The organism is Pontivivens ytuae (genome assembly GCF_015679265.1).
GTDB lineage: Bacteria > Pseudomonadota > Alphaproteobacteria > Rhodobacterales > Rhodobacteraceae > Pontivivens > Pontivivens ytuae.
The window spans coordinates 2569084-2680623 of the sequence record NZ_CP064942.1 but is presented as its reverse complement, the minus strand read 5'-3'; the positions used below and the strand labels follow the sequence as shown (position 1 = coordinate 2680623).

The 111540-nt window shown below is 67.4% G+C and carries 112 protein-coding genes and 1 riboswitch (2 of these 113 cut by a window edge); of the genes, 43 read left to right on the top strand and 69 right to left on the bottom strand.

What is annotated here, in order from left to right; all coding sequences use genetic code 11:
• The 10 genes from addB to hemA all read right to left on the bottom strand — a co-directional run.
• Positions 1–1241 carry the 5' end (the start) of a double-strand break repair protein AddB gene (gene addB / locus I0K15_RS13160; protein WP_196101968.1) on the bottom strand. The gene continues 1663 nt to the left of window position 1, outside the view, so the window shows 1241 of its 2904 coding nt (coding positions 1–1241); it begins with the start codon at positions 1239–1241; the stop codon falls past the left edge of the window.
• Complete coding sequence (locus I0K15_RS13155; protein ID WP_196101967.1) at positions 1238–1939, bottom strand: nucleotidyltransferase family protein; 702 nt, start codon at positions 1937–1939, stop codon at positions 1238–1240. The genes addB and I0K15_RS13155 overlap by 4 nt, the downstream gene beginning before the upstream one ends.
• A complete protein-coding gene (locus tag I0K15_RS13150; protein ID WP_196101966.1) occupies positions 1936–2895 on the bottom strand; it encodes an aminoglycoside phosphotransferase family protein in 960 nt (319 codons plus the stop codon). Before I0K15_RS13150 ends, I0K15_RS13155 begins: the two co-directional genes overlap by 4 nt.
• Positions 2885–3376, bottom strand: coding sequence for a tRNA (adenosine(37)-N6)-threonylcarbamoyltransferase complex ATPase subunit type 1 TsaE (gene tsaE / locus I0K15_RS13145; RefSeq protein WP_196101965.1), 492 nt, complete (start codon positions 3374–3376; stop codon positions 2885–2887). The genes I0K15_RS13150 and tsaE overlap by 11 nt, the downstream gene beginning before the upstream one ends.
• Before the next feature lie 45 nt (positions 3377–3421).
• Entirely contained in the window at positions 3422–5443 is a 2022-nt protein-coding gene (locus tag I0K15_RS13140; RefSeq protein WP_196101964.1) for a PAS-domain containing protein, read from the bottom strand.
• A gap of 69 nt (positions 5444–5512) precedes the next feature.
• The gene (regB, locus tag I0K15_RS13135) at positions 5513–6925 is read right to left on the bottom strand and encodes a sensor histidine kinase RegB (RefSeq protein ID WP_196101963.1); all 1413 of its coding nucleotides are present in this window, start codon (positions 6923–6925) and stop codon (positions 5513–5515) included.
• A gap of 15 nt (positions 6926–6940) precedes the next feature.
• The gene (locus tag I0K15_RS13130; RefSeq protein ID WP_196101962.1) at positions 6941–7348 is read right to left on the bottom strand and encodes a c-type cytochrome; all 408 of its coding nucleotides are present in this window, start codon (positions 7346–7348) and stop codon (positions 6941–6943) included.
• Positions 7349–7477: 129 nt separating this feature from the next.
• The gene (locus I0K15_RS13125) at positions 7478–7972 is read right to left on the bottom strand and encodes a pseudoazurin (RefSeq protein WP_196101961.1); all 495 of its coding nucleotides are present in this window, start codon (positions 7970–7972) and stop codon (positions 7478–7480) included.
• A gap of 72 nt (positions 7973–8044) precedes the next feature.
• Entirely contained in the window at positions 8045–9178 is a 1134-nt protein-coding gene (locus I0K15_RS13120; RefSeq protein WP_196101960.1) for a sensor histidine kinase, read from the bottom strand.
• Positions 9179–9273: 95 nt separating this feature from the next.
• Positions 9274–10491 carry a 5-aminolevulinate synthase gene (hemA, locus tag I0K15_RS13115; RefSeq protein ID WP_196101959.1) on the bottom strand — a complete coding sequence of 406 codons (1218 nt, stop codon included), beginning with the start codon at positions 10489–10491 and terminating at the stop codon, positions 9274–9276.
• A gap of 322 nt (positions 10492–10813) precedes the next feature.
• On the opposite strand from hemA, the gene I0K15_RS13110 reads away from it, so the two are divergent.
• Positions 10814–10975, top strand: a complete 162-nt coding sequence (locus I0K15_RS13110; RefSeq protein WP_196101958.1) for a hypothetical protein — start codon at positions 10814–10816, stop codon at positions 10973–10975.
• A gap of 163 nt (positions 10976–11138) precedes the next feature.
• Positions 11139–12167 carry a uroporphyrinogen decarboxylase gene (gene hemE / locus I0K15_RS13105; protein WP_196101957.1) on the top strand — a complete coding sequence of 343 codons (1029 nt, stop codon included), beginning with the start codon at positions 11139–11141 and terminating at the stop codon, positions 12165–12167.
• A gap of 121 nt (positions 12168–12288) precedes the next feature.
• On the opposite strand, the gene I0K15_RS13100 is transcribed toward hemE, so the two are convergent.
• Complete coding sequence (locus I0K15_RS13100) at positions 12289–12870, bottom strand: DUF6065 family protein (RefSeq protein ID WP_196101956.1); 582 nt, start codon at positions 12868–12870, stop codon at positions 12289–12291.
• A 726-nt stretch (positions 12871–13596) separates the two neighbouring features.
• On the opposite strand from I0K15_RS13100, the gene I0K15_RS13095 reads away from it, so the two are divergent.
• Positions 13597–14430, top strand: coding sequence for a DMT family transporter (locus I0K15_RS13095; protein WP_196101955.1), 834 nt, complete (start codon positions 13597–13599; stop codon positions 14428–14430).
• Between the two features lie 68 nt (positions 14431–14498).
• On the opposite strand, the gene I0K15_RS13090 is transcribed toward I0K15_RS13095, so the two are convergent.
• Entirely contained in the window at positions 14499–15707 is a 1209-nt protein-coding gene (locus I0K15_RS13090; RefSeq protein WP_196101954.1) for an aminopeptidase P family protein, read from the bottom strand.
• Positions 15708–15922: 215 nt separating this feature from the next.
• Between I0K15_RS13090 and I0K15_RS13085 the strand changes: the two genes are divergently transcribed.
• Positions 15923–17425 carry a YifB family Mg chelatase-like AAA ATPase gene (locus tag I0K15_RS13085; RefSeq protein WP_196101953.1) on the top strand — a complete coding sequence of 501 codons (1503 nt, stop codon included), beginning with the start codon at positions 15923–15925 and terminating at the stop codon, positions 17423–17425.
• 112 nt (positions 17426–17537) lie between these two features.
• Here I0K15_RS13085 and I0K15_RS13080 read toward each other — a convergent pair whose 3' ends face one another.
• The gene (locus I0K15_RS13080; RefSeq protein WP_196101952.1) at positions 17538–19730 is read right to left on the bottom strand and encodes a primosomal protein N'; all 2193 of its coding nucleotides are present in this window, start codon (positions 19728–19730) and stop codon (positions 17538–17540) included.
• Positions 19727–20491, bottom strand: a complete 765-nt coding sequence (locus tag I0K15_RS13075) for an endonuclease/exonuclease/phosphatase family protein (RefSeq protein WP_196101951.1) — start codon at positions 20489–20491, stop codon at positions 19727–19729. Before I0K15_RS13075 ends, I0K15_RS13080 begins: the two co-directional genes overlap by 4 nt.
• 350 nt (positions 20492–20841) lie before the next feature.
• Here I0K15_RS13075 and fsa point away from each other — a divergent pair, with 350 nt between their 5' ends.
• From fsa to I0K15_RS13060, 3 genes are read left to right on the top strand one after another with little or no spacing between them, the layout of a single operon-like run.
• Entirely contained in the window at positions 20842–21495 is a 654-nt protein-coding gene (gene fsa / locus I0K15_RS13070; protein WP_196101950.1) for a fructose-6-phosphate aldolase, read from the top strand.
• Between the two features lie 3 nt (positions 21496–21498).
• Entirely contained in the window at positions 21499–22179 is a 681-nt protein-coding gene (locus tag I0K15_RS13065) for a DUF484 family protein (RefSeq protein WP_196101949.1), read from the top strand.
• Positions 22176–23120, top strand: a complete 945-nt coding sequence (locus tag I0K15_RS13060; protein ID WP_196101948.1) for a tyrosine recombinase XerC — start codon at positions 22176–22178, stop codon at positions 23118–23120. The genes I0K15_RS13065 and I0K15_RS13060 overlap by 4 nt, the downstream gene beginning before the upstream one ends.
• Positions 23121–23416: 296 nt before the next feature.
• Here I0K15_RS13060 and I0K15_RS13055 read toward each other — a convergent pair whose 3' ends face one another.
• Positions 23417–23560 (bottom strand): hypothetical protein, encoded by a 144-nt coding sequence (locus I0K15_RS13055; protein WP_196101947.1) that lies wholly within the window; start codon positions 23558–23560, stop codon positions 23417–23419.
• Between the two features lie 171 nt (positions 23561–23731).
• On the opposite strand from I0K15_RS13055, the gene I0K15_RS13050 reads away from it, so the two are divergent.
• A complete protein-coding gene (locus I0K15_RS13050; protein WP_196101946.1) occupies positions 23732–24517 on the top strand; it encodes a transporter substrate-binding domain-containing protein in 786 nt (261 codons plus the stop codon).
• Between the two features lie 160 nt (positions 24518–24677).
• On the top strand, positions 24678–25487 hold the full coding sequence (locus I0K15_RS13045) for an amino acid ABC transporter permease (RefSeq protein WP_196101945.1): 810 nt from the start codon (positions 24678–24680) through the stop codon (positions 25485–25487).
• Here the strand turns inward: I0K15_RS13045 and I0K15_RS13040 are convergent.
• From I0K15_RS13040 to I0K15_RS13005, 8 genes are all read right to left on the bottom strand, one after another.
• Positions 25468–26004, bottom strand: a complete 537-nt coding sequence (locus I0K15_RS13040; protein ID WP_230374116.1) for a helix-turn-helix transcriptional regulator — start codon at positions 26002–26004, stop codon at positions 25468–25470. The genes I0K15_RS13045 and I0K15_RS13040 overlap by 20 nt on opposite strands.
• Positions 26005–26009: 5 nt before the next feature.
• Positions 26010–26342, bottom strand: coding sequence for a hypothetical protein (locus tag I0K15_RS13035; RefSeq protein WP_196101943.1), 333 nt, complete (start codon positions 26340–26342; stop codon positions 26010–26012).
• A gap of 135 nt (positions 26343–26477) precedes the next feature.
• The gene (locus I0K15_RS13030; RefSeq protein ID WP_196101942.1) at positions 26478–26789 is read right to left on the bottom strand and encodes a hypothetical protein; all 312 of its coding nucleotides are present in this window, start codon (positions 26787–26789) and stop codon (positions 26478–26480) included.
• A 352-nt stretch (positions 26790–27141) separates the two neighbouring features.
• Positions 27142–27756, bottom strand: coding sequence for a hypothetical protein (locus tag I0K15_RS13025; RefSeq protein ID WP_196101941.1), 615 nt, complete (start codon positions 27754–27756; stop codon positions 27142–27144).
• Positions 27757–27996: 240 nt separating this feature from the next.
• Positions 27997–30933, bottom strand: a complete 2937-nt coding sequence (gene ileS, locus I0K15_RS13020; protein WP_196105468.1) for an isoleucine--tRNA ligase — start codon at positions 30931–30933, stop codon at positions 27997–27999.
• Between the two features lie 520 nt (positions 30934–31453).
• Entirely contained in the window at positions 31454–32002 is a 549-nt protein-coding gene (locus I0K15_RS13015) for an outer membrane protein (RefSeq protein ID WP_196101940.1), read from the bottom strand.
• A gap of 113 nt (positions 32003–32115) precedes the next feature.
• Positions 32116–32874, bottom strand: a complete 759-nt coding sequence (locus I0K15_RS13010; protein ID WP_196101939.1) for an SDR family NAD(P)-dependent oxidoreductase — start codon at positions 32872–32874, stop codon at positions 32116–32118.
• A 5-nt stretch (positions 32875–32879) separates the two neighbouring features.
• Positions 32880–33701, bottom strand: coding sequence for an SDR family oxidoreductase (locus I0K15_RS13005; RefSeq protein WP_196101938.1), 822 nt, complete (start codon positions 33699–33701; stop codon positions 32880–32882).
• 126 nt (positions 33702–33827) lie between these two features.
• Between I0K15_RS13005 and I0K15_RS13000 the strand changes: the two genes are divergently transcribed.
• Positions 33828–34847, top strand: coding sequence for an alcohol dehydrogenase catalytic domain-containing protein (locus I0K15_RS13000; protein ID WP_196101937.1), 1020 nt, complete (start codon positions 33828–33830; stop codon positions 34845–34847).
• 163 nt (positions 34848–35010) lie between these two features.
• Entirely contained in the window at positions 35011–35757 is a 747-nt protein-coding gene (locus tag I0K15_RS12995) for a hypothetical protein (RefSeq protein WP_196101936.1), read from the top strand.
• Here the strand turns inward: I0K15_RS12995 and dapB are convergent.
• Positions 35754–36554: a 4-hydroxy-tetrahydrodipicolinate reductase gene (gene dapB, locus I0K15_RS12990; protein ID WP_196101935.1), complete on the bottom strand. Its 801-nt coding sequence runs from the start codon at positions 36552–36554 to the stop codon at positions 35754–35756. The genes I0K15_RS12995 and dapB overlap by 4 nt on opposite strands.
• A gap of 146 nt (positions 36555–36700) precedes the next feature.
• Between dapB and rbfA the strand changes: the two genes are divergently transcribed.
• The 7 genes from rbfA to pnp all read left to right on the top strand — a co-directional run bounded on the left by rbfA (position 36701) and on the right by pnp (position 43658).
• Entirely contained in the window at positions 36701–37114 is a 414-nt protein-coding gene (gene rbfA / locus I0K15_RS12985; RefSeq protein WP_422393982.1) for a 30S ribosome-binding factor RbfA, read from the top strand.
• A 114-nt stretch (positions 37115–37228) separates the two neighbouring features.
• Positions 37229–38653 (top strand): sulfotransferase family 2 domain-containing protein, encoded by a 1425-nt coding sequence (locus I0K15_RS12980; RefSeq protein WP_196101933.1) that lies wholly within the window; start codon positions 37229–37231, stop codon positions 38651–38653.
• Positions 38611–39513 (top strand): tRNA pseudouridine(55) synthase TruB, encoded by a 903-nt coding sequence (gene truB / locus I0K15_RS12975; protein WP_196101932.1) that lies wholly within the window; start codon positions 38611–38613, stop codon positions 39511–39513. Before I0K15_RS12980 ends, truB begins: the two co-directional genes overlap by 43 nt.
• A 35-nt stretch (positions 39514–39548) precedes the next feature.
• Positions 39549–40070: a DUF1643 domain-containing protein gene (locus tag I0K15_RS12970; protein WP_230374115.1), complete on the top strand. Its 522-nt coding sequence runs from the start codon at positions 39549–39551 to the stop codon at positions 40068–40070.
• Positions 40067–40927, top strand: a complete 861-nt coding sequence (locus I0K15_RS12965) for a DMT family transporter (RefSeq protein WP_196101931.1) — start codon at positions 40067–40069, stop codon at positions 40925–40927. The genes I0K15_RS12970 and I0K15_RS12965 overlap by 4 nt, the downstream gene beginning before the upstream one ends.
• 159 nt (positions 40928–41086) lie before the next feature.
• Positions 41087–41356, top strand: a complete 270-nt coding sequence (gene rpsO, locus I0K15_RS12960) for a 30S ribosomal protein S15 (protein ID WP_196101930.1) — start codon at positions 41087–41089, stop codon at positions 41354–41356.
• 178 nt (positions 41357–41534) lie between these two features.
• Positions 41535–43658 carry a polyribonucleotide nucleotidyltransferase gene (gene pnp / locus I0K15_RS12955; protein ID WP_196101929.1) on the top strand — a complete coding sequence of 708 codons (2124 nt, stop codon included), beginning with the start codon at positions 41535–41537 and terminating at the stop codon, positions 43656–43658.
• 89 nt (positions 43659–43747) lie between these two features.
• On the opposite strand, the gene I0K15_RS12950 is transcribed toward pnp, so the two are convergent.
• The 5 genes from I0K15_RS12950 to I0K15_RS12930 all read right to left on the bottom strand — a co-directional run bounded on the left by I0K15_RS12950 (position 43748) and on the right by I0K15_RS12930 (position 47430).
• Positions 43748–44287 (bottom strand): hypothetical protein, encoded by a 540-nt coding sequence (locus I0K15_RS12950; RefSeq protein ID WP_196101928.1) that lies wholly within the window; start codon positions 44285–44287, stop codon positions 43748–43750.
• Positions 44288–44607: 320 nt separating this feature from the next.
• Positions 44608–45828: a CAP domain-containing protein gene (locus I0K15_RS21070; RefSeq protein WP_230374114.1), complete on the bottom strand. Its 1221-nt coding sequence runs from the start codon at positions 45826–45828 to the stop codon at positions 44608–44610.
• A 354-nt stretch (positions 45829–46182) separates the two neighbouring features.
• Entirely contained in the window at positions 46183–46557 is a 375-nt protein-coding gene (locus I0K15_RS12940) for a DUF4112 domain-containing protein (RefSeq protein ID WP_196101927.1), read from the bottom strand.
• Positions 46554–46712: a YqaE/Pmp3 family membrane protein gene (locus I0K15_RS12935; RefSeq protein WP_196101926.1), complete on the bottom strand. Its 159-nt coding sequence runs from the start codon at positions 46710–46712 to the stop codon at positions 46554–46556. The genes I0K15_RS12940 and I0K15_RS12935 overlap by 4 nt, the downstream gene beginning before the upstream one ends.
• 55 nt (positions 46713–46767) lie before the next feature.
• Positions 46768–47430 carry an RluA family pseudouridine synthase gene (locus I0K15_RS12930; protein ID WP_196101925.1) on the bottom strand — a complete coding sequence of 221 codons (663 nt, stop codon included), beginning with the start codon at positions 47428–47430 and terminating at the stop codon, positions 46768–46770.
• 31 nt (positions 47431–47461) lie between these two features.
• Here I0K15_RS12930 and I0K15_RS12925 point away from each other — a divergent pair, with 31 nt between their 5' ends.
• Complete coding sequence (locus I0K15_RS12925; protein ID WP_196101924.1) at positions 47462–48328, top strand: DMT family transporter; 867 nt, start codon at positions 47462–47464, stop codon at positions 48326–48328.
• A gap of 40 nt (positions 48329–48368) precedes the next feature.
• Here I0K15_RS12925 and I0K15_RS12920 read toward each other — a convergent pair whose 3' ends face one another.
• Positions 48369–50321, bottom strand: a complete 1953-nt coding sequence (locus I0K15_RS12920) for a lytic transglycosylase domain-containing protein (protein WP_196101923.1) — start codon at positions 50319–50321, stop codon at positions 48369–48371.
• 140 nt (positions 50322–50461) lie between these two features.
• Here I0K15_RS12920 and dapA point away from each other — a divergent pair, with 140 nt between their 5' ends.
• A complete protein-coding gene (gene dapA / locus I0K15_RS12915; protein ID WP_196101922.1) occupies positions 50462–51340 on the top strand; it encodes a 4-hydroxy-tetrahydrodipicolinate synthase in 879 nt (292 codons plus the stop codon).
• Positions 51341–51361: 21 nt separating this feature from the next.
• Positions 51362–51838 carry an SsrA-binding protein SmpB gene (gene smpB, locus I0K15_RS12910; protein WP_196101921.1) on the top strand — a complete coding sequence of 159 codons (477 nt, stop codon included), beginning with the start codon at positions 51362–51364 and terminating at the stop codon, positions 51836–51838.
• Positions 51839–52133: 295 nt separating this feature from the next.
• On the opposite strand, the gene I0K15_RS12905 is transcribed toward smpB, so the two are convergent.
• Complete coding sequence (locus I0K15_RS12905) at positions 52134–52589, bottom strand: 6,7-dimethyl-8-ribityllumazine synthase (protein WP_196101920.1); 456 nt, start codon at positions 52587–52589, stop codon at positions 52134–52136.
• Positions 52590–52684: 95 nt separating this feature from the next.
• Positions 52685–52817: riboswitch (FMN riboswitch) on the bottom strand.
• 45 nt (positions 52818–52862) lie between these two features.
• On the opposite strand from I0K15_RS12905, the gene I0K15_RS12900 reads away from it, so the two are divergent.
• Complete coding sequence (locus I0K15_RS12900) at positions 52863–53567, top strand: GNAT family N-acetyltransferase (RefSeq protein WP_196101919.1); 705 nt, start codon at positions 52863–52865, stop codon at positions 53565–53567.
• Positions 53564–54133 carry a peroxidase-related enzyme gene (locus I0K15_RS12895; protein ID WP_196101918.1) on the top strand — a complete coding sequence of 190 codons (570 nt, stop codon included), beginning with the start codon at positions 53564–53566 and terminating at the stop codon, positions 54131–54133. Before I0K15_RS12900 ends, I0K15_RS12895 begins: the two co-directional genes overlap by 4 nt.
• A gap of 4 nt (positions 54134–54137) precedes the next feature.
• Here the strand turns inward: I0K15_RS12895 and I0K15_RS12890 are convergent, their stop codons facing one another.
• The 7 genes from I0K15_RS12890 to I0K15_RS12860 all read right to left on the bottom strand — a co-directional run bounded on the left by I0K15_RS12890 (position 54138) and on the right by I0K15_RS12860 (position 58214).
• A complete protein-coding gene (locus I0K15_RS12890; RefSeq protein WP_196101917.1) occupies positions 54138–54683 on the bottom strand; it encodes a putative pterin-binding protein in 546 nt (181 codons plus the stop codon).
• A gap of 240 nt (positions 54684–54923) precedes the next feature.
• Positions 54924–55532 carry a hypothetical protein gene (locus I0K15_RS12885; protein WP_196101916.1) on the bottom strand — a complete coding sequence of 203 codons (609 nt, stop codon included), beginning with the start codon at positions 55530–55532 and terminating at the stop codon, positions 54924–54926.
• Between the two features lie 139 nt (positions 55533–55671).
• Positions 55672–56163 carry a F0F1 ATP synthase subunit B family protein gene (locus tag I0K15_RS12880; RefSeq protein WP_196101915.1) on the bottom strand — a complete coding sequence of 164 codons (492 nt, stop codon included), beginning with the start codon at positions 56161–56163 and terminating at the stop codon, positions 55672–55674.
• A gap of 10 nt (positions 56164–56173) precedes the next feature.
• Positions 56174–56695, bottom strand: a complete 522-nt coding sequence (locus I0K15_RS12875; protein ID WP_196101914.1) for a F0F1 ATP synthase subunit B' — start codon at positions 56693–56695, stop codon at positions 56174–56176.
• 101 nt (positions 56696–56796) lie between these two features.
• Positions 56797–57033, bottom strand: coding sequence for a F0F1 ATP synthase subunit C (locus tag I0K15_RS12870; protein ID WP_196101913.1), 237 nt, complete (start codon positions 57031–57033; stop codon positions 56797–56799).
• Between the two features lie 55 nt (positions 57034–57088).
• Positions 57089–57811, bottom strand: a complete 723-nt coding sequence (locus I0K15_RS12865) for a F0F1 ATP synthase subunit A (RefSeq protein WP_196101912.1) — start codon at positions 57809–57811, stop codon at positions 57089–57091.
• Positions 57812–57869: 58 nt separating this feature from the next.
• A complete protein-coding gene (locus I0K15_RS12860; protein WP_196101911.1) occupies positions 57870–58214 on the bottom strand; it encodes an AtpZ/AtpI family protein in 345 nt (114 codons plus the stop codon).
• A 205-nt stretch (positions 58215–58419) separates the two neighbouring features.
• On the opposite strand from I0K15_RS12860, the gene I0K15_RS12855 reads away from it, so the two are divergent.
• Positions 58420–58743: an ArsR/SmtB family transcription factor gene (locus I0K15_RS12855; RefSeq protein ID WP_196101910.1), complete on the top strand. Its 324-nt coding sequence runs from the start codon at positions 58420–58422 to the stop codon at positions 58741–58743.
• Positions 58744–58920: 177 nt separating this feature from the next.
• Here the strand turns inward: I0K15_RS12855 and smc are convergent, their stop codons facing one another.
• On the bottom strand, positions 58921–62370 hold the full coding sequence (gene smc / locus I0K15_RS12850) for a chromosome segregation protein SMC (RefSeq protein WP_196101909.1): 3450 nt from the start codon (positions 62368–62370) through the stop codon (positions 58921–58923).
• A 185-nt stretch (positions 62371–62555) separates the two neighbouring features.
• On the opposite strand from smc, the gene I0K15_RS12845 reads away from it, so the two are divergent.
• The gene (locus I0K15_RS12845; protein ID WP_196101908.1) at positions 62556–63122 is read left to right on the top strand and encodes an NADPH-dependent FMN reductase; all 567 of its coding nucleotides are present in this window, start codon (positions 62556–62558) and stop codon (positions 63120–63122) included.
• Positions 63123–63287: 165 nt separating this feature from the next.
• On the opposite strand, the gene I0K15_RS12840 is transcribed toward I0K15_RS12845, so the two are convergent.
• Positions 63288–63752, bottom strand: coding sequence for an Lrp/AsnC family transcriptional regulator (locus tag I0K15_RS12840; RefSeq protein WP_196101907.1), 465 nt, complete (start codon positions 63750–63752; stop codon positions 63288–63290).
• Positions 63753–63885: 133 nt separating this feature from the next.
• On the opposite strand from I0K15_RS12840, the gene hppD reads away from it, so the two are divergent.
• Positions 63886–64995 carry a 4-hydroxyphenylpyruvate dioxygenase gene (gene hppD / locus I0K15_RS12835; RefSeq protein WP_196101906.1) on the top strand — a complete coding sequence of 370 codons (1110 nt, stop codon included), beginning with the start codon at positions 63886–63888 and terminating at the stop codon, positions 64993–64995.
• 55 nt (positions 64996–65050) lie between these two features.
• Here the strand turns inward: hppD and I0K15_RS12830 are convergent, their stop codons facing one another.
• The 5 genes from I0K15_RS12830 to rimP all read right to left on the bottom strand — a co-directional run bounded on the left by I0K15_RS12830 (position 65051) and on the right by rimP (position 71089).
• The gene (locus I0K15_RS12830; protein WP_196101905.1) at positions 65051–65545 is read right to left on the bottom strand and encodes a hypothetical protein; all 495 of its coding nucleotides are present in this window, start codon (positions 65543–65545) and stop codon (positions 65051–65053) included.
• Positions 65546–65644: 99 nt separating this feature from the next.
• Positions 65645–68185 carry a translation initiation factor IF-2 gene (gene infB, locus I0K15_RS12825; RefSeq protein ID WP_196101904.1) on the bottom strand — a complete coding sequence of 847 codons (2541 nt, stop codon included), beginning with the start codon at positions 68183–68185 and terminating at the stop codon, positions 65645–65647.
• 7 nt (positions 68186–68192) lie between these two features.
• Positions 68193–68876, bottom strand: coding sequence for an RNA-binding protein (locus I0K15_RS12820; protein ID WP_196101903.1), 684 nt, complete (start codon positions 68874–68876; stop codon positions 68193–68195).
• 24 nt (positions 68877–68900) lie between these two features.
• A complete protein-coding gene (gene nusA / locus I0K15_RS12815; RefSeq protein ID WP_196101902.1) occupies positions 68901–70523 on the bottom strand; it encodes a transcription termination factor NusA in 1623 nt (540 codons plus the stop codon).
• Positions 70524–70528: 5 nt separating this feature from the next.
• Complete coding sequence (gene rimP / locus I0K15_RS12810) at positions 70529–71089, bottom strand: ribosome maturation factor RimP (RefSeq protein WP_196101901.1); 561 nt, start codon at positions 71087–71089, stop codon at positions 70529–70531.
• Positions 71090–71278: 189 nt separating this feature from the next.
• Here rimP and I0K15_RS12805 point away from each other — a divergent pair, with 189 nt between their 5' ends.
• Genes I0K15_RS12805 through I0K15_RS12795 form a run of 3 tightly spaced genes read left to right on the top strand, consistent with a single transcriptional unit; the run spans position 71279 to position 73002 of the window.
• Positions 71279–71704: an ATP-dependent zinc protease family protein gene (locus I0K15_RS12805; protein ID WP_196101900.1), complete on the top strand. Its 426-nt coding sequence runs from the start codon at positions 71279–71281 to the stop codon at positions 71702–71704.
• Positions 71704–72609: a 30S ribosomal protein S6--L-glutamate ligase gene (gene rimK / locus I0K15_RS12800; RefSeq protein WP_196101899.1), complete on the top strand. Its 906-nt coding sequence runs from the start codon at positions 71704–71706 to the stop codon at positions 72607–72609. The genes I0K15_RS12805 and rimK overlap by 1 nt, the downstream gene beginning before the upstream one ends.
• Positions 72610–72666: 57 nt before the next feature.
• The gene (locus I0K15_RS12795; RefSeq protein WP_196101898.1) at positions 72667–73002 is read left to right on the top strand and encodes a DUF3140 domain-containing protein; all 336 of its coding nucleotides are present in this window, start codon (positions 72667–72669) and stop codon (positions 73000–73002) included.
• A gap of 36 nt (positions 73003–73038) precedes the next feature.
• Here I0K15_RS12795 and I0K15_RS12790 read toward each other — a convergent pair whose 3' ends face one another.
• From I0K15_RS12790 to I0K15_RS12775, 4 genes are all read right to left on the bottom strand, one after another.
• Positions 73039–73464, bottom strand: coding sequence for a DUF1801 domain-containing protein (locus I0K15_RS12790; protein WP_196101897.1), 426 nt, complete (start codon positions 73462–73464; stop codon positions 73039–73041).
• Between the two features lie 39 nt (positions 73465–73503).
• Positions 73504–74058: an ActR/PrrA/RegA family redox response regulator transcription factor gene (locus I0K15_RS12785; protein ID WP_196101896.1), complete on the bottom strand. Its 555-nt coding sequence runs from the start codon at positions 74056–74058 to the stop codon at positions 73504–73506.
• A 62-nt stretch (positions 74059–74120) separates the two neighbouring features.
• Complete coding sequence (locus I0K15_RS12780) at positions 74121–74738, bottom strand: SCO family protein (protein WP_196101895.1); 618 nt, start codon at positions 74736–74738, stop codon at positions 74121–74123.
• A 64-nt stretch (positions 74739–74802) separates the two neighbouring features.
• Positions 74803–75951, bottom strand: a complete 1149-nt coding sequence (locus I0K15_RS12775; protein WP_196101894.1) for an alpha-hydroxy acid oxidase — start codon at positions 75949–75951, stop codon at positions 74803–74805.
• A gap of 316 nt (positions 75952–76267) precedes the next feature.
• On the opposite strand from I0K15_RS12775, the gene I0K15_RS12770 reads away from it, so the two are divergent.
• Positions 76268–78721: an ATP-dependent helicase gene (locus I0K15_RS12770; RefSeq protein WP_196101893.1), complete on the top strand. Its 2454-nt coding sequence runs from the start codon at positions 76268–76270 to the stop codon at positions 78719–78721.
• A gap of 123 nt (positions 78722–78844) precedes the next feature.
• Here the strand turns inward: I0K15_RS12770 and I0K15_RS12765 are convergent, their stop codons facing one another.
• Both I0K15_RS12765 and I0K15_RS12760 read right to left on the bottom strand, forming a co-directional pair.
• A complete protein-coding gene (locus I0K15_RS12765; protein WP_196101892.1) occupies positions 78845–79060 on the bottom strand; it encodes a DUF1127 domain-containing protein in 216 nt (71 codons plus the stop codon).
• A gap of 161 nt (positions 79061–79221) precedes the next feature.
• On the bottom strand, positions 79222–79428 hold the full coding sequence (locus tag I0K15_RS12760) for a DUF1127 domain-containing protein (protein WP_230374113.1): 207 nt from the start codon (positions 79426–79428) through the stop codon (positions 79222–79224).
• 124 nt (positions 79429–79552) lie between these two features.
• Between I0K15_RS12760 and I0K15_RS12755 the strand changes: the two genes are divergently transcribed.
• On the top strand, positions 79553–80782 hold the full coding sequence (locus I0K15_RS12755; RefSeq protein ID WP_196101891.1) for an MFS transporter: 1230 nt from the start codon (positions 79553–79555) through the stop codon (positions 80780–80782).
• On the top strand, positions 80779–81189 hold the full coding sequence (locus tag I0K15_RS12750) for a hypothetical protein (RefSeq protein WP_196101890.1): 411 nt from the start codon (positions 80779–80781) through the stop codon (positions 81187–81189). The genes I0K15_RS12755 and I0K15_RS12750 overlap by 4 nt, the downstream gene beginning before the upstream one ends.
• Positions 81190–81193: 4 nt before the next feature.
• On the opposite strand, the gene I0K15_RS12745 is transcribed toward I0K15_RS12750, so the two are convergent.
• On the bottom strand, positions 81194–81640 hold the full coding sequence (locus I0K15_RS12745; protein ID WP_196101889.1) for a YaiI/YqxD family protein: 447 nt from the start codon (positions 81638–81640) through the stop codon (positions 81194–81196).
• 66 nt (positions 81641–81706) lie between these two features.
• Between I0K15_RS12745 and trpS the strand changes: the two genes are divergently transcribed.
• Positions 81707–82723: a tryptophan--tRNA ligase gene (gene trpS / locus I0K15_RS12740; protein ID WP_196101888.1), complete on the top strand. Its 1017-nt coding sequence runs from the start codon at positions 81707–81709 to the stop codon at positions 82721–82723.
• Here the strand turns inward: trpS and I0K15_RS12735 are convergent.
• The gene (locus tag I0K15_RS12735) at positions 82720–83337 is read right to left on the bottom strand and encodes a hypothetical protein (RefSeq protein WP_196101887.1); all 618 of its coding nucleotides are present in this window, start codon (positions 83335–83337) and stop codon (positions 82720–82722) included. The genes trpS and I0K15_RS12735 overlap by 4 nt on opposite strands.
• 258 nt (positions 83338–83595) lie before the next feature.
• Between I0K15_RS12735 and I0K15_RS12730 the strand changes: the two genes are divergently transcribed.
• The 3 genes from I0K15_RS12730 to I0K15_RS12720 all read left to right on the top strand — a co-directional run bounded on the left by I0K15_RS12730 (position 83596) and on the right by I0K15_RS12720 (position 84855).
• Positions 83596–83781, top strand: coding sequence for a hypothetical protein (locus tag I0K15_RS12730; protein ID WP_230374112.1), 186 nt, complete (start codon positions 83596–83598; stop codon positions 83779–83781).
• A gap of 70 nt (positions 83782–83851) precedes the next feature.
• Positions 83852–84598, top strand: coding sequence for an OmpA family protein (locus tag I0K15_RS12725; RefSeq protein WP_196101885.1), 747 nt, complete (start codon positions 83852–83854; stop codon positions 84596–84598).
• A complete protein-coding gene (locus I0K15_RS12720; protein ID WP_196101884.1) occupies positions 84595–84855 on the top strand; it encodes a hypothetical protein in 261 nt (86 codons plus the stop codon). Before I0K15_RS12725 ends, I0K15_RS12720 begins: the two co-directional genes overlap by 4 nt.
• A 21-nt stretch (positions 84856–84876) precedes the next feature.
• On the opposite strand, the gene I0K15_RS12715 is transcribed toward I0K15_RS12720, so the two are convergent.
• From I0K15_RS12715 to I0K15_RS12685, 7 genes are all read right to left on the bottom strand, one after another.
• Positions 84877–85245, bottom strand: a complete 369-nt coding sequence (locus I0K15_RS12715) for a BLUF domain-containing protein (RefSeq protein ID WP_196101883.1) — start codon at positions 85243–85245, stop codon at positions 84877–84879.
• 101 nt (positions 85246–85346) lie between these two features.
• Positions 85347–86990 (bottom strand): ABC transporter ATP-binding protein, encoded by a 1644-nt coding sequence (locus tag I0K15_RS12710; protein WP_196101882.1) that lies wholly within the window; start codon positions 86988–86990, stop codon positions 85347–85349.
• Positions 86991–87081: 91 nt separating this feature from the next.
• Positions 87082–87660, bottom strand: a complete 579-nt coding sequence (locus tag I0K15_RS12705; RefSeq protein WP_196101881.1) for a flavodoxin family protein — start codon at positions 87658–87660, stop codon at positions 87082–87084.
• Positions 87661–87762: 102 nt separating this feature from the next.
• Entirely contained in the window at positions 87763–88893 is a 1131-nt protein-coding gene (locus I0K15_RS12700) for an ABC transporter permease (RefSeq protein ID WP_196101880.1), read from the bottom strand.
• Positions 88886–89803, bottom strand: a complete 918-nt coding sequence (oppB, locus tag I0K15_RS12695; RefSeq protein ID WP_196101879.1) for an oligopeptide ABC transporter permease OppB — start codon at positions 89801–89803, stop codon at positions 88886–88888. The genes I0K15_RS12700 and oppB overlap by 8 nt, the downstream gene beginning before the upstream one ends.
• A gap of 56 nt (positions 89804–89859) precedes the next feature.
• Complete coding sequence (locus I0K15_RS12690) at positions 89860–91452, bottom strand: peptide ABC transporter substrate-binding protein (RefSeq protein WP_196101878.1); 1593 nt, start codon at positions 91450–91452, stop codon at positions 89860–89862.
• Positions 91453–91777: 325 nt separating this feature from the next.
• Positions 91778–92542, bottom strand: a complete 765-nt coding sequence (locus tag I0K15_RS12685; RefSeq protein ID WP_230374111.1) for an SDR family NAD(P)-dependent oxidoreductase — start codon at positions 92540–92542, stop codon at positions 91778–91780.
• A 113-nt stretch (positions 92543–92655) separates the two neighbouring features.
• On the opposite strand from I0K15_RS12685, the gene I0K15_RS12680 reads away from it, so the two are divergent.
• Entirely contained in the window at positions 92656–93561 is a 906-nt protein-coding gene (locus tag I0K15_RS12680; protein WP_196101876.1) for a LysR family transcriptional regulator, read from the top strand.
• Positions 93562–93614: 53 nt separating this feature from the next.
• Here the strand turns inward: I0K15_RS12680 and argF are convergent, their stop codons facing one another.
• Both argF and I0K15_RS12670 read right to left on the bottom strand, forming a co-directional pair.
• Positions 93615–94538: an ornithine carbamoyltransferase gene (gene argF, locus I0K15_RS12675; protein ID WP_196101875.1), complete on the bottom strand. Its 924-nt coding sequence runs from the start codon at positions 94536–94538 to the stop codon at positions 93615–93617.
• 62 nt (positions 94539–94600) lie between these two features.
• Positions 94601–95782: an aspartate aminotransferase family protein gene (locus tag I0K15_RS12670; protein ID WP_196101874.1), complete on the bottom strand. Its 1182-nt coding sequence runs from the start codon at positions 95780–95782 to the stop codon at positions 94601–94603.
• Between the two features lie 196 nt (positions 95783–95978).
• Here I0K15_RS12670 and I0K15_RS12665 point away from each other — a divergent pair, with 196 nt between their 5' ends.
• Together I0K15_RS12665 and I0K15_RS12660 are read left to right on the top strand one after the other, a co-directional pair.
• Positions 95979–96461, top strand: coding sequence for a GNAT family N-acetyltransferase (locus I0K15_RS12665; RefSeq protein ID WP_196101873.1), 483 nt, complete (start codon positions 95979–95981; stop codon positions 96459–96461).
• Between the two features lie 47 nt (positions 96462–96508).
• On the top strand, positions 96509–97378 hold the full coding sequence (locus I0K15_RS12660) for a DMT family transporter (RefSeq protein ID WP_196101872.1): 870 nt from the start codon (positions 96509–96511) through the stop codon (positions 97376–97378).
• On the opposite strand, the gene I0K15_RS12655 is transcribed toward I0K15_RS12660, so the two are convergent.
• The 5 genes from I0K15_RS12655 to I0K15_RS12635 all read right to left on the bottom strand — a co-directional run bounded on the left by I0K15_RS12655 (position 97356) and on the right by I0K15_RS12635 (position 103400).
• Entirely contained in the window at positions 97356–98345 is a 990-nt protein-coding gene (locus I0K15_RS12655; RefSeq protein WP_196101871.1) for a glycosyltransferase family 2 protein, read from the bottom strand. The genes I0K15_RS12660 and I0K15_RS12655 overlap by 23 nt on opposite strands.
• Positions 98346–98373: 28 nt before the next feature.
• Entirely contained in the window at positions 98374–99912 is a 1539-nt protein-coding gene (gene murJ, locus I0K15_RS12650; RefSeq protein WP_196105465.1) for a murein biosynthesis integral membrane protein MurJ, read from the bottom strand.
• A gap of 89 nt (positions 99913–100001) precedes the next feature.
• Entirely contained in the window at positions 100002–101330 is a 1329-nt protein-coding gene (locus I0K15_RS21180; protein ID WP_196101870.1) for a calcium-binding protein, read from the bottom strand.
• A 69-nt stretch (positions 101331–101399) separates the two neighbouring features.
• Positions 101400–102707, bottom strand: coding sequence for a calcium-binding protein (locus I0K15_RS12640; RefSeq protein ID WP_230374110.1), 1308 nt, complete (start codon positions 102705–102707; stop codon positions 101400–101402).
• Positions 102708–102815: 108 nt separating this feature from the next.
• Positions 102816–103400, bottom strand: a complete 585-nt coding sequence (locus tag I0K15_RS12635; protein WP_196101868.1) for a TetR/AcrR family transcriptional regulator — start codon at positions 103398–103400, stop codon at positions 102816–102818.
• Positions 103401–103495: 95 nt separating this feature from the next.
• On the opposite strand from I0K15_RS12635, the gene I0K15_RS12630 reads away from it, so the two are divergent.
• The 3 genes from I0K15_RS12630 to I0K15_RS12620 are packed head-to-tail and all read left to right on the top strand — an operon-like array spanning position 103496 to position 106591.
• Positions 103496–104725 carry an HlyD family efflux transporter periplasmic adaptor subunit gene (locus I0K15_RS12630; protein ID WP_196101867.1) on the top strand — a complete coding sequence of 410 codons (1230 nt, stop codon included), beginning with the start codon at positions 103496–103498 and terminating at the stop codon, positions 104723–104725.
• Positions 104722–105891, top strand: a complete 1170-nt coding sequence (gene devC / locus I0K15_RS12625; RefSeq protein WP_196101866.1) for an ABC transporter permease DevC — start codon at positions 104722–104724, stop codon at positions 105889–105891. Before I0K15_RS12630 ends, devC begins: the two co-directional genes overlap by 4 nt.
• A 1-nt stretch (position 105892) precedes the next feature.
• Complete coding sequence (locus I0K15_RS12620; protein ID WP_196101865.1) at positions 105893–106591, top strand: ATP-binding cassette domain-containing protein; 699 nt, start codon at positions 105893–105895, stop codon at positions 106589–106591.
• A 6-nt stretch (positions 106592–106597) separates the two neighbouring features.
• Here the strand turns inward: I0K15_RS12620 and I0K15_RS12615 are convergent, their stop codons facing one another.
• Positions 106598–109351 (bottom strand): [protein-PII] uridylyltransferase, encoded by a 2754-nt coding sequence (locus I0K15_RS12615; protein WP_196101864.1) that lies wholly within the window; start codon positions 109349–109351, stop codon positions 106598–106600.
• Between the two features lie 7 nt (positions 109352–109358).
• Positions 109359–110585, bottom strand: coding sequence for a penicillin-binding protein activator (locus I0K15_RS12610; protein WP_196101863.1), 1227 nt, complete (start codon positions 110583–110585; stop codon positions 109359–109361).
• Between the two features lie 111 nt (positions 110586–110696).
• Here I0K15_RS12610 and rsmI point away from each other — a divergent pair, with 111 nt between their 5' ends.
• Positions 110697–111540: the 5' portion of a 16S rRNA (cytidine(1402)-2'-O)-methyltransferase gene (rsmI, locus tag I0K15_RS12605; RefSeq protein WP_196101862.1), read on the top strand. It continues 2 nt past the right edge of the window; 844 of the gene's 846 nt are visible here — the first part of the coding sequence; the start codon lies at positions 110697–110699; the stop codon is cut by the window's right edge — 1 of its three bases falls inside, at position 111540.

Sequence of the window (111540 nt, the reverse complement as noted above, 5' to 3'; positions counted from 1 at the left end):
TGCAGCCGCCTCTCCTCCCCCGTGCCGCCGACCAGCGGGTGTTTCAGGAGCGCCACGAGGTCGGCAGGAGGCACCGGCCGCCCGATCAATGCCGCGAGCTGGCGCAGCAGGATCCCCGGCGGCGTCAGGTGCAGCGGCCGCCCCGCGCTGTCATCGGGCACGATCCCCCAGCGGTCGAGCGCCGCCGTCACGCGCCGCGCGATGTCGCGGTCGGGGGTGACGAGCGCCGCCGTCTCCCCCGCCTCGACCGCGCGGCGCAGGGTCCAGGCGATGGTTTCGGCCTCCTCCCGCGGGGTCTTCGCTTCGATCAGCGTGAGGTCCGCCGTCGCCTCCGCCACCTCGGGCGCGCGGGCCGGAGCCTCCGCCAGCCAGGTGTCCGTGGTCGGCGCGGGGCGCAGGGCGAGCGAGACGAGGCGCCCCCGCGCGCCGCCATCCGTCCCATGCCACAGCGGCAGGTGCACCGGGTCGATCCGCAGCGCACGGCAAACCTGCGCGAGCCCGTATTGCGGGTGATCGGCGGGCAGGTCCAGGTCGCGCCAGATGTCGGCGGGCAGGTCCGAGTCCCAGCCCGGCAGCACGATCGCGCCCTGCGGCAGCGCCGTGATCCCCTCCATCAGCAGCCGCACCCAGGCCCGGCTGCCGGTGGAGCCTGCGAGGATCACCGGCCCCGGCGCAGGCGCCGCCTGCCACGTCGCGAGCCGCGCGCGCACCGCAGCCCGACGCAGAGCCTCGGGATCCGGCGCGCCGCCCTCCGCCTCCGCCCGCACCTCGGGCCACGCCTCCGTCGCGATGCGCAGGAAGGCGAGCGCGCGCTGCCAGTGCTCCGCATGGCCCGCGGGGTCGAGCTTGGCCAGCGCCTCGGGCGGCAGGCCCACGGCGTCCATCTCGTCGATCAGAGCCGCGAGGCTGTTGGCGAGGTCGAACACCGCCGCCCGCGGCGCGAGGCCCGGATCGGCCTCCACCATCGCCGCGACCAGCCGGGCGAGGTGCAGCATCCTGCGCAGCGGCGGCACTGCATCGCCCTCCGCAAGATCCGTCACTGTCCCGATGGCAGGCAGCAGCCCGGTCCAGCGCGTATCGGCGGCCAGCGCCGCCTCCACCGTCCGCTGCGCCCGGCGGGTGTTGAGCAGAACCTGCGCCCGCGCCCGCTCGAGCTGCGGCAATCCAGCGAGCCGCTCCGTCAGCCCCTCCACCAGGCAGGCGGTGAAATCGGCCCCGGCGGGCACGGCATAGACGCTCATCCGCGCACCAGCGCGTCGGCCGCCGCCAGCCCCTCCGGCGTGCCGACATCGACCCAGGGGCCAGGTGCTACGGCCAGCCCCAGCCGCCCCGCCGCGAGCAGCCGGTTCCACACCACGTTGAGGGAGAACTTGCCGGGCGCGAGCCCGTCCAGCACCGCCGGATCGATCACCTGCATCCCGGCATAGACGTATTCGGCCGAGGGCCGGTCGCCGCGGCGCACCGGCCCGCCCTCGGTCAGATCGAAATCGCCCGCGCCGGGATGGCAGCGCGTCTCCACCCGCCGCACGACGAGCAGGCAGGCATCGTGGCGCGCCGGGTCCCAGCCCTGCGCCAGCGCCGCGACCGCCGCCGCCGGATCGCCCCAGGCCACGTCGGGGTTCACGGTCATCACGGGCGCGGGCGGCAGCAGGGGCCGCGCCGCGAGCAGGCCGCCACCGGTCTCCAGGATCTCCGGCTCGTGGGAGATCCGGATGGCAGGCGCGCGCCGCCCGCTCAGCGCCGCCTCCACCAGACCGGCGTGGTAATGGGTGTTGACCACCGCCTCCGCCACGCCCGCCGCCGCGATCTGGTCGAGCGCGCGGTCGAGCAGGGTGCACCCGCCGATTTCCAGCAGAGGCTTCGGCCGGTCGGCGGTCAGCGCGCCCATGCGCGTGCCGAACCCGGCGGCGAAGACCATCGCGGCGCGCGGCAGGCTCATGCGGTGACGGCCTCCGGCGCGGGAACGTGGCGCGCGACCCAGGCGCGGAGCCCGGCGAGCGCCGGGTGGGCGAGGTCGCGCTGCAGATGCGCCCAGACCCGCGGCTGATGCGCGAGATAAGCCGGCTTCCCGTCCCGCCGGTCGAGGCGGGAGAAGATGCCGATGATCTTCAGGTTTCGCTGGGCGCCGAGCACCGCATAGGCCCGCGCGAACGCCTCCTCCGAGGCGCCGGTGCGGTCGAGGAAGCGGCGGATCATGGCCTTTTGCAACTCCTCGGACGTATCGCGGCGGGCATCCTCCAACAGCGACACGACGTCGTAGGCCGGATGCCCAGCGAGCGCGTCCTGGTAGTCGAGGAGCCCGACCCGCGCCGCACCCGCCCGCTCCGGCAACCACAACAGGTTCTCCGCATGATAATCGCGTAGGACGATCACAGGAGCGGCCTTGAGCGCCGCGCAGGCCTCGGCCACCAGCGCCTCGTAGGCAGCTATCTCCGCCGCTTGCAGGCTCACGCCGCGAGCAGGCAGATACCAGTCGGTCAGCAGCCGCGCCTCGCGCAGATACGTCGCTTCGTCGTAAGGCGGCAGGCCGTCAGCCGACACATCCGCCTGAATACCCGCCAGCGCATCGACCGCGGCTTCGTAGAGCGCGACTTCATCCACCCGCCCCGTCACACGCGCGAAGAGCGCATCGCCCAGATCTTCCAGCAGCAACAGGCCCGCTTCGGCGTCCTCGGCCAGTACCTCCGGCGCGCTGAAGCCGCCCGCGCGCAGCCGCCGCGTCACGTCGAGGAAGGGGCGCACGTCCTCGCCCTTCTCCGCCGGGGCGTCCATCAGGACCATCCCACCAACACGAAGATAACGGCGGTTCGAGGCGTCGCCCGCCAGCATCGAGCACGGCGCACCGCCATGGCCCGCACGCTCCAGAAACGCCGCGATCCGGGGCTCAGGCGTCATGACATTCTCCTTCGGCCAGCGGACGCAGCCGGGTCCAGCCCGCCCCGTACCCGCTCAGATGCGCCACCCGCGCCTCGCTGTCCGCCGCAGGCTCCAGCGCCAGTGCCACGTGGTCCGCGGGCGTCATCTCGCCAAGCCGCTCGGGCCACTCGATGAGGCAGACGGCGGTGCCCAGCGCATCCTCCACGCCCAGCTCCACCAACTCATCGACGGCGCCGAGGCGGTAGAGATCCATATGCCAGAGCGGCCCCCGCGCCGTCGCGTAGTCCTGCACCAGCGTGAAGGTCGGCGAGGGCACCTCCTGTTCCGGCGTCGTCAGCGCGCGGATCAGCGCGCGCGCGAAATGGCTCTTGCCCGCACCGATCGGCCCCGACAGCAGCAGCGTGTCCCCCGCGCGCAGGCCGCCGGCCAGCCGCTCGGCAAGGCGCGCCGTGGCCTCGGCATCCGGCAGCGTGAGGTGGAGGGGCGCAGTGTCGTCCATGGCTCTCCCCTAGCAGAGCGCGCGGCGGGGCGGAACCGTGATCGCTCAGCCGCCCTGCGCCTCCTGCCGGGGGGCCGCGAGCATGGGCGCGCGGACCGTGCGCATCAGGGCGGAGATCGGCAGCGTGACGCGCAACACCGTCGACATCTCGTCGGCGGAGGTCTCGGCCACGGCCTCGCCCCCCTCCTCCGCCAGGAAGCGGCGCAGGAGTGTGAGCGGCAGCGACGGCTCACCGGTCGTGGCGCGCGGCATGGCGGCGCGGCAGGCGCAGCTCAGCTCCACCAGATCGGGAGCGGGCGAGCGCAGGTCGATGCGGATCGGCTCGCTCTCGCCGGACAGATCGACGGCTGCCAACAGCAGGTTCACCCCGACCCGGCGCACCAGATCCGGACGGCTGCAGGGCAGTTCCCCCGGTCCGTCATCGTCGAGCGTGACCTCCCGCTCCATCGGTTCCGACAGACCAGCGGCGTGGCTGAGTGCGGCGTCGAGGGCCGCGGCCAGCGTGCCCGGGGCGGCGGGGGCGACCATCATGCGTTCGGTCAGCGAAATCAGGGAGCCGCCGCCGGGCAGCATGCTCGCCGTCAGCACCACCACGCTGCCATCGGGCCGCGTCAGATCGCACGCAATCGGCATCCGCTCGCTCTGCCCGCCGACGACGAAGGACAACAGCTCGTCGCCCGGCACAGACCCGCCGAAGAGGTCGCCACAGCGGTCGAGGAACCGGTGCACACCGCCCGGCGCCCCGATCTCGATATCGTTGATCGCGGGGCCGAGGAGGGCCGGCATCTCCGCATCCATGAACTGGATCGCGCCGCTCACGTCGAGGATCGCGTGGGCGCCGGGCTGGCGGCTGAGGGCGGCCTCCCGCATCTCCATCCCCTCGCGGAAATGCTGTTCGAGGGAGATCGCGGGCGTGATGTCCTCCAAGAGCAGCGCGATGGCGCCCTGCGGATGGGGCCGGGCATTGACCCGCAGCGTGCGGCCCGAGGGCTGCACCCAGACCTCCGCATAGTGCTGCGAACCGCCGGGCTGACCCAGCTCCAGCAGTTCGGAGCGCCAGGTCCGGTAGTCGCGCTGGTCCGGGATCGCCCGCCGCTCGCGCAGCTGGTTGAGGAAAGCGGTCAGCGTCGGCCGCCCGGCAAGCCACGCCGGATCCAGCTTCAGCAGATCCGCCAGCGCGGGGTTGAACAGGCCCAGCTCACGGTTCCGATCGAAGATCGCGAGGCCGATCGGCAGGTGGGCGAACGTCTCGGTCAGCGTCTCGACGAAACGGGCGAGTGCCGCCTCCGCCCGCATCACCTGCTCGGCCCCGATCGCGTAGCCGATATGGCCGCCACCCGGCAGCGCCAGCTCGGTCACGTCGAACCACGTCCCGACACTGCCATCGCGGGGCTGGATCCCGATACGGTGGCGCGCGGGCACCATCGGAGGCTGCCCCTCGGGTCGCAGCTCGGCAAGGCGGGCGAGCACGAGGTCAAGCGCCGTCTCATGCAGGCCGGCCGCGCGCCGCGCCTCGGCATTGGACCAGATCACGTCGCCTTCCGCCCCGATCCGCCATTGCAGCAGCGGCGCGTTCTCCAGGAGCCGCGCCTGATCGGAACTGCGCGCGATCTCCTGCTCGGCGGCGCGCGACATCTCGGTGGCCTCGCGGAACTGGTCCGTCGCATCGAGGACAGAGAGCCAGGCCCGCGCGCCGCGCGTCCAGCCGCCGACCGCGATGTGACGGCCGTCCGGGGTGGGGCTCATCCGGTCGAAGGCGGTGCCGTCGCGGCCCAGCGCCTCTACGTCCCGCCGCAACGCGGCATCCTCCGACAGGCCGAGCTCGGCGAGGAACACGTCGAACGACAGCTCCGTCGCGGGGTCGCCCGCCGCGGCGTTGGCAGGGCGGATCTGGCCCGCGCCAACGCTGTAGAGCGCCTCCCGCCCCACCGCCTGCCGATCGATCGGCGGCGCACCCCGCCGCCCGGTGGCGCGGCGCGGCAGGGTCGAGAGCGCATAGATCAGGAGCACCGCGAGCCCGGCCAGGCCCAGGGCCCAATCGAGCGGAAGGTCCGAAAAGTCCGGCATGTGTTCGTCCAGCAGATCCGTCCCCACACCCTAGCGTCGAGAAGGTTAACGGTCTGTTAAGCAAACCCCTCAGCCGGCACTGCGCATCTGCAGGATCGGCTGGTTGTGGCCCAGGACACCGCGCGCGGCATCCTCCAGCGGGGCCACGGTGCTGCGGGGCCAGGCGACTTCGACCAGCGCGCCGGGCGGCCGCGCGAATTCCGGCGCGCCGACACGCGGCCGCCGCTGACCCGGCTGGCTGCCATTGGTGAAGGTGAGCTGCGCGCCCGACCGCTCCAGCAGCGTCTTCGCGATGAAAAGGCCGAGGCCCATGCCGTCATAGCCTTTGCGCCGGTTCTCCCGCCGCCGGCGCCGGCCCGCGGTGAAGGGATCGCCGAGGCGCCCGATCAGCTCCGGCGGGTAGCCCGGCCCGTCATCGCCCACCACGATCCGCAGCACGTCGTGGTCCCAAGTCGCGTCGACCCAGACGGTGCTATCGGCGAAATCGACTGCGTTCTGGATCAGGTTGCGCAGGCCGTGGATGATCTCCGGCGTGCGGGTCATGGTCGGCTGCTCCCGCATCCGGTCGGGATCCGGGTTGCCGTCGAGCCGCACGATCACCCGCTTGCCACGCTCCGCATGGGGCTGCGCCGCCTCGTCGATCACGGTGGCGAGCGGCGCATGATGCAGGTGGGTGTCGTCCTTCCCGGCCTGCCCCATATCGCGCAGGATCTCACGGCAGCGATCGGCCTGCGCGCCGATCAGCTCCGCATCCTCGGCGAGTGGCGAGCCGGGCTCCAGCTCATCGGCGAGCTCCGCTGCGGCGAGCTTGATGGTGGCGAGCGGCGTGCCGAGCTCATGCGCCGCCGCCGCGACCACGCCGCCCAGCGCCGAAAGCTGCTGCTCCCGCGCAAGCGCCATCTGGGTCGCGACCAGCGCCTCGGACATCGCGAACATCTCGTTGGTCACGCGCGCCGCGTAGATCCCGAAGAAGAGCACCGCGATCGACACCGCGAGCCACATGCCGAAGAGGTAGATGTCCGGCAGCTGCAGCGGCCCGCCACTGTCGAGCGTCAGCGGCACGTACCAGAACATCAGCGCCGAAGTCAGCGCGATGGTCATGCCGCCCAGTCCCAGCACGACGCGGAACGGCAGCGCCGTCGCCGCGATGATGACCGGCCCGCTGATCAGCACCACGAAGGGGTTCGTCAGCCCGCCTGTCAGGTACAGCATCACCGCGAGCTGGAAGAGGTCGAAGAGCAGGATCGCCGTAGTGTAATCCGCGGACAGCCGCTTGTTCTCCGGCAGCACGATGCCGCCCACGACGTTCACCGCGACGGAGACGAAGAGCACGGCAAGGCATTGCTCCAGCGGCAGTTCGATGCCGAGGGCGAAGGTCGCCGTCAGGAGGGCGGCGAGCTGGCCCGCGATCGCGCACCAACGCAAGGTGAGGACGGTGCGCAGGCGCACCCAGTCGCTGCGGGCGGCGCGGCTATCTCTCATGCGCCGCCCTCAGGGTCACTGGACCGACGCGAGAAACGCCGCCACTTCCGCCTGCCCGCTGCGCGCGCGGAACGACATGCGGGACCGGGTGCTGTCATCGCCCAGGAACTCCTGGATGTAGTCGGTCGGGTTGGTGATGTAGGCGGCCAGGTTCTCCTCGGTCCACACGAGGCCCGCTTCACCGGCGGCGACCAGACCGTCGCCGTAGTCGAAGCCTTCGACCGTGCCCGCCTGACGCCCGATGATGCCGTAGAGGTTGGGGCCTGTGCGGCCGCGGCCCACGATGTTGGTGCCGTCGGGGGCCGTGACCTGGTGGCAGGACTGGCACTGGCGGAACGAGCTTTCGTCCTGTGCGAGTGCCGGGGCGGCGAGCAGCGCGAGCGCTGCCGCGGCCGGCAGCAGGGTCTTGGTCGTCTTCGTCATAGACTTCCTCCGGTGGTGCGGGGACCGGGCCCTCTGCCCGGCATTGCGACTTTGCACCATAGCCCCGGACGCTTCACTGTCCAATCTGTCGCAGTCTCACGATCACGTAAGCCCCGGCGGAGAAAGGCATCACGCCTCCGCGGCCAGCATCTCCTCGGCCCGGGCAAAGATGTCCTCGTAGCGCTCTTCGGCCTTGCCCCGCTGGCGGGCAGCGCGGGCTTCCTCGAAGTTCACCGAGGCGTCGCCGACGAGGATCAGACCCACCATGCCCAGCGCGCGGTGCGGCTGGCAGTAGTAGCCGTAAGTGCCCTCGGTCTCGAGCGTGATCTCGATCTCCTCGTTGATGCGACCGCGGAATTCGGCGCCGCCCTCGGGTGTCATGTTCTCGTCGGACACCGCGTTGTGGCCGCGGTCGGTCGCGATGAACTTGATGGTGTCGCCGGGCTGCGCGCGCACGATGTCGGGCAGGAAGACGTTGCGCTCGGACCGGTCGTCGGGATGGGCGTTGAGCATCTGCACCTCGTGCACGGTGCCCCCGCCATGGGACTCCGCGCCCGCGCTGCCTGCGGCAACGACGGTAGCACCCAGCAACGCATTGAAATGGCGGCGATTAAAATCGGTCATTCGGCTTTCTCCTTCTTGGGGACCGCCATGTAGGCGCTCAGCCAAGGGCGTCAGCGCGACAAACCGACCGGGCTATGCGGGCGCGGGAAAACGCAACGATATCAACGCTCCGCCATCGGGCACTGCGTCGAAATGGAGCGTGCCGCCGAGCTGGCGCGCCTGCACCTTGCAGACCCGCATGCCGAGCCCGGTCGATGCGTCCGCCGCGAAGCCGTCGGGCAGGCCCGGACCGTCATCCGATATGCTCAGCACCAGATCGCAACCCTCCCGCTCCAGCCGCAGCGCAATGCGGGGCGCGGGCCTCCCCGCATGCTTGACCGCGTTCGAGCAGAGCTCCGCCGTCACCAGCCCGAGCGCCACCGCGATGTCCGGCTCCACCGTCACCGTGGCGACATCCGCCGCCACCGCCTCGACCTCCGCGCTCAGGGCGCCCACGATGGACCGGGCGATCCGGGGCAGGTAGTCGGGCAGTTCCACCGCATCCGGCGCGCCGGAATAGAGCTGCTCGTGCACGTAGGAGAGCGTCATCACCCGCCCCGCCGCATCGTCCACCGCGAACCGAGCGGAGGCATCGTCGAGCCCGCGCGCCTGCAGCCGCAGCATCCCGCAGATCATGGCGAAGTTGTTCTTCACCCGGTGGTCGATCTCACGCAGCAGCAGGCGGTTCTCCTCCAGCAATTGGTCCTTGTCCGACAGCTCCACCGCCAGCCGCTCCGCGTAGGCGCTGAGCTGCAGGTCCCGCTCGTTCAGCACGCGCATCTGGTTGACCTGCTCGGTGATGTCGCGGGAGCTTGCGAGCACCCGCTCCGTTTCTCCGGCGGCATTGCGCACCGGCGAGACGGTGACCGACCACCAGCGCGGCGCGCCCTTCGCCGTGGGGCAGAACGCCTCGAACCGGGTCGTCTGGCCCGCGACGGCCGCAGTCACCGCCGCCTCGAGCTGCGGCTGCGCCTCCACCGGCCAGAGGCTCGGCCACGGCTGCGCCTCGACCATGGCGAAATCGTCGATCTCCATTGCGCACATGCCGTTGCGGTTCATGAAGGACAGCGAGCCGTCGAGCTCCACCAGCTTGATGCAGTCGGGCGAGGAGTTCAGCACCGACAGCGCAAAGGACGACGTGAGGTCGTTGAGCAGGTCGAGCGCCGTGCCATCCGCATTGCCCGCGTCATCGGCATTGGCCGCGCCATTCAGAGAGATCTGTTCCATCGCATGTGTCCCGGGCAACGAGTTGGTGAGTCGTTCGCCCGAGAAACCTATGCTGTCAGCCTTCGCGAGGTGTTAACGCGCCGACAAAATCAGAGTTAAGCGACGGCCCGCGCCAGCGCACACTGGCTCCACAGCGCATGAAGCGCATCCACCAGATGCTCGATATCCGCATCCGTGTGCAGCGGCGAGGGGGTGAAGCGCAGCCGCTCCGTGCCCTTGGGCACCGTGGGATAGTTGATCGGCTGCACGTAGATGCCCCAATCCTCCATCAGGATGTCGGAGAGCATCTTGCACTTCACCGGATCCTTCACCATCACCGGCACGATATGCGACGGGTTGTCGAGATGCGGGATCCCGGCGCGATCGAGTGCAGCACGCAGCTTCTCCACCTGGGCCCGCTGACGGGCGCGCAGGGCCACGCCCTCCTCCCCCTTCAGGAGCTTGATCGACGCCGTCGCCCCGGCGGCCACCGAGGGCGGCAGCGCGGTCGTGAAGATGAAGCCCGAGGCGAACGAGCGGATGAAATCCACCAGTTCCGCCGACCCGGTAATATAGCCGCCGACCACGCCGAACGCCTTGCCCAGCGTCCCCTCGATCAGCGTCACGCGGTCCATCAGCCCCTCGCGCTCGGCGATGCCACCGCCGCGCTGACCGTAGAGGCCGGCCGCATGCACCTCGTCGAGATAAGTCATCGCGCCATAGCGCTCGGCCACATCGCAGATTTCCGCGATCGGGGCGATGTCGCCGTCCATCGAATAGACGCTCTCGAAGGCCACAACCTTCGGCGCGTCGGGGTCCAGATCGGCCAGCTTGCGCTCTAGATCGCGCGGGTCGTTATGCGCCCAGATCCGCTTGTCGCAGCGGGCGTGGCGGATGCCCTCGATCATGCTGGCGTGGTTATAGGCGTCGCTCAGGATCGTGCAGCCCGGCAGCCGCGCGCCCAGCGTGCTGAGCGCCGCCCAGTTCGAGACATAGCCAGACGTGAACAGAAGCGCCGCATCCTTGCCATGCAGGTCCGCGAGCTCCCGCTCCAGCAGCACATGCGCATGGTTGGTGCCCGAGATGTTGCGCGTCCCGCCCGCACCCGCACCGCACTCGTCGAGCGCGGTGTGCATCGCACCCAGAACCTCGGCGTTCTGGCCCATACCGAGGTAGTCGTTGGAGCACCAGACCGTGACCTCGTCCGCCCCGGCGCCGTGGTTCTTCGCCCGCGGATACGCCCCGCGCGACCGCTCCAGCTCCGCAAACACGCGGTAGTTCCCCTCATCGCGGAGGGCATCGAGCTGGCTGCGGAAGAGTGCGTCGTAATCCATGCGGGTCGGTCGTCCTTCGTCTTGTCGCGCCTGATTTAGAACCGTTCGAAGCTGCTTGCCAGCGCCCGAACGCCGCAGCATCAACGTTCCTTGCGTCACGCAACGCTGCGACGTCAAGGCTTTGGCACCCCGCGCTCCATCACGCCTTGATCAGGATCAAGGAGGCCTGCTCCAGGTCCCATCTCAAAACCGATCGCGATCGGGCGCTGCGCGAGAACCACTAAAATTCGACTTATTGTTCCGGTGGAACTTCTGACTTCTCAGCACGTTAACATGTCTTAACGCGTTATTTGGATTGCGCAAAACGACTCGAAAGTGCGTCATGAAACACGAAAAGCCGGTTCAGGAAGACGAGAAGGACAGACTGATCCGGATCCTGGAGGAGCGTGCGATGCTGGCGGAGGCGCGCACGAGCTCGCTCAACCCCGTCGGTCTCGCGATCATCTCGATCTTCTTCTTCACCCTCGGCGCGCTGCTGTTCTGAAGTCCGGCCGCACCGCGGCTCGGCACCACGCCCTGACACGCGCCGCGACCCGGCGACCGACACCTCACGCCGGACCCAACCTTCCCCCCTCGACTGTAACGCGCACTGGACAAGTCGCCCACTGGCCGACCATACCGGGACGACCGACCGGCCAGAGGATCCCATGACCGACAAGCTTCTGCTTCGCGCCCTCCGCGGCGAGACCCTGCCCGTGCCGCCCGTCTGGATGATGCGACAGGCCGGGCGCTACCTCCCCGAATACCGCGCGACGCGGGCGCAGGCGGGCAGCTTCCTCGACCTCTGCTACACGCCGGAGCTCGCGGCGGAGGTCACGCTGCAGCCGATCCGCAAATACGGCTTCGACGCCGCGATCCTTTTCGCCGACATCCTCTTGGTGCCCCAGGCGCTCGGCGCCGATCTCACCTTCGTGCAGGGCGAGGGGCCGCGCCTCTCCACCATCGCCTCCGCCGCCGATCTCGCGAAGCTCGGCCCGGTGGACGAGATCGACGCGACGCTCTCCCCGGTCTACGAGACGGTGCGCATCCTGCGCCGAGAACTGCCCGAGGAGGTCCCGCTGATCGGTTTCGCCGGCGCGCCCTGGACGGTGGCCACCTACATGATCGCGGGCCAGGGCACGCCCGACCAGGCCCCCGCCCGGCGGCTGATGTATGGCGATCCGCAGACCTTCGAGGCGCTGCTCGACAAGATCACGCAGGCCACCGCCCATTACCTGATCCGGCAGATCGACGCGGGCGCGGAGGTCGTGAAGATCTTCGACAGCTGGGCCGGCGCTTTGCCCGGCACCGTCTTCGCCCGCTACGCCGTCGAGCCCATCAAGACGATCCTCGCCGCGATCCGCGAAAAGCACCCCGACGTGCCCGTCATCGGCTTCCCCCGCGGCGCAGGCGGCAACTACGCCCCCTTTGCCGAGGCGACGGGCGTGCAGGGCCTCGCCCTCGACACCTCGGTCGATCCGGCCTGGGCGGCGAAGGCGCTGCAACCCCATGTCTGCGTGCAGGGCAACATGGACCCGCTCCTCCTCGTCGAGGGCGGCGAGGCGCTCACCCGCACCGCCCGCCAGATCCGCGACGCACTGTCGGGCGGCCCGCACATCTTCAACCTCGGCCACGGCATCACGCCGGACGCCGACCCCGACAATGTCCACCGCATGCTGGAGGCCGTGCGCGGCTGATTTCTACACTGGGTTGCCTCTTATCAACCAGGGTCTTGCTTCGAGCATATAGTTGGTTATGAAATTTAGTAAAACATTGCGCCAGTTAACTTGCTGGAGACGCAGCTAATAAAAGGGGCTGCTACCTACTGCGGCGTCGACGCGCATCGACGGCGTAATCACCTAAACGCGTGCGTGTTTGCATTCGCCGCACGACCGTATCACGGTAAGCTCTCCACTCATCTTGATCAAGCGCCTGAAGGCCAGATTTTGTACTTTCGTCAGAAGATTCGAATTGCTCATAAACCTTCTTTGAAAATGGGACGACCTGCAGTAGAGGTTTATCACGACGCAGAACAACTGGCTTACCTTTCTTTTGAAATTTCAAGTTTACCAGAAGCGGTCCAAACCACCAGTCAGTTTCTATAACTCCTTCAATAACAACAAAACCGCGCCCGTACTCAAAATTGACTGGCGCTCTCACGTGCGCTGCGATCCCTTCCGACGATCGAGCAACGATACCGGGCCAGATCTGAAGCGTATCCTGATCGTTTGTTCGAGACGCAAAGGGTGGCGCATACTCCGCTATATCAGGCGGAGCTGCTTCTCCAAACTCTTCAAGAAAGTTGGGATATTGGATAGAATCACCGAGAACGAACCAGGTCGCACCTTCGTCGATGCTCCATTCATACTCGTAGCCATCCCAAAGGAACCAGATTTCCAAAGGAAGATATACGTACCAACCGAACCCCGATGCAATTCTAAGTGGCTCACAATACCTGAAACCATTGGTTGGAAGTGTCCCGTTGCCGCACTTCGTGGCGCGCCTTGGAGATACACTGCCTTCGACTAGATTAAAAAAAGTGAACAATGAAATCCCCTATCTAGACTCACTACATTCAAAGTAAATTTAAAAATAGTCCACCCAACAAGAGAGGATTTATTAAAAAAATATGCAATACTAAGAAAATGGGCGAGCAATATACATCACCCGCCCAGTATTAAATTTGATTTCAAGGAATAGTATTGGCAGAAAATAAGTTGGAATGGTTCCCAAGGCGGACCTTCCGCTTATCCGACACTATAGTTTGCAACTTTTGATCGGCAACTTCCAACACGCTCCCTCTGCGCATCGATAGCAGGCCAGAGTGGTTTCCAAGCCGCACTTTGCCATTGCCGACCATCGGAGGCCGTTTCTGCACTACCGCCATGCTTTCATCCTTTATACGCTATCCAAGCTTCGCATATTGAAGCTAACCAAGCATATGTCGCTATCGCCTGATCACCAAGAGCTGAGTGCGGCGTTGCAACAAGCCTGAAGCTCGCGCACCGATCAATCGAAAAATACCCCCATCTGCACCGGCCAATATGCGACACTGCCGGTCTGGAGAGTAGACTCTTCGGCGAATTATATCGGAGAAAAAAGACGAAGAACGGTGTCACAGTCTTAATGTTGATTGCAGTTTCACTTGAGGCTGCCTCTGCGACTGTTAGCAAGTTATTAATTGAACATAAGCCAATAGATGAGATATTATTTTATAGATATTTTAGCGCCTTATTAATATTAACTCCATTCATTGATAAAACTGTTCTTAAATTCTCTGCAAGAATAATAGTTTCTCATATCACGCGATCAATACTTATGGTTGGCACATTGCACCTCTATATTGAAGCTCTAAAATATACTGATCTAGCGACCGCTACAGCACTATTATTTACGTATCCGATATTAACTGGACTCTCAGCTCGCATTGCCTTCTCGGAAAGAATTGAGCGAAAGCTTTACGGATCTGCTCTCACTTCTAGTGTCGGAGTTTTATTAATTTTTCAACCCGGTGATACCACAAACGTTGAAGGGTCGCTCTTGGCATTGGCTGCGGCGGCTACTCTATCTCTAAGGTCATTGACGGATCGGGCACTCGGCTTGACCGATATATCACCCTTGAGTATATCTTGGATTGGCGCTGCACTTGCAGCCTGCGTGTTTTTTATACGTTTTGACGGAAATCCACCTATATCAGGCTTACGAGAAATTAATATTATTTTATTTTGTATATTTTCGCTTACGGCAAGCGTTATGATTACTTATGTTACAAGCAAAGGGCATTGGTCGGAGTATATAACATTCGGCTACTGGCAAATTATTGCAACCATTACAATCTCTCACATATTCTTTAATGAAGAAGTAAATAACGTACAACTACTCGGCTGTATTGTGATATTTTTATCTGGAATCATTTTGCGCATGACCGGAGCTCAAAATAAAAACAAAAAATCCTCGTGAAGAGCATTATCTTAAATGTAAGATTAACAATCTTCACATAAATAGGCTTTCGTAAGGTTCTATTCGTTTCACACCCCGATCACATTCGCCTCCGGCCCGTAGGGAAAGCCGGTGATGTTCTCCGCCCCGCTCTCGCCCACCACCAGAATGTCGTGCTCGCGGTAACCACCGGCCCCCGGCGTCCCCTCCGGCACCCAGAGCATCGGCTCCATCGAGACGACCATGCCGGGCTCCAGCACGGTGTCGATATCCTCGCGCAGCTCCAGCCCCGCCTCGCGTCCGTAATAGTGGCTCAGCACACCGAAGGAATGCCCGTAGCCGAAGGAGCGGTACTGCAGCAGCCCCTCTCCTTCCAGGAACCGGTTGAGCTCCGCGCAGATCCCCGAACAGGTCACCCCCGGCCGGATCAGCGACAGCCCCAGCTCGTGCGCCGCGACATTGGCCCGCCAGATCCGCAAGGTCTCCGCATCCGGCTCGCCCAGAAACAACGTCCGCTCCAGCGCCGTGTAGTAGCCCGAGATCATCGGGAAGGTGTTGAGACTCAGCAGGTCCCCGGCCCGCAGCTCCCGCGCCGTCACCGGGTTGTGCGCACCATCCGTGTTCAAACCGGACTGGAACCAGACCCACGTGTCGCGCAGCTCGCTGTCCGGAAAGCTCCGCGCGATCTCTAGCTCCATCGCGTCGCGGCCGGCCATGGCGACGTCGATCTCCCGCGCGCCCGGCCGGATCGCGTCGCGCACCGCCTCACCGCCCAGATCGGCGATGCGCGCGCCCTCGCGGATTAGCGCGATCTCCTCCTCGGACTTCACCATCCGCGCCAGCATCGCGTCGGGCGCGATATCCACCAGCTCGCGCGCGCCCAGCACATCGACCAACGCGTCACGTGCCGCCAGCGTCAGGTGATCCGCCTCGATCCCGATCCGCCCGGCATCGCCGACCAGCTCCCGCACCGCGCGCCAGAAGTTGTCCCGGCGCCAGTCGGTGTAGATCACGTTCTCCCCGACCGAACGCCGCCCCGGCTGCCCACCATCGATATTGGCCGAAACCGTGGTGCATTCCTCCGCCGTCACCACGCAGGCATAGGGCCGCCCGAACGCGCAGTAGAGAAAGCCCGAATGGTAGGCGATGTTGTGCATCGAGGTGAGCACCACCACCGGCACGTCGCGCGCCGCCATGATCCGCCGCAGCGCCGCCAGCCGCCGCGCGTACTCCGCCGCGCTGAACGGCAGCGGCGCCTTCTCCCCATTGGCTCTGACAAAGAAATCGGGCCGGTCCATCTGCGTCCTCCCTCACCCGCGTCCCGGCGTACAGGACCCAGAACCGGAGGATGCGCGGTGACGCCATCACCGCCCGGCCTGACCCAACGCTAGGCCCGCCGCAGCGCGCCGGTCAAGCCGCCCATCACTCTCTTCAAATACGCCCGCCGGAGGCCCGTTAACCCCGCCTTAACCCTGCCGCGGCGACGGTCCCCGCAGGATACGAGGAGTCGGGAATGGTCGCGCGCGCCTACACGGTCGCTTTCCAGGGCGTCGAGGCGCGCAAGGTCGAGATCCAGTGCGCCCTCTCCCCCGGCCTGCCCGCCTTCCACCTCGTGGGCCTGCCCGACAAGGCGGTGAGCGAGGCGAAGGAGCGGGTGCGCGCCGCCATGACCGCCATGGGCCTCGCCCTGCCGGCCAAGCGCATCACCGTGAACCTCTCGCCCGCGGATCTGCCCAAGGAGGGCTCGCATTTCGACCTGCCGATCGCGCTCAGCCTGCTCGCGGCCATGGACGTCATCCCGCGGGAGGAGGCGGAGGGCCACATCACCCTCGGCGAGCTATCGCTCGATGGCTCCACCGTCCCGGTGATCGGCGCCCTGCCCGCCGCCATGGCCGCGGCGGAGGCCGATTGCGGGCTGATCTGCCCCGAGGCCTGCGGGGCCGAGGCCGCCTGGGTCGGCGCGGTCGAGGTGCTGGCCACGCCCTCGCTCCTGGCCATCGTGAACCACTTTAACGGCCGCATGATCCTGCCGCCAGCCAAGGCCGGAACGGTCACCGACCCCGCCCTCATTCCCGACCTCGCCGATGTGAAGGGGCAGGAGCGGGCCAAGCGCGCTTTGGAGATCGCCGCCGCGGGCCGCCACCACATGATCATGGTGGGCGAGCCGGGCTCCGGCAAATCCATGCTCGCCGCCCGCCTGCCCGGCATCCTGCCCGAACTCTCGGCCCCCGAGGCGCTGGAGACCTCGATGATCCACTCCCTCGCCGGCCTGATCGAGGAAGGCGGCATCTCGCGCAACCGTCCGTTCCGCACGCCGCACCACACCGCCTCGATGGCCGCGATCGTCGGTGGAGGCCGCCGGGCCGGGCCCGGGGAGATCAGCCTCGCCCACAATGGCGTCCTCTTCATGGACGAGTTCCCGGAGTTTCCCCGCCAGGTCCTCGAAACCCTGCGCCAGCCGGTGGAGACCGGCGACGTGATCGTCGCCCGCGCCAACGCCCATGTCCGCTATCCCTGCCGCTTCATGCTGGTGGCAGCGGCGAACCCCTGCCGCTGCGGCTACCTCCCCGATCCGTCGCGCGCCTGCGCCAAGGCGCCGGTCTGCGGGCAGGACTATCTCGGCCGCGTCTCCGGCCCCCTGATGGACCGCTTCGACATCCGCATCGACGTCGCCCCCGTCTCGGTCGGCGATCTTGCGAGCGCCAGCCCCGGAGAGCCTTCCGCCCCGGTCGCCCAACGCGTCGCCGCAGCCCGCCAGCGACAGGCCGAACGCTACGCGGACCTGCCCGACGTCACCACCAATGCCGATGCCGAAGGCGACCTGCTCGACCGCGTCGCCACGCCCGACGACGAGGGCCGCGCCCTCCTCTCCCAGATCGCCGAACGCCACCGGCTCACCGCCCGCGGCTACCACCGCATCCTGCGGGTCGCGCGCACCATCGCCGACCTCGCGGGGGAGGAGGCGGTCGCCCGCCCTCACATCGCGGAAGCCGTCGCCTACCGCCTCAATATCTGAGAGGTTCGGAAGCCTCCGGCGGGGATATTTACCTCAAGCTGGAAAGGCAGTGCCGCGCCCCTCCTTCCAGCTTGCTCCAAGTATCCTCGCGCGATAGCGCGAAACCAAGTCTCTAGAAGAAGCTCTGCGGATCAATGTCGATCTGGATGCGGTAGTTCGCCCGCGGCACCACCCCCTCGACCCAGCGGGCGAGCACCGGTTGCAGCGCCAGCCCCTTCGCCGCCTTCACCAGCAGGCGCACCCGCGTCCGCCCCCGGATGCGCGCGATGGGCGCAGGCGCCGGGCCGAAGAGCTGGGCGCCCGCCTGCGTCAGCATCCCAGCCCGGGCGGCGAGCGCGCGGGCGAGCTCGAACGTCTCCCGCTCCTCCGGCCCGCTCACGATGATCCCGGCCATGCGGCCGTAGGGCGGCGCGCCCGCCGCCTGCCGCTGCGCGGCCTCCGCGCGCCAGAACGCCTCCTCGTCGCCGCCGAGGATCGCCCGGATCACCGGGTGCTCCGGCTGGTGGGTCTGGATCAGGGCGAGACCGGGTTTCTCCGCCCGCCCCGCACGGCCCGCGACCTGGCGGATGAGCTGAAAGGTCCGCTCCGCCGCCCGCAGCTCACCACCCTGCAACCCCAGATCCGCGTCGATCACGCCGACCAATGTGAGCAGCGGGAAGTTGTGCCCCTTCGCCACCATCTGCGTCCCGATCACGATGTCGGCCGCACCGCCCGCGATCTCCTCGATCCGGGCCTTCAGCGCGCGGGCGCTCATGGTCATGTCGGAGCTGAGCACCGCCGTCCGCGCCTCCGGAAACCGGCGCGCGACTTCCTCGGCCAGCCGCTCCACCCCCGGCCCCAGCGCCGCGAGGTGATCGGGGTTGCCGCAGTTGGGACACTCCGACGGAATGGGCTTCTGCGCCCCGCATTGGTGGCACATCAGCCGCCCGAGGAAGCGATGCTCCACCATCCGCGCGTCGCACTGGTCGCAGCCGATCTGGTGCCCGCAGGCCCGGCACATCGTCAGCGGTGCGTAGCCCCGGCGGTTCAAAAACAGAAGGCTCTGCTCCCCCGCCTCCACCCGCTGCCGCACGGCGCTCGCCAGGGGTTCGGAGATCCAGGATTCCCGCTCCAGCGGATCGATGCGCAGGTCGAGGGCGCGCATCTCGGGCAGGACCGCCGCTCCGAACCGCTCCGTCAGATCGATCCGCGCATACTTGCCCGCATCCGCATTCGCCCAGCTCTCCAGCGACGGGGTCGCCGACGCCAACACCACCTGCGCGCCCGACAGCGACGCGCGCAGCACCGCCATGTCGCGCGCACTGTAGAGCACCCCGTCCTCCTGCTTGTAGGAGGGGTCGTGCTCCTCATCCACGATCACGAGGCCGAGGTCGGTAAAGGGCAGGAACAGGGCCGAGCGCGCACCCACGACGAGCTGCGCCCGCCCCTCCGCCACGCCGAGCCAGACCCGCCGCCGCCCGGCCTGGGTCACGCCGGAATGCCACTCGGCGGGCTCCTGACCGAAGCGCGCCTGCACACGGGCGATGAACTCCCCGGTCAGCGCGATCTCCGGCAGCAGAACGAGCGCCTGCCGCCCCTGGGCGAGGCATTCGGCCACCGCCTCCAGATACACCTCGGTCTTGCCCGAGCCGGTCACGCCCTTCAGCAGGGTCGTACCATAGGACCGCCCGCGCACCGCCTCGCGCAACTGCGCCGCCGCGCGCCGCTGGTCGCCCGACAGGTCCTTGCCCGGCCGCGACGGGTCGAGCGGCAGGAAGGGGGCGTCGCGCGGGGCGGCCTCGCGCACCAGCACGCCCTGCCCCTCCAACCCCTTCAGCACCGAGGACGTTACGCCGACCAGCCCGGCCAGCTCGCCGGGCGCGAAGCCCATCCCTTCATGCTCCTCCAGAAAGGCGATCACGCGGGTCCGCGCATCGGTCATCCGGTCGGGACGCGCATCGGTCAGGCGCAGGACGTGGCGCTTGCCCGGCGGCTCGCCGAGGCCTGGCGCGCGGGTGGCGAGCCGCAGCACCGCGGGCAGCGGCGTCATCGTGTAATCCGCCACCCTTTCCACAAAATCGCGCATGACCGGCGGCATCACCGGCACGTCGAGCACCGCCGAGATCGCCCGGATCTTCGCCCGGTCGTAATCGCCCTGCCCCGGCCCCCAGACCACGCCCAGCACCTTGCGCGGCCCCAGCGGCACCGCGACGAAGGCGCCGACGCGCACTCCCCCCTCCGGCACCCGGTAGTCGAGCGTCCGGTCGAGCGGCTGCGTCGTCAGCACCGCGGCAAGGGCGCGCTCGGGCAGGAAAGCGTCGGTCATCGCCGCGTAGTGTCACGAGCGGGCGCCAGCGCGCAAGCCGCCGCGGGCGCGAGGTCGACGACGAGCGGCACGTGATCACTGAGCCCGGTGCCGACCCACTCCTCGAACGAGCCAACCGCGAGGCTGCGCAGCGCGGCAGGCGGCACGAAGGCGTAGTCGAGGTGATAGGTCGGCCCGTCCTTGCGCCGGTCCCGCCAGTAGCAGGTCGGCACCCGCTCGGCACCATGCGCCTCTCCCGTCTCGAGGTGATAGGCACTGGCGAGACCGAGCCCCGACAGCTTCTCCACCAGCGTCATATGGTTGATCCGCCAGCCGGGCTTGTCCCAGATCGCGTTGCTGTTGAGATCGCCGCCGACCACGGATGGGCCCGCCGCGAGGAAGTCGCGATAGGCGGCGAGGCCCCGCCGCAGCGGGCCGAGCTGGTGCTTGCGCGTCACCCCGCCGCTCGCGTTCATCGCCCACACGGCGAGAAGGTTGCAGCGCTCAGGTCCCGTGACCTCGACGGGCAGCACATGTTGCAACGTCGGGCGGAAGGGCGCGTGGCGCCGCAGCCGGTAGCCGTTGAAGGCGAAGACGCCGAGCCCCTTGTTCGGATTGCGGCCCATCCACTGGCATCGGTCGTCCAGCCCGGTCACGCCGCGACGGGTCAGGATCTCCGGCGTCGCGCATTCGCCGATCACCGCGATGTCCGGGGTGAGCGCGGTCAGCGCTACCCACTTGCGGTGCAGGGCCATCGCGCAGTTCCAGAAGACGATCCGCATTCGATGGAGCGTCCGGCACCGCCCCGCAAGGCGCAAGCCATCGGTTTTCCTCTCCTGCCAGCCCCCGACAGGAGCAACCCGCCCCGCAGCACCGGGCCACCCGCAAGCCGGGCCAGCGCCGGCCCGTGGGATGGCGCCGAGACGGAGGAGCGACGCGCTTTCATGGTCCAAGCTGTCTCCGCGACCCGAACTCTGCACGAGGCGGCAAAGCGCCAGCCCGCCGGGACGGGCCGGCGCTGGCCCGGCGCCTTCGGCTTGATTCCGGGCTTGGGGGCGCCTCGCCCCCGCTTCCGGTTCCCCGCACAGTCCTGTAAGGTCCGGCCAAAACCACTCTGCGAGGGCCTCCACCCATGAAATTCTTCGTCGATACCGCCGATGTCGAAGCGATCCGCGAGCTGCACGAGCTCGGCTTCGTCGACGGCGTGACCACCAATCCGTCGCTGATCCTGAAATCGGGCCGCGACATCCTGGAGGTGACGAAGGAGATCTGCGACCTCATCCCCGGCCCCGTCTCCGCCGAGGTCACCGCCACCGACGCCGACGAGATGCTGACCGAGGGCCGCAAGCTGGCGGAGATCGCGTCCAACATCGCGGTGAAGGTCCCGCTGACCTGGGCGGGGCTCAAGACCTGCAAGACGCTCAGCGACGAGGGCAGGATGGTCAACGTCACCCTCTGCTTCTCCGCCAACCAGGCGCTGCTGGCGGCGAAGGCGGGTGCCACCTTCATCTCCCCCTTCATCGGGCGGCTCGACGACATCAACCTCGACGGGATGGAGCTGATCGCGGACATCCGCACGATCTACGACAACTACGGCTTCGATACCGAGATCCTCGCCGCCTCCATCCGCACCGTGAACCACGTGACGGAAAGCGCGCGCATCGGGGCGGACGTTATCACGGCACCGCCGGGCGTGCTGAAGAAGCTCGCCGACCACCCGCTCACCGACAAGGGGCTCGAAGCGTTCCTCGCCGACTGGGCGAAGACCGGTCAGAAGATCGTCTGATCCATGGACCGCGCCTCGATCCGGCAACTGATCCTCGACGACCCGTCCCTCGTGCTGGCCGACGGCGACGTCATGCGCGCGCTGATCGCCACGCAGGACAACAGCGACGGGCGCGTCGTCGACCTGCGCGGCGTCCTGCTGGAGCGGCTCGAAGGCCGTCTCGGCGCGCTGGAGACCACGCATCGCAACGTCATCGCCGCGGCCTATGACAACCTCTCGGGCACGCAGCAGGTGCAGCGCGCCGTGCTCGCCATCCTCGACCCCACCGACTTCGCGGGGTTTCTGGAGGCGATGGTGCGCGACGTGTCCGACATCCTCGCCGTGGACAGCGTGCGCCTCGCGCTCGAACTGACCGAGGACGAGTGGCGCATGGCGCAGGCACCCGGCATCGTCGCCCTCCCCATCCACGGCATCGCCCGTTACATCGGCGAGCACCCGGATCGGGAGACCGGGCGCATCACCCTGCGCCCCACCGGCCCCCACGCCGCCGCCGTCTTCGAGGAGGAGACGCTGCGCATCAGGTCCGAAGCCCTCATGCATCTCGACATCGGCGAGGGGCGGCGGCAGGCGATGCTGGTCTTCGGCTCCACCGAAGCCGACCGCTTCGCCCCCGACCAGGGCACCGACCTGCTGGAGTTCTTCACCGGCTGCTTCGAACGGGCCGTGCGGCGCTGGTTGGCATGAGCACGCAGGTCGAGGGCAGCGACGGCGCGCTCGACCTCATGCACCGCTGGCTGGAACAGCTCGCCGCCGTCCGCGGTCGCGCGGCCAACACCATCGGCAGCTATCGGCGCGACGTGTCCGGCTATCTCGGCTTCCTGAACGGCCACCGCGGCGAGCCCGTGGGCCGCACGGGCCTCGCCACCGTCACCCCGTCCGAGATGCGCTCCTGGCTCGCGTCGCTGCGAGCCGATGGCCTGTCGGCCCGCTCCACCGCCCGCGCACTCTCGGCCGTCAAAAGCTTCCACCGCTGGCTGGCCGAGGCTGAGGGGATCGAGGCGAGCGCCGTCCTCGCCGCCCGCGGTCCAAAGGTCAAACCCGGCCTGCCCCGCCCGATCAGCGCCGACGCGATGCAGGCCGTCATCGACCACGCGGAGCTCCAGCACCCCGAACCCTGGATCGCCGCACGCGACACCGCGGTGCTGACCCTGCTCTACGCCTGCGGGCTGCGGATCTCCGAAGCGCTGTCCTTGAAGCAGTCCGACGCGCCGCTGCCCGAGATGCTGCGCATCACCGGCAAGGGCGGGAAGGAGCGGCTGGTCCCGGTCCTACCCGTCGCCCGCGCCGCGGTGGAGGATTACCGCCGCCGCTGCCCCCATGCCGCCGGCCCGGGGGATGCGCTTTTCCTCGGGGCACGCGGCGGCCCGCTCGCGCCGACCATGGTGCAGAAGCTCATGGCCAACCTGCGCGCCCAGCTCGGCCTGCCTGCCACGGCGACGCCCCACGCGCTGCGCCACTCCTTCGCCACCCATCTGCTCGAGGCGGGCGGCGATCTGCGGACGATCCAGACCCTGCTCGGCCACGCCTCACTGCAAAGCACGCAGGTCTATGCCGGCATCGACCAGGCCCGATTGATGGAGATCTACGACGACGCCCGCGCGAAGAGCAGACGGCAGCGGGGCTGAGAAACGCGCGTGCTGGCGCGGCCTGGCCGATCAGCCGGGCGAACGCCTGCTCCGAAGTGACGCCACCCCGGACGTGATCCGGGGTCTTTCACCTCGGCGTACTCCGGTCTCAACGATCCCGGCACTGCGGCCGGGACGGCATCAATTGGCACCGTCATGGTCGGGCTTGACCCGGCCATCTCCCGGGTTCCGGAGATCCTCGGGTCTAGCCCGAGGATGACTTAACGCAGCAAACGGTCCCGGCGCGTCGGCCGGGACGGTCGCAAGGCGAACGACCGCCCCACGCGGCCCGCCCCTCAGCTCTCCGGCGCCCCCACAGCGGCCGGATCCTCCGCCGACGCGGCCCCGCCGGACGGGGTCTGCACGGCCCCGATGGCGACGAGCGCCAGCGTCATGGCGAGCAGAGCAGCGGACAGGCTTCCGGAAAACATCGACAACATGGCTAAGGTCCTCAAATTCAGGCGTGATTGTTATGAATGGTAAACGCGCCTGCGACATTTTCGTTCACCCGCATAAGCGGAAATCCGCCACCACCCTACCTCTTGCCAATTGAAGAGGCACGGGGGCACTCTCCTGCTCACGGTTCGCGCTCAACCCACGGAGTCTGCCCGATGCTCAAGCACCTTCCCGCCGCCCTGATCGCCCTCGCCGCCCTTCCGGCAGCCGCACAGGACCTGCCCGATCTCGGCGGGCGCACCGTCGTCGTGGTGACGGAGAATGCCTATCCGCCCCTGCAATTCGTCGATCCCGCGACGGGCGAGGCCATCGGCTGGGAATACGACGCGATCGAGGAGATCGCGGAGCGCATCAACATCGAGGTCGAGATCCAGAACACCTCCTGGGACGCCATGATCGCCGCCGTCTCCGAAGGGCAGTACGACATGGGCATGACCGGCATCACGATCCGCGAAGACCGGGCCGAAGTCGTCGATTTCTCGGATCCCTACATGCGCTCGGAGATGTTCATGCTGGTCCGTGCCGACGAGGAGCGCTTCGACGACGCCACGGGCTTCGCCGCCGATGACGAGTTGCTGGTTGGCGCGCAGCCCGGCACCACGCCCTTCTACGTCGCAGTCTACGACGTGCTCGACGGGGACGAGGCGAACCCGCGCGTGCGCCTTTTCGAGACCTTCGGCGCGGGCGTTCAGGCCCTGCGCGCGGGCGACGTCGACATGGTGCTGACGGACGGCACCGCGGGCCAGGGCTATGTCGATGCGAACCCGGACCTCTTCAAGCTGGTCGGCGACCCGCTGGGGACCGAGGATTTCGGCTTCATCTTCCCGCTCGGCTCCGACCTAGTGGAGCCCTTCAACGCGGCCATCGCCGACATGCGGGCGGACGGGACGATCGATGCGCTGAACACGAAATGGTTCCTCGAATACGAACTGGGCCAGTGAGTTCGCAACTTCGCAATTCGCAGATTTTCGCGGCCGAGATGGCTGAATTCCTGCGAATTGCGAACTTTGCGAAGTCCTCCCACACAACCGTCCCGGCCCCGCGCCGGGACCGCTCGGGATCCCGAAAGGCCCCGGATCACGTCCGGGGCGGTTGCGCTGAATGACACCTGACACGCAGGACCGCGACTTTCCCTGGTGGCTCGTCGCCGCCATCGCCATCGCGCTGTGGATCGGGTGGCAGATCGCGGCGGACGAGCTCTATTCGCAGATCTTCGACGTGGTCGTGCGGGGTGTGCGCATCACCGCTTTCGTTACCGTCACCGCCTTCGCGCTCGCCGCCACGGTGGGACTGCTGCTGGCGGTGATGAGCCTCTCCAAGTCATTGATCCTGCGGCAGATCGCGCGCTTCTACATCGAGATCGTGCGCGGCATCCCGATGCTCGTCCTGCTCTTCTACATTGCCTTCGTCGGCGCGCCACTGCTGGTGCCCGTGGTAAACGGCGTGATCGAGCCCCTCGGTTTCGATCCGATCCAGACCCGAGACATCTCCCTGATGTGGCGGGCGATCCTGGCGCTGACCATCGGCTATTCCGCCTTCATCGCCGAGGTCTTCCGCGCCGGGCTGCAATCGGTCGATCCGGGCCAGGTGGAGGCGGCAAAGGCGCTCGGCCTCAGCGGCTGGCAGCGCTTCCGGCTGATCGTCTTCCCGCAGGCATTGCGCACGATCCTTCCGCCTTTGGGCAATGATTTCATAGCGTTGATCAAGGACAGCGCACTGGTCTCCGTCCTCGGCGTGACCGACGTCACCCAGCTTGGCAAGATCTACGCCTCGGGCTCGTTCCGCTACATGGAGACCTACAACATCGTCGCCGTGATCTACCTGCTGATCACAGTCGGCCTCAGCCTCGCGCTGCGCGCTTTCGAACGGCGGTTGAGGCGAAAGCGGGCGGTCAGAGAAGATCCTCGATGAACGACGAGATGAGCTGCGCCCGGTTGGCGTGGCCCGACTTGCGGTAGATCGCGGAGCTCTGCGATTTCACGGTGCCGGTGGCCGAAGAGCGAAGCTCCGCGATCTCGGCTGTGCTCATGCCCTTGAGGATCAGGAGGGCGACGTCCCGCTCCGCCTCGGTCAGCTCCCACTCGCCGAAGCGGACCTCCAGCAGGTCCTGAAAGGCGCCGGTCGCGACGGCGAGCTGACCAGCCATCTTGTCGTGCCGGCGCCGGAGGCGGGAGAGCTGGCGCGCGCCCAGCCACACGGCGAGCCACAGGCTGAACACCGCGAAGCACTCGAACGCCATGAAGAGGCGATAATCGGGGATGTCGGACGGGTAGATGAAGTCGAGGATCAGGTCGGCGGTGAAGAACAGCGCACAGATGACCTGCAGGCTGACCGCCGCCCCGAGGAGCGCCGCGCGCAGCCAGTTGTCCGGCAGGTAAGGGCCGGGCTCCTCGGGCTGTGCCGGGGTGTCCTGAACCTCAGCGGACAACACGATCAGTCGTCATCATCATCATCATCATCATCGTCGTCATCATCATCATCATCGTCGTCATCATCATCGTCGTCGTCGTCATCATCGTCATCATCGCCGCCGCCGCGCGATCCGCCGTCGTCGTCATCGTCGTCGTCGCGGTCCCGCCCGCGGTCGCGATCGCTATCGTCATCCTGGAGCAACAGGCGGCGCTGCTCTTCGGACAGCCCCTGCTGGCGTTTGGCGTTGAACACACGGCACACCCAGCTCTGGCATCCGCCTTCCGATTGCGCTTGAACCGGGGCCGGAGAGATCCAGAGCGTGATGGCAACAAGAAGCGCGGCGAGAAGGCGCATTGGGTCCCCTGTATCGTTGGCGGGCATCATAGAGCGGCGGAGGCGTTGCGTCACCTCCACAAGAGGGCGGACACGCAAAAGCGGAGGGCCGGAACGCACCCCCGTCCGGCCCTCCTCACGCGATGTGACTAAGACTCAGTCGTCGTCATCATCATCGTGTTCGTCATCCTCGTCATCGTCGTCGTCATCATCGTCGTCGTCGTCATCGTCATCGTCGTCATCCTCATCGTCGTCGTCGTCATCGTCGTCATCGTCGTCGTCGTCATCGTCGTCGTCATCCTCGTAATCGTCGTCGCGATCCGAGACGTCCCGATCGTCGCTGCCGCCGAGGATAGTGACGATGATCTCGCCGATCGTGCGCCGATCGTCTTCGTCTGCGAGGGCGGCCGTCGGCGTGAGGAAGAGCGCGATGGCGGTCGCGGTGGAAAGACGGGTGAGGGTCTTCATGGCGTGATCCTTTCGGTCTGTATGGGAGCGGCACCGTTGCGGCTCGCTCTCGAGAAGAGACCGGAAGGCCCGTCCGGAACATCCGTCGGGGGGTTAGAGCCGGTGACGTGACCGGAAGGGCTGAGCCGCCTAAACCGGAGGCAGATATGTGACAGCAGGTTGCCCCAACACAACATCAACCCCCATCAACCGGGGTTGATGGGGGTCTAAGGTTCATTCGGCGCGATACTTCGGCCTTCTGCCTCGGGATGAGGCGTCTGGGGCCGCGATCCGGCCGATAGAATCAGTGAAACCCTGCGCGTGTTCGACAGCGTCGAACCGTCAGCGCGGGACCCGAGCGAGGTCGTCTGCCTCAGTCATCATCGTCATCGTCGTCATCATCATCGTCATCGTCGTCATCGTCATCGTCCGAGCCGGAGTCGTCGCCGCTATCGTCCGAACTGTCGCTGCTGTCGCCGCCGCCGCTATCACTGTCTCCGCTGTCGCTGTCACCGCTATCGTCGGAGCCACTGTCGTCGCCGGAATCGTCGCCGCTGTCATCGGACCCGCTGTCGTCGCTGCCGCCGGAGCTGTCCCCGCCGCCACTGTCACTGCCGCCGCTATCGCTTCCGCCGCTGTCCGAACTGCCGCTATCGGAGCCGCCGCCGTCACTGCCGCCGCTATCGGAGCTGCCGCTGTCGTCGGGCTCATCGTCGCTGTCGTCATCGTCGGAGGCGCCGCCGGAGCTGCCTCCGCTGGAGCCGCCCCCCGAGCTTTCGTTGCTCGAGGACCGGCCGCGGTCGTCGTCATCGCTGTCGTTGCCCGACCAGTTGCCGCGTTCGGAATCGAGTTCCTCCATGCCGAAGGCTGAGGCGAGCGCGCGGCCCATCGGGTCGAGCCGGTAACCGTCGGCGAGAGCCGCGTGCGGCATCACGATCAGGGTGGTTGCGAGAAGGGTGGCGAGGCGGGGGGAGAGGGTTGGTCTCATTCGGTCTCCTTGCGGGGACACGTCGACCATGCACCTGCACGGGGGCGCGCACAGGCGGGGGGGAGCAGCCGATCGTTTCCCACTGCGCGCCATGGGGTGAGGCGGGCTTTTCGTGGCACTGTCGAGGCACAACAACCTAGAGTTGTGGCTCTGTCAGACTACCCGACTCGGGCTGTTTTCGCATCCGCGGAAGAGAAAAGCCCCGCCGGTGCTGCCGGCGGGGCTCACAGTGCTCTCAAGTCACTGAGCTGAAAGGACCGCATTACAGCGGCCGCAGGTCTGCGAGTGTGTATGCAGGCCCACATCCGGCAGGATCTTCCAGCAGCGCGCGCACTTCTCGCCATCCGACTCCGCGGGGATGACGGCGACGCCTTCAACCTCCGGCAGAGTGAAAGCACCCATCGGCGCCGCATCACCCGTCACGGTGATCTGCGAGGTGATGCAGATATCCTCGAACGGCACGCTCTCGAGCGCCGCGCGAAGCTCCGGATCGGCGACGTGGACCACCGGGGCGGCCTCCAGCGAGGAGCCGATGCGCTTTTCGGTGCGCTCGATCTCCAGCGCGCCGGTCACGACGCGACGCGCGGCGCGGATGCGCGCCCATTTCGCGGCGAGCGCGTCGTCGCGCCACTCCGCGGGCGTTTCCGGGAAGTCCTGCAGGTGGACCGAGCCGTCCGGGTGCCGCTCCAGCCACACCTCCTCCATGGTGAAGGTCAGGATCGGGGCGAGCCACGTGGTCAGCCGCGCGTGCAGCGCATCGAGCACGTCGCGGGCCGCCCGCGCCTCGACACTCGCCGGATCGCCGCAATAGAGCGCGTCCTTGCGGATGTCGAGGTAGTAGGCCGACAGGTCCACCGTGATGAAGGTGAAGAGCTTCTGGAACACGCCCTGGAAGTCGTAGGCGGTGTAGCCCTGCCGGACCTCCGCATCGAGCTCCGCGAGGCGATGGAGGACCCAGCGTTCGAGCTCCGGCATCTCCGCGTAAGCGACCGCCTCATGATCCTCGATCGAGCCGAGGATGAAGCGGAACGCGTTGCGCAGGCGGCGGTAGCTGTCGGCGACGCCCTTCAGGATCTCCGGCCCGATGCGCTGATCGGCGGTGTAGTCGGTCTGCGCGACCCAGAGGCGGAGGATGTCGGCGCCGTACTGCTTCACCACCTCGGCGGGCACGATGGTGTTGCCGAGCGATTTCGACATCTTCATGCCCTTGCCGTCGAGGGTGAAGCCGTGGGTCAGCACGCCCTTGTACGGGGCGCGGCCCACCGTGCCGCAAGCTTGCAGCAGCGAGGAGTGGAACCAGCCGCGGTGCTGGTCGGTGCCTTCCAGGTAAAGGTCCGCGGGCCAACCGCCATCCTCCCGGTCGCGCATGACGAAGGCGTGGGTGGAGCCGCTATCGAACCAGACGTCGAGGATGTCGGTCACCTTCTCCCACCCCTCCGACGCGCGGTCGCCCAAGAAGCGGGCGGCCGCGTCGTCCTCGAACCAGCAATCGGCGCCTTCGGCCCGGAACGCCTCGACGATACGGGCGTTGACGGCCTCGTCCTGGAGGAGTTCGACGGTTCCGTCATCACGCCGCTTCACGAAGCAGGTGAGCGGTACGCCCCAGGCGCGCTGGCGCGAAAGCACCCAGTCGGGGCGGTTCTCGATCATCGCGTGGATGCGGTTGCGACCGTTGGCGGGGGTCCAGGTCACGAGCTCGTCGATGGAGGTCAGCGCCCGCTCCCGGATCGTCTTGCCGTAGGTATCGTCGCCGCCAAGCTGCCGGTCGATCGCCACGAACCATTGCGGCGTGTTGCGGTAGATCAGCGGCGCCTTGGAGCGCCAGGAATGCGGGTAGGAGTGCTTGAGCCGCCCGCGCGCGAGCAGACGCTTCGCCTCGACCAGCGCGTTGATGACGACGGTGTTGGCCTTCCCCTCCTTGCCCTTGTGATCGAAGATCGCGAGCCCGCCGAAGAGCGGCAGGCTCTCGCGGAAGGTGCCGTCCTCGCCCACGTTGTGGGTCATGGGCAGGCCGTGCTTCAAGCCGATCTGGTAGTCGTCGTCGCCGTGGCTGGGCGCGGTGTGCACGAAGCCGGTGCCCGCGTCGTCTGTCACGTGGTCGCCGGGCAGCATCGGCACGTCGTAATCCCACTCGCCGTTGGCGCCGTCGACATGGCGCAGCGGGTGGGCGAGCGTCAGCGCCTCCAGCTCGGCCGGGGTCACGTCGCGCAGGCGGCGATACATGGTCTCGTCGAGACGGGACTGGCGGAACACATCCTCGGCAAGCGCGTCGGCGAGCAGCAGCTTCTCCCCGATCCGCGCCCAGCATTCCTCGGGCCGGCCGGTGACTTCGTAGAGACCGTAGGAAATCTCCGGCCCGAAGCAGACGGCGCGGTTCTGCGGGATGGTCCAGGGGGTCGTGGTCCAGATCACGACGGAGGATGTCGCGATGTCGGAGGCCATGTCGGCGCCGCTATCCTCCGGCTGATCGGCCAGCCGGTCGGAGCCCGCGGGCGAGACCACGGGGAACCGGACCCAGATCATGTGGGACTGGTGGTCGTGGTACTCGACCTCGGCCTCGGCCAGCGCGGTCTTCTCCACTACGGACCACATGACGGGCTTCGAGCCCTGGTAGAGCGTGCCGTTCATGACGAACTTCATGAACTCCTCGGCGATGGTCGCCTCGGCGCCGAAGTCCATGGTCAGGTACGGATTCTCCCAGTTGCCGGTGATGCCGAGGCGCTTGAACTCGTCGCGCTGGATGCCGACCCACTCGCGGGCGAATTCGCGGCATTCGCCGCGGAACTCGTTGACCGGGACCTCGTCCTTGTTGCGGCCCTTCTGGCGGTACTTCTCCTCGATCTTCCACTCGATGGGCAGGCCGTGGCAGTCCCAGCCGGGGACGTAGCGCGCGTCGCGGCCCATCATCTGCTGGGAGCGGACGACCATGTCCTTGAGGATCTTGTTGAGCCCGTGGCCGATATGAAGGTTGCCGTTGGCGTAGGGCGGTCCGTCATGGAGCAGGAAGGGCTCCCGCCCCTCCTTTTCCCGCAGGCGGTCGTAGATCGCCATCTCCTCCCACCGCTTGAGCCAGTCGGGCTCGCGCTTGGGCAGACCGGCCCGCATGGGGAAGTCGGTCTGCGGCAGGTTGAGGGTATCCTTGTAGTCGGGCGTCGTGGTGGTCTGGTCGGCGCACATCTCTTGCGGCTCCGTCATGGGCGGTCGTGTCTTGGAAGCGTGTCGGCGCGGAAGAGGTCCATGCGCCTTGGCCCGGCCACTCCTCAGAGCGCCGGGCGGCTAATTCGTATCGCGAAGGCGAAGCGTCCGAACATGGGGGCGGGATACACCAGCGGCGGCGGGGCGTCTAGGGTCAGGAGGGGTGGAGTGTGGTGCTCTGAAGCGGTGGGGGGCGCGCCGGAGCTGGAGGGCGCTTGCGCGACCATATTGAGAGGTCCGCGCCCTCCAAGGGGAAGGCAGGCGGGAGAGTCGTTCTGGGAGCTACCGCCCCGGACTTGATCCGGGGCCTTGCGTTGCAGGTTACCTTGGGCCGAGCGGTCCCGGCGCTTCGGCCGGGACGGTGGCAATGAGGGTCATGGCCGGGCTTGACCCGGCCATCTTCAGCTTGCGGAGATCCTCGGGGCAGGCCCGAGGATGACATCCCCATACAACAAACGGCGCGCCCCGAGGGACGCGCCGACGGACCCGGAAGGGCCGGAAATCAGAAGTGGCGGTAGACGCTGACCGACACGCGATCCGTATCGAGGTCGAAGTCCTGCCCGTCGAAATCGTCGTAGTTCGTGCGGGTGTATTCCAGCCGCCCGTGGAAGAACGCCGGCATCGACCAGTTCACGCCGACACCGTAGCGGATGCCGCCTTCCTCGAGGTCGCCCGCGCCCAGATCGCCGGTATCGACCTCCTGGATCTGGTAGCCGAGGCGGCCATAGAGCGAGACGAACTCGGTCACGTTGTAGCCCGCCAGCACGCCGATGCCGTAGCTGTCCTCCGCCTCGACATCCTGGTCGTTGTCGGCGTTGGAGAGCGTGTAGTTCACCTCACCCGCGACATAGGCGCGGCCGAAGCCGTACTCGTAGCCGCCGAAGATACCGTAGTAGAGACCATCCACGTCGCCGCCATCGTCATCGATGCCGTCGATCTCGTGCTGCTCGAACCCGAGCTCCGCGCCGAGGTAGAATTGGTTGCCGTGATCGGCGAGGGCCGGCACTGCGGCCAGCGAGGTGAGGGCGCTGGTGACGAGAAGGGCCTTCATGTCTGCATACTCCTGCAGGGTGGGTCTGCCGCTGTACATGTGTCGCGGCGCTCACATTCCAATGACGTATGGATCATACAGGAAAACTGATGCGCTGACGACACAGGGTTTTTTCAATATGCGGTGACGCCTCCGTCAAGTGCGATGGTCTGGCCGGTCATGAAGCTGTTGGCGGGGTCGGCGGCGAAGAGCATGGCGGCCACGATCTCCGACGGTTCGCCCTGCCGGCGCATGGGAACGCCGCGCACAAGGTCGGCCTCGGCCGTTTCGGGCTCCGGATGCAGGTCGATAGCGAACTGGGTCATCGCGGTGCGGGTGAAGCCCGGGCAGATCGCGTTCACGCGGATACCGCGGCGCGCGTTCTCGATGGCCGCGGCACGGGTGAGGCCGACGACGCCGTGCTTGGCCGCGGAATAGGCTCCGAGCGTCGAGGAGCCGACGAGCCCCGCGATGGAGGCGGTGTTGAGGATCACACCCCCGTCGCCCGTGTCGCGGAACTGCTGCTGCATGACGGGGATCTGCGCCTGCAGCGCCCACATGACGCCCAGGAGGTCGATCTCGATAACGGTGCGGGCCACCTGCTCCGGCGTCTGCTCTATGCGCATCGGCGGATGGACGACGCCCGCGTTGTTGATGGCGACGTCGAGCCGTCCGCCGATCTCGACGGCCTTGGCCACGAGGTCCTTGTGCGCCTGCGGCTCGGTCACGTCGGCGATCATGGCGGTGGCGCCGAGGTCGCTGGCCACCTGCTCCACCTCCTTCGCGCGGTCGGAGAGGAGGAGCGTGGCGCCCCTGGCCGCGAAACCTTCGGCCGCGGCCTTGCCCAGACCGGCGGCGGCGCCGGTGATCAGAACGGTCTTTCCCTCGAACATCGGCCTCACCCCACGTTGGCGAAGAGGTTGAGCGGCGCCTCGACGCTCATGCCGCCGTCGAGCGGCAGGATCGCGCCGGAGACATAGGCCCCGCCGCGGCCGCACAGGTAGAGGGTGGCGCCCGCCATGTCCTCCGGCGTGCCGATGCGGCCGAGGGGGACGTTGGCGCCCACCTTCTCCGCCTTCTCGGCTGTGCCGGTGGCGAAGCGGGTCATCTTCGAAGGGAAGGGGCCGGGGGCGAAGGCATTCACGGTGATGCGCTTCGAGGCCAGTTCGGTGGCGAGCACCTTGGTCATGTGGTGCACTGCCGCCTTGGACATGGTGTAGGAATAGGCGCCCTCGGCCAAGGGAACGGTGCCCATGACGGAGCCGATGTTGATGATGCGCGCCGGGTCCGCGTGGGTCGCCGCGGCCTCCAGCAACGGGGTGAGGTCGCGGGTCAAGGTGAACATCGCGCCGACATTCACGTCCATCACCCGGCTCCACTGCTCCATCGGGAAGGTCTCGAACGGCTCGCCCCAGGTGATGCCCGCATTGTTGACGAGGATGTGGAGCGCGCCGGTCCGCCCCTTCACCTCACCGACCAGTGCCGCGATCCCCTCGGGCGTGGAGACGTCGCCGCCAAAGCCCTCGACCCGGCCCGGCAGGCCCGACCCGTTGATCTCTTCGGCCACGGCCTTGCAGGCCTCGGCCTTGCGGCTCGCGATCATCACCGTGGCGCCGCCCGCGGCCAGTGCCTCGGCGATCATGCGGCCGATGCCGGTGGCCCCGCCGGTGACCAGCGCCACCTTGCCGGACACGCCGAAGAGATCCTCGAGATAGGACATGGCTCACTCCCCTTTCCGCCACGTCAAAACCGCGTGACGCTTGATGATTTCGGGCCAGCATGACCGGATGACGCGAACGGGGCAAACCCCGATCCCGCATGACGCGACGTGAGGAGGACACGCGAGATGAGCACCCCAGAGACGATGAAAGCCCTGGTCCAACTGCATGACGGCTACTCCGGCCGGCAGGAGGGTCCGGTGATCGACGATCTCGCACCGCTCTTGGAGTATCGCGAGGTGCCGGTGCCGCAGCCGGGGCCGGGCCAGGCGCTCATCAAGGTGGACCTCGCCGCGGTCAATCCATCCGACCTGCATTTCATCAAGGGCGAGTACGGCCAGCCGCGGGTGAAGGGCGCGCCGGCGGGTTTCGAGGGGGTCGGCACGGTGGTCGCGGGCGACACGCCCTTCGTCGGGCAGCGCGTCAGCTTCTACGCCACCCATTCGGGGACCTGGGCCGACTACGCGCTGACCGAGGCGCGCGGCCTCATACCTTGCCGTCCCGATCTGCGGGCCGAGGATGCGGCGGGACTGATCGTCAACCCGCTCACCGCCTCGGCCATGTTCGACATCGTGCGCGACAGCGGGGCGGACAGCTTCATCCTGACGGCGGCGGGCTCGCAGCTCGGCAAGCTGCTGATCGCGTTGGGGCGCGACTACGGCATCGCACCCATCGCCGTCGTGCGCCGCGCCCAGCAGGGTGAGATGCTGCGTGACCTCGGTGCGGAGGAGGTTCTGGTCACCTCCGACCCCGAGATGCTGGCGAAGGCGGCACCCATCATGAAGGCGCGCAAACCGCGGATCCTGCTCGACGCGGTGGGCGACCAACACACGGCAGACTTGTTCTTCGCGATGCCGAATCGGGCGCGCTGGGTGAACTACGGAAAGCTCTCGACGGAGCCGCCGCGGCTCACGCAGCTCGGCCAACTCATCTTCCAGCACAAGAAAATCGAGGGCTTCTGGCTGACCGAATGGATGAAGACGGCCAGCCCCGAAAAGCTCGGCGCGGTCATCACCGAAGTGCAGGAACGCTTCGTCAGCGGCAAGTGCCGCACGGACGTGACGGCGGTGGTGTCGCTGGCGGACGCCATGTCGGAATTGCCCGCAGCAACTAAGAAACTGGACGGGAAAGTATTTCTAAAGCCCTGATGGATCAAGTTTTAAGCAACTCCGGGTTGAGACCTGAGCGCGCCTGCTCAATTCTCTAATTATCGCCGGGGGGCGACAGCGATCCACCGGAGGGGGGAGGGATCGCGAGATTTGCCGGCTGCGGAGTCCCTGACGCAGCCGGCAATTTTTTGGGCAGTGGGACATGCGCCGTTTCATCGTTGCCGTTTTCCTCGCGACCAGCCCGGCGCTGCCGGAAGCGCCCTACCCCATCCGCGCCGATCCTCCGACAGAGATCCCGGCCGATCACGACCCCTGCTGGGCGTGGGAGAGCGAGACGGAGTTCACGCGGTTCTTCCTCGAGATGGATCTGGAGGATCGGCAGGTGCCGTTCCGCGTGCCGACGATCTACCTCGAAGACGCCTGGGACCGGGTGGAAGGCGCAAGCCATGGCGCGCAGCTCTTCAGTGTCGGGATCGCCGAGTTCGAGCCTGTCTCGCGACCGGAAACCGGGCGGCGTAATCGGCAAGGTATTTGGAACTGGATGACCTTCACGCTCAGCGATCTCCTGCCACTCGATGAGATCGCCCTACTGATCGCGGTTTCGCAGGACCGCAACGCCAGCACACCGGAGATCGAAGACCCCGCTTTCACGATCTTCAGTTACGAGATGCAAGGCGGCCCGCACGGTTTGACCGAAGTGAATGTTCCAGAGCCGCGCAGGCGTCGGAAAACCGACATCTTTCTCGACCTGACGACGGAGAATGAGATCGTTGGCATCGTCGAATGCAGTGCCCTGACCACGGTCCCGTTTCCAAGCTGCCATCATGACTTCGAGGTCGAAGGCATGACCGTTTCGATGAGCTATCGTCGCACTGAGTTCGTCAACTGGCGCCGCCACCACCAGCGCGTCGAGCAATTTCTGACCTGCGGGCGAACCGCCTCCGGCTAGGTCAGCCCCAGCACGTCGACCATGTCGTATTCGCCTGCCTTCTGATCGCGTCCCCAGACGGCAGCGGTGACGGCGCCGCGGGCGAACAGCATGCGGTCGCTGGCGATATGGGCCAGCTCCACCCGCTCACCGGGGCCTGCGAAGATCGCGCGGTGGTCGCCGACCACGTCGCCGCCTCGCAGCGCCGCGAAGCCGATGACGCCCTCCCGCCGCGCGCCGGTCTGGCCGTCCCGGCCGCTGTCGCGCATCTCGGCGAGGTCCACGCCCCGCCCCTCGGCCGCTGCCTCACCCAGCATCAGCGCAGTGCCGGAGGGGGCGTCGACCTTGTGGCGGTGGTGCATCTCCACGATCTCGATGTCGTATTCGGCGCCCAGCGCCGCGGCGACCTTGCGGGTCAGAACGGTCAGCAGGTTCACGCCGAGGCTGAAGTTGCCCGCCCGCACGACCGGGCAATGCACCGCACAGCGGGAAATATGGGCAAGGTCGTCCTCCGACAGGCCCGTGGTGCCGATCACGTGCACGGCCCCCGCCTGCGCGCAGAGCGTCCCGTGCTCCCGCGTCGCCTCGGGCGCGGTGAAGTCGAGCACCGCATCGGCGCGCGCGATGGCGTCGAGCGGGTCGTCGGCGATCACGACGTCGCCCGTACCCGGCACCAGTTCACTGACCGGGCGCCCCGCCCACGGGTCGCCCGGCATCACGGTGGCGCCCACGAGTTGCACCCGGTCGTCCTCGGCCACCGCCTGCATCAGCATCCGGCCCATGCGGCCCGCCACGCCCGTTACGGTCACGTCGATCATGATCTGCCTCCCGTCCTTTGCCCCTCCTTAGCCGCGCAACCGGCGGAGCGCACGGTCCTTCTTCCCGCCGTCTTCTTGCGTCCAAGTATCCCCGCCGGAGGCATTCGACGGTCTATGCGCTTGACTCCGGCTCTTCAGGGGCAGACATGGCCGCCATGGCACGACACACGATCAACGAAGGCGCGGGACCGTCCCAGCGCCAGCTCCGCGTCGGCGAGCTTGTCCGGCGCGCGCTTTCGGACGCGCTGATGCGCGGCGACACCCACGACCCCGATCTGGGGCGCACCTCCATCACGGTGGGCGAGGTCCGGATGAGCCCGGACCTGCGCCACGCCACCGTCTTCGTGATGCCGCTGGGCGGCGTCGATGTGGAGGGCGTGCTCGCTGCACTCGAACGCAACCGGAGCGAGTTGCGGCGGCTGGTTACTCGCGCAGTAACCCTCAAATACTCGCCAGATCTGCGCTTTCGCGCCGATGAAAGCTATGATCGGATGGACGAGACGCGGCGGCTTCTGTCCAGCGACAACGTGCGCCGCGACCTCGACGACGCGGAGGACTGATCCCCCGCGACCCCGGCAGAAGGCGTGGGACGGATGCGGGCGACGGACTGGTTGAAGCGGATGAGGGGCGCGGCACGCCGCGACGAGGAGCCTGCGCCGGATGAGCCGGCCAGCATGCTCTATACCACCCGCACCTACCCGATCTATTACCTGTCCATCACCAAGTGCGGCTGCACCTTCCTCAAGAGCCTGTTCTACGCGCTCGATTTCGGGGAGGAGCATCCGGACGGCATCCACCTGCACCGGCAGGAGCAGGGCCTGATCCGCGCCGACGACATCCCGCCCGAGACGGTGCGGACAAGCCCCTATGCCTTCGTCGTGCTGCGCGATCCGGTAACGCGCTACGTCTCGTTCTACCTCGACAAGATCTGGGGCGACGGGCCGACCAACTTTCCCGAGATCCGGGACCGGCTTGCCGAGGACGGGATCGTGGACCTCGCGCGCGACCTCGATGTGGAGGGGCACCGGGCGAACGTGATGCGGCTGCTGGAGTGGACGAGCCGCAGCCTCGCCGGGGAGCCCGAGGAGGCGCTGGTCGCCGGTGGCCGCTATCACCACTGGCGCGCGCAGACGGGGCGGCTGCGCCGGGCGCGGCACTTCCCGCTGACGCATCTGACGCTGGAGGGGCTGGACTGGCAGCTTCCGTTGCTGCTGAAGCCCGTGATCCCCGATCTCGCCGAGCGGATGGAGATCGTGAAGGAGCGCAATCGCTCGCCGCGCCCCGTTCCCCTGCGCGAGATCGCCGACGAGGCGACGGCGGCCGCGATCCGGGCGAGATACCAGCGGGACGGGCGGCTGCATGCGCGCGCGACCGAGGTCTGGGCGGGGCAGCAGCGCACCCGCCGCCTGCCCGACCCGCCGCTGCGTGGCCATCTGCGCTGCACCCGGGCGGGCGGGTTCGTGCTGCGGGGGGCGGCGGCGTCCGGCCGGTCCTCGCTGGCTGCGGCCCTCGGGGGCGGGGCGCTCGTCGACGTGCCCCGCGATGCGCTGCCCGAAGGCGTGGTGCTGATCCGTGAGCCGCTGGAGCGCTTCGTCGCGTTCTACCTCCACATCTTCCTGCAGGAGGGGGAGAGCGACTGGACGCGGCTGCGCGATCTGCTCACCCGGACGCGCGGCTTCTTCCCAGAGCCCGAGGATGACGCGCAGCATGCGCGCAACCTCTATGTGCTGAGCATCTACATGGGCCGCCGGGCGGCCAGCTTCGCGGCGATCACAGGGCCAGACGGCTCGCGCGCGCAGGTGCATGACGTGAAGCGCCCGCTCGATTGGGGGATGATGCCGCTGCTGGTCGAGGGGGGCGAAGTGCGCTCGGGTGCGGCGACACCGCTTGCCGCGGACGATCCGCTGCGCGGCGCTCTGGCGCGGACCGCGCTGCCCCCGAACTGGCGCAATTGGGTGCCCGTATCGGTTGCCGAGCGTTTCAGGACCATGTATCGCGCCGACTTCGAATTGTACGAGGCGCTGTCGCGGGACGGCGCGGCGAAGGCGGACGAGACATGGGACGACGCAAATCCGGACGAGCCGTCCACGGCTGGCTGATCGTGGACAAGCCCGCGGGCGTGACCTCCACCGCGGTGGTGAACAAGGTCCGCTGGGCGCTCGGCGCGCAGAAGGCGGGGCATGCGGGCACGCTGGACCCGGCGGCGACGGGGGTGCTGGCCATCGCACTCGGTGAAGCGACGAAGACGGTGCCCTACGTGACCGACGCGCTGAAGGCCTACCGCTTCGACGTGACGCTGGGGGCCGCGACCAACACCGATGATGCGGAGGGCGAGGTGATCGCCACCTCCGACAGCCGCCCGACGGATGAGGAGATCCGCGCCGCCCTTCCTGCCTTCACCGGCGATATCGAGCAGGTGCCGCCGCAATTCTCCGCCGTGAAGGTCGATGGCGAGCGGGCCTATGCCAAGGCCCGCGGCGGGGAGGAAATGGAGCTCGCCGCACGCCCCCTCTATGTCGAGAGCCTTGAGATGGTGGGCCGCGACGGCGACGTGGTGACGCTGGAGATGGTCTGCGGCAAGGGCGGCTATGTCCGCTCCATCGCGCGGGATCTCGGCGCGGCGCTCGGCTGCCTCGGCCATGTGAAGGGCCTGCGCCGGATCTGGTCGGGACCGTTCGAGCCGGTCGACGGGCTCGACTGGGAGACGCTGGAGCGGCTGGCGAAGGACCCCGCGCTCGACGCGCATGTCCATCCGCTGGAGGTCGGCCTGCAGGACCTGCCGGAGCTTGCAGCGACACCCGAGGGCGCCGCGCGGCTGCGCAACGGCAATCCGGGCATGGTGATGGCCGCCGATGTGGAGTATGGCGAGGAGGCGTGGGCCAGCCATGACGGCAAGCCGGTCGCGATCGGCGTCTACAAGGCCGGCGAGCTGCATCCGAGCCGGGTGTTCAACCTCTGAAGGACGCGCCCGTGGCCGCTGTCGGATCTGGATATTTGGACGAATCCGAAGGGCTGGTGCGCCGCCACCATGCCGACGCGCGGGCGCGCTCGGAAGCAGTGTTCTCGGCCTGCGGGCTTTATCGCTTTGCGCTGACGCGGGTCTGGGGCGACGGCCCGCGGCTGCATTACGTGATGCTCAACCCCTCCAAGGCCGACGAGGTCGCGAACGATCCGACCGTGGAGCGGTGCGAGCGGCGGGCGCGGGCGCTGGGCTACGGCGCGTTCAGGGTGACCAACATCTTCGGCTTTCGCGCAACGGACCCGCGGGTGCTGCGCGCGGCAGAGGCGCCCGTGGGTCCGGGCAATGATACGGCGGTGCTGGCAGGTGCGGCGTGGGCCGACGCGACGCTCTGTGCCTGGGGCGTGCATGGCGCGCATCTGGGCCGCGGGGCGGAGGTTGCCGAGTTGCTGCGGGAGAGCGGCGCGCGGTTGCTGACGCTGGGTCTGACCAAGGAGGGGCATCCGCGGCATCCCTTGTATGTCGCCTATGCGCAGGCGCCGGAGGAGTGGGCGTGAGCAACCGGGCGAAGGGGCTGGGGATCGCGGTGCTCGCCGTGCTGGTGCTGATGCCCGACACGATCCTGTTCCGGCTGATCCGCTCCGACGAATGGGTGCTGATGTTCTGGCGGGCCGGTTTTCAGGGCCTGTCGCTGTGGGTCGCGCTGATCCTGTGGCGCGGGGCGCGGCTGGCGGATGACCTGCGCGGGTTGGGACGACACGGGTGGGGTTTCGCGGTGGCCATGGGGATCGCGGCCTGCTGCTTCACCTTGGCCATCTCGTGGACGACGGTGGCCAACACGCTCTTCATCGTGGCGACGACACCGCTCTGGGCCGCGATCCTGTCGTGGCTCTGGATGGGGGAGCGGGCCTCGCGGCGCACGGTGTGGACGATCGCCGTGGCACTGGTCGGCATCGGCGTGATCGCGGTGAGCCGCGACGCGGGCGGCGTGGCGCATTGGAGCGGCGATCTCGCCGCCCTCGGCGGGGCGATCGGGATGGCCATCGGCTTCACCTTGGCGCGCCGGGCGCAGGGCCAGTCGATGGTGCCGGCCCTCGCACTCGCCACGGTGCTGCCGATCGGGCTGGGCGCCCTGATGGGCGGGGCCGCGATGCCGCTGGAGGGCGACCTGCCGATCCTGTTCCTGATCGGCGGGGTGATCGCGCCCGTCAGCTTCGCCCTGCTCAGCACCGCGCCGCGCTATGTCCCCTCGCCGGAGGTGAGCCTCATCCTGCTGCTCGAGACCACCTTCGCGCCGCTCCTCGTCTGGTGGATCATCGGGGAGCATCCGGGGCAAGGTGCGCTGATCGGCGGGGCCATCGTAATCTCGGCACTTCTGGTGTCCAACATCGCGGGGCTCCGACGCGCGCATTAGCCCCTTTCGCAGCCCTGCGCTTTGTGTCATATCGCGCGGGTCGCGCCGGATGCTCCGGCCTCGCGACCCCTTCGTCGTTTTTCCGACCATGCTGGACGACATCCCGGCATCGGCCGCAGGGCGCAGGGCATCGAAACCGAGAACCGAAAGGATGACCCGATGTCGATCACGCAAGAGCGCAAGGAAGAGCTCATCAAGGAATACGGCACGAAGGACGGCGACACCGGCTCCCCCGAGGTGCAGGTCGCGATCCTGACGAGCCGGATCACCACGCTGACCGAGCACTTCAAGGAGCACAAGAAGGACAACCACTCCCGCCGCGGCCTCCTCAAGATGGTGAGCCAGCGCCGGAAGTTGCTGGACTACGTCAAGCGCAAGGACGAGGCCCGCTACAAGGACCTGATCCAGCGCCTCGGCATCCGCCGCTGACACGAGACGACGCAGGGCGCGCTCCACCGGGGGCGCGCTTTGCATTTGGGGGCACCGCCCGGAAACAGGTGCAGTGTCCGATGGGCGCACGGGCCGAGCCCCAGCCCGACGCCCGGACGCATGAAACGGGGGCCGCGGGGCCGTCAGGGGACGGCAGATCCGCAGGAAGGAAACGAGAATGTTCAACGAATTCAAGAAGTCCATCGAATGGGGCGGCGACACGCTGACCCTGGAGACCGGCAAGATCGCCCGTCAGGCGGATGCCGCCGTCGTCGCCACCTATGGCGAGACCTCCGTGATGGCCGCCGTGGTGTTCGAGAAGCAGCCGAAGGAGGGTTTCGACTTCTTCCCGCTGACCGTCCACTATCAAGAGAAGTATTACGCCGCCGGCAAGATCCCCGGCGGCTTCTTCAAGCGCGAGGCGCGCCCGACGGAGAAGGAGACGCTGACCTCGCGCCTCATCGACCGTCCGATCCGCCCGCTCTTTGTCCCGGGCTTCAAGCATGAGACGCAGGTGATCTGCACCGTGCTGAGCCACGATCTGGAGAACGACCCGGACGTGGTGGCGATGATCGCCGCATCGGCCGCACTGACCCTGTCGGGCGCGCCGTTCCTCGGCCCGATCGGCTGCGCGCGCGTCGGCTACGCGGGTGGCGAGTACGTGCTGAACCCGTCCGTGGACGACATGCACAAGCTGCGCGAGAACCCCGAGCAGCAGCTCGACCTCGTCGTCGCGGGCACCAAGGACGCGGTGATGATGGTCGAATCGGAGGCCTACGAGCTCTCCGAAGAGGTCATGCTGGGTGCGGTCACCTTCGGTCATGAGCAGATGCAGCCGGTCATCGACATGATCATCGCGCTCGCCGAGGATTGCGCCAACGAGCCGTTCGACTTCACCCCGCCGGACTACACCGCGCTCTACGAGAAGGTGAAGGGTCTGGGCGAGGCCGACATGCGCGCCGCCTTCGCGATCCGCGACAAGCAGGAGCGCCAGGCCGCCATCTCCGCCGCGCGCGAGAAGGTGCGCGAGGGGCTGAGCGAGGAAGAGCTGGAGGACAAGAACCTCGGCTCCGCCTTCAAGAAGCTGGAATCCGCCGTGCTGCGCGGCGACGTGGTGAAGAACGGCAACCGGATCGACGGCCGTGCCCTCGACACCGTGCGCCCGATCGTGTGCGAAACGGGCTTGCTGCCCCGCACCCACGGCTCCGCGCTCTTCACCCGTGGTGAGACGCAGGGCCTTGTGGTAACCACGCTCGGCACCGGCGACGATGAGCAGATCATCGACGCGCTGCATGGCGAGAGCCGCTCGAACTTCCTGCTGCACTACAACTTCCCCCCCTACTCGGTGGGTGAGGCAGGCCGCATGGCTGGCCCCGGCCGGCGCGAGATCGGCCACGGCAAGCTCGCTTGGCGCGCGCTGCAGGCGGTGCTGCCGGCGGCGACCGACTTCCCCTACACGATCCGCGTCGTGTCGGAGATCACGGAATCCAATGGCTCCTCCTCCATGGCCTCGGTCTGCGGCGGCTCGCTGTCGATGATGGATGCGGGCGTGCCGCTGAAATCCGCGGTGGCGGGCGTGGCCATGGGCCTCGTGCTGGAAGAGGACGGCGACTACGCAGTCCTGACCGACATCCTGGGCGACGAGGATCACCTCGGCGACATGGATTTCAAGGTCGCGGGCACCGAGAACGGCATCACTTCGCTCCAGATGGACATCAAGGTCGCGGGCATCACGCCCCAGATCATGGAGACCGCCCTGGCGCAGGCCAAGGACGGCCGGATGCATATCCTGGCCGAGATGGCGAAGGCCCTGACGGGTGCCGCCGAGTTCTCCGTCCACGCGCCGCGCATCGAGACGATGACCGTTCCGCAGGACAAGATCCGCGAAGTGATCGGCTCCGGCGGCAAGGTCATCCGCGGCATCGTCGAGGAGTCGGGTGCGAAGGTCGACATCAACGACGACGGCGTCATCAAGATCGCGTCCCCGAACGGCGAGGCGATCGAGAAGGCCCGCGCCATGATCCACTCCATCGTGGCCGAGCCGGAAGTGGGCGAGATCTACACCGGCAAGGTCGTGAAGCTGATGGACTTCGGCGCCTTCGTGAACTTCTTCGGCAAGCGCGACGGCCTCGTCCACGTCTCCCAGCTCTCCAACGAGCGGGTGGGGCATCCCAAGGACGTGCTGAAGGAAGGCCAGGAAGTGAAGGTCAAGCTCGTGGGCTTCGACGACCGCGGCAAGGTCCGCCTGTCTATGAAGGTCGTGGACCAGGAAACCGGCCAGGAGATCGCCGCCGAAGGCTGATCCCGACCGCTTGAAACGAAGGGCCCCGGCATTCACGTGCCGGGGCCTTTTTGTTGGGAGACTGCGCTGTCCTTACCGAATGCGTGGGGTCAGGAGATCTTCTTCAGCAACTTGATGGCCGTCGTCGCCTGCTCGTCGAGCTCGACGATCTGTTGCCCGATCTTCTCCGCCCGGATTTTAAACTCGGCCTCGATCCGGGCCTTCAGCGCCTCATCGGCTTCGCTGGAGATCTTCTGCAACGCCAAAGTGTAGGCAAAGACCTCCCTGGCATACTTCAGGTTCTGGAAGAATGACGAGACGGCCTGAATTGCCCGGGGCCCGCCGAACCGATCGAGATGTACGAGTTTTCCCAGATCACCGCACAGCCGGTGATGAACTGCGAACCAGTCCTCGCGACGGAAGTCGTCATCGATCCATGTCGGCCGTTCCCCCTTGGCGTGAGCTAGAAACAGCGGGTCCTCCTGGACACGCTTCAGGCTGCTCTGCGTCGCTTCGATGGTCGCGATGTAGGTATGAGCTATGGCAATGCCCTGAAAATCATGTGATATTTTGGTTTGCCAAAACCAGGCTGCGAACGCGAGCGCCGCACCTAAGAACGCAAGACCCACGGGCGAAAAGATCTCCGACATCACACTCTCCCAAACTGAACCCTGCTTCAGATGAGCGCAAAGAAGCGGATGAGCAAGTCTCTGGGAGAACAGCCGCAGTAAATTTCGCCCGACTCATGGACAAGACGCGAGCTGATCTTGGCGTCGCTATTTCACTGTAGGGCTAGAAGCGCGTGTCGGCTCAATTGAGTAGCACCTGCAGCGTTGGCAGTGTCGAGATCACTCCAAAGCACAGCGAGGGTGGGTACAACTCGCAGAACATCCCGCTCAACCGCCCCCAAATGCAAGGGGCCCCGGCGGCGTGCGCCGGGGCCCCTGCCCCCCTCAAAGGCAGCCGCCACTCACCCCATATCGAAGATCGAGACCAGTGCGAGGTCGTCGCACGTGTCTCTCCCCCCATCGGCTGCCCGGACACCGGTGTCCACGAAATCGTCAAGGCTGTCGGAGGCGCCGAGAAGGTCGTCTCCGTCCCGAAGATCCTCGCCGAAGCCGGTCTCCTCCACATAGGTCATGAAGAGACGCGCCGCGGCCCAGAACACATCGGGCAGGTCGAAGGCGAACTCGTCCTCGCGGCCGCAGACCCAGTCGAAGGCGATGGGCTTGTCCTCCATCACGGGATCTACGGGCGTCTCTTCCTCCACCGGAGCCTCCGGCGTGTCGTCCATGGCCACCGGAGTCGGCTCGTCCTCCTCGGCGGGCGTCTCGTCATCCATCGCGACGGGGGTCGGGGTCTCCTCCTCCACCGGCGCGTTCGGTGTCTCGTCGTCCATCGCGATCGGCGCGGGCGTCTCCTCCGGCGCCTCGATCGGCTCCGGCGTCTCGACCGGTTCGGGCATCGTGGGCTCCGGGGTCTCCACCGGTTCCGGGGTCTCGTCCTCGGCCGTCACGGGCTCGGGCGTCTCTTCGGGCGCCGGGGTCTCCTCGAACGCGGGCATCTCGGGCGCCTCGACCGGCTCGGGAGCCTCGGGCGTCTCGACCGGGCCCGCGACAGGCTCAGGCGTCTCCTCGACCTCCGGCATCACGGGCGGCACGATCGGCGCGGGCTGCTCCACCGGTGCGGGCGCCTCGGCGACCGGCATCTCCTCGGCCGGGGCGGGCGTGCCTGTGTCGAGCTCGACCTCACCGGCGGTCAGGGCGAAGTTCTGGGTCACCATCATGGCCTCGAACCCGTTGAACTCGCCCACCTCGATGCCGACGCCCAGATAGTCGAGGTCGGGATTGAGGATGTTGGCCCGGTGGCCGGGGCTGTCCATCAGCGCCTCGTGGAGCAGCACGACCGTCTCGTCATACTGGTCCGGGTTGCTGACGGAGCGATAGGCGATGTTCTCGGCCCAGGCATAGGAGCCGGAGAAGTCGAAGCCCGCATCCTCCATCCGCTCCCCGGCGCTGGAGCCGGCGGTGCCGGTGTGGGAGAACACGTTCGCGTCGAGCATCCAGGCGCTGTGGTCCTCGCTCGCTTCGTTGAGGTTCTGCTCCAGCTCCAGCGGGTCGAGCCCGCGGGAGGTGCGCTCCTCGTTCACGAGGTCGAGCATCTGGCGTTCGAGATCGTCGGCAATGGACATGTGGTCGTCTCGTCATCTGGGCCCGGCGGGATCGGCGCACCCTGGCGTGAGCGCACCGGCCGGCGGACGTGGCGTGTTCGGTGGGGCAATGGTGCGGGCGGCGGGGGCCCTGCTCAACGGCTCACCAGAGATTTGAAGGGCCATCGGCAAGACCCTGCCGCGCGGGATCCCGCCGGGTTCGGCGTGGATGTTCGTGGCCCGGCAGCCCGGTGCGTGGCAGGAGGGGACGAAATGCGCCTGTATGCGAGGGCGCGCGGCGGTCGGCGGCTGCGATCCGGTGATATTCGCCCTTTGTCCGGCCCACCCGCAGCTCACCGCCGATGCCGGTGCGCGTGGCGCGAGCGCCCGCCGCGATCAAATCCGCCGGGTGCCCTCGGGCTCCATTTGCGCGAGTTCCCGCTTGAGCAGTGCCAGATTGCGGCTGTTGGCCTTGAAGGCGATGTCGAAGATGGTGCCGATCACGGGAATCGACCCCACCACGTAGTCGACGCCCGCATTGCCGAGCATCCGGGCGAGCGTGCGCTTGCGCGCGCCCATGCGGTAGGCCTCCCAGATCAGCCAGGCGGACATCGCGCCCGCCACCGTGTCGCCAACCACCGGCACGATGGAGAGGATCCCGTCGGCACCGATCGGAATGCGCGTGCCCGGGATGCGAAAGCGGGTGTCGAGCAGGTCGGCCAGCGCCTCGACCCGCTTCAGCCGCCGGGCGCTGTCGGCCACCTCCGTCATCGGCGCGCGATGATCCAGACGGCGTGCACGATACCGGGGATGTAGCCGAGGATCGTCAGCAGAATGTTGATCCAGAACTGCAACCCGATGCCCACTTGGAGGAACACGCCGAGGGGCGGCAGCAGGATGGAGAGGATGATGCGGATGAGGTCCATGAAATCGCTCCGGTAATCGAAATTCACCCGATCAACGGGTGGGAGCGGCTTCGGTTCAGGCAAAGGGCGCTGGCGACGCGAACCGCATCCAGCGCCCGCCCTCCGGATGCCGCAGCCGCAGTTCGGCCGCGTGGAGCATGAGCCGCGCGGCAGGCGGCCCGCCATAGAAGCGGTCGCCGAGGATCGGATGCCCCATCTCGCGGCAATGGACACGAAGCTGGTGACTGCGTCCAGTTCGGGGGCGAAGCTCCAGCAGCGTGTCCGCCCCCCGCTCCAGCACGCGCCAGTCGGTATGGGCGGGCTTGCCGTGGGTCCAGCAGACCTTCTGCAGCGGCCGGTTGGGCCAGTCGGCGATGAGCGGCAGTGCCACGAAACCGGCCTGCCCGGCCACGCAACCTTCGACCCGGGCGAGATACGTCTTCGCCACCTGCCGCCGCTCGAACTGCAGGCCGAGATGGCGCTGCGTGGCAGGCGTCCGGGCGAAAACCATCAGGCCCGACGTGTCCATGTCGAGCCGATGGACGGTCAACGCCTCCGGGTATTCGGCGCGCAGCCGCGCTTCCAGGCAGTCGGGCCAGTCCTTGCCGGGCACGCTCAGCAGGCCGGTGGGCTTGACCACCACCAACAACGCCTCATCGGCGTGCACCACCTCCACCGGCCCCTTGGGCGGCGCATAGTCGATCAGCGGCGGCGGTTTGATGTTGACGGGGCGGTCCATGCGCCCTCACCTACCCGCCGGAGGTGACGCGATGCAATCGAACGACGCGCGGCGCGGCATCGCGCTGATGATCGCCACCACCTTCGTCTTCGCGGTGCAGGACGGGATCAGCCAGCACCTCGCCTCCGAATACAACGTCATCATGGTGGTGATGATCCGCTACTGGTTCTTCGCGGCCTTCGTCATCGCCCTGTCGGTGAGCCAGCCGGGCGGCGTGATGGCGACCGCCCGCACCACGCAGCCGGTGCTGCAGATCGGGCGCGGGCTGCTACTGGTCGCCGAGATCTGCGTCATGGTGCTCGCCTTCACCCTGCTGGGACTGGTGGAGAGCCACGCGATCTTCACCCTCTACCCGCTCCTGATCGCGGCCCTCTCCGGCCCCGTGCTGGGCGAGCGTGTGGGTTGGCGGCGCTGGGTGGCGATCGGCGTAGGCTTCGTCGGCGTGCTCATCATCCTGCGTCCCGGCCTGCGCGTCTTCGCGCCAGAGGCGCTGGTGCCGCTGCTCGCCGCCCTGATGTTCGCGCTCTACGGTCTGCTGACGCGCCGCGCGGCGCGGGACGACACGGCGGCCACGTCCTTCTTCTGGACCGGCGTGGCAGGGGCAGTCGCGATCACCTGCGTCGGCCCGTTCTTCTGGGAGCCGATGAGCGGCAGTGACTGGCTGTGGATGGGCGCGCTCTGCATCACCGGCGCGGGCGGGCACTGGCTGCTCATCAAGACCTACGAGGCGGCGGAGGCGGGCACCGTGCAGCCCTTCGCCTATTTCCAGCTCGTCTTCGCCACCGCCATCGGCCTCTCGATCTTCGGCGAAATGCTCGACCCGTGGACCACCGCGGGCACCACGCTCATCGTCAGTGCAGGGCTCTACACCCTCTGGCGGGAGCGGCGGACGCGCTGAGCCCGCCCCTTCATCTTTCCCCAAATACGCAAGCGCGGTTTCAGCCGGCGGTCAGGTCGGCTTCGATGCGCAACGGTACGGGGCCGCCCTCCAGCCGCTGGCGGTAGACGTGCATCCCCTCGATCACGCGCATGACGTAGTTGCGGGTCTCGGTGAAGGGGATGTGCTCGATCCAGTCGATCGTCCGGTCGAGGTCCATGCGCCGCGGGTCGCCGTAGCGCTGCGACCACTGGCGCGACCGGCCCGGACCGGCGTTGTAACCCACGGCGGACAGCACGTAGGAGCCGTTGAACCGGTCCATCAGGTCGGCGAGGTAGGTCGTGCCGAGGCGGATGTTGTATTCGGGGTCCTGCGTGAGGCCGGACGCGGAATACGGGATACCAAGCTGGCGGGAGACGTCCTGCGCCGTGCCGGGCATCAGCTGCATCAGCCCCCGTGCGCCCACGCGGCTGACGGCGTTGGTGTTGAGCTCGCTTTCCTGCCGGGCGAGCGACATGATCAGCTCGGGCGGCAGCGCGGTGCGCACGCCGGAGAGGTCGAGCAGCGGATAGGCCGTGGCGGGGAAGGCCTGCCCCGTCTCGCGGGCTGCGAATTTCGAGAGGCGCACGGCGCTGTCGGGCCGCTGCAGCACCTCGATCGCGAAATCGGCGAGGGCCACCGTTTCCGCCGGGTCGGGCAGGTCGAGAGCGATGCGGCGCAGGAAGAGCTCCCCGTTCGACCAGTCGTCCGCGGCATAGAGCAGGGCCGCCGCGGTCAGCCGCGGGTCGTTGGCGAAGGAGGCCGAGCGCCAGTCCATCTGCTCCTGCACCGAGAAGGCGGGATCGGCGGGCAGGCCCAGCCGCTGGGCCGCAAGCTGGCCGTAGAAGGTGGACTGGTGCTGTGCACCGCGCTCGAAGGCCGCCTGGGCCGCGGCGAGGTTGCCGACGCCCTCGTAGGCGCGGCCCAGCCAGTAGCCGGCGCGGCCGAGCGAGATCGGCGTCTCCACCGCCGCCTCGAACCGCTGGAAGTGCGGGATGGCCCGCTCCGCGCTGCGCAGGCGGCGCAGCTGGATGTAGCCCGAGAGCCATTCCAGATCGGCGTAGTCGGAGCCTTCGGTCAGGAAGTGGCGGGAGGCGAGCTCATAGGCGCGGGAGACGTTGCCGGTCCGCATCTCAGCCCGGGCATAGCCGCGGCGGGCGCGGGCCCACGCCTCGGGCTGGCCGAGCTCCGCGGCGGAGGTCGATTGCGCGCGCAACAGCTCCTGCGCGGTGTCGAGCCCGCGCTCCCGCCGCCAGACGAAGCGGTCATAGGCAAGGCCCGGATGATCGGCGAGCTCCGCCGGGACCGCGTCGATCAGCTCGTTCACGCCGTTCTCGTTCCGGCGCAGCGCGATGCGCGCCTCGGCCAGAGCGCGCCAGGCCGGGGACACGCGCGGCTCCATCCGGGCGGCCTCGCTGAGGCGCCCGTCCCAGATCGCGTTGTCGAGGCGGGTGATGTGGTGTGCTTCGAGCAGGCGCGGCGCCTGCGCGGCGATGAGCTGCTCCTCGAGCGTGTTGAGCGGCAGCTCCCGCCAAGCGCGCACAAGAGTGCCGTCGGCCTCTCGCCCGCGGCCCAAAGCCGCCTGCGCCTCAGCCAGACGGAGGGCACCGAGGCCCGTCTGCGGATCGTCGTCCCCGAAGAACAGGAAGACGTCCATCGGGTCGGCATTGGCCGGGATCCGCGTCTCCCCCGCCCGGCGCATCCGGGTGAGGCCGGGCCAGTCGGCGTTGCGCTCGATGAAGTCGAGATACTCGTTCCAGTTCCCGTCGCCCGTGCGCAGCCGGGTCCAGGTCAGCACCTCGCGGGCCACCGGCTCCCCGGTCTGGCGGGCGAGGCTCTCGGCCAGGTCCCAATCGCGCTGGATCCCGGCGCGAAGCGCTTCGGCCATGCGCAGGCCCGCCTGATCGGAGACCTGGGCCGGCGCGGCGGGGGTGACGGCGAGACAAACGGCAACAAGGGCAGGCAGCAAACGCATGACAATCGACCTCGACAAAGGGCACGAATCAACTAGAACCACCGGACGCACCGGCCTGTCTTCGGCGTAAGGTAGACCCGGCTTTGCATCAATTCACGCTTGCGCGGAAATCCGCTCAAGTTGCCAATCGGAGGCACGTCATGTTCCACGGATCCATCCCAGCGCTCATCACGCCGTTCAAGGACGGTGGGGTCGATGAGAAAGCGCTGCGCGATCTGGTGAACTGGCACGTGGCCGAGGGCTCCCACGGGCTGGTCCCGGTCGGCACCACGGGCGAGAGCCCGACGCTCACCCACGAGGAGCACGAGCGCGTCGTGAAGATCGTGGTCGAGGAGGCCGCGGGCCGGCTGAAGGTCATCGCGGGCGCAGGCTCCAACAACACGGTCGAGGCGGTGCGCTTCGCCCAGTATGCGGAAAGCGTGGGCGCGGACGGCATCCTCGTGGTCACGCCCTACTACAACAAGCCCAGCCAGCGCGGCATCGTCGCTCATTTCGAGGCGATCCACGCGGCGTGCGACCTGCCGATCCTGCTCTACAACATCCCCTCCCGCTCAGTCGTCAACATCAGCGTGGAGACGATGGGCGCGCTCGCCAAGCTGCCGCGGGTGGTCGGCGTGAAGGACGCGACCGGCGACGTCTCCCGCATCTCGGACCAGAAGATCGCGTGCGGCGAGGAGTTCATCCAGCTCTCGGGCAATGACGAGATCGCACTGGCGGTCAATGCGCAGGGCGGACACGGCTGCATCACCACGGTGGGCAACATCGCGCCGCGGCTGAGTGCGGAGATGCAGAACGCCTGTGCGGAAGGCGACTACAAGGCGGCCCGTGCGATCCACGAGCGCCTGTTCCCGCTGTTCCGCGCCGCCTTCATGGAGCCGAACCCGGTGCCCACGAAATACGCGCTGTCGCTGCTCGGACGCTGCTCGGACGAGGTGCGCCTGCCGCTGGTGGGTGCCACGGACGCAACGAAGGCGAAGGTGCGCGACGCGATGGTCCATGCCGGCCTGTTGAATGGCTGACGCAGCCCCTATCTGTTCCCGATGGCCCAGAAGAAGAGCGACCCCAACTCGAAGCTGATCGCGGAGAACCGCCGCGCCCGCTACGACTACGCCATCGAGGATACGCTGGAGGCGGGTATCGTCCTCCAGGGCTCGGAGGTGAAGTCGCTGCGCGAGGGCGGCGCGAACATCGCGGAGAGTTATGCGAGCGTGGAGGAGGGGGAGCTGTGGCTCATCAACTCCTACGTGGCACCCTTCGGCCAGGCGATGAACCGCGCCTTCGGCCATGACGAGCGGCGGCGGCGCAAGCTGCTGGTCTCTAAGAAGGAGCTCGCGAAGCTCTGGCAGGGCGTGGGGCGCGAGGGCATGACGCTGGTGCCGCTGCGGATGTATTTCAACGACCGCGGCCGCGCGAAGCTGCTGATCGGGCTCGCCAAAGGCAAGAAGAAGGCCGACAAGCGCGACACCGAGAAGAAGCGCGACTGGCAGCGCCAGAAGGCGCGGCTCTTGGGGAGCTGACCGGCGCGGGATGCGTCGGCCATCCCGGACCCCGATCCGGGATCTTCCGTTTATTCTTGAGACGTCATCCTCGGGCTCGACCCGGGGATCTCTATGATCCGGAGATGGTCCGGTCGAGCCGGACCATGACGTGGCTTCTGTGACGCAAAGAACCAAGGGCAGCGCGCGACCCTGGGTGGGCGTAAAGCGCCCTCCCGTGGGGAGGGTCGGGCGCTGCCCGGCGTTGCCGCCGGGCGACACTATTGAACGGCGTACGTCTCCCTCCCCCCGTGGGGGGAGGGTTGGGGAGGGGGCCTTAAGCCACAGCCTCCAACGCAGCCCCGGCGCTCAGCACGGCGACCGCCGCCCGCGCCACCTCGCGCCCCTTCTCCACGAAATGCGCCTCGAAGAAGCGCTGGTGCTCCGCCGAGTTGTGGAAATGGTGCGGCGTCAGCACCGCCGAGAGCACCGGCACGTCGGTGTCCATCTGCGCCCGCATCAGCCCGTCGATCACCGACGCGGCCACGAAGTCGTGCCTGTAGATACCGCCATCCACCACAAAGGCTGCACCCACCACCGCGGCATAGCGCCCCGAGGCCGCCAGCCGCCGCGCCAGCAACGGGATCTCGAAGGCGCCCGGCAGGTCGAAGACATCGACGCCCCAGTCCGGCCGCAACTGGCCGAGCTGATCGACGAAGCCCTCATGGGCGCGGTCCACGATCTCCGCGTGCCAGCGGGCGCGGATGAAGGCGATACGGGTCTCACGTGTCATGGCTGTTCTCCTTTCGCTCAAAGACACGACGACCCCGAGGCAAAAGGAGACGCGCCCACACATGCAGGCGCACGGGCGCCCGACGGCACCCGCTCTCCCGTTCTCTCACATCCGGACTGTTACCGTCGGCTCCGGAATCTCACCGGATCTGCTGACCTCCTCCCGAGGGAGGAGCGCTCGCGGGCTATAACCGCCGGTGGGGAATTGCACCCCGCCCCGAGAACGTCGCCCGCCCCCTGTTCGGAGCGGGCGCCTTAGGCTAGCACTCGAGACATGGACCTGTCAGCCGATCTGCCGCCTCCCCTTGCGTTCTTCGAGACGATCGACGCCACCTGGCCCGCCGCGCGGCGGTGGGAGGCCGCTGGCTGGACACGGCGCGAGGGCGCGGGCGGGGGCAGCCGGGTTTCGGCGGCGACGGCATTGGCAGCGCCGCAGATCGCCGAGGCTGGGCCTCTCGTGATGATCCGGCCCGGACAGGCGGCGCTGGACGCTGCACTGGCAGATGCAGGCTATGCGGTGAAGGACCCGACGCGGGTCATGGTGGCAGAGGCCGCCGCTCTTCCCCCGCCTCCGCCCGGTCCGCGGACCATCGCCGGAGAAGCGCCAATCGCGCTGATGGAAGAGATCTGGGCCGCGGGCGGCATCGGGCCGGAGCGGCTGGCGGTGATGGCGCGGGCGGCGGGGCCGAAGGTCTACCTCGCAGGCCGCGTCGGGGACCGCCCGGCGGGCTGCGCCTTCGTCGGGGCCCACCGGGACATTGCCATGCTCCACGCGCTGGAGATCGCCGCTCCGTTCCGCCGCAGTGGCCTCGGCCGCGACCTGACGCTCGCCGCCGGGCTCTGGGCGCATGACGAGGGCGCACGCTGGCTCTCGCTGCTCGTCACCGAGGCCAACGCACCCGCCCGGGCGCTCTATGCCGCCATGGGCTTTCGCGACATCGGCGGCTACCACTACCGCATCAAGGAGGACGCGCCATGAGCCCCGACCATCCCACCGCGCTGAACCTGCACCAGCAGGATCCGCTGCCTGAGCGGACCGAGAAGTTCTTCAGGATCTGCGAGGAGAAGCTGGGCCTCGTCCCCAACGTGCTGCGCGCCTATGCCCACAACACCGAGAAGCTCGACGCCTTCTCGCTGATGTATAACGACCTGATGCTGGGCGAGAGCGGGCTCAGCAAGCTGGAGCGGGAGATGATCGCCGTCGTCGTCAGCGCCGTGAACCGCTGCTTCTACTGCCTCGTCGCCCACGGTGCGGCTGTGCGGGAGATCTCCGGGATGCCGGAACTCGGCGAGGCTCTCGTCATGAACTACCGCGTCGCGGACGTGACGCCGAAGCAGCGCGCCGCCCTCGATTTCGCGGTGCAGATGACCGAGGCGTCCTACCGGATCGAGGAGGCCGACCGTCAGCGCCTGCGCGATGCGGGCTGGACCGACAAGGACATCTGGGACATCGCCGCGGTCGCGAGCTTCTTCAACATGTCGAACCGCATGTCCTCGGCCATCGACATGCGGCCCAACGCCGAATACCACGCCGCGGGGCGCTGAGCGTTTACTCCACGCCGAGGTAGAAGGTCGCCCAGACCTGCTTGGCAAGGAACTCCTCGTAGAGGGCCGCGTCCTCGATCTGCGGATAGACGGTCATGGTCGGGCCGATGCCGCCGATGGGCAGCGGCGTGCCGTCGACATGGGTGGCGAGGATCGGGCCGTGCTCGACCATTTCCTCCCACGGGATCTCCACGCTGTAGCCGTCGAGCGCCATGGGATAGGCCGCGCGCCCTTCCGCGCCGACGGCGACCATCACGTCGCTGAGCAGCGGGCCGGAGAAGGTGGCGGGCTGATCCTCGGTCCCCGGCATGTTGGTCACGATCTCGGCCTGCGGCAGGGCCGCGAGCATGTCCATGTCGAAGGAGGCGCCCTCCTCGAAGACCAGCTCCATCTTCCCGAGCACGCTGAGATCGTCGGCGGTGGAGGGGCCACGATTGCCCTGCCCGATCTCGCCGCCCACGGTCAGGATGACCTGCCCCGTGGGCGCGGCCATCTCGGCGGCGGCGGGAAGGGCGAAAAGCAGTGCGGCGATGCTGAGGGCGGTGCGCATGGGAGGGGGTCCTTTCGCTGAGATACGCCTCAGCGTCCGGCAAGGGATGCCCGTCTCCAAGTGTTTAGAGGTCGCTCGGACGCGCTTCGGCGGCATCTGCCGTTTTCGGATGCGACCAAATGCGGAACTGCCTGCGATCTGGGCGAAGCGCAACCAGAAGTGGAAGCAAGTAAGCCCGACGCAAGGTCGGGCTTGCCGCGTTCTGTCTGTTCACGGGGGCGGCCCGTGCCCGCGCGGTGATCAGGTGATCTGCTCGATGCGAGTGAGCTCCAGCGACGGCTCCGTGGGGATGTAGTCCTCGATGATGCGGCGCATCTGCTCGAAATCCTTGCCGTAGAAGAAGAGCGCCGTTTCCTGCGGTCCCTCCCAGTAGCCCAGCATGCTCCCCAGGCCCTCGAGCCGCCGGTTCGCCTCCGCGATGATCTCGTTCACATCGCTGTTGGCGTAGACCTCGTCCGGCAGATCGGTGCCGTTGAGAAACATGCCGAGGCCGTCGAGCTGGCCGAAGGGCTGGTCAGGCCGGTCGTCGGGGAAGAGGATGCGGGAGCCCTTGGGCGCGCCGGCCTTCTCCAGCGTAGCGATCACGACGTCGAGCGCCTCGTCGGTCAGGTCGGTCAACTCGATCTCCACATCGCAGAAGGCGATGCCGTGCGGCGGCTCCATGAGCTGGGTGCCCCCGCCCGTGACGGCGCCGAGGCCCTGCGCGGTCAGCACCTGATCCAGCGGATCCTCGAACTGCTCGTGGCGATCCATCGGCTGGACCTTGGCGTTGAGCCGGGCCGTGATGATCACGCCCTCCGGCGCGGCCGGCGCGTCGGGCTTTCCCCCGAAAAGTCTCTTGAAGATCATGGCGATTTGTCTCCTCCCACCGTTCGGGAGGGAGACTGCGGTGCTCCGTCGGGCCCGGCTAGGGCCGCAGCGCAACAGCGGCCCCAAAACGAAAAGGCCCGGTCGGGGACCGGGCCTTGATCTTGGGATGCCGAAGCAATCAGTGCAGCTTGGTCGAGACCTGCCCGATGGCGTCGTCGATCAGGCTGTTGGCCCGGCTCGCATCCATGTTCTTCGCGATTACGTCGCGGGCGGCGGCCACGGCCACCTCGACAGCGCGGTCCTTGACCTCCCGCATGGCGGAGGCTTCGGCGGAGGCGATCTGCTCCTTCGCGGCGGCGATGCGACGGTCGACGGCCTGGGCCAGATCCTCGTGCGCCTGCTTCGCGGCGGCCTGCGCGTCGTCGCGGGCCTTGGTCACGATCTCGGCCGCCTGCTGCTCGACCTCCTTCTGCTTGCGCTCGTAGGAGGCGAGGAGGGACTGGGCCTCCTCCCGCAGTTCGCGCGCCTCGGCGATGTCGGAGCGGATCTTCTCCGCCCGGTCGTCGAGCATCTTGGTGATGAGCGCGGGCACCCCGAAATAGAGCAGGATGCCGATGAAGATGACGAAGCCGATCGCGACGACGATGTCGGTGTTGTAGAGGAAATCCATCGGGGCCTCCTTACGACTTCACGCGGGCGGACACCGCGGCGTTGACCGCTGCGTCGTCGGCGAGATCGGGGGTGAGGGCAGCGACGAGCGCCTGCGCGGTGTCCTTCGCCACGCTCTCGACCGCGGCGGCGGCCTCGTCGCGGATGGCGGCGATGCGCTTCTCGCTCTCGGCCGTCTGCTCGGAAATCTCGGCGTCGGCCTTGGCCATCGCGGCGTCGACTTCCTTCTGCACCTCGGCGCGCGCCTCGTCGGCGATGCGGTTCGCCTCGGCCCGTGCGTCGGCCAGCGCCTTCTCGTAGGCGGTTTCTGCATCCTCGGCCTGCCGGCGGTAGTCCGCGGCGCGTTCGAGGTCGTTCGCGATGGCGTCCTGCCGCTCCTCAAGCGTTGCGCCGATGCGCGGCAACGCGATACGGGCCAGGACGAAATAGATCACGGCGAGCGCGATCAGCAGCCAGAAGATCTGGTTGGGAAAGGTCTCGATGGCGAGCTGCGGCATCCCCGATGCTTCAGCGCCTTCGGTTGGGGTCGCCATGGCTGGGTCTCCGATCCGCGGCTGATGGGCCCGGCGGGGGCCCTGAAATTCGTCAGATCAGCCGCGCCCCCGGTGGGGGAGCGCGGCAAGGTCGTCTCGCCTCAGACGGCGAACATCAGCAGCAGTGCGACGAGGAAGGAGAAGATCCCCAGTGCCTCGGCGAATGCGATGCCGATGAAGAGCGTGGCGGTCTGCTCGCCCGCGGCCGCCGGGTTGCGCAGGGCACCGGCGAGGAAGTTGCCGGCCACGTTGCCGACGCCGAGTGCGGCGAGGCCCGAGCCCAGTGCCGCGAGGCCCACGCCGATGTACTGGCCCAGCTGTCCGATATCGCCTTCCATGTGTATGCTCCTTTGGGTTGGCGTAAGGGTTGGAATTCGGTGAGAGGTCCGGGCCTCAGTGGCCCGGATGCAGCGCGTCCTTGAGGTAGACGCACGTGAGAATGGTGAAGACGTAGGCCTGGATGACGGCCACCAGGACCTCCAGCGCGTAGATCGCGGTGACCCCCAGGATCGGCACGATCGCCCCGACGCCCATGGCACCCGCAAAGCCCGCGAACACCTTCAGAACCGCGTGGCCCGCCATCAGGTTGGCGCCCAGACGGATCGAGTGGCTGACCGGCCGCACGAAGTAGGAGATGAGCTCGATCACCGCCAGAACCGGGCGCAGCGCCAGCGGCGCATCCTCGGCCCAGAAGAGCTTGAGAAACTTCGCCCCGTTGATGACGAAGCCGAGGATCGTCACGCCGAGGAAGACGAAGAGCGCCAGCACCACCGTCACCGCGAAGTGCGAGGTGACCGAAAAGCTCGTCGGGATCAGCGCCAGCAGGTTGGCGAAGAGGATGAAGGTGAAGAGCGTCATAACATAGGGGAAGTACTTCACTGAGTCCTTGCCCGCGACGTCCTCCATCATCTTGTAGATGAAGCCGTAGATCAGCTCGCCCACGGACTGCAGCCGCGTCGGCACCATCGCCCGGCCCCGGCTGCCCATCACGAAGAGCAGCACGATGGAGATCACGGTGATCGCCAGCCACAGGGTCTGGTTGGTAATCATCAGCAGATCGCCCCAGCCCTCCGGCCCGCCTTCGCTGAAGAAGCCGGAGATGACGAACTGATCCATGGGTTTGATGACGAAGCCGCCGTCTGCGGGTACACCTGCCACGTATTGGCCCTTTCTGTCAGCCGCCGGACGGCGGGTCTTCGACCGCGGACGCGGCCTCCTGATCCTTGCGCTCGGCCTGACGCTGCTGCACTCGTTTCGCGGTCCGCATCATCGTCTGGATCCCGGCGGCAAAGCCGAGAAGGCCGAAAATGGCGAGGAAGATCGGGAGCGTGCCGAAGAGCCAGTCGAGCGCCCAGCCTATGGAAAGGCCGATCATCATCCCGGCGACGAGCTCGATCACCATCTGCCAGGCGAGGTTTGCCTGATGGTACTTGCTCTCCGCCGTCTCGGCGGGTTCGTGGGCCGCTTTCGCCGCCGCGATCCGCCTGTCGAGCTCGTCCAGCTTGTTCCGGTCGTTCATCCCGGCCCCTTGCCGAATTTGCGCGGACCATAGGCAGCGTCCGGGGGCAAGTCAACAGGTCCATGAGGGCGGCTACGTCAGCAAAATCAAAGGGTTGGCGGTGGCGGCAAAACCGCCGCGGCGGGCACGAGGCGCGAGGATGCCCCAAACGTCATCTTCAACCAATCGGTTGATGATTCATCCGCAGCCTGTACGGTCTGCCCCCATGACCGCCCGCCCCAACGATCTCGACGCGATCTTTGCCGCCCTCGCGGACCGGACCCGCCGGGCCATCCTAACACGGCTGCTCGAGGGCGACCTGCCGGTGGGCCAGCTCGCCGAACCGTTCGACCTGACGCTGGCCGGGGTCTCGAAACACCTGCAGATCCTGACCCGCGCCGGCCTCGTGACGACGGAGAAGCGCGGACGGGAAAAGTGGTGCGCCCTCAACCCAGACGCGGTCGCCGCCGCCGCCCAATGGATCGAGGCCTTCGGCGCCTGGGAAGCGGCCGACCTGGAAGCCGCCCTCGCCCCCTACATCGACCCCTAGACTTCCAGCTTGCGGCAAATATCCCCGCCGGCAGGCGGAACCGTGTCTGTCGCCGGTCATCCTCCGGCTCGACCGGAGGATCTCGCCATCAGGAGATGCCCGGGTCGAGCCCGAGCATGACCCGAGAAGGTGATGACCCGAGGGTGCCCGCGTCGCGCCCGAGCATGACCGCTCCGCTCAGCCCACCAGTTCCTCGGCCTTGCGCAGGTCGACGGAGACGAGCTGGCTCACCCCCTGCTCCGCCATGGTGACGCCGAAGAGCCGGTCCATCCGCGCCATCGTCACCGCGTGGTGGGTGATGATGAGGAAGCGGGTCGAGGTCTGCCGCGTCATCTCATCGAGCAGGTCGCAGAACCGCGTCACGTTCGCGTCGTCGAGCGGCGCGTCCACCTCGTCGAGCACGCAGATCGGCGAGGGGTTGGCGAGGAACACGGCGAAGATCAGCGAGAGTGCGGTCAGCGTCTGCTCCCCGCCCGACAGCAGCGAGAGGGTGGAGAGCTTCTTGCCCGGCGGCTGGCACATGATCTCCAGCCCCGCCTCCAGCGGGTCGTCGCTCTCGACCAGCTCCAGGTTCGCCTCGCCCCCGCCGAAGAGGTGGGTGAAGAGCTTGGCAAAGTTCTCGTTCACCGTATCGAAGGCGGCGAGCAGGCGCTCGCGGCCCTCCTTGTTGAGATTGGCGATACCGGTGCGCAGCTTTTCGCAGGCAGCGTCCAGATCCTCTTTCTCGGCGGCGAGCTGTTCGTGCTCCTCGCGGACCTCCTTGCTGTCCTCCTCGGCGCGCAGGTTGACGGCGCCCAAGCTGTCGCGTTGGCGGCGCAGGCGCGCGATGTCGGTCTCGATCATCTCGGCGGGCGGCATCTTGTCCGGGTCCGCCTCGAGGGTTTCGAGGAGCTTCTCCGGCGCGACGTTCATCTCCTCGCGGATACGCTCGGCTGCGGTCTCGACGGCCTGCTCGGCGGCTTCCTGAACGGCCTCGGCCCGGGCACGCGCCTCCCGCGCTTCGGAGGCGGCCCGCTCCGCATCGCGCTCGGCCTGCTCGGCGGCGCGGGCAGCTGTTTCGGCCTCGGCCAGCGCATCGGCGGCGGTCTTGCGGCGGGCCTCCGCGCGCTCCAGCTCGCGGGCGAGTTCGCCGCGTTTCTCCGCGATCTCTTCGGGCTGCGAGCGGGCGGAGGCGAGCTCCGTCTCCTGCTTCTCGGCGCGGGATTGCAGGTCGGCGATGCGCTTTTCCGCGGTGTCGAGCCGGTGGCGCCAGCCGCTGAGCTCCTTGGTCAGCTCCTGCATTCGCTTCGTGCGAGCGTCGCCCTCGCGCCGGATCTCGTCAGATTTGGAGCGGGCGGCGAGCATGGCGGCGCGGGCTTCGGAGACGGTGCCCTTCTGCGCCTCGACCCCGGCGCGCGCGGCGTCGAGATCGTCGAGCTCGTCGATGGCGGCCCGTGCCTCGGTCAGCGCGACTTCGGCCTCGCCCACCTCCTCGCCCCGGCGGGTGAGCGCGAGTTTCAGCGTCTCCGCCCGGCCTTCGAGCATGGAGCGATCCGCCTCGGCGCGGTTGAGCGCGCGCACCGCACCCGATAGCGCCTCGTCGGCGCCCTTGCGCGCCGTGCGGGCGGCGCGGTCCGCGTCGGTGGCGGCGTTCAGCGCTTGGCGTGCGGCCTCATGCGCCTCTGTCGTCTCCCGCGCGGCGCGCTCGGCCGTGTCCAATGCCGCGCTCAGCTCATCGAGCCGGTTCTTCTGTTGCAGGCGCAGGGCCGTGGCCGAGGGGGCATCCTCGGCGGACACCCGGAACCCGTCCCAGCGCCAGAGATCGCCTTCCTTCGACACCAGCCGCTGGCCGGGGCGGAGCGCATCCTGCAGGCCGTTCCCCTCCGCGCGCGCCACGAGCCCCACGGCCTGCAACCGCCGCGCGAGCGCGTCGGGACCCACCACGTGATCGGCCAGACGCGCGGCGCCGCCCGGCAGGTCCGCGGCGTCGGAATAGGCATCGAGCACCGCCCAACCGGATCCGTCCGTCGCGAGCGGCGCCTTCAGGTCGTCGCCCAGCGCCGCCCCCAGCGCCGCCTCGTAGCCCGGCGCCGCACGAACCTGTTCCAGGAGCTGATCGCCGGAGCCCGCATCGCGGGCCAGCAGCCGGGTCAGCGCGTCGACCTCGGCGCGCAGCGCCTTCGCCTCGCCAGCGGCTGCTGACGCTGCCGCCCGCGCCTCGGCCTCGGCGCCTTGAGCCTGCGTTCGTTCGGTCTCGGCCCGCGCGAGGGCGGCTTCGGCGGCATCGGCGGCGGTCTGGGCATCGGCCTGCGCGGTCTTCGCCGCCTCCAGCCGATCGCTGGATTGCGCAAGGTCGCGCTCCACCGTCTCCGCCGCCTCGCGGGCCTGCTCCAGCTCGCGGTTGAGCTTGGCGAGCACCTGTTGCGCTTCATCGAGCCGCCGTTGCGTGGCCTGATGACGGGCGGCGAGGCGGGCGGCGTCCTCACTCAAACGGTCGAGCGTCGCCTCCTCACCCTGCAAAGCGGTCGCGGCTTCGGTCGCCGCCTTCTGTGCGGCCTCAAGCGCGTCGGCGTGCCCGGCATGAGCCTGTTTCAGGGCCGACTGCTCCCAGTCGAGCCGGTCGATGGTCTCGCCCGCATCCTTGTTGAGCTGACCCTCGCGATCCATGTCGTTGCGGAGCTGCGCGATGGTCTGCTCCATCCGCTCGATGGCGCGGCGGGCGCGGTGCTCGCGGTCCTTCAGCGTGTCGCGTTCGACGGTGAGGCGCTGCAGGACGGCGCCCGCGACGGCCTCCTCCTCCCGCTTCGGGGGGAGCGCGTCGGCGGCCTCCTGCCGGGCGGTGGCACGGCGGGCGGCCTCGCCCTGCGCCGCGGCGGCCGCCTTCACGGCGTCGGTCAGCGCGGCCTCGGCCTCGGCCCGCGCCGCATCCGCCTCGCGCCAGCGGCGGTAGAGCAGCAACGCCTCGGCCTGGCGAAGCTCCGCCGCGATCTCGCGGTAGCGGGCGGCCTGTCGGGCTTGCCGGGCCAGCGAAGCGAGCTGACTGTCGAGCTGGGCGAGCACGTCCTCCACCCGCTCCAGGTTCGCGGCCGTCCCCTTCAGCTTCAGCTCCGCCTCGTGCCGCCGCTGGTAGAGGCCGGAGATGCCCGCGGCCTCCTCCAGGATCCGCCGCCGTGCCTTGGGCTTCGCGTTGATGAGCTCGGATATCTGGCCCTGCCGCACCAGCGCGGGCGAGTGCGAACCGGTGGAGGCGTCGGCAAACAGCATCTGCACATCGCGCGCCCGCGCATCCTTGCCGTTGGTCTTGAAGGCGGAACCGGCATCGCGGGTGATCCGCCGCACGATCTCCAGCCGGTCCTGGTCGTTGAAGGTGGCGGGCGCCAGCCGCTCGGTATTGTCGAGGGTCAGCGTGACCTCGGCATAGTTGCGCGGCGGGCGGGAGGAGGCACCGGCGAAGATCACGTCCTCCATCCCCGCGCCGCGCATCGCCGTCGGGCGGTTCTCCCCCATCACCCAGCGCAGCGCTTCGAGCAGGTTAGACTTGCCACAGCCGTTCGGCCCCACGACGCCCGTCAGGCCGTCGGCGATGACCAGCTCGGTCGGGTCGACGAAGCTCTTGAAGCCCAGAAGTCTCAGCTTGGTGAACTGCACGCGGTCTCTGCCACTCGATTCTTGCCTAGGGTCATGCTCCGCGCGTGGCGGCGGAGAGTCAAGTTGACGCACGCCATATGGAGCGGGGCCGAGGGCCTCGGCCACAACATGTTGCGCGCGACGGTGCGGCGCTCGTCTCGGGGGTGATTTGCGCTAAGACGCTGGGAAACCAACGGGAGCACCACATGTCCGACATCCACCTCGTGGGCCTTTCCGGCTCGCTGCGCAAGAATTCGTCCAATACCCTGCTGATGAACGAGGCGGCGCGGCTGTTCGCTCCGGCGCGGTTCACGCAAGGCGACATGAACCTGCCGCTGCTGAACGAGGACCTGAACGAGGGGGATGGACCGGAGGCGGCGCAGCGCCTTGCCGAGGTGATCCGGAGTGCCGATGCGGTGATCATCTCGACGCCAGAATACAACAAGATGATCCCGGGTGTGGTGAAGAACGCGCTGGACTGGCTGAGCATCCTGAAGGGTGGCAACCCGATGGTGGACAAGCCGGTGGCGATCATGTCGGCCGCCGCCGGACGCGCCGGTGGGGAGCGGTCGCAATACACGCTGCGCCATGCGCTGGTGCCGCATCGGACGCGCGTGGTGCTGGCGCCGGAGGTCATGATCCCGGGCGCGAACAACGCGTTCGACGAGGAGGGGCGGCTGAAGGATCCGAAGAGCGTCGAGTTCCTCGGCAGGCTGATGGATGCGCTGAAGGCGGAGATGGCATTGATGGCGCGGGAGACGGCGCCGGCGTGAGCGATGAGGGCGGCGCCCGAGCCTGGGTGGGCGCTTCGCAACGATCCCGTTAAGGACGATCTTCGCAAGTTTTCCGGCGGCAGAACCGCTGGATCCGTCGCAAAGCGCCCTCCCGTGGGGAGGGTCGGGCGCTGCCCGGCCTGTCAGCCGGGCGAGGCGGCTGCGCTAGGGGCTCACAGGCGCGTCCGCCTTCAGCCGGGCCATTACGATCTGACTCTGCACCCGGGCCACCGCCGGGTGGGGCAGCAGCACGTTCTGCACGACGTCGTTGAGGGCAGCGAGGTCGGTGCAGAAGGCGCGCAACATGTAGTCGGCCTCGCCTGTCAGGGTCCAGACGCCGACAACAGCTTCGGTCCGGGCCATCAAGCGCACGAAATCCTCGGCGTTCTCGCGGCTGTGGGCGGCCATGGTAATCTGGATGAACGCCTCCACCGCGGCCCCGATGCGCGCGGCGTTCACCGTCGCCCGGTAGCCGGTGATGTAGCCCTCTTCCTCCAGCCGTTGTTTCCGGCGGGCGACCTGCGAGGCGGAGAGATGCACCCGCTCCGACAGCTCCGCCGCGGTGAGGCGGGCGTCGCGCTGCAGGAGGGCAAGCAGCTTGTGGTCGGTCGCGTCGAGGCAGTCGGGCATGGTGAAATCTCGCGCTGGAAACCTTACGGACGCGGAAAACTCGCACGATGACGTCGTATAATCCACCAGAATGCGCAGATGTCGCCTCGGCGAGACCCTATCTTCCACTCAAAGCATTCAACAGGAGGATTCCATGGGTCCGTTCCCGCATGACGCCCCGAAGGCCACGATCTCCGACGCGAACCCCGCCGGCACCGACGGCTTCGAGTTCGTGGAGTTCGCCCATCCCGAGCCCGAAAAGCTCGACACCCTCTTCCGCTCGATGGGCTATGAGCCGGTGGCGCAGCACAAGACGAAGGACATCACCGTCTATCGTCAGGGCGACATCAATTACATCGTCAACCGTGAGCCCGGCACCCACGCCGCGCAGTTCGTGGAGGATCACGGTCCCTGCGCCCCCGCAATGGCGTGGCGCGTGGTCGATGCGCAGGTCGCGCTGAAGCGCGCACTCGACCTCGGCGCGACCGAGTATACCGGCGAGGGCAAGTCCATCGACGCGCCCGCGGTGATCGGGATCGGCGGCTCGCTGCTCTACTTCATCGACAATTACGATGAGGGCCGTTCGCCCTACGATGCGGAGTTCGACTGGCTCGGCGAGCGTGATCCGAAGCCCGTCGGCGTCGGCTTCTACTACCTCGACCACCTGACCCACAACGTGGTGAAGGGGAACATGGACACGTGGTACAAGTTCTATTCCGAGACCTTCAAGTTCAAGGAAATCAAGTTCTTCGACATTGAAGGCAAGTATACCGGCCTCGTCTCCCGCGCGCTGACCTCGCCCTGCGGCAAGATCCGGATCCCGATCAACGAGGATCGCGGCGACAAGGGCCAGATCGTGGAGTACCTCAAGCGCTATAACGGCGAGGGCATCCAGCACATCGCGGTGGCGTCGGAGGACATCTACAGCTCCGTCGATCAGATCCACGAAAACGGCATCCGCTTCATGCCGCCGCCGCCCGAGACCTATTACGAGATGAGCCAAGATCGGGTCGTGGGCCACGAGGAGCCGATCGAGAAGCTCAAGAAGCACGGCATCCTGATCGACGGCGAAGGCGTGGTGGATGGCGGCGAGACGCGCATCCTGCTCCAGATCTTCTCCAAGACCGTGATCGGGCCGATCTTCTTCGAGTTCATCCAGCGCAAGGGCGATGACGGCTTCGGCGAGGGCAACTTCAAAGCGCTCTTCGAGTCGATCGAGGCGGACCAGATCGCGCGGGGCGTCGTCGGCACCGCCGCAGAGTAAATTCAGAACAAGAGGGACTGCGGGCGCGTCAGGGGCAATCCGGGCGCGTCTTGCTTTAGAAGCGCCGGGCGAGCGACAGGTTGACGATCAGGTCGACATCCGCGCCCGGCGGAACGAGGGTCAGGCGCACGTCCGTCGTGTCGCGCCAGCGGGCGATGCCGGTGATCCCGGCGATGGGGATGAAGCCCTCGACATTGGGCAGGCCGTAATCGTCCTCCAGGATCTCCGACAGATCCTCGTAGAGGGCGATACCGGCGAAGGCCCCGGCGCGCAGGCTCCAGTTCGGTGTGGGCCGGGCCACCTCGGCGCTCAGGCCGTAGAGGACGAAGGGCGAGACCTCCTCGTAGCTGTTGTAGAAGACCCCGCCCTCGACCGATTGTTCGAGGCCGCGCGGGCCTGGCCATCGCCAGCCGAGTGCGAGGCCCGGGTTGAAGTCGTTGAGCTCACCGCCATCGCCGAAATGCTGCGAGCCGAGGATCAGGGCGCCGAACCGCTCCTGCGCCACAAGCGGCCCTGTCAGGAGCATCAGGATCAGGACCACCAAACGCATCGCACGCCCTCCACACGCCTTCGGCTTAAGGAGCCGAGCCGCAAAAGAAAAGGGCCGGCTCCGCGGAGCCGGCCCTGTGTCGCTTCGAGGAGGCGCCCGTTAGAGGGTGCGCTCGACCTCTTCGGTCTCGAAGATCTCGATGACGTCGCCCTGGCGGATGTCCTCGTAATTCTCGAAGGCCATGCCGCATTCCTGGCCGGACTGCACTTCCTTGACCTCGTCCTTGAAGCGCTTGAGCGTCTTCAGCGTGCCCTCGTGGATCACCACATTGTCACGCAGCAGGCGCACACCGGCGGAGCGGCGGGCGACACCTTCGGTGACCACGCAGCCCGCGACCTTGCCGACATTGGAGACCTTGAAGACCTCCTTGATCTCGGCATAGCCGATGAAGGTCTCGCGCACTTCCGCCGACAGGAGGCCCGAGGCCGCCGCTTTGATGTCGTCCACCAGATCGTAGATGATCGAGTAGTAGCGGATCTCCAAGCCCTTCTGGTTCGCACTCTCCCGCGCGGGCGCGTTGGCCCGGACGTTGAAACCGATGATCGGCGCGCCGGAGGCTTCGGCCAGTGTCACGTCGCTCTCGGTGATGGCGCCGACGCCGGAGTGGAGCACGCGGACGCGCACCTCCTCGTTGCCGATCTTCTCCATCGCCTGGACGATCGCCTCGGCGGAGCCCTGCACGTCGGCCTTCACCACGATCGGCAGCTCGCTGACATCCTCGTCGGCCTTCGCCTTCGCGAGGAGCTGGTCGAGGGTCGTCGCGGCACCGGCGGCGGCGCGCTTGTCCTTCGCAAGCTGCTGGCGGTACTCGGAGATTTCCCGCGCGCGGCCCTCGTCGGGCACCACGTTGAGAACGTCGCCCGCCTCGGGCGTACCGTTGAGGCCGAGCACCTCGACCGGCACCGAAGGACCAGCTTCGTCCACGCGCTCGCCCTGATCGTTGATCAGCGCCCGCACCTTGCCCCACTGCTCACCCACGACGAAGATGTCGCCGCGCTTGAGCGTGCCGTTCTGCACGAGAACCGTCGCGACCGGGCCGCGGCCGGTGTCGAGCTGAGCCTCGATCACGGCGCCGGAGGCTTCGCGGTCGGGGTTCGCCTTGAGTTCGAGCAGTTCGGCCTGGAGCGTGATGTTCTCCAAGAGCTTGTCGAGACCGGTGCCCTCGACGGCGGAGACCTCCACATCGAGAACGTCGCCCGACATCTCCTCCACGATCACCTCGTGCTGAAGAAGCTGGGTCCGCACCTTCTGCGGATCGGCGCCGGGGCGGTCGATCTTGTTGATCGCGACGATCATCGGGACGCCCGCCGCCTTCGCGTGGGAGATCGCCTCGATCGTCTGCGGCATGACCGAGTCGTCAGCCGCCACCACCAGGATGACGATGTCGGTCACCTGCGCACCGCGGGCGCGCATGGAGGTGAACGCCGCGTGGCCGGGGGTGTCGAGGAAGGTCAGCTTGGCGCCCTCCTCCGTCGTGATCTGGTAGGCGCCGATATGCTGCGTGATGCCGCCGGCCTCGCCCGAGACCACGTTGGTCTTGCGGATCGCGTCGAGCAGGGACGTCTTGCCGTGGTCGACATGGCCCATGATCGTGATGACCGGGGCGCGTCCCTCCAGATCGTCATCCGTGTCCTCGACGGTCGTGATGACATCCTCGACATCGGCGTCGGACACGCGGACGACCTTGTGGCCGAACTCCTCGACGATCAGCTCGGCCGTGTCGGCGTCGATCGTCTGGTTCTGCGTGGCCATGATGCCGTTCTGCATGAGCGCCTTCACGACGGCGGCCACACGCTCGGCCATACGGTTGGCGAGCTCGGAGACCATGATCGCGTCGGGCACCTGCACGTCGCGCACGATCTTCTCACGCGGCTCGTTGGAGCCACCGCCCTTGCGCTGCTGGCGTTCCTGGCGGCGGCGCATCGCGGCAAGCGACTTCTGCCGCCCCCCCTCGCCGAGCGCCTGGTTGATGGTGAGCTTGCCCTGACGGCGCTTGTCGCCCCCGGCGCGGCCCTTGCCACCGCGGTCGTCGCGGCGATCGTCGCGCTTGGGCGCACCGCCACCGGGCGCGCTGCGGCGCGGGCCCTCGTTCTCGTTCGGCGGCGCAGGGATGTCGGCGGGCGAGACCACGGCCTCGTCCTTCTTGCCGCGCGGCTTTGCCTTCTGGCGGGCCGCGTCGTCGGCCTTGCGCTTGGCCTCCTCGGCCTCCTGCATCGCCTTCGCCTCGGCTTCGGCCTTCAGGCGCGCAGCCTCCTCGGCCTCGGCCCGTTCCTTGGCTTCCTTCTCCTCGCGGAGACGGTCCATCTCGGCCTTGCGGCGCTCCTCGGCCTCTTTCTCCTTGGCGACGCGCTCGGCCTCGGTCGCCTTGGCGGCCATCAGGGCGCGGCGGCGGCGCTCGATCTCGCTGTCGGCAAGCCCCTTGCTCGCACCGCCCTGCGCGGCGCGGACCTGGGCGGCGTTGCCGCCGCCGGTCGCTGCCGTTCCGGGCTTGGGCACGACGACGCGCTTGCGCTTCTTCTCCACGACGACCGACTTCGATCGCCCGTGGGAGAAGCTCTGCCGGACACGGCTCGTCTCGGTCCCGCCACCGCGAGTCCCGACCGTCCTGCCCTTGCCGTCACTGCCTTTGTTGTCGCTCATGCTGACCTTAACCTTCTCGCCGGGGCCCCATGCCCCGCATCTGTTCATCCGTCTGCCGCATCCCGTCCGGTGCGGCGTCATCCGTCGTTCCAACGACCTCATGGCCTCGCAGCCCGGCAAGCCGCGACGCCTCTCTGAGGACCTGATCGGTGATGCCGCCCCCGTCCAGCGCGGCATGTATCACATTATCACGTCCGAATGCCAAACCCAATTCGTGCCCGGAAAGACAGGAAATTAGGGGAGCCTCCGCCGCGAGGGGGCGAAGTTTGGCGCGCTGGGGCTCGGAGCCGTCCGACGCCTCCACCAAGGCCGCCACGGGTCCGGCGCGCAGCCGCGTCTTTACCGTGTCGAACCCCATATGGGCCAGCCCGGCCTTTCTGGCAAGGGCCAGCGCGTCCTGAACGCGGCGTAGTAGCAGACGCTCCACCAGATCGGGCAGATCGGTGGGCGCTTTCACCTGGCGTTTGGCGGCGCGGTTGAAGAGATTCTTCTTCGCCGCCAGCGCGATGGCGTCCCGATCGGCGCTCACCCACATGCCGCGGCCGGGCAGCTTTTCCGCGATGTCCGGCACGACCGTATCATCCGGGCCCACGACGAAGCGGACGAGCGGCGCCTTCGGCCCGCTCGTGCCCGTCGCGATGCAGCGCCGTTCAGGCGTCTCGCGATCCTTTGTCCGACCACCCCGGCTCACGGGCGCGACCTCCGAGGGCTGGGATCAGCCCTCGGCCTCCTCGGTCTCTTCACCCTCGGCTTCCTCGGCATCAGCGGCCTGCTGGGCCACCAGCTCCTCCGGATCGATGTAGCCGAGCAGGACGCGGGCAGTCATGACGAGTTCGCGGGCTTCCTCGAGGCTCACGTCGAACTGCTCCAGCAGGCCGTCATCCTTGACGCGCTTGCCGTCGATGGTGGTGTAGCCGCCGGCGAGTTCCCAATCGGCGCACTGGGCGAAGTCCTCCAGCGTCTTGATGCCGTCCTCGGCCAGAGCGACGATCATCTGCGGAGTCAGACCCTCGAATTCGAAGAGGCTGTCCTCGACACCCATCTCGCGCGCCTTCTCGGTCGCTGCAGCGTTGATCGCGTCGAGCGCTTCGCGGGCGCGGGTCTGAAGCTCCTGCGCCGTCTCGTCGTCGAAGCCGTCGATGACAGTCAGTTCGTCGAGCTCAACGTAAGCAACCTCCTCCAGCGAGGTGAAGCCTTCGGAGACGAGGAGCTGTGCCACCATCTCGTCGGCGTCGAGCGCCTCCATGAAGAGCTTAGAGCGCTCGGCGAACTCGGCCTGACGGCGCTCGCTCTCCTCGGCCTCGGTCATGATGTCGATGTCCCAGCCAGTGAGCTGGGAGGCGAGGCGCACGTTCTGACCGCGGCGGCCGATGGCGAGCGAAAGCTGCTCGTCGGGCACCACGACCTCGATCCGGCCTGCATCCTCGTCCATCACGACCTTCGCCACCTCGGCGGGCTGGAGCGCGTTGACGAGGAAGGTCGCCGCATCGTCGTTCCACGGAATGATGTCGATCTTCTCGCCGTTGAGCTCGTTGACGACCGCCTGCACGCGGGAGCCGCGCATACCGACACAGGCACCCACCGGGTCGATGCCCGAATCGTAGGAGATCACGCCGATCTTCGCGCGGGAGCCGGGATCGCGGGCCACGGCCTTGATCTCAATGACGCCGTCATAGATCTCCGGCACTTCCATCTTGAAGAGCTCGGCCATGAACTCCGGCGCGGTGCGGCTGAGGAAGATCTGCGGGCCGCGCTGCTCCAGCCGCACATCCTTGATGAAGGCGCGGATGCGGTCGCCGTTGCGGAACGCCTCGCGCTGGATGAGCTGGTCGCGGCGCAGCATCGCCTCGCCCCGGCCCACGTCGACGATGACGTTGCCATATTCGGTCCGCTTGACGAGGCCGTTGATGATCGTGCCCTTGCGGTCCTTGAATTCCTCGTACTGGCGCTCGCGCTCGGCCTCGCGCACGCGCTGCATGATGACCTGCTTCGCGGACTGCGCGCCGATGCGGGAGAAGTCCATGGGCGGCAGCGGATCGCGGATCTCGGTCCCGATCTCGGCCTGCGGGTCGATCTCGCGCCCGTCTTCGAGGTCGAGCTCGGTGAAGTGGTCCTCCACCTCCTCCACCACGGTGCGCACCCGCTCCATGGTCAGGTCGCCGGATTTGCGGTCGATATGGGCGCGGATGTCGTAGTCGGCGCCGTAGCGGGCCTTCGCCGCGCGGGCGTAGCTCTCCTCCAGCGCCTCGATCACGAGGCCGGGCTCGATCATCTTCTCCCGCGCGACCGCGTCGGCGATCTGCAGAAGCTCCAGCTTGTTGGCGGCAACCGTGGCCATGGTCCTTACTCCTCCTCGCTCGAGGCATCTTCCTCGATGATCTCGTCAAATCCTTCGAGCTTCGTCTCGCGGGCCTTCAGGCTCTCCGCGATCAGCTCGTCCGTCAGCACCAGCTTGGCGTCGGCCAGCCAGTCGAATTGCAGGCCGACGATGCCTTCCTGGATCTCGATCAGGACCTCGCCGTCCTCGACGCCCTGCAATACGCCCTTGAAGCGCTTGCGGCCGTCGATGAGCTCCTGCGTCTCCAGCTTCGCCTCGTAACCCGCATAGTCCTCGAAATCCTTGAGGCGGGTAAGGGGGCGGTCGATGCCGGGACTGGAGACCTCCAGATTGTACTCGCCCTCAATCGGATCCTCGACATCGAGGAGGGCCGAGACGGTGTTGGAGATCTCCGCGCAGTCGTCCACCTCGATCCCGCCGGGCTTGTCGGCCATGATCTGAACGAGCTTGGTCTTGCCGCCCTGGAAGCGCACGCGCACGACCTCATAGCCCATGGACTCCACGGTCGGGGCGATGATGTCGCGGATGCGCCGGTCGATGGCGGCCTTGGCGATCAGGTCGGTCAAGTCGGTCTCTCGAATACTTGCGTTCAGGCACAAAAAAACGGGCCAGCGGCCCGTGCGTGTCGTATCGGTGGCGGCTCGGTTTGGACCCCAGCCTCCGCTGTTGTTTCGCTACATAGGGCGATCCGTATTCGCACGCAAGCCCAATCGCGGCCATTGCCAAGGATCGGGCGGTGCCCCATGTCCGCGCGCATGGATGACAGGTTGCTTATCGGATGGCGCGAACAGGTCGAACTGCCGGATCTCGGCGGCCTGCGCGTGCGTGCGAAAATCGACACCGGGGCGAAGACCTCGGCCCTGCACGCGCGCAATCTGAGGCTGGAGAAGGAGGACGGGAAGACCTTCGCCCTCTTCGAGGCGCACAGCGCGGGCCGCCCGAAGTACCGCCAGTGCCGGGTGGAGGTGGCGGAATTGCGTCGCGTGCGCTCCTCCAATGGGCAGGTGGAGCGCCGTCCGACGATCCGCACCACGCTTTCCATGGGCGGACGGAGCTGGCCGATCTATGTGACTCTCACAGACCGCGAGTTGATGACCTACGCCATGCTGATCGGGCGCGAGGCGCTGGACGGGCGAACACTCATCGACTCGCAGGGCTCCTGGCTTCTGGGGAGAGACTGATGCGTATCGCGCTCATGTGCCGTAATCCCGACCTCTATTCGCATCAGCGGCTGATGGAGGCCGGGGCCGAGCGCGGCCACGAGGTCGTGCACGTCAACCACATGCGCTGCTATATCGACATCGCTTCCGCCCGGCCGGCGCTGCATTATCATGGTGAGAAGGTGATGGGGGTGGACGCGGTCATCCCGCGCATCGGCGCCTCGGTCACCTTCTTCGGCACCGCGGTGCTGCGGCAGTTCGAGATGATGGGGGTCTGGGCGCTGAACGAGAGCGTCGCGATCTCGCGCTCCCGCGACAAGCTGCGCTCGCTGCAACTGCTGTCGCGACGCGGGATCGGCCTGCCCTCGACCGTGTTCGCGCACCGCTCCTCGGACCCGAAGGAATTGCTGGCGCTGATGGGCGGGGCGCCCGCGATCATCAAGCTCTTGGAGGGCACGCAAGGAAAGGGCGTCGTTTTGGGCGAGACCCAGAAGGCGGCGGAGGCGATCATTCAGGCATTCTCCGGCCTGCAGGCGGAGTTCCTCGTCCAGTCCTTTGTGAAAGAGGCCAATGGCGAGGACATCCGCTGCATCGTCATCGGCGACAAGGTGGTCGCGGCGATGAAGCGGAAGGGTGCTGAGGGCGACTTCCGCTCCAACCTGCACCAGGGCGGCACCGCCACGACCGTGCGCATCTCCCCGGCGGAGCGGGCCACGGCAGTGAAGGCGGCGAAGGCGATGGGCCTTGCCGTCTGTGGTGTGGACATGCTGCGCGCCAACGAGGGGCCGGTGGTGATGGAGGTGAACTCCTCGCCCGGTCTCGAAGGCGTGGAGAAGGCCACCGGCCTCGACGTGGCCGGTAAGATCATCGAGCATATCGAGCGCAACGCGAAGCCCGGCGCCAACCGCACCAAGGGTCGCGGCTGAGGAACCACCGCCTGCCCCGCCCGTTCCTTCCGCATTGATGCGAAAGGAGTTTTGCCGATGTCGAAGAGCCGCGATCAGATCTGGGACGAGTGGCGCGAGCTGGTGAACATGGCACCGCAGGAGCTGGAGGAGTGGCTGGAGACCGAGGAGTCCAAATCCGTCGGCGACAGCGATAGCGGTGAGAGCACGGGCCACAAGTCCGGGCGTCGCATCGTCGAGATCAAGCGCACCAACAAGGACGATCTGACCGACGACCAGTGGGACCAAATGGGCAAGGTCGTCGGCTACATTAAACGCCATCTCAGCCAGGGCGGGCCTGACGATGAGGTGGAGCAGTCCGACTGGCGCTACTCGCTCATGAACTGGGGGCACGATCCCTTGAAGGACGGTTGAGTCGCCTCCGGCGGGCGTATTGCGCGAGAGTGATGCTCAGGCGGGCGGTCCGTAGATGTCGGCCATGTCGTCGAGCGAGCGGCGCACCACGTCCTCCAGCACGTTCAGGTCGATCTTCTCCAGACGCGGCAGATACAGGCAGGAGACGGAGTTCTTGTAGGGGCCGAGATCGGCGAGGATGTCCGCGTATTTCTTCACGCCCGGCATGAGGTAGATGACGAGGTTTGCCTTGCGCGGCGCGAAGCCGGTGCGGAACCAGCGGGCGTGGCGCCCGCTACGGTAAACATAGTCATAGGCGCCGTAGCCGATCAGGCGTTCGCCCCACATGCGGGGCGGCCAGCCGCTCCATTGTTCGAAGAGATCGAGGAGGATCAGCGCATCCTCGCGCCGACCCTTGTGCTCGACAGCTTCGACATAGGCACGCGGATCGGCGTCGGTTTCGGCCGTCTTGAGATCGGACATCACACACCTCCCCACGCATCATAGCACGGGAGGGCGTGTTCAGCGGGGTGAGCGCTTGGCGAGGATGCGTTGCAGCGTCCGGCGATGCATCGAGAGGCGGCGCGCGGTCTCACTCACATTGCGATCGCAAAGCTCGTAGACCCGCTGGATATGCTCCCACCGCACGCGGTCGGCGCTCATCGGGTTCTCAGGCGGGGCGGGCTTGTCATCGGGCTTTGCCAGAAGTGCCGCCGTCACATCGTTCGCGTCAGCGGGCTTCGACAGGTAATCCGTCGCGCCGATCTTCACGGCCGCGACCGCGGTCGCGATGGCGCCATAACCGGTCAGAACCACGATGCGCGCATCGTCGCGCGCGCCACGCAGAGCCTCCACCACGTCGAGGCCATTGCCGTCCTCCAGCCGAAGATCGACCACTGCGTAGGCCGGCGGCTTCGACTGAACCGCCGCCTTGCCCTCGGCCACCGTCGAGGCCTCGGTCACCGCGAACCCGCGTTTCTCCATCGCACGCGCGAGCCGTCGGAGAAACGGCTCGTCATCATCGAGCAGAAGGAGCGTCGGATCGGGGCCAAGATCGGCAGCAGCGTCGGGTGTCATAAGCGAACCTATTGTCATGTCTCACGCTTTCTACGCTTGACATGGGTCGCTGGATCACCGGGTCAAAGCAGTTCCGTGTAACAGGCCGTCCGCCGGGCCATATCCTCGGCCGTTGTATTGCTGGGGAAGAAGTCGAGGAACCCCTCCTCCGGCGCCATCAGGTAAGTAAAGGACGAGTGGTCGACGAGGTAGTTCTCCGGATCGTCGCCCACCTTGGCCGAATAGGCCCGGTAGGCGCGCTTCGCCGCCTCGACCTCTTCGACGGAGCCGGTGAGGCCGACCATCTCCGGGTGCATGAAATCGGTATATTCGGCCATCTGCTGGACCGTGTCCCGCTCCGGATCGACGGTGATGAAGACCGGTTTGACGTCGATGCCCTGCTCGGTGAGCAGATCGACGGCGACCGCGTTGCGCGACAGGTCGATCGGGCAGACGTCGGGGCAGTAGGAATAGCCGAAATAGACGAGCGACGGGCGGTCGATGACTTCGGCATCGGTGACGCGCGCGCCGTCCTCGCTCACCAGGCTGAAGGGCCCGCCGATATCGGCGCCGGCGACCTGGCTCTCGCGGCACTGCGCGAAGCGGTCATCCCCCGATCCGCCGAGTAGAACGACCCCGGCCGTTGCGGCCAGGGCTGCGACGGCCACTCCAACGGCGGCGATTGCGGCGATGCGGATCATGGTAGGCTCCCCCGTGCGATTTCGCTCGAAATATAAGCAATTTCAGGGGCGGGAACCAGTGGCGTCAGGGCGCGATTCCGCCCGGGCGGCGTAGCTCGGCCAACGTCTCCGCCCCGAACTGGCGCATCGCGTTGTCGAGGTCGTCGCGCAGGATGTGGAGCGCCTGGTCGGCGCCCGCCTGCCCGGCGGCCGCCACGCCGTAGAGGAACGGTCGGCCTGCAAAGCAGAAATCGGCGCCGAGCGCGAGGGCGCGGGCGATGTCGAGCCCCGTCCGGATGCCGCTGTCGAAGATCACGGGGGCCCGGCCCGCCAGCGCCTCGACCACCCGCGGCAGCGCCTCGATCGCCGGCGGCGCCGCGTCGAATTGCCGCCCGCCGTGGTTGGAGACCCAGACGCCGTCCGCACCGCGCTCGACCACCTCGAGCGCGTCCTCGGCGCTGAGGATGCCCTTCACCACCAGCGCTCCGGGCCAGTCCTGCCGCAGCGCCTCGACATAGGAGAGGTCGGGATTGTGGATGAAGCGCTCGGTGAAGAAGCGGCGCAGGCCCTCCAGATCGGTGGTGCCCGCGTATTTCACGATGGTGGCGAGCGTCGCCTTGCCGTTGCGCGCGGTGGCGAGCGCCCAACGCGGCCGGACTGCGATGTGGCTGAGCATCTGGCGGCTGACCCCCGCCTGGATCGAAAGCCCGGCGCGCCGCTGCCGCTCGCGGCGGGAGGGGGCGGGGATGTCGACGGTCAGCGCGAGCACTTTCATCCCGCTCTCCCACGCCCGGGCGAGGACGTCGCGGCGCAGCTCCGGATCGCGCGGGGGATAGAGCTGGAACCAGCCGTAGTCACCGGCGGCGGGGCCGACCTCCTCGGGCGTCATGGCGGCGACGGTGGACAGGCAATAGGGGATCCGCCCCCGCCGGGCGGTGTCGGCCAGCATCGCCTCGGCACCGGGCCACATCAAACCGGTGAGGCCGACGGGCGCCATACCGATGGGCGCGCCGTACTCCTGACCGAAGAGCGTGCAGGTGAGATCGGGGCTCTGGTCGCCCTTCAGGAACCGCGGGACGAGGCGCACCGCGTCGAGCGCCGTCCGGTTCGCGCGCATCGCGACATCGTCGGTGGTGCCGCTGTCGAGATATTCCCATGCGAAATGCGGGATCCGGCACTTGGCGGCCGCGGCGAGGTCAGAGATGGCGGGAAAGCGGTCGTCTAGGTTCTGCATGGGCGGGACGGAAGCACTTGGGTGGGTGACGGTCAAGCCGGTGGAGCGGCGCTGCCCCGCCTGTGCTTCGAAGTGATACCACCCCGGACTTGATCCGGGGTCTTTCGCCGCGGGGCTCTACTTTACAGAGCGGTCCCGGCGCTGCGGCCGGGACGGTGGACGAGGGGTGTCATGGTCGGGCTCGACGCGGCGATCGCCCAGTGCGGCAGATCCTCCACCCGCGCCTCAGCACAACCGATCCAAAGCCCATCCGCCGCATGGAACAGGGCGTGAACAATCCTTTAACTCGCCCGCCCCCTCCGCTATGTTGCCCGGCATGACCGACTGGGAAGACGATCCGTTCGAGGCCGCCGCGGAGCAGAGCCTCTCCGCCCGCGCCATGGCCGCGCGCCCGGCGCCCTATCTCGACGACCTGAACCCCGAACAGCGCCGCGCGGTCGAGACGCTGGACGGCCCCGTCCTGATGCTCGCGGGCGCGGGCACCGGCAAGACGAAGGCGCTCACCACACGCATCGCGCACCTGCTCAACACCGGCCGCGCCCAGCCCAACGAGATCCTCGCCGTCACCTTCACCAACAAGGCCGCGCGCGAGATGAAAAACCGCGTCGGTCGCCATGTGGGCGGGGTGATCGAGGGGATGCCGTGGCTCGGCACCTTCCACTCGCTCTGCAACCGGCTGCTGCGTCGCCATGCGGAGATCGTGGACCTGAAGTCGAACTTCACGATCCTCGACACGGACGACCAGATCCGGCTGCTCAAGCAGCTCATCCAGGCGGAGAATATAGACGAGAAGCGCTGGCCGCCGCGCCTGCTCGCCTCGATCATAGACAACTGGAAGAACCGCGGCTGGACGCCCGACAAGCTGCCCGCCTCCGAAGCCGGGGCCTTCAACCATCGTGGGCCGGAGCTTTACGACGCCTACCAGAAGCGGCTGATCACGCTGAACGCGGTCGATTTCGGGGACCTGTTGCTGCATGTCCTGACGATCTTCCAGACCTGCCCAGACATTCTGGAGAAGTACCAGCGCTGGTTCCGCTACATCCTCGTGGACGAGTATCAGGACACCAACGTCGCGCAGTACCTCTGGTTGCGGCTGCTCGCGCAGGGGCACCGGAACATCTGCTGCGTCGGCGACGACGACCAGTCGATCTATGGCTGGCGCGGGGCGGAGGTCGGCAACATCCTGCGGTTCGAGAAGGACTTCCCCGGCGCGACCGTGATCCGGCTGGAGCAAAACTACCGCTCGACCTCCCACATCCTTGCCGCCGCCTCGGGCGTCATCGCGGCCAACGAGGACCGGCTGGGCAAGACACTATGGACCGAGGCGGAGGGCGGCGAGAAGGTCCGCCTGATCGGCCATTGGGACGGCGACGAGGAGGCCCGCTGGATCGGCGAGGAGGTCGAGGCGTACCAGCGCGGCACCCGCGGCCTCGACCCGATCGGGCTCAACGAACAGGCGATTCTCGTCCGCGCGTCGTTCCAGATGCGCGCCTTCGAGGACCGGTTCCTCACTATCGGCATGCCCTACCGCGTCATCGGCGGCCCCCGCTTCTACGAGCGGATGGAGATCCGGGACGCCATGGCTTATTTCCGCGTGGTCGTGAGCCCCGACGACGACCTTGCGTTCGAGCGGATCGTGAACACGCCGAAGCGCGGGCTGGGCGACAAGGCGCTCGCCACCATCAACAGCTTCGCCCGCGAGAACGGGGTCAGCATGATGGATGCGGCACGCACGGTCGTCGCCGATGGCGGGATCAAGGGGAAGGGCGGCAAGAACCTCGACGAACTGATCCGCGGCTTCGATCGCTGGCGCGCGATCATGCGCTGGTCCGCGCAGCCCGGTCTGCAGGACGACGACGTGATCGATGTGGACGAGCCGATGCCGGAACGGCCCGCGGGCCTCGACGCGCCGCTCTCCCACATCGAACTCGCGGAGCTGGTGCTGGAGGACTCCGGCTACACCGCCCATTGGCAGAACGACAAGACGCCGGAGGCGCCGGGGCGGCTGGAAAACCTCAAGGAACTGATCCGCGCGCTGGAGGAGTTCGAGAACCTGCAGGGCTTCCTCGAACACGTCGCCCTCGTGATGTCGAACGACACGGAGGATTCGGCGGAGAAGGTCACCATCATGACCCTCCACGCCGCCAAGGGACTGGAGTTCCCCGTGGTCTTCCTGCCGGGCTGGGAGGACGGGCTGTTCCCCAGCCAGCGCAGCATGGATGAGACCGGGCTCAAGGGGCTCGAGGAGGAACGCCGCCTCGCCTATGTCGGCATCACGCGGGCGGAGCGGCACTGCACGATCAGCTTCGCGGCGAACCGGCAGACCTATGGGCAGTGGAACTCCCAGATGCCCTCCCGCTTCATCGATGAGCTGCCGCAGGAGCATGTGGACGTGCTGACCCCGCCGGGCCTCTACGGTGGCGGGTTCGGTGCGGCGGCGACCGCCAGCCCGGCCGCACAGATGATGCGCGGCTCTGACCTGATGGAAAAGGCGTCGAAGGCTGATGTCTACAACTCGCCGGGTTGGGCGCGGCTGCAGAAGAACTCCGGCCGCCGGTCGATGCGCGCGCCGTCGGAGGCGCGCAACATGGTGATCGACGCCGCCGCGACGCCGGCCTTCGAGCTGGGCGAGCGGGTGTTTCACCAGAAATTCGGTTACGGCACCATCGCCGCCTTCGAGGGCGACAAGCTGACCATCGATTTCGAAAAGGCAGGTCAGAAGAAGGTCGTGGCGAGCTACGTCACCGCCGCCAACGAAGTACCCTTCTGAAATAGAAAACGGCGGCGCGAGCCGGGGAGGTTCAGGGAGGGATGCCCCGGTTCAAGCGCCGCCGTTCTGAGCCTTGCCCGCGTGTAGGGTCGCGGGCTGGCTTACCCCATCAGGGGATCTTCATCACTTGCCGTAGACGGCCTCGTAGGCCACCGAGCGGATGTTCGCGCGGGAGAGGCCCAGGTCGTTCAGCTCCGCACTGGTCAGAGCGTCGAGCTCAGACACGGTGCGGTTGAAGAGGCGGCGCTTCTCGAAGGCTTCCACACGCTCGGCCCAGAAGGCGCGGACGCGGTCTGCGAAGGAAGTGCCGCGGATATCGGTGCTGGTCACAAATGCCATTGTTCAGGTCCTTTCATTTGGGACCGGATCGCGGCCCCCGTCTCGTGTTCTGCTGCAGTGCAATGTAATGGGCAGCCCTGCTGCCACAACATCCGTTCGGTCCGCCACGCCATGCGCTGAATGCATGGCCTGCCGCGGAGCCATAGCGAAATGACGCTAGGTCAGGCCATCTCGCCGTAGGTGGCGGCGCGCGCCACGCGCGTGATGTCAGCACGGTTCATGCCGAGATCCTCGAGCTCATGCTCGTTGTGGCGGCGGAGTTCGGCCACCGTTTCGCGGTATTGCACCCACTTGGCGTATTGCACGCGCAGGCGCGCAACCGTGTCGAAGAGGCTGCGGCCGCTGGCGGTCATCGTTGCAGTCGTCATCGCAGATCTCCTTTGCTCTCTGCCCCGTCATCCCCACGACGCGGAGCCCGTCTGTGATGCACTGCAATATGGAGACGTGACGCGCACGTTCAAAGCGCTTTGGAGCCGTAGCGCCCTGCACGGAATGCATGGCAGTTTCGTCGCCCGGCGCTACTTACCCCGCATGGTCCCCACAGCGCTGATCCACCGCGACTTCCGCATCTATGTCATCGGCAACTTCTTCGCCCTCAACGGTGTGTGGGTGCAGCGGATCACGATCGCCTGGCTGGGCTGGGCGCTGACCGACAGTGCGAGCTTCGTGGGACTGCTCGCCTTCCTGATGATGATCCCGACGCTGGCGCTCGGCCCCGTGCTGGGCGTGGTGGTCGACCGCTCCGACGTGCGGCGCGCGGCGATCGGGGCGCAGATCGCGCTGGCCGCCGTCACGGCCGGCCTGATAGCCGTCTATTTCAGCGGCGCGCTTGGGCCGGTGCTGCTGGCGGGCTTCGCGCTCTTGATCGGAACGGTGACGGCGCTGCATCACCCGGTGCGCATGGCGATGGCCCCACGCCTCGTCCCGCGGGAGGCGATCGGGGCGGCGGTGCCCATCATCTCGATCAACTTCAACCTCTCGCGGTTCCTGGGGCCGTTTATCGCGGGCACGCTGATCGCCGCCTTCGGCATCGGCGCGGCGCTGGTCGTGAACTTCGTCGCGTTCCTGCCGCTGCTCGCCGCACTTCTAGTCGTCACGCCGCGCCCGCAGGACGGACCAAAGACGGAGCCCACGGGCTTTCTCGACAGCTTTCGCGAGGGGCTGGCCCATGCCGGGGCCGATAGGGTGATCCGCTCGGGCATCGCGATGACCGCGCTCGCCGCCCTGCCCGCCCGCGGGGTGCAGGAGATCCTGCCGGTGATCGCCGACGGCGCCTTCGCCCGCGGGCCGGAGGGGCTCGGTCAGCTCACCGCCGCGGCGGGACTGGGCGCGCTCTTCTCCTCCGCCTGGCTTGCAACCCATCCGATCCGGCCCGGCGACCGCCTGCCGCGCCTCTCCGTCGCGGCGGCCTTCGCAAGCATCCTCCTGGTGGCGGTCCTCGCCGCCGTGCCGAGCTGGCCCGCAGCGCTTGCGGTGCTGTTCGGGCTGGGCGCGGCCGGGACCCTCACCGCAGTCGGCATCCAGTCCGCGATCCAGATCCGGCTGGGCGATGCCCTGCGCGGGCGGGTGATGAGCCTGTGGGTGACGACCGCGCTCGCCTCGACCGCGATGGGGGCCATCCTGCTCGGCGTGCTGACCGATGCGGTCGGCCTCGCCCCGGCGCTGACCGGCACGGCCATCGTCGCCCTCTTCCTTCTGATCCTGTCCACGAGGCTGCAATGAAACTGCTTCCGGCGGTGCTGCTCGCCGCAGCGCCCGTTCACGCGATGACCTGTATCGGCGAGGATAGCGGCGCGAACGTCCCGCCCGTCATGGAGATCCGCAGCGCCATCGAGGACGGCCAGTACGCCCGCGCCTTCGACTTCGCCGTCCAGCGCGGCCAGATCGATGAGGGCGACGCGACACGGCTGGGGGCGGAGCTCTATGACGTCTACGGCACCGGGGTTACGAGCTGCACGATCCTGTCCTCGTCGGGCAGCGGCGACACCTTCCACCGGGAGGCCGTGCTGTTCGAGAGCCCGGAGGGGCTGCTCTTCGCCGCCATCGCGGCCTATCGGGGGCTGGAGGGCTGGCAGGTGCTGTCGGTCCATCTCACGACCAACTACGACTCGATCCTGCCGCACCTGTAACGGCTTAGCGCTGCGCCTTCCGCGCCAGCGCCTCCAACCGGTCGAGGAAGCGGGAGCGGTCGGCCTTCGAGAACGCCTTGCCGCCGCCCTGCCGGAACGGGTCGGCGGCGCGCAGGTCGGCCATCAGGTCGCGCATGGCAAGCTGATGGCCGATGGACGCTTCGGTGAAGACCTCGCCATCGGGGCGGATCGCCGCCGCACCCGATTTCAGCACCCGGTCCGCGAGTGGAATGTCGGAGGTCACGCAGATATCGCCCGGCCCCGTCCGCTCCGCGATCCACATATCCGCGGCATCCGCGCCGGCCTCGACCACCACCGTCTCAACATCCGGGTGCGGATCGGGCCGGATGCCGCCGTTGGAGACCACGAAGACGCGCAGGCCGTGGCGATGGGCCACGCGCTTTGCCTCCTCCTTCACCGGGCAGGCATCGGCATCGATGTAGAGCGCCATCTCTCACCTTGCGTTGTGCCGCGGGGGCGGCGATAACGCGCTCCGATCTATCCGAGGGTTTGACCGATGACCAGCTTCACGCCGCGCGTGTTCTCCGGCATCCAGCCGACCAACCACCTGCAACTCGGCAACTACCTGGGCGCCGTGAAGCGCTTCGTGGAGATGCAGAACGACGGGATGGAGACGATCTATTGCATCGTCGACCTGCACGCGATCACGGTCTGGCAGGATCCGGCGGACCTGAAGCACGCGACGCGGGAGCTGGCGGCGGCCTATCTCGCCTGCGGGCTGGATGCGGAGAAGTCGATCCTCTTCAACCAGAGCCAGGTGCCCCAGCATGCGGAGCTCGGCTGGATCTTCAACTGCGTCACGCGGCTGGGCTGGATGAACCGGATGACCCAGTTCAAGGACAAGGCGGGCAAGAACGCGGAGAAGGCGAGCCTTGGCCTCTACGCCTACCCGTCGCTGATGGCGGCCGACATCCTCGCCTACCACGCCACGCATGTGCCCGTGGGCGAGGACCAGAAGCAGCATGTGGAGCTGACGCGGGATATCGCGGCGAAGTTCAACCACGATTACGGCGTGGAGTTCTTCCCGGAGACGCAACCCATCATCGAGGGCGCGGCGACCCGCATCATGTCCCTGCGCGACGGGTCGAAGAAGATGTCGAAGTCCGATCCGTCGGATGCGAGCCGCATCAACCTCACCGACGACGCCGATACGATCGCGAAGAAGATCCGCAAGGCGAAGACCGATCCCGAGCCACTGCCCGAAGCCCTCGACGGACTGGAGGGGCGGCCCGAGGCACGCAACCTGGTCAACATCTACGCCGCTCTCGCCGACATCTCGCCCGAGCAGGTGATCGCGGAGCATGGCGGCACGCAGTTCGGACAGTTCAAGCCGGCGCTCGCCGAGCTCGCGGTCGAGAAGCTCGCCCCGATCAGCGAGGAGATGGCCCGCCTGATGGCCGACGTGGCTGAGATCGACCGCGTGCTCGGAAAGGGTGCCGAGCGCGCCGCCGAGATCGCGGAGCCGATCCTCGCGAAGACCTACGACATCGTGGGCTTCGTCCGCTCGCGCTAACTCGGGCGGATCAGGTCGATCCGGTCCATGGCGTCGGCCACGATGTCGCCATGGGTCGGGCTGTCCGCGCGGGCGCGCAGGTTCTCGATCCAGAACCGGAAGAGCGGGTCGTAGCCGCGCCGATGCACCGGCTTGTGCATGTCCCGCAGCGCGCCGCGATCGGTCGAGCCGATGAAGCTCGCGTGCTGGAGCACCTGAGCCTCCGACGGCAGCTCGATCGGATCGGGGGAGCGGGCCGCAGCCGGCGCAGTCGTCACGTCGAAGACGGTGAGGATGTCGCTGCTGACCACATCGAGGCGGTCACGCAGGTCATGGATCACCAGCGGCCCGGCCCGCCGGTCCGAGATGTCGTTCATCAGGGCGACGAAGCTCGCGGCGGCGCATTCCTCCAGGATCGGCAGCGGCGTCGAGTAGCCCGCCAGCATGTCGGCATGGCGGCGGCAGAAGGTGATCTCCGCCCCGATGAACTCCTCCACCGTTTCGGAGAGGACGAAGAGCGGCCCGCCGCTGTCGCGCGGCTCCAGCCGCTCCAGGTCGCGCCGGGGCATATCGGTGACAAGTGCGGACACATGGGGCTTGAAGGTCAGGTCCTGCGTACTCGCGAGGCGGCGCATCGCCGCACCGTTGCACAAGACGCGGACCGGAACGCCGTAATCAAGTGTTGCGATCTGATCAAAAAGATCGGCACTTCCCCCTTTGACTACTGCAATATGATCGGCCTCGGGGCGCGTCATCCATGTTGCGAAATCCATCCGTCCCTCAACTTATCTTTTATCAGCGCCATTGTGCGATGCTACAGAGCAAGCTATGACACATACTAAAAGCATGTGGGAGACTGTCGCTTGTCGAAAATTGTTTACTCGCACCGAATTGTGACAGTGCTGCAGCAACTTGTAGTTGATCTTGGCTTGACTGTTGTCGTCTCGGATGAAAACACAGATCTCAAGCTCGATCAGAACGAGCCCACCTTTCGCGAGGCGGCCGATCTCTTGCAACTTGCAATGGAAAAAGAGAGCGAAGGTTCAGCTACAGCGTTTGTTTTTCATCGCAAATCGTAGAATTCGCGTTTTTTGACCACATTTCCGACAAATGCCCTGCGTATCCTCTTGGAAACGCTGGGGGATCGTCATGAGGAAGTCAGACAAGACCGTGGTCGGGCGCCGTGCCGGGATGAGTCTCGCACAGGCCCAACGTTTTGCGAATGCCGCCAATGGCCGGGGGCCGCGTCAGCCTGCACGGCCGACGCCGGGCGAGCCGAACCTGGAGGCGCTGAAGGGCCCGAACCGCCTTGTCGTCTTCGGTCTCACTCTGCTCGCCGGCGGTGCGCTGGCCGCGGGCCTCGTCTTTGCCGACAAGCACGATTTGCTCAACAAGACCCAGCGCCTCATCGCCCAGTACACCGCGCCGGATCAGGTCGAAGCGGAGCCCGTTGAAGAGGAGCTGACCGCCGTCGCCCTGCGCGTGCAGCCGGTTGGCCAGATCTGCTCGGACGACGTCTATGAGGACGTGCGCTCCACCCGCATCGCCTTCGAGGCGGGCAGCCATGAGCTCACCCCGCAGGCCCGTGCGGCCGCGCGCCAGGTGGCGCAGCGGGTGGCAGGCTGCGACATGATCCAGCTCGTCGTGACGGGCCACGCCTCCTCCGACGCGGATGGCCGCATGGTGCATCTGGTGAGCTGGCGGCGGGCCGAGGCGGTGATCAACTCGATTTCCGAAGCCGGCTTCGACACCGGCATGTACCGCGCACAGGGCGTCGGCCTGACCTCCGCCGAACAGGCCGTCAGCGCCGTCACCTTCGACGTCGATCTGTCGGAACTTGAGGCCGCGCGCACCGCGCCCGTCGACGTGCGCCCGACGATGGAGGAAAGCGAATGACCGCGATGGACATCCTCGACCAGCTCATGGCCCCGCAAGTGCCGCTGATCCCGGCGCTGCTGGTCTTCCTCATCCTGCTGGTGCTGGTCGGCCACCGCCGCGGCCGCAAGAAGTCGGCCGAGGTCACGACCACGCTCGATGCCGCCTATCAGACGGAGTTCGTGCGTCTGCGCCGGCGCAACAGCGAGTTGGAACAGCGCCTGTCCCGTGCCAATGGCCGGTTCGAGAAGGAACGGCGTCGCGCGCGCGCCCGCTGAGGCGCGCCGCATTCCCCCAGATCAGCTGAGTTCGGCCGACAGATCCTGCAGCACGTCGAGCAGGCTGTCCACGTTCACCGTCTCCGGGTTCACGTCCTTAGTCGCGAAGTAGCGCAGGAAGATGTTGCGCGTCTCCTCGTCCATCCCTTCGTGCAGACCCATGGTCCACACCGGGAACAGCCGCTCGCGCACATCGGAGCAGGAGATCAGGATCACGTTCGAGTGCCGCGGATCGTTTGCGATCCGGTGATAGGTTGCGCTGACCTCGGCCCGCCCCCCTTCGAGCACCTGCAGGAAATAGGTCCCGCTGTAATGCAGGATGCCGGTGATGCTGTTCATCGCGTTGTTGCGGTGACAGGTCTTGATCAGCTCCCGCAGATCCATCGACATCGAGGGGTTACGCTGACTGTAATATACCAAGCGGGTCAGATTCACAGGTCTTCTCCGGTGCACGTCCTGAGAACCAGAAGTGAGGAAAAGCCCGCTTCAAGTCAAGTCGCGGCCGTTGCCTCTTTCACCTGGATTTGCCCCTTTAAAACCTCACGAAGATTGAAGGCCGCTTCCATCAACTTTCGGGTGTATTCTGTACGCGGGCTGTCGAATATTTCCGCGGTCGGACCCTGCTCCACCACCACGCCGTTCTTCATGACCATCACGTAGTCGCTGAGCGCGCGCACCACGGCGAGGTCGTGGGAGATGAAGATGTAGCTGAGCTCGTTTTCCACCTGCAGGCGGCGCAGAAGCTCGATCACCTGCTTCTGGACGGAGCGGTCGAGGGCGGAGGTCGGCTCGTCGAGCACGATGACGTCGGGCCGCAGGATCACCGCGCGCGCGATCGCGATCCGCTGGCGCTGCCCGCCGGAGAACTCGTGCGGGAAACGGTTGCGGAACGAGGGCTCGAGCCCGACATCGGTGAGCACCTGCGCGACCTGCTTCTCCCGCTCCTTGCGCGGCAGGTCGGGGGCGTGGACGCTCAAGCCCTCCGCGATGATCTCGCCGACCGTCATGCGGGGGCTCAGCGAGCCGTAGGGGTCCTGGAACACCATCTGGAGGTGGCTGCGATAGCGGCGCATCTGCCCCCGGTCGAGCCCGTCGATCCGGTCGCCTTGATAGACCACGGTGCCGTCCGACGGCAGAAGCTGGAGGAGGGCGCGGCCCAGCGTCGATTTGCCGGACCCGGACTCACCGACGACTCCGATGGTCTGGCCCTTCTGGAGCGCGATATCGATGCCATCGACGGCGCGGAACGTCGTGTCCTTGCCGAAGAGGCTCGCGGGCGCACCGAAGGTGACCTCGACATTCTCGCCCTTCAGCAGCACCGGTGCGTTCGCCGGAACCGGCGCCTTCGTGCCCTCGGGCTCGGCGGCGAGCAGCATCTTGGTGTAGTCGGTCCGGGGATTGCCGAAGATCTGGTCGGTTGGCCCCTCCTCCTCCAACAGCCCCTTGCGCATCACGTAGACGCGGTCGGCGAAGGCTTCGACGATGGTCAGGTCGTGGGTGATGAAGAGGATCGACATGCCGATCCGCTCCTGCAGGTCGGCGAGCAGTTGCAGGATCTCCGCCTGGATCGTCACGTCGAGCGCCGTGGTCGGCTCGTCCGCGATCAGGAGATCCGGATCGTTGGCGAGCGCCATGGCGATCATCACGCGCTGCCGCTGCCCGCCGGAGAGCTCATGCGGGTAGGCGCGGATCTTCTCTTCCGGCTTCGGGATCTGCACGAGTTTTAGCAGCTCCAGCGCACGGGCCATCGCCGCCTTGGCACTCAGCCCGCCATGGACCCGCAGAGGTTCGGAGAGCTGGACCCCGATGCGGTAGAGCGGATCGAGGGAGGTCATCGGCTCCTGGAAGATCATGGTGATCTTCTTGCCGCGCAGGGCGTTCAGCTTGCGCGGGCTGAGGCTGAGCAGATCTTGCCCACGGTATCGCACGGCGCCCGCAGCGGTGCCGTTGCCCGCCAACAGGCCCATGGCGGCCATCATGATCTGGCTCTTGCCCGAGCCGGATTCGCCCACCACGGCGACGGTCTCACCCGGTTTGACGTGCATCGAGACACCCCGCACCGCCTCGACCGGCCCATCGGGCGTGTCGAAAGTGACGCGGATGTCGTCGATGTCTAGAACGCGCGTTTCGCTCATGCGCAATCGCCCCGGATAAAGTCCGAGGCCCCCTTTCCTATCGCCGAAGGGAGCGGTCCCGGCCCGGCGGCCGGGACGGTTGCGCCCGTTCTCAGCGGTTGAACTTCCCGGCAATCTCCACCACGCGCCGGCCCAGCGCCCGGGCGGAGGCGAGATCGCTCGCCCGCGGCACCACGTCCGGCCCCTTGTCCACGTCGGACTGCGCGGCTGCGCCGAGGTAGTAGCCCATGCGGTTGAGGTTCTCCGGATCGTCGCCGGGATGGATCTGCTCCGCCCCCGGCTGACCCAGCGAGATCCAGATCATCTGCTGCTGCGCGGCGAGCACGACCATGCGCAGCAGGGTCAGCACCTTGTCGCCGCTGAAGGAGCCGGAGTTGGTGAAGCCCGCGGCCAGCTTGTCCTTCCACGCGGCACTCTGCCACTTCTTGGAGGACGCATCCGCGAACTGCTCGAACGTGCCGGAGACCGAGCCCATATAGGTCGGCGAGCCGAAGATGATTGCGTCCGCGCTGTCCAGCGCCTCCCACGGTCCGCTGTCGGGCGAGGTGAGGTCGTCGGCCTTCAGCACCTCGACCTCGGCGCCCGCATCGCGCGCGCCCTCGGCAACGGCCTCCGCCTGCTTCTCCGTATGCCCGTAACCCGAGTGATAGACGATCGCGACCTTTGCCATGATGTGCTCCTTGCGCTCCGGCGGACCATCCGCCTTCGTTGAGGGAGCTATCGGGGCGCCCGGGTCCTTCAATCGTCATTTCGGAACCAAACTGTCGCGCCATCACCGGTCCTTCGGATCGAGCGCGTCGCGCAGCCCGTCGCCCAGGAAGTTGAGCGCGAAGAGCAGCACGGTCAGCGTAAGCGCCGGCCAGATCAGCATGTGCGGCGCGTTCTGCATGTTCTTCGCGCCTTCGGAGATCAGCACGCCGAGCGAGGTCAGCGGCTCCTGCACGCCGAGGCCGAGGAAGGAGAGGAAGCTTTCGAGCAGGATCACCTTCGGGATCAGCAGGGTCATGTAGATGATCACGGTTCCGAGCGTGTTGGGGATGATGTGCCGCCGCAGGATCGCGCCGTTGCTCACGCCGAGCGACTCGGCCGCCTGCACGAACTCCCGACGGCGCAAGGACAGCGTTTGCCCCCGCACGATCCGTGCCATGTCGAGCCATTCGACACAGCCCACCGCGATGAACATCAGCACCACGTTTCGTCCGAAGAACACGACCAGCAGGATGACGAAGAAGATGAAGGGCAGCGAGTAGAGCACATCGACGATGCGCATCATCACGTTGTCCACCCGCCCTCCGATGAAGCCCGCCGTTGCGCCGTAGAGCACGCCGATCACCAGTGCGACGCCGGAGGCGAGCAGGCCGATCATCAGGGAGATGCGCAAGCTGATCAGGATGCGGCTCAGCAGATCCCGCCCGTTCGCATCCGTACCGAAATAGAAATAGAGCCGGTTCACGTCGGCGGCCATGACGATGCGGTTCTCCGCCTCGTCGATCTCCACCACGCGGGCGTTGGTGAAGAGGTCCGAGCGGTCGAGATAGCGCGTTACCCGCTCGTCCACCTCACGCAGGGAGGTGCCGGTGACGGTCAGCACCTCGCCCTCCAGCGTGATGTCGTCGAGCTGCAGGCGGGCGCGGCGCAGGGCGCTTTCGGCCTCTGGGATGATTTCCTCGGCGCGTGGATAGGCCTCCAGCGAGGCGGGCGCGCGGACATAGGCGGGGTAGACCTCCGCGTAGTGATGCGGCGCGATCGCCGGGCCGATGATCCCGGCGAGGGCCGCGAAGACCAGCACGAAGATGGAGGCCATGGCGGCCCGGTTCCGGCGCAGGCGCAGGAGGGCTGTCTGCCACAGGGAGCGGGAGCGGATCTCCGGCTGGCCCGCAGCGATCTCGGTCACGTCAGTCATAGCGCACCCTCGGGTCCAGCAGGGCGTAGAGCAGGTCCACGATCAGGTTGAAGATCACGACGAAGACCGCGACGATGATCACCGTCCCCATCACCAGCGTGTAGTCGCGGTTCAGCGCGCCCTGCACGAAGTACCGGCCGATGCCGGGAATGCCGAAAATCTGCTCGATCACGATGGAGCCGGTGAGAAGTGCTGCCGCCGCCGGGCCCATATAGCTCACTGCTGGCAGGCTCGCCGCTCTCAGCGCGTGCTTGATCACGATCATCCGTGTCGGCAGGCCGTAGGCCCGCGCCGTGCGCACATGATCAGACCTCAGCGCCTCGATCATCGCGCCGCGGATCAGGCGGGCAACCACGGCTACCTGCGGCAGCGCCAGCGCGATCACCGGCAGCACCATCTGCTGCCAGGAGCCCCAGCCGATGGCGGGCAGCCAGCCGAGCCAGACGGCGAAGATCAGGCTCAGCACCGGCGCCACCACGAAGTTCGGAATGGTGATCCCGAAGGTCGCCGTCGCGATCACCGCATAGTCTACCCATGAGTTCTGCCGCAGCGCCGCGATGGATCCCAGCGTCGCCCCGATGAGCAGCGCGAGCAGCAAGGCCATCCCGCCAAGCTGGATCGAGACCGGCAGCCCGGCGCCCAGGATCTCCTGCACATCGAAGTCGCGATAGACGAAGGACGGCCCCATATCGCCCTGCAGCAGATTGCCGAGATAGCGCGCATATTGCTGCCATAGCGGCAGGTCGAGCCCGAAGGTCGCGTTGAGATTGGCCATCACCGAGGGCTCCAGCGTGCGCTCCTGATCGAAGGGGCCGCCCGGGGCCACGCGCATCATGAAGAACGCGGCGGTGATGATGAAAAACAGAAGCGGTATGGCCCCCAGAAGGCGCCTGATCGCGTAAGCCAGCATGATCGAACTTTCGGCAGGGGTGCCGCCCGACCCGTGCGGGCGGCACCGGTGTCAACTCACTCGGAGATGGACATGAAGCGGGTCGGGTGGACGTTCTGGATATTGTCCTCCCAGCCCACCAGCGCGTCGCTCACCAGCGACCGCGAGGAATAATAGAGCAGCGGGATCTGCGGGTTGTCGGCGAGGAAGATCTCCTCGGCCTGCCCCAGGATTTGCGCGCGCTCCTGCAGATCGGTCGTCTCGCCTGCCTGGTCGAGGAGACCGTCATATTCCGGATTGTCGTAGTTGCCGTAGTTGAAGCCCGGATTGTCCGCGCGGTTCAGGAATAGGAAGTTCTGCGGATCGGAATAGTCGCCGATCCAGCCCGCGCGGGCCACGTCGTGCACCTTCTCGTCGCGCAGCATGGCGTAGTGGGCCGAGGCGTCGCGGACGTTGTAGGTCGTCTCCACGCCGAGGATCGACCACATGTCGGCGATCGCGGTGGCCGCGTTCCGGTGGTTCTCGGACGTGTTGTAGCTGATCTCGATCTCGATGGGGTTGTCGGGGCCGTAGCCCGCCTCCTCCATCAGCGCGATGGCCGCATCCTCGCGGTCGAGCATCGACATGTCGGACCATTCGTAGGACGGCGCGTCGTCGCCCAGGTAGTTGCCGATCCCCGGCGGCACCCAGCTATAGGCGGGCACCATCGTGCCGGAGAAGATCTCTTCCGCGAGGAAGTCGCGGTCGATCACCATGGAGAGGGCCTGACGGATGCGCGGATCGTCGAACGGCTCACGCGCGGAGTTGATGCCGTAGTAGTAGACGCCCAGATACGGCGCGATCCGCACCGCATCGCCATACTCTGCCTCGAGCCGCGGGATATCCTCCGCCGGCAGGTCGGAGCAGGAATGGACCTCGCCCGCTTCCCAGCCGCGCACGCAGGTGGCGCGATCCTCGAAGGGCAGGAACTCGACCCGCTCGATCTCGACGCTGTCGGCGGCGTGGAACTCCTCGTTCTTCGTCAGCACGATCCGGTCGTTGAGCGTGAAGCTCTCCAGCGTGTAAGCGCCGTTGGAGACATGGTTCTCGGGCAGAACGAAGTCGTTGCCATGCTCCTCGACCGAGGCCGGATGCACCGGCAGACCGGTCTGGTGCGTCAGCAGCTCCAGGAAGAACGGCGTCGGGCCTTCCAGCGTGATCTCCAGCGTCTGGTCGTCGATCGCACGGACACCGAGCTCCTCCTTCTCCATCTCGCCGGAGTTGATCGCGGCAGCATTCTGGATCGGGTAGAGAATGTTGGCGTATTTCGCGCCCGTCGCCGGATCCATGATCCGCTGCAGCGAGTAGACGAAATCACCCGCCACGACCGGGTCGCCGTTCGACCAGCGGGCCTCCTCACGCAGGGTGAAGGTCCACACGGTGCCGTCGTCGGAGGTCGCCCACTCCGTCGCCACGCCGGGGATCACGTTCGCCTCGCTGTCGTAGATGACCAGCCCTTCGAACATGTCGCGCAGCAGGTTCGCCTCGACGACGGTGGAGGTCTTGTGCTGATCGAGCGTCTCGGGATCGCCATCGGAGCCGCGGAAATAGGTCTGGGCCGAGGCCGCCGCACCGACCGTCAGCGCGAGCACCGACGTGAGGGCTGCCGTCCGCAGAATCGAACGAGGCATGTTTTATCTCCCTGTGGTTGATTAGCCTGTCTGCAAGGCTGACCTATTCATAAATCCGTTGCAAGATGATCACCGGCTTTCGCACCCCGCGATTGACGCGACGAAACTTGCGTTCGGGCGCGTTGAGGGAGACGCATGCGATGTTTCGCGTGCACCGCCAACGCATTCCAAATCCTTAAAAATTGAGGTATTTCAGCGCCGAGATCGACCGGCGGACCGCGGGCCGTCACGATTCCGGCCGGCAGAGCTTCAAAGCGCTTTCATTGACCCAAAAGAGGCGCCCAAGCGGGCGCCCCTTTCCCATTTTGCGAAAGTCTGCTTGCCCTCAGAGGTGGTAGCCGCCATCGACCGGGATCACCGCACCGCTGACGAAGCCCGCCGCGGGCGAGGCGAGGAAGGCGATGACGCCCGCCACGTCCTCCGGCATCCCGATCCGGCCCAGCGCCGTGTTGCCGCGCAGGTAGTCGCGCGCCTGCGGCATCCGGTCGAAGAGCTCCGCATTGAACTCGTCATCGAGACCGCCGGGCGCCACCGCGTTCACCGTGATCCCACGCCCGCCGAAATGCTTCGCGAGATACGGCGTCAGGCTCTCGATCGCCGCCTTCAGCGGGCCGTAGCTGACCAGCGGGGCGAAGGCGACCTGCGCCGTTCCCGACGAAATCAGCACCACCCGGCCGCCTTCGGCCAGCAGCGGGTCGAGCGCCTGGGTCAGCATGAAGACGCCCTTGTAGTTGGTGGAGTAGACGCGGTCGAGCGCAGCTTCCTCCACCTGCCCGAACATCTGGTCGCCGAGGATCCCGGCATTGTTGACGAGGATGTCGAAGTCCTGCCGACCCCAGTGGCCAAGCTGCCCCTTCACCGTCTCGACAAAATCCGCGATCTCGCCCGTGCCCGACAGGTCGAGTTGCACGGCGGCGGCCTTCCGGCCCAGCGCCTCGATATCCGCGACGGTCTGCGCCGCGTCCTCGGCCCGGGAACGGTAGGTGATGATCACGTCGGCCCCGTCGGCGGCCAGCGCCAGTGCGGTTTCCCGGCCGATATTGCGATTGCCGCCGGTCACCAGCGCGATCTTATTCTCAAGCTTGCTCATCGTCTTTCTCCTCATCTCGGCGCGACTGCCGCGCCGTTGAGGCAGAAGATGGACAATGCACTGGGCGCCGCATATTCTGCCGCACAGCAAGCCTATGATGCGCAGGGAGCAACATGTCCGGCCGTCTCGAAGACAGCGCCCTCTTCGCCCGCGTGGTCGAGCTGGGCTCCCTCCGGGCGGCGGCGCTCGAGGCCGGGGTCGAACCCTCCTCCATCTCCCGCCGCATGACCGCGCTGGAGACGCGGCTGGGCGCAAAGCTCCTCGACCGTTCCGGCGCACGCACCCGGCCGACGGAGGCGGGCCAGCGCTATCACGCGGCGATGCGCGGGCTGATGGGTCAGATCGAGGCGGTGGAGAGCGAGATCTCCGGCGAGACGCTGCGCCCCAGCGGCCGCCTGCGCGTGGCCGCCAGCATTGATTTCGGGCAGGCCCATGTCGCGCCGTGGCTGCTCGACTTCGCGCGGGAGCATCCGGAGGTCACGCCGGAACTGCTGCTCGACAGCCGCTCCGTCGACCTCGTGCGCGACGACATTGACGTCGCCGTCCGCGTCGCCCGTCCGCCCGACAGCGCGCTGATGGCGCGCAAGCTCGCGGACGTGCCGCGCGCCCTCTTCGCCGCCCCCTCCTGGCTCGAAAAGAACCCGATCGAAACCGTCGCCGACCTCGCCCACAAGACACAGGTCTTCTTCCACCCCGAGCATCGCTTGCGGCCGCTGGAGATCACCGACCCGGACGGCAAGCTCCATCGCCTCCCACGCGGTCCCGGCGTCTCGATCAACGCCATCGCCTCGATCGTGGAGGCGGTGAAGGCTGGGTTCGGCCTGACTGCTGGCCCACTCTGGTCGTTCCACAGCGCGCTGGAGGCCGGCGAGGTCGTGCAGGTGCTGCCCGATCACACGCTGCCGGTGCCGCCGCTGATGGCCCTCTGGCGCCCGGCGGTCGTGCAACCGGCGGTCATCCGCGCCTTCGTCACACACATCGCCGCCCGTGCGCGGGAGGTGCCGGGCCTCACGCGCTGAGGCCCCGCTCTCTCTTCTTCAAGTATCCTCGCCGAAGGCGCACGGCCGCGCCCTCAGGACAGGCACCATTTCAGGATCGCCTTCTGGGCGTGCACACGGTTCTCCGCCTCGTCGAAGATGACCGACTGTGGCCCGTCCATGACCGCATCCGTGACTTCCTCACCGCGATGCGCCGGCAGGCAGTGCATGAAGAGCGCCTGCTCCCCCGCCGCCGCCATCAGCGCCTCGTTGACCTGATAGGGCTTGAGGAGGTTGTGCCGCCGGTCCCGCGCGCTGGCGTCGTCGTGCATGGAGAGCCACGTGTCCGCGACCACGAGATCGGCACCCTCCACGGCCTTCACCGGATCGCGCTCGATCCGCACGTCGGCTCCTTTAGAGCTGGCGAAATCCATCGCCTCCGCCTCCGGGTCCAGCACCTCCGGCCCGCTGAAAGTGAGGTCGAAGCCGAACTGCCCGGCCGCATGCAGGAACGACGCGCAGACATTGTTGCCGTCCCCGGTCCAGACCACGCGCTTGCCCGCGATCGGGCCCTTGTGCTCCTCAAAGGTCAGGACGTCGGCCATGATCTGGCAGGGATGCGTGCGGTCGGTCAGCCCGTTGATCACCGGAACGCTCGCGTGCTCGGCCAGCTCCAGCAGCGTCTCCTCCGCGAAGGTGCGGATCATGATGAGGTCGACATAGCGGCTCAGCACCCGCGCGGTGTCCGCGATGCTCTCCCCATGGCCGAGCTGCATCTCGGCCCCGGTCAGCACCATGGTCTGCCCGCCCATCTGGCGTACGCCGAGGTCGAAGGACGTGCGCGTGCGCGTCGACGGCTTCTCGAAGATCAGCGCGACCATCCGGTCCTTCAGCGGCTGTTCCGCATCCGGTGCGCCCTTCGGCTGCCCGGCGCGCGCGTCCTTTACCGCGCGCGCATCGTCGATGAGATCACGAAGAACGGGGGCATCGACCTTGTTCAGGTCCAGGAAGTGTTTCATGTCGGAGATCCCTTTCCGGGAGATGTCGTGGGGGCGGAGCGCGCTGGCTCCGCCCGGCAGGATCAGGCGGCCGCGCCCTTGGCGACGGCGCCCGCGGCGGCATCGAGACGTCGCAGCGCCTCGTCCACCTCGGCATCGGTCAGGTTGAGCGGCGGCAGGATGCGGATCACGTTGTCCCCGCCGGGGATGACCAGCACGCCTGCATCGTAGCCCGCATTCACCACGTCCATGTTCGGCACCCGGCACTTCAGGCCCAGCATCAGGCCGGAGCCCCGCACCAACTCGAACACGTCCGGATGCGAGGCAACCAGGCCCTCCAGCCCCTGCCGCAGACGGCCCGAGATGGCGGAGACGCGGTCGAGGAACCCGTCCTCGGTCACCACCTCCATCACCGCACAGCCGACGGCACAGGCGAGCGGGTTGCCGCCATAGGTCGTCCCGTGGGTACCCGCCGTCATGCCGGACGCCGCCTCTTCGGTCGCAAGACACGCGCCCAGCGGGAAGCCCCCGCCGATGCCCTTGGCCACCGCCATGATGTCGGGCGCGGCCCCGGACCACTCATGGGCGAAGAGCTTGCCGGTCCGGCCCATGCCGCACTGGATCTCGTCATAGATCAAGAGGATGCCGTGCTCGTCGCAGAGATCGCGCAGGCCCTTCAGGCAAGGATCAGGCACAGGCACGATGCCGCCCTCGCCCTGCACCGGCTCGATCAGGATCGCCGCCGTCCGCTCGCTGATCGCGGCATTCAGCGCATCGTGATCGCCGAAGGGCAGATGGACGAAGCCCGGCAGCAGCGGGCCGAAGCCATTCGTCAGCTTCTCCGACCCCGCGGCCGAGATCATGCCGAGCGTCCGCCCGTGGAAGGAGCCGGAGAACGTGATGATCTCGTCGCGCCCGGTCCCTTTCACCGCATGGTACTTGCGCGCCATCTTCACCGCGGCCTCGGTCGCCTCGGTGCCCGAGTTGGTGAAGAAGACGGAGTCGGCGAAGGTGTTCTCCACCAGCATCTCCGCCAGCCGCTTCTGGTTCGGGATCTCGTAGAGATTGGACGTGTGCCACAGTCGTCGGCCCTGCTCCTCCAGCGCGGCGACAAGACGGGGATGCGCGTGGCCCAGCAGGGAGACGGCGATGCCGGCCCCCATGTCGAGGTAGCGCGTACCGTCTTCGGTCATCAGCCAGGGGCCCTCGCCCTTCTCGAAAGAGAGCGGTGCCCGCGCATAGGTCGGCAGGACGGGCGTGATCACTGTGGTCACTCCTGAAAGGCTGCGATGAATGGGATTTCGGCGCCCGCGCAGCCGGATCGGGCGCCGAAACCCCGCTTATCCGGGGCACCTGCCGCCAAGTCAACGAAAAGGCTCGACCGCGGCCTTCATCTTTCTCCAAATACGCAAGGGCGCGCCGATTGCCATGTGCGCCTCCGGCGGGCGTATTTCGGGAAAGATGAAAGAGGTCAGGCTCTTCACTGCGGGACCGGATTTCGCGGAGGATGCGGCGGTGCTCGCCCTGCTGCGCGAGGCCTTCGCGAGCATGCAGGGGCGGATCGATCCGCCGTCTTCCCTGCACCGACTCGATCCGGAGGGACTGGCGGCGAAGCGACGGGCCGAGCGGCTGATCCTCGCGCGTGATGCAGACGGCATCGTCGGCTGCATCTTCCTCGCGCACCAGTCGGATCACGCCTATGCGAGCAAGCTCGCCGTGGCGCCGGCACGTCAGCGTCAGGGGATCGCGCGAGCCCTTCTGGCCGAGGCCGAGGGGCAGGCGGACCGCCCGGTCCTGCGGCTGCAAAGCCGGGTGGAGTTGGTGGAGAACCACGCCCTCTTTCTCCGCTGCGGCTTTCGCGAGGTCGCGCGCACCGCCCATGCGGGCTACGACCGGCCGACCTCGATCACCTTCGAGAAGACAGTTCGGGCCATCCCCGATTGATCCCTCCGCCCGCACCCCTCAGGGTGCGGCGCGAGAAGGAGCCCCCGATGCCGAACCGTCCCTACGCCGCCCTGATGATGCTGATCGCCGCCGCGTGCATGGGTACCGCGTCGCTGGTGGCGAAGCTGCTGGGGACCTCGGGCATGCACGCCTTCCAGGTCAGCGGCGGGCGCTTCCTGTTCGCGCTGATCGCGCTGGGGATCGCGGCGGCAATCCTGCGGCCGCGGATCGCGCGGCCGAACCTGCCGCTGCACGCGCTGAGGGTGCTGCTCGGCTGGTCCGGCGTGACCTGCCTCTTCTTCGCGATCGCCCGGATGCCGATGGCGGATGCGACGGCGATCACCTTCCTCAACCCGGTGATCGCGATGCTGCTGGCGATCCCGCTGCTCGGCGAGCGGCCGGGGGTCTGGCGCTGGGGCGCCGCGGTCGCCGCCCTGATCGGCGCGCTTCTCCTGATCCGGCCCGGCATGGGCGCGGTGCAGCCGGCCGCCCTCATCGCTCTTGCCGCGGCCCTCTTCATGGGTGGGGAGGTCATCGCGATCAAGCGCCTGACCCGCCGCGAAGCGCCTTTCCAGATCCTGATCGTCAACAATATCATCGGCTGCACGCTCGCCCTCTCCACCGCCGCGACCGTCTGGATCTGGCCAAGCCTCACGCAATGGCTGCTGATGGCTGCGACCGGCCTGAGCGTGGTCGCCGCACAGGTCTGCTTCCTCCAGGCGATGCGCGCGGCGGAGGCGAGCTTCGCGATGCCGTTCTTCTACGCCACCCTGATCTTCGCCGCCCTCTGGGACCTCGCGCTGTTCGGCGTGATCCCCGACACGCTGTCGCTGGCCGGATCGGCGGTCATCATCGCGGCGGCCTGCATCCTCGCCTGGCGCGAGAGCCGCCCGCTCAGCCCCGCGCGTGCGCCATGATCGCCTGCGCCTCGGCCGGGGAGAAGGCGCGGCTCTCGCCCGCCATCACCACGCGGGTATAGAGGTCGCGCCACGCATCCTCGCGCATCAGCTCAGCGAAGCGAGTGCTGCGCCAGGTCACCGCGCGCTCCCGCAATGCGGCGAGCTCCGGATCCGCGATCCAGTCCTCGAGCTCCGGCGTGCCATGGGCGAGGATCGAGGCATCCTCTACCTGGTTGAAGTTCCGCTCCACCCAGTAGCCCGCATCCGCCGGATTGCCTTGCCGGTTGGGCCTGCCCCGCGCCGCCTTGACCACGAAGCTCTCCGCATCGCCGAGCGCATAGTGGTTAAGCTGCACCAGCCCGTAGGCGGACCGCGTGAAATCCGTGAAAACGCCCTTCTCCACGAAGCGCTCCGGCAGGCGCGCGCCGTTGCTGTCCACCCAGACCGGCGCGCCCGCCGGCTCCAGCGGCCGATGGACGCCGGGCCGCGCATAGGTTCCGCGCCGCCACAGCGTCTTGATCATCGCGCAGCGCCAGGGCCAGTGCAGCGGGTTCGGCGCACAGCGGATGAAGCGGTCGGTGACGGGCCGATCCTCCCACTCCGTCAGGCCGGAGGACCCGAACATCCGCCAGGTCAGCGCCCAGCAATCGGCCTCGGCCTGACCGGCGAGCCAGGCCAGGTCCCGCCCGCGCAGATTGACGTACTCGTCCACATCGATGCAGATCACCCAGTCGGCGACGGCCATCAGCGGATGCTCCGCCGCCTCGCGCAGCGCGCGCCATTGCGGCCCGCGCGCTCCGTCCCGGCCCCGCAGATGCTCCACCACCCCCATCGCTGCGAGCCGATCGAGCATCGCATCGGTCCCGTCGGAGCAATCGTTGGAGAAGGCGAGCACATCCGTCACGCCCAGCGCCCGGTGATGCGCGAGCCAATGGAGCAGGCCCACGCCCTCATCCTTCACACACAGGATAGCGAGGACTCTCATGCCTTCATCTTTCCCCAAATACGCAAGCTCACCGCCGCAACGCTCCCCTGAGGCCCGACAGGCTCACACCCCCGCTGGCAATCGCCGCCAGACCGTAAAGCACTGCCCCGCCGCCGACGAGCAGCAGCAGCGCGAGGTAGCGCAGCCCGCCCACCTCGAACCAGTCGGCGGCGAGCGTGGCGAAGGCGAAGAGGCCCGCCCCCATCACCAGCGTGGCGCCGAGGATCCGCGGCAGCGCCCGCGTCAGCCGCGCATCCATCCGCGCCGCATCGCCGAACTGCGCGGCCGACCGCCAGAGCAGCGCGAAGTTGACCCAGGCCGCAAGCGTCGTCCCCCAGGCGGCGGCCGTGAAGCCGACGACCCAGGCACCGCCCACCGCCACCACGACGTTCACCACCATCGCGACGACGGCGAAGCGGAAGGGAGTGCGCGTATCCTCCCGTGCGAAGAAGACCGGGGAGAGCACCTTGATCAGGACGAAGGCCGGCAGCCCCGCGCCATATATAGCCACCGCCTGCGCCGTCGCCACGGCGTCGCTTGCGGAGAACTCGCCGCGCTCGAACAGCACGCTGACCAGCGGCCCCGGCACGATCATCAGCGCCACCGCCGCGGGCAGTGCAAGCGCCAGCGCGAACTCCGCCGCGCGATTGACCGCGTCGCGCCCGCCCGCATCGTCCCCGGCGCCCAGGCGGCGGGACAGGTCCGGCAGCAGCACCACGCCAATAGCGATCCCGACCACACCCAGCGGCAGCTGGTAGAGCCGATCGGCATAGTTCAGCCACGCCACCGCCCCGTCGAAGAAGCTCGCGACCTGCCGGCCCACCAGCAGGTTGATCTGCATCACCCCGCCCGCCAGCGCCGCCGGAAAGGCGACGACCGCCAGCCGCTTCAGCTCCGGCGTGAGGCGCGGCCGGTGGGGCACGACCAGGTAGCCCGCGCGCCGCGCCGCCTCCCACACCAGCGCCATCTGCGCGATGCCCGCAAGCGGCACGCCCCAAGTCAGCGCCGTCCCGATATCGATCCCCGCAGCCCGCCCGCCGAGCATCGCGGCGACGAGGATGATGTTGAGCAGCACCGGTGCCGCCGCCGCCGCCACGAAATGCCCTGTTGCGTTCAGGACGCCGGACAGCAGGGCGGCCAGCGAGATGAACAGGATGTAGGGAAAGACGATCCGCCCCATGTCGACGGCCAGATCGAAGCGCGCATCATCCGCGAATCCCGCCGCCATCAGGAGCACCAGCCCCGGCATGGCGAGCTGTGCGACCAGCGTGAACACGATCAGCAGCCCCGCAAGGCCCGAGAACGCATCACGCGCAAAGGCCAGCGCCCCCTCTCCCCGCTCCAGCTTCTTGGAGAACATCGGGACGAACGCGGTGTTGAACGCCCCCTCGGCAAAGAACCGGCGGAACATGTTGGGCAGCGAGAACGCGACGAGGAACGCCTCCGCCACCGGCCCCGCGCCGAGGAAGGCCGCAATCAGAATGTCCCGCGCAAAGCCCAGAACACGGCTCGCCAGCGTCCATCCCCCGACGGTGAGAAAGGCGGAAAGCAGTCGGATCGGTCGCATCATTCTCCCCGTAATCGCCCCTCCTTACGCGGGAATGAAGGGGCCGTCACGGGGAAGCGGGCCACTCTCGGCCCGCCATGTCGTCGCCGCTACAGAATGAAGTCGTCCTCCATCAGCGCGCCGGTGAACCTGTCGAGAAAGACCAGGTTGTCAGCGAGCCCGCCAAATTCGGCGGGACCGGCCGAGATGAAAATCTCCGTACCGCCGTCCCGCTGCGTGATAGCGAAGCCGTCAAGCTCACGTCCCAGTTCCGACAGGTCGATCAGGTCTTCGCCTTGAGTGAAGTCGGTGATCGTATCGCGGCCCGCACTACGGCCGAAGATGAACTGGTCAGCGCCCGCGCCGCCGGTCAGCAGATCATTGCCTGAATTGTTGCTGAAGATCTGGCCGCCGCCGGAGCCGAAGAGCACATCGTTCCCGTCCCCGCCATCCAACGTGTCGTTGCCGGTGCCGGCAAGGATCGTGTCGTTGCCCGCACCGCCCTCCACAAGCTTGCTGCCGCCGAGCCGCGTGCCCAGATCGTCCACACCTTCGATATAGTCGTCACCCGCACCGGCCAGAACGGTGTGCTGTCTGCCGTCGAGAAAGACGCGGTCATCGCCCTCGCCGGCATCGACGAAAGCCCGGAACGCTTCGTCGACGAGAGTGATCTCGTCGTTGCCGCTGCCCGCGAGGATCGTGTCCGACCCCGTACCCTCCCCGCCATCTATTGTGTCATTGCCACTGCCGCCAATCAGCGTGTCGTCACCACGCCCACCCCGCAGAACATCATCGCCGCTGCCGCCATCCAGAAAATCCGCGCGCTCCGAGCCCGCCAGAAAATCGTCTCCGCCCAGCCCTTCCAGCCGCGCGGCCGCCTCTCCGGCAATGATTGCATTCCGCCCACTCGTGCCAATGGCGTTCTCTACGTTGGCGATGGTCTCCACGACCCCGTTGGCGAAGGTCGCCTGTCCCAGCTGGCTACCACCATCACCGAACGGATCACTCTGCCCCAACACGATGTCCACGTCCGCGCCGGTATAAGAGAAATCGACCGTGTCGATCCCGGCGCCGCCGTCGAAGCTGTCGATGCCCAGATCGCCGATCAGCGTGTCGTTCCCCGCAAGACCGGAGAGCACGTTGTCGCCCTCCGTCCCACGGATCAGGTTGTCGCCGCGCGAGCCGATGGCGTTCTCGAAATTCGTGATCCGCTCCAGCACGCCGTTGGCGAAGAGGGCGCGGCCCGTCTCGAGGTTGATGATGAGATCGGCGGGCGTGTAGTCGTAGCTGATCGTGTCGGTCCCCGCGCCGCCATCCATGGTGTCGATGCCGAGATCACCGATAATGGTGTCGTCGCCACCGAGGCCGATGATCCGCTCGCCCTCCTCGTCGCCCTTCAGCGCATCGTTGCCGTCGGTTCCTCTCAGAACGATCTGCATGGCCTACCTCTCCAATACCGCACCGGCCCCGGCCGAAGGACCGGAGCCAATGCATCTGTTCGCAGCCTGTCAGAGGAGGAAGTCGTCCTCGGTCAGTGTATCGGTGAAACCTGCGAGTACGATCAGGGAACCGGGATCCCCCGGATCGGCCTCTTCCAACAGGATTTCCGTGCGGTCGGCGAATATCTGGATATCGAGATCGTCGAAGCTTTCGTTAAACGCTGTCAGATCAATGAGATCCTCCCCCTGGGTGAAGTCGGTGATCGTGTCCCGGCCCGCATCATTGCGGAACCGGAAGGTGTCAGACCCGGCCCCTCCGGTCATCACGTCGTCTCCGGTGCCGAAATCCAGATCGTCAAACTCCGTGCTGTCGGCGATCACGTCGTTGCCATCACCGCCGATCATCGTGTCATCTCCGGCGGAGCCGTTCATGAAGTCATTGCCGGCGCCACCGTCGAAGAAGTCATCGGTCGGTCCCTCGGTCTGACCATCGACGCCAAAGAAGCGGTCGTCGCCATCCTCGCCGAACGCGCGGGTCGTGAGTTCGCCAGACGTGAAAATGACGTCGTCACCTGAGCCGCCGAAGATGATACCGCCGGCATCCGCTTCTTCTCCGCTCGAGATGGTATCGTTGCCCGACCCGCCTTCGATCGTATCGGCACCGCCGAACCCGTCGATGACATCGTTGCCGCTGCCGCCGAGCAGAACATCCGCGCGGAAGGAACCGTTGAGGACATCGTTGCCGCCCAGACCCTCCAGCCGTGCGGCGGCATTGCTGGCTGTGATCACGTTGGATCCGTTCGTCCCGATCACGTTCTCAACGTTCACGATCGACTCGAAGACACCGTTGGCGAAGGTCGCGCCCGTAGGCCCATCCCCGTCCGACGCATTCAAATTGATATCCACGTCCGCCGACGTATAGGAGAAGTCGACCGTGTCGATCCCCGCGCCGCCATCGAAGCTGTCGATGCCGAGGCCGCCGATCAGGGTGTCGTTGCCCTCGTTGCCGTAGAGCACGTTGTCGTCGTCGCTGCCGGTGATGAGGTTGTCGCCGGTCGAGCCCACCACGTTCTCGAAGCTGAAGATCCGCTCGAGCACGCCGTTGAAGAACAGCGCGCGGCCGGTCTCCAGATTGATGTCGACATCGGCGCCCGTGTAGTCGAAGTCGATCGTGTCGACGCCGGCCCCGCCGCTCATCGTGTCGACGCCCAGCCCGCCGGAGATCGTGTCATCTCCGCCAAGCCCGATGATGCGCTCCGGGGCGCTGCCGCCGAACAGGCGGTCAGGACCCTCGGTCCCCTCCAGAACAACTTCCATAACGAATGCTCCCATACACGTTAAACGTGTGCGCAAGGTATCATGGAGCACCGATTGCATTTTCGGAATTAAGCTAGACTTTTCAGTGTATTGTCCGCATTTGTCATGCGGATTTCAGCGTGTGAAATGACGTGCCGCGAGACTTGATCGGAAGCCCCTGAATACACGCTATGCGTGTTCTTCCGCGCGGATCCCGTTGAGGATGATGTCGAGATGCGCGCCCAGGAACTCTTCCTTGTCGATCGGGGCGAAGCGGTTGAAGGTCATGCGGTAGATGGAGAGGAACACCGCCGGTGCGATCACCAGCTCCGGCGTCTCGATTGCGGGACTGGGGCGCAGATCACCTCGTGCTACGCCGCGCCTCAGGACGCCCTGCATCAAGGCGCGGCCCTGGGTGAAGGCGACCTTGTGGTAGGTCTCCAGAAGCTCCGGAAAACGCCCGCCCTCCGCGATCAGGAGGCGCATGATCGACATCAGTTCCGTGTCGATGAAGTGGTCGTAGGCAAGCCCCAGGATCAGCCGCAGCGCCTCCTCCGTCGTACCGTCGGCAAGCTCCACCGCTTCGGAGGCTTCGCGGATCGTGCGGGTGATCGTGTTCTCGATCACCTCGGTGAACAGCGCCTCCTTGTTGTCGAAGTAGAGGTAGATCGTGGGTTTCGAGATCCCGGCCCGCTCCGCAATCGCGTCGAGCCGCGCGCCTTCGTAGCCCATCTCGGCGAACTCGCTGAGGGCAGCGGACAGGATCTGGGCCATCCGATCTTCTTTCGGCAATCGGCGGGGGGCTGGGGTTGCTTTGCTCACATCTCCTTCCTAACTTACTGACCGGTCAGTAAGCAAGAGGTGCACCGATGACCGAGACCGCCGACGCAACGCGCCCCGGCCTGCCTCTCGAGGTAGTCGAGCGCGACGAGGGGGGTGCGCGGCCCGCGCGCCGGCGCCGCCGTCTGATCTTTCGCGCGGTCTTCCTCGTGCCCTTCGTCATGATCCTGCTGTCCATCGGCGGCATCGTCGGCCTCTACTACCAGCCGCCCAGCCTGCAGCGCTTCTTCGAGGCGACGGGGCTGCAGCCCGGCGGCGGCACCTCGCACCCCATCGCCCTGCCCCCCGATGTGGAACTGCCCGAGGACATGGCGCAGACGCTGCAGCCTACCGATGTTGTGGGCCTCGCGCGCCTGATGCCGGAGGGCGACAAGACCATCGTCGCCCCACCCTTCGGCGCAGGGGACGCACGGCTCGCCGAACTGCTGGTGAGCGAGGGCGATACGGTCGTGCGCGGCGACCGGCTCGCGATCCTCGACAATCTCGACGTGCTGGAAAGCGCCGTGCTTTCCGCGGAGGCCGACCTCGCCGTGCGCGAGGCTACGCTGATCCAGACCCGCCAGTCCGTCGCAACCTCCATCGAGGAGGCGCGCGCCGATGTGGAGCGGGCCGAGGCCGCCTCGGAGGTGGCGGAGATCGAGCTGCAGCGCACGACCTCCCTGCGCGATCGCGGCGTGTCCACCCAGGCATCCTTCGACCAGGCGCAGGCCACCGCGCGGGAGGCGGATCGGGAGCTTGCCCGCACCCGCGCCACCCTCTCGCGCTACGAGACCGACAATATCGACGAGCAGCCCGACGTGCTGGTCGCCCAGCGCAACGTGGATGCAGCCGAGGCCGACCTCGCCCGCGCGCGCCGGGACCTGTCGCAAGGCGTGGTTGTCGCGCCCATCGACGGCACGATCCTCGACATCTTCCTCCAGCCCGGGGAGCGGCCGGACAGTGAGGGCATCCTGGAAATGGGCAACACCGCGCAGATGATGGCCGAGATCGAGGTCTTCCAGTCGCAGATCCGCGGCGTCGATGCAGGCCAGGCGGTCGAGCTGGTCGCCGACGCTCTGGGCGAGACGCTCTACGGCACGGTGGAGCGGATCGGGCTCACGGTCGGGCGGCAGGACGTCGTCTCCGACGACACGGCGGCCAATACCGATGCGCGCGTGATCGACGTGCTCGTCCGGCTCGACACGGCGAGCTCCATCATCGCCTCGCGCTTCACGGATCTCGAAGTCATCGCCCGGATCGACACGAGGACCGCGCAGTGATCGCGCTTCTCACCCGCCTGATCGGGCGGCTGCCGGTCGGCTGGCTGCAGCTCACCCATTCCAAGGGGCGGCTCTTCGCGGCGCTTGCCGGGGTCGCCTTCGCCGATGTGCTGGTGCTGGTGCAGCTCGGGATCCTCGGCGCGCTCAACAGCACGATCATCCAAGGCTACGAGATGTTCGAGGCGGACATCATGATTTCCGCCAACGATGCCAACACGATGACCGAGGGCAGCAACGTGCCGCGCCAGTACCTGTTCGAGGCGCTTGCCGATCCGGACGTGGTGGACGGCACGACCCTCTTCATCGGATTCCGCGACTGGCTCCACAACAACAACGACCGCTCGCTGCAGGTCTTCGGCGTGGATACGGAGAAGTCGGGCTTCCTGCGGCCCGACCTCGCCGCCCAGATCGCACCGCTGCGCCTTGCGGACTACGCGATCCTCGACCGGATGACGCGCGGTTTCACGGCGGAGGAAGCCGCCGCGGTCCGCCCCCAGACCCCGATGATCTTCGAGTTGGAGGGCCGGACGGTCACCGTTGTCGACACGTTCGAGGGCGGCGTGGGCTTCGCCGCGGACGGCTACATGTTCGCCTCCGACCAGACCTTCCTGCGGCTCTTTCCCAACCGCAGCACGGGCGCACCGAACCATGTCCTGCTGCGCACCGCCCGCGGCGCGGATGCGGAGGCCGTCGCCGCCCGCCTGCAGGAGCGGATCGGCGACCAGATGCGCGTGCGCACGTTCGACGCGGCAGCGCAGGAGGATCTGAGCTACCAGACCACCGAGCGGCCCACCGGCATCATCTTCGGCTTCGGCGTCGTGATCGGCATCATGGTGGGGATCGTCATCGTCTACCAGGTGCTGGCGACGGATGTGGCCGACCACCTCAAGGAATACGCGACCTTCAAGGCGATGGGCTACTCGCAGGGCTTCTTCCTAGGCATCGTGCTGGAGGAGGCGCTGGTCCTCGCCGTGCTCGGCTTCATTCCCGGGGTGGTGATCGCCCTCCTCCTCTATGCGGGGATGGAGGCGATGACGGCGCTGCCGATGTCGCTGACCATCACCACCGCGGTCGCGGTGCTGATCGGGACAATCGTGGCCTGCGCGCTGTCGGGTGCGGTGGCGACGCGGCGCCTCGCCTCGGCCGATCCGGCGGACCTGTTCTGATATGAACATCTCGAACGCCCCTGCCCCGATCGACGTGCGCAACCTGAACCACTGGTTCGGCGCGGGCGACGCGCGCAAGCAGGCGATCTTCGACGTGAATGTCAGCATCGCGCGCGGCAGCCTTACGATCCTGATGGGACCCTCGGGCTCCGGCAAGACGACGGTGCTCACGTTGATGGGCTGCCTGCGCGACGTGCAGGACGGCTCGGTCAGTCTCCTGGGCTCCGAGCTTAACGGCGCAGGCGAGAAGCAGCAGGTCCAGCTCCGCCGCCGCCTCGGCTTCATCTTCCAGGCGCACAACCTGCATGACAGCCTGACCGCGCGGCAGAACGTGCTGATGGGCCTGCAGGTCCATGGCCGCGCCCGCGATCAGGCGTTGGAGAACGAGGCGGCGCGCCATGTGCTGGAGCTCGTGGGCCTCGGCGACCGGGTGGACTACCTGCCCGCCAACCTCTCCGGCGGGCAGAAGCAGCGCGTGGCGGTGGCCCGCGCCCTCGTCGGCAATCCCGAGATCGTCTTCGCCGACGAGCCCACAGCCGCCCTCGACAAGGAAAGCGGGCGCAACGTGGTGGAGATGCTGAAGGCCCTGGGTCGCGAGCGGGGCACCACGACCGTCATGGTCACGCACGACAACCGCATCCTGGAGCTCGCCGACCGGATCATCACGCTGGAGGACGGGCGCATCGTCTCCGACAAGTGAGCCCGCTCAGCGCGTTCCCTCCGGCCGCCGCATGACCGCATCGCGCAGCGCCCGCTCCACCTGCCGGCGCTTGCTTTCGGAGGTGAGCTTCATCCCGAACAGGTCCTTCACGTAGAACGTGTCCACCGCCTGCTCGCCATAGGTCGCAATGATGGCGGAGAAGATGTTGACGTTCGACGCCGCCAGAGCCCGCGTGAGGTCGTGCAACAGTCCCGGCCGGTCGCGCGTGTCGACCTCCACGATGGTGAAGAGGTCCGAGCCCTGGTTGTCGAAGCGGATGCGGGTCGGAACGATGAAGTCCTTTTCCCGCCGCTTGATCTTGTCCTTGGGATCGAGGGCGGCGCGCGCCACGACCTCGCCCATCAGGGTGCGCATCACCGTGTCCCGCAGCCGCTTCAGTCGCGCCTTCTCGTAGGGCGTCTCGTCCGCGTCCTGGATCCAGAAGACCGAGATCGCGTAGCCGTCCGAGGTGGTGTAGGTCCGCGCGTCGAGCACGTTGGCGCCCACCAGCGCCAGCGCGCCCGCGAGCCGGGCGAAGACGCCCGGATGGTCTGCGTTCACGAAGGTCACGCGGGTCGCGTCCCGCTCCGGATCCTCCACGAAATCGCTTTCTACCCGGTCATCGTCTACCGCCGGGATCATCCGGGCCACACACACCTGCGTCGCAGTGGAGAGCCCCAGCCAGTAGGGCGTGTAGTGACGCTCGAGCTCGGCCTGCATCTGCTCCGCCGGCATGTCGGACAGCGCCTCGGCAAGGGCCGCCTTCGCGTCCTCCTCCCGCTGGTCGCGGGTCGGGCTTTCGAGGCCGTCGGTCAGGTAGTCGGCGGTGTAGGAATAGAGCTGGCGCAGCAGCGTCGCCTTCCAGTTGTTCCACGTGTTCGGCCCCACCCCGCGAATGTCGCAGACTGTGAGGACTAGCAGAAGCCTGAGCCGCTCCATGCTCGCCACGGTCTTGGCGAAGTCGCTGACCGTGCGCGGGTCGGAAATGTCGCGCTTCTGCGCCGTGTCGCTCATCAGGAGGTGGTGGCGCACCAGCCAGACCACGAGCTCCGTATCCGCCTCGTCCAGCCCGAGCCGCGGGCAGATCTCCGCCGCCATCTCGGCACCGAGTTCCGAGTGATCCTCCGACCGGCCCTTGCCGATGTCGTGGAGCAGCATGGCGACGTAGAGCGCGCGGCGATTGATGTCCTTCGCCATGATCTCGGTGGCGTAAGGCAGCTCGTCCTCCAGCTCCCCGCGCTCGATCTTCGACATGACGGAGATGCAGGTGATCGTGTGCTCGTCCACCGTGTAGTGGTGGTACATGTTGAACTGCATCATCGCGACGATGCGCCCGAATTCCGGCAGGAAGGCCCCCAGCACGCCGGTCTCGTTCATCCGCCGCAGGCCCCGCTCCGGGTTGCGGTTGCCCACCAGCAGATGGAGGAAGATCCGGTTGGCGCGTTCGTCACCGCGGATCTGCTCCAGGAGGTCGAGATTGGCGGTGGCGAGCCGCAGCGCGTCGGGATGGATCAGCGCCCCGGTCTCCACCCCCACCTGGAAGAGCCGCAGCAGGTTCACCGGATCGGCGAGAAACGCATCCGGATCCTCCACCGTCAGCCGCCCGTCTGCGAGCGCGAAGCCATCGGGCGTCCGATCTCGGGAAAAGAGCCCGCCGATCGCCCGGCTCAGCGACGGGCGCTGCTTGATATGCGTCGCCTCCAGCGCGACGAGGAAGATCCGGCTGAGCTCCCCGACCGAACGGGCGTGCAGGAAATAGACCTGCATGAACCGCTCCACCCCGCGCTGGCCGTCCGCATCCTCGAACCCCATCGCGCGGGCCACCTCGACCTGCATGTCGAAGCCGAGCTGCTCCGTCGCGCGCCCGGCGGCGAGGTGCAGGTGGCAGCGCACCGACCACAGAAAGCTCTCGGCCGCGGAGAAGATCGCGTACTCGTCTTCTGAGAACACGCCCTTGTCCACCAGCGTGCGGATGCTGTCGACGTTGTAGAGGTACTTTTCGATCCAGTAGAGCGCCTGCAGATCGCGCAGCCCGCCCTTCGATTCCTTGACGTTGGGCTCGACGAGGTAGCGCGACCCGCCGTTCTTCTCGTGCCGCGTCTCGCGCTCGGCGAGCTTCGCCTCCACGAAGGCGGGGCCCGTGTCGCGGAATAGCTCGTCCCAGATCCGGGTGTCGAGCTCGGCGGACAGACTCTCGTCGCCCCAGATCAGCCGCCGCTCCAGCAGCGAGGTGCGGATGGTCATGTCCTCGCGCCCCAGCCGCAGGCACTGCTCGATCGTGCGCACCGACTGGCCGACCTTCAGCTTGAGATCCCAGAGGAGGTAGAGCACCGCCTCGATCAGGCTCTCGCCCCAGGCGGTCTGCTTGTAAGGCGTGAGGAACAGCAGATCGACGTCGGAGAACGGCGCCATCTCCGCCCGCCCGAAGCCACCGACGGCGAGCACTGCAATGCGCTGGCTTTCGGTCGGAGTCGGGTTGGGGTGCAGCCAGCGGGAGACGACCTCGAGCGCCGTGCGCACCAGCCCGTCCATCAGGCGGCTATAGGCGCGCGCGGCCTGCGGCCCGCAGAGCGGCGCATCGGCAAGGGCGGCCGCGATGCGCGCGCGGGCGGTCTCCTGCACCGCGCGCAGCTCGGCCAGCGCGGTCTCCCGATACTCGGCCGCCGTTGAGGCATCGCTCGCCGCGATCCGCGCGATCAACGCCTCCGGCTCGATCACCCGCCCCGCCAGCTCGAATTCGCTGGCGGACGGGTCGGTCATCGCCGGGTCAGAAACCGGCGAGTCCGAATGCGGCTGGGGCGGGATCAACAAGCTGGGGTCCGTCACGGCTCACTTCCATGATCGCGAGCGCGCGTTCGTTGCCGCCATCGGGCCGGAAGCGGAACGCGCCCTCCACCCCGGCGAAACCGGCGGGGCTGGTGATGTTCTGTGCCGCGAACACGTTGAAGTCGCCGGTCTGGCGGGCCTCCGCGATCAGGGCGGCAACCGCAGCAATACCATCATAGGCGAGCCCCGCAAGCGGATGCGGCTGACTGCCGTAGCGCGAGGCGTAGCGCGCGGCAAAGGCTTCGGCCCGCGCCGGGTCGGCCACGGTGTACCACGCGCCGTCCAGCGCACGCTCGGCCGCGATGGCCCCGCCCGACAGCTCCTGCAGGCCCATGACCTGCACGTTGTCCACATCGAGGCCGTAGAACGGCAGGAAGGATGCGGCATAGATCAGGCCCGTGCCGCGATCCGACATCACGACCGCATTGGCTCCGGCGGAGGTCATGGCGCTGGTGAACGCCTCACCCGCCGCCGGGATACCTTCCCGTGACCGGGGGTAGGAGGCGGACGCCACGAGCTGCGCATTGGTCCGCCGGGACGCGGCCTGCACGGCGTTGAGCGCCGCCTGCCCCTCGGCATCCTGCGTGTAGATCACGCCTGCCCGGTTGCGCCCCTGCGCCGCGGCGAAGGAGAGCATGCGCGCCGCACTGTCCTCGAAGGTCTTGCCGAGAATGTAGACGTTCTGCCCGGCCACGGCGGGATTGTTGGAGAAGGCGAAGACCGGCACGCCCGCCGCCTGCGCCGTCGGCCCCACCTGCGCGACGGAGGTTGAGAAAAGCGGCCCGACGATCACATCGGCCCCCTGCGCGATCGCCTGCGCCGCCGCCCCGCCTGCACGACCAGCATTGCCGCCGGTCGGGATCACCTGAAGCTGGATGTTGACGCTCGACGCATCCGCCACGGCCAGCCGCGCCGCCTGCTCCAGCGAGCGGCCGATGGCGTCCCGCTCCGCATTGCCGCTGCCCGTGGGCACCAGCAGGGCCACCTGCACCGGTCCGTTCGGATCGACCTGGCCGGGGGCCAGAACCGTGCGCTCTGGCGCGGTCTGCGTAGGCGTGGTCGTCGTGCGCTGTCCGGGCTGCTGGACGCATCCGGCCACCAGCGCGGCGAGAGCCATGGCCGCTCCAGCGCGGAAAATCCGGGTGACGGCGGTCGGTGTTTCGCGCATCATGCGCCTCCTGTCTCGTTCGGGCCGCGCGGCAGGCCGGCGGGTCGGGACCGGCATGGTAGTCTGCGGCCCGGCCGGGGCAAAGCCGGAATTCGCCAGTGGACCCCGCCGATGCCTGACCCGATCGAACCTGCCCTCCATCTCGTCTCCACCCCGATCGGTGCGGCGCGCGACGTGACGCTGAAGGCGCTCGACGTGCTGGCGGGCGCGGATGTGCTCGCGGCGGAGGATACGCGGACCCTGCGCAGATTGATGGAGATCCACGGCATCGCGCTGAACGGCCGGCCGCTCCTGCCTTATCACGACCACAATGGCCCGGCGCAGCGGCCGAAGCTGCTAGCCGCGCTGGCTGAGGGCAAAAGCGTCGCCTACGCCTCGGACGCCGGGACGCCGCTGGTCGCCGATCCGGGCCTGCAACTCGCCCGCGCGGTGATCGAGGCCGGATACGAGGTCCGCACGGCCCCCGGTGCCTCGGCCCTGCTCGCGGCCCTTGCCGTGGCGGGGCTGCCCACGGACCGCTTCCTCTTCGCGGGCTTCCCGCCACCGAAGGCCGGCGCGCGGCGGCGCTTCCTAGAGGAGATCGCGGCGGTGCCCGCCACGCTGGTCTTCTACGAGAGCCCGCGCCGGCTCGCCGCCGCGCTGGCCGACATGGCCGAGATCCTCGGCGGCACCCGCGATGCGGCGATCTGCCGGGAACTCACCAAACGGTTCGAGGAGGTGCGGCGCGGGACCCTCACGGACCTCGCGCGTACCACCGAAGATCCTCCCCGCGGCGAAATCGTCCTCGTGATCGGCCCGCCCGAAGCAAAAGCCGCCGACGACAAAACCGTCGAGGATCTGTTACGCAGCGCGCTGGAAACCATGCGGACGCGCGACGCAGCCGATGCCGTGGCACGGCAGACGGGCCGCCCCCGCAAGGAGATCTACAAGATGGCGCTGGGATTAAGGGATGATT

Coding starts and splice junctions, on each gene's coding strand:
- I0K15_RS13155 (WP_196101967.1), bottom strand. CDS start 1,939: ATGAGCCTGCCGCGCGCCGCGATGGTCTTCGCCGCCGGGTTCGGCACG.
- I0K15_RS13150 (WP_196101966.1), bottom strand. CDS start 2,895: ATGACGCCTGAGCCCCGGATCGCGGCGTTTCTGGAGCGTGCGGGCCAT.
- tsaE (WP_196101965.1), bottom strand. CDS start 3,376: ATGGACGACACTGCGCCCCTCCACCTCACGCTGCCGGATGCCGAGGCC.
- I0K15_RS13140 (WP_196101964.1), bottom strand. CDS start 5,443: ATGCCGGACTTTTCGGACCTTCCGCTCGATTGGGCCCTGGGCCTGGCC.
- regB (WP_196101963.1), bottom strand. CDS start 6,925: ATGAGAGATAGCCGCGCCGCCCGCAGCGACTGGGTGCGCCTGCGCACC.
- I0K15_RS13130 (WP_196101962.1), bottom strand. CDS start 7,348: ATGACGAAGACGACCAAGACCCTGCTGCCGGCCGCGGCAGCGCTCGCG.
- I0K15_RS13125 (WP_196101961.1), bottom strand. CDS start 7,972: ATGACCGATTTTAATCGCCGCCATTTCAATGCGTTGCTGGGTGCTACC.
- I0K15_RS13120 (WP_196101960.1), bottom strand. CDS start 9,178: ATGGAACAGATCTCTCTGAATGGCGCGGCCAATGCCGATGACGCGGGC.
- hemA (WP_196101959.1), bottom strand. CDS start 10,491: ATGGATTACGACGCACTCTTCCGCAGCCAGCTCGATGCCCTCCGCGAT.
- I0K15_RS13110 (WP_196101958.1), top strand. CDS start 10,814: ATGAAACACGAAAAGCCGGTTCAGGAAGACGAGAAGGACAGACTGATC.
- hemE (WP_196101957.1), top strand. CDS start 11,139: ATGACCGACAAGCTTCTGCTTCGCGCCCTCCGCGGCGAGACCCTGCCC.
- I0K15_RS13095 (WP_196101955.1), top strand. CDS start 13,597: ATGTTGATTGCAGTTTCACTTGAGGCTGCCTCTGCGACTGTTAGCAAG.
- I0K15_RS13090 (WP_196101954.1), bottom strand. CDS start 15,707: ATGGACCGGCCCGATTTCTTTGTCAGAGCCAATGGGGAGAAGGCGCCG.
- I0K15_RS13085 (WP_196101953.1), top strand. CDS start 15,923: ATGGTCGCGCGCGCCTACACGGTCGCTTTCCAGGGCGTCGAGGCGCGC.
- I0K15_RS13080 (WP_196101952.1), bottom strand. CDS start 19,730: ATGACCGACGCTTTCCTGCCCGAGCGCGCCCTTGCCGCGGTGCTGACG.
- I0K15_RS13075 (WP_196101951.1), bottom strand. CDS start 20,491: ATGCGGATCGTCTTCTGGAACTGCGCGATGGCCCTGCACCGCAAGTGG.
- fsa (WP_196101950.1), top strand. CDS start 20,842: ATGAAATTCTTCGTCGATACCGCCGATGTCGAAGCGATCCGCGAGCTG.
- I0K15_RS13065 (WP_196101949.1), top strand. CDS start 21,499: ATGGACCGCGCCTCGATCCGGCAACTGATCCTCGACGACCCGTCCCTC.
- I0K15_RS13060 (WP_196101948.1), top strand. CDS start 22,176: ATGAGCACGCAGGTCGAGGGCAGCGACGGCGCGCTCGACCTCATGCAC.
- I0K15_RS13055 (WP_196101947.1), bottom strand. CDS start 23,560: ATGTTGTCGATGTTTTCCGGAAGCCTGTCCGCTGCTCTGCTCGCCATG.
- I0K15_RS13050 (WP_196101946.1), top strand. CDS start 23,732: ATGCTCAAGCACCTTCCCGCCGCCCTGATCGCCCTCGCCGCCCTTCCG.
- I0K15_RS13045 (WP_196101945.1), top strand. CDS start 24,678: ATGACACCTGACACGCAGGACCGCGACTTTCCCTGGTGGCTCGTCGCC.
- I0K15_RS13035 (WP_196101943.1), bottom strand. CDS start 26,342: ATGCGCCTTCTCGCCGCGCTTCTTGTTGCCATCACGCTCTGGATCTCT.
- I0K15_RS13030 (WP_196101942.1), bottom strand. CDS start 26,789: ATGAAGACCCTCACCCGTCTTTCCACCGCGACCGCCATCGCGCTCTTC.
- I0K15_RS13025 (WP_196101941.1), bottom strand. CDS start 27,756: ATGAGACCAACCCTCTCCCCCCGCCTCGCCACCCTTCTCGCAACCACC.
- ileS (WP_196105468.1), bottom strand. CDS start 30,933: ATGTGCGCCGACCAGACCACCACGACGCCCGACTACAAGGATACCCTC.
- I0K15_RS13015 (WP_196101940.1), bottom strand. CDS start 32,002: ATGAAGGCCCTTCTCGTCACCAGCGCCCTCACCTCGCTGGCCGCAGTG.
- I0K15_RS13010 (WP_196101939.1), bottom strand. CDS start 32,874: ATGTTCGAGGGAAAGACCGTTCTGATCACCGGCGCCGCCGCCGGTCTG.
- I0K15_RS13005 (WP_196101938.1), bottom strand. CDS start 33,701: ATGTCCTATCTCGAGGATCTCTTCGGCGTGTCCGGCAAGGTGGCGCTG.
- I0K15_RS13000 (WP_196101937.1), top strand. CDS start 33,828: ATGAGCACCCCAGAGACGATGAAAGCCCTGGTCCAACTGCATGACGGC.
- I0K15_RS12995 (WP_196101936.1), top strand. CDS start 35,011: ATGCGCCGTTTCATCGTTGCCGTTTTCCTCGCGACCAGCCCGGCGCTG.
- dapB (WP_196101935.1), bottom strand. CDS start 36,554: ATGATCGACGTGACCGTAACGGGCGTGGCGGGCCGCATGGGCCGGATG.
- rbfA (WP_422393982.1), top strand. CDS start 36,701: ATGGCCGCCATGGCACGACACACGATCAACGAAGGCGCGGGACCGTCC.
- I0K15_RS12980 (WP_196101933.1), top strand. CDS start 37,229: ATGCTCTATACCACCCGCACCTACCCGATCTATTACCTGTCCATCACC.
- truB (WP_196101932.1), top strand. CDS start 38,611: ATGGGACGACGCAAATCCGGACGAGCCGTCCACGGCTGGCTGATCGTG.
- rpsO (WP_196101930.1), top strand. CDS start 41,087: ATGTCGATCACGCAAGAGCGCAAGGAAGAGCTCATCAAGGAATACGGC.
- pnp (WP_196101929.1), top strand. CDS start 41,535: ATGTTCAACGAATTCAAGAAGTCCATCGAATGGGGCGGCGACACGCTG.
- I0K15_RS12950 (WP_196101928.1), bottom strand. CDS start 44,287: ATGTCGGAGATCTTTTCGCCCGTGGGTCTTGCGTTCTTAGGTGCGGCG.
- I0K15_RS21070 (WP_230374114.1), bottom strand. CDS start 45,828: ATGTCCATTGCCGACGATCTCGAACGCCAGATGCTCGACCTCGTGAAC.
- I0K15_RS12940 (WP_196101927.1), bottom strand. CDS start 46,557: ATGACGGAGGTGGCCGACAGCGCCCGGCGGCTGAAGCGGGTCGAGGCG.
- I0K15_RS12935 (WP_196101926.1), bottom strand. CDS start 46,712: ATGGACCTCATCCGCATCATCCTCTCCATCCTGCTGCCGCCCCTCGGC.
- I0K15_RS12930 (WP_196101925.1), bottom strand. CDS start 47,430: ATGGACCGCCCCGTCAACATCAAACCGCCGCCGCTGATCGACTATGCG.
- I0K15_RS12925 (WP_196101924.1), top strand. CDS start 47,462: ATGCAATCGAACGACGCGCGGCGCGGCATCGCGCTGATGATCGCCACC.
- I0K15_RS12920 (WP_196101923.1), bottom strand. CDS start 50,321: ATGCGTTTGCTGCCTGCCCTTGTTGCCGTTTGTCTCGCCGTCACCCCC.
- dapA (WP_196101922.1), top strand. CDS start 50,462: ATGTTCCACGGATCCATCCCAGCGCTCATCACGCCGTTCAAGGACGGT.
- smpB (WP_196101921.1), top strand. CDS start 51,362: ATGGCCCAGAAGAAGAGCGACCCCAACTCGAAGCTGATCGCGGAGAAC.
- I0K15_RS12905 (WP_196101920.1), bottom strand. CDS start 52,589: ATGACACGTGAGACCCGTATCGCCTTCATCCGCGCCCGCTGGCACGCG.
- I0K15_RS12900 (WP_196101919.1), top strand. CDS start 52,863: ATGGACCTGTCAGCCGATCTGCCGCCTCCCCTTGCGTTCTTCGAGACG.
- I0K15_RS12895 (WP_196101918.1), top strand. CDS start 53,564: ATGAGCCCCGACCATCCCACCGCGCTGAACCTGCACCAGCAGGATCCG.
- I0K15_RS12890 (WP_196101917.1), bottom strand. CDS start 54,683: ATGCGCACCGCCCTCAGCATCGCCGCACTGCTTTTCGCCCTTCCCGCC.
- I0K15_RS12885 (WP_196101916.1), bottom strand. CDS start 55,532: ATGATCTTCAAGAGACTTTTCGGGGGAAAGCCCGACGCGCCGGCCGCG.
- I0K15_RS12880 (WP_196101915.1), bottom strand. CDS start 56,163: ATGGATTTCCTCTACAACACCGACATCGTCGTCGCGATCGGCTTCGTC.
- I0K15_RS12875 (WP_196101914.1), bottom strand. CDS start 56,695: ATGGCGACCCCAACCGAAGGCGCTGAAGCATCGGGGATGCCGCAGCTC.
- I0K15_RS12870 (WP_196101913.1), bottom strand. CDS start 57,033: ATGGAAGGCGATATCGGACAGCTGGGCCAGTACATCGGCGTGGGCCTC.
- I0K15_RS12865 (WP_196101912.1), bottom strand. CDS start 57,811: ATGGATCAGTTCGTCATCTCCGGCTTCTTCAGCGAAGGCGGGCCGGAG.
- I0K15_RS12860 (WP_196101911.1), bottom strand. CDS start 58,214: ATGAACGACCGGAACAAGCTGGACGAGCTCGACAGGCGGATCGCGGCG.
- I0K15_RS12855 (WP_196101910.1), top strand. CDS start 58,420: ATGACCGCCCGCCCCAACGATCTCGACGCGATCTTTGCCGCCCTCGCG.
- I0K15_RS12845 (WP_196101908.1), top strand. CDS start 62,556: ATGTCCGACATCCACCTCGTGGGCCTTTCCGGCTCGCTGCGCAAGAAT.
- I0K15_RS12840 (WP_196101907.1), bottom strand. CDS start 63,752: ATGCCCGACTGCCTCGACGCGACCGACCACAAGCTGCTTGCCCTCCTG.
- hppD (WP_196101906.1), top strand. CDS start 63,886: ATGGGTCCGTTCCCGCATGACGCCCCGAAGGCCACGATCTCCGACGCG.
- I0K15_RS12830 (WP_196101905.1), bottom strand. CDS start 65,545: ATGCGTTTGGTGGTCCTGATCCTGATGCTCCTGACAGGGCCGCTTGTG.
- infB (WP_196101904.1), bottom strand. CDS start 68,185: ATGAGCGACAACAAAGGCAGTGACGGCAAGGGCAGGACGGTCGGGACT.
- nusA (WP_196101902.1), bottom strand. CDS start 70,523: ATGGCCACGGTTGCCGCCAACAAGCTGGAGCTTCTGCAGATCGCCGAC.
- I0K15_RS12805 (WP_196101900.1), top strand. CDS start 71,279: ATGGATGACAGGTTGCTTATCGGATGGCGCGAACAGGTCGAACTGCCG.
- rimK (WP_196101899.1), top strand. CDS start 71,704: ATGCGTATCGCGCTCATGTGCCGTAATCCCGACCTCTATTCGCATCAG.
- I0K15_RS12795 (WP_196101898.1), top strand. CDS start 72,667: ATGTCGAAGAGCCGCGATCAGATCTGGGACGAGTGGCGCGAGCTGGTG.
- I0K15_RS12790 (WP_196101897.1), bottom strand. CDS start 73,464: ATGTCCGATCTCAAGACGGCCGAAACCGACGCCGATCCGCGTGCCTAT.
- I0K15_RS12785 (WP_196101896.1), bottom strand. CDS start 74,058: ATGACACCCGACGCTGCTGCCGATCTTGGCCCCGATCCGACGCTCCTT.
- I0K15_RS12780 (WP_196101895.1), bottom strand. CDS start 74,738: ATGATCCGCATCGCCGCAATCGCCGCCGTTGGAGTGGCCGTCGCAGCC.
- I0K15_RS12775 (WP_196101894.1), bottom strand. CDS start 75,951: ATGCAGAACCTAGACGACCGCTTTCCCGCCATCTCTGACCTCGCCGCG.
- I0K15_RS12770 (WP_196101893.1), top strand. CDS start 76,268: ATGACCGACTGGGAAGACGATCCGTTCGAGGCCGCCGCGGAGCAGAGC.
- I0K15_RS12765 (WP_196101892.1), bottom strand. CDS start 79,060: ATGGCATTTGTGACCAGCACCGATATCCGCGGCACTTCCTTCGCAGAC.
- I0K15_RS12760 (WP_230374113.1), bottom strand. CDS start 79,428: ATGACGACTGCAACGATGACCGCCAGCGGCCGCAGCCTCTTCGACACG.
- I0K15_RS12755 (WP_196101891.1), top strand. CDS start 79,553: ATGCATGGCAGTTTCGTCGCCCGGCGCTACTTACCCCGCATGGTCCCC.
- I0K15_RS12750 (WP_196101890.1), top strand. CDS start 80,779: ATGAAACTGCTTCCGGCGGTGCTGCTCGCCGCAGCGCCCGTTCACGCG.
- I0K15_RS12745 (WP_196101889.1), bottom strand. CDS start 81,640: ATGGCGCTCTACATCGATGCCGATGCCTGCCCGGTGAAGGAGGAGGCA.
- trpS (WP_196101888.1), top strand. CDS start 81,707: ATGACCAGCTTCACGCCGCGCGTGTTCTCCGGCATCCAGCCGACCAAC.
- I0K15_RS12735 (WP_196101887.1), bottom strand. CDS start 83,337: ATGCGCCGCCTCGCGAGTACGCAGGACCTGACCTTCAAGCCCCATGTG.
- I0K15_RS12725 (WP_196101885.1), top strand. CDS start 83,852: ATGAGGAAGTCAGACAAGACCGTGGTCGGGCGCCGTGCCGGGATGAGT.
- I0K15_RS12720 (WP_196101884.1), top strand. CDS start 84,595: ATGACCGCGATGGACATCCTCGACCAGCTCATGGCCCCGCAAGTGCCG.
- I0K15_RS12715 (WP_196101883.1), bottom strand. CDS start 85,245: ATGTCGATGGATCTGCGGGAGCTGATCAAGACCTGTCACCGCAACAAC.
- I0K15_RS12710 (WP_196101882.1), bottom strand. CDS start 86,990: ATGAGCGAAACGCGCGTTCTAGACATCGACGACATCCGCGTCACTTTC.
- I0K15_RS12705 (WP_196101881.1), bottom strand. CDS start 87,660: ATGGCAAAGGTCGCGATCGTCTATCACTCGGGTTACGGGCATACGGAG.
- I0K15_RS12700 (WP_196101880.1), bottom strand. CDS start 88,893: ATGACTGACGTGACCGAGATCGCTGCGGGCCAGCCGGAGATCCGCTCC.
- oppB (WP_196101879.1), bottom strand. CDS start 89,803: ATGCTGGCTTACGCGATCAGGCGCCTTCTGGGGGCCATACCGCTTCTG.
- I0K15_RS12690 (WP_196101878.1), bottom strand. CDS start 91,452: ATGCCTCGTTCGATTCTGCGGACGGCAGCCCTCACGTCGGTGCTCGCG.
- I0K15_RS12685 (WP_230374111.1), bottom strand. CDS start 92,542: ATGAGCAAGCTTGAGAATAAGATCGCGCTGGTGACCGGCGGCAATCGC.
- I0K15_RS12680 (WP_196101876.1), top strand. CDS start 92,656: ATGTCCGGCCGTCTCGAAGACAGCGCCCTCTTCGCCCGCGTGGTCGAG.
- argF (WP_196101875.1), bottom strand. CDS start 94,538: ATGAAACACTTCCTGGACCTGAACAAGGTCGATGCCCCCGTTCTTCGT.
- I0K15_RS12665 (WP_196101873.1), top strand. CDS start 95,979: ATGAAAGAGGTCAGGCTCTTCACTGCGGGACCGGATTTCGCGGAGGAT.
- I0K15_RS12660 (WP_196101872.1), top strand. CDS start 96,509: ATGCCGAACCGTCCCTACGCCGCCCTGATGATGCTGATCGCCGCCGCG.
- I0K15_RS12655 (WP_196101871.1), bottom strand. CDS start 98,345: ATGAGAGTCCTCGCTATCCTGTGTGTGAAGGATGAGGGCGTGGGCCTG.
- murJ (WP_196105465.1), bottom strand. CDS start 99,912: ATGCGACCGATCCGACTGCTTTCCGCCTTTCTCACCGTCGGGGGATGG.
- I0K15_RS21180 (WP_196101870.1), bottom strand. CDS start 101,330: ATGCAGATCGTTCTGAGAGGAACCGACGGCAACGATGCGCTGAAGGGC.
- I0K15_RS12640 (WP_230374110.1), bottom strand. CDS start 102,707: ATGCAATCGGTGCTCCATGATACCTTGCGCACACGTTTAACGTGTATG.
- I0K15_RS12635 (WP_196101868.1), bottom strand. CDS start 103,400: ATGGCCCAGATCCTGTCCGCTGCCCTCAGCGAGTTCGCCGAGATGGGC.
- I0K15_RS12630 (WP_196101867.1), top strand. CDS start 103,496: ATGACCGAGACCGCCGACGCAACGCGCCCCGGCCTGCCTCTCGAGGTA.
- I0K15_RS12620 (WP_196101865.1), top strand. CDS start 105,893: ATGAACATCTCGAACGCCCCTGCCCCGATCGACGTGCGCAACCTGAAC.
- I0K15_RS12615 (WP_196101864.1), bottom strand. CDS start 109,351: ATGACCGACCCGTCCGCCAGCGAATTCGAGCTGGCGGGGCGGGTGATC.
- I0K15_RS12610 (WP_196101863.1), bottom strand. CDS start 110,585: ATGCGCGAAACACCGACCGCCGTCACCCGGATTTTCCGCGCTGGAGCG.